111 protein-coding genes, 1 tRNA gene and 1 pseudogene (2 of these 113 cut by a window edge) are annotated in these 111,808 nt (G+C 71.6%); 48 read left to right on the top strand and 65 right to left on the bottom strand.

Annotated features, from left to right (window positions below):
* Positions 1–390: the final stretch of a hypothetical protein gene (locus AMY39116_RS0304305; RefSeq protein WP_020416474.1), read on the top strand. 858 nt of this gene lie to the left of the window's left edge; 390 of the gene's 1,248 nt are visible here — the last part of the coding sequence; its start codon lies off the left edge, out of view; its stop codon occupies positions 388–390.
* Positions 391–647: 257 nt separating this feature from the next.
* Here the strand turns inward: AMY39116_RS0304305 and AMY39116_RS0304300 are convergent, their stop codons facing one another.
* Together AMY39116_RS0304300 and AMY39116_RS45940 are read right to left on the bottom strand one after the other, a co-directional pair.
* Positions 648–1,901: an HEXXH motif-containing putative peptide modification protein gene (locus AMY39116_RS0304300; RefSeq protein WP_235716054.1), complete on the bottom strand. Its 1,254-nt coding sequence runs from the start codon at positions 1,899–1,901 to the stop codon at positions 648–650.
* Positions 1,902–2,030: 129 nt separating this feature from the next.
* Positions 2,031–2,291, bottom strand: a complete 261-nt coding sequence (locus tag AMY39116_RS45940) for a hypothetical protein (protein ID WP_157358395.1) — start codon at positions 2,289–2,291, stop codon at positions 2,031–2,033.
* Positions 2,292–2,385: 94 nt separating this feature from the next.
* Between AMY39116_RS45940 and AMY39116_RS0304290 the strand changes: the two genes are divergently transcribed.
* The 3 genes from AMY39116_RS0304290 to AMY39116_RS0304280 all read left to right on the top strand — a co-directional run bounded on the left by AMY39116_RS0304290 (position 2,386) and on the right by AMY39116_RS0304280 (position 4,853).
* On the top strand, positions 2,386–3,159 hold the full coding sequence (locus AMY39116_RS0304290) for a FadR/GntR family transcriptional regulator (protein ID WP_017986219.1): 774 nt from the start codon (positions 2,386–2,388) through the stop codon (positions 3,157–3,159).
* 76 nt (positions 3,160–3,235) lie between these two features.
* Positions 3,236–4,411 carry a hypothetical protein gene (locus AMY39116_RS0304285; RefSeq protein ID WP_235716053.1) on the top strand — a complete coding sequence of 392 codons (1,176 nt, stop codon included), beginning with the start codon at positions 3,236–3,238 and terminating at the stop codon, positions 4,409–4,411.
* Between the two features lie 10 nt (positions 4,412–4,421).
* The gene (locus AMY39116_RS0304280; RefSeq protein WP_020416470.1) at positions 4,422–4,853 is read left to right on the top strand and encodes a pyridoxamine 5'-phosphate oxidase family protein; all 432 of its coding nucleotides are present in this window, start codon (positions 4,422–4,424) and stop codon (positions 4,851–4,853) included.
* A gap of 59 nt (positions 4,854–4,912) precedes the next feature.
* On the opposite strand, the gene AMY39116_RS0304275 is transcribed toward AMY39116_RS0304280, so the two are convergent.
* Positions 4,913–4,997 (bottom strand) — tRNA-Ser (locus AMY39116_RS0304275).
* 20 nt (positions 4,998–5,017) lie between these two features.
* Positions 5,018–5,482, bottom strand: coding sequence for a MarR family winged helix-turn-helix transcriptional regulator (locus AMY39116_RS0304270; RefSeq protein ID WP_020416469.1), 465 nt, complete (start codon positions 5,480–5,482; stop codon positions 5,018–5,020).
* Between the two features lie 476 nt (positions 5,483–5,958).
* Between AMY39116_RS0304270 and AMY39116_RS0304260 the strand changes: the two genes are divergently transcribed.
* Positions 5,959–6,870, top strand: coding sequence for a neutral zinc metallopeptidase (locus AMY39116_RS0304260; protein ID WP_020416467.1), 912 nt, complete (start codon positions 5,959–5,961; stop codon positions 6,868–6,870).
* 46 nt (positions 6,871–6,916) lie between these two features.
* Here the strand turns inward: AMY39116_RS0304260 and AMY39116_RS0304255 are convergent, their stop codons facing one another.
* Entirely contained in the window at positions 6,917–8,398 is a 1,482-nt protein-coding gene (locus AMY39116_RS0304255) for a M28 family metallopeptidase (RefSeq protein ID WP_020416466.1), read from the bottom strand.
* Between the two features lie 75 nt (positions 8,399–8,473).
* On the opposite strand from AMY39116_RS0304255, the gene AMY39116_RS0304250 reads away from it, so the two are divergent.
* A complete protein-coding gene (locus tag AMY39116_RS0304250) occupies positions 8,474–9,451 on the top strand; it encodes an NAD(P)H-quinone oxidoreductase (protein ID WP_020416465.1) in 978 nt (325 codons plus the stop codon).
* On the opposite strand, the gene AMY39116_RS0304245 is transcribed toward AMY39116_RS0304250, so the two are convergent.
* Positions 9,448–10,647 carry a cysteine desulfurase-like protein gene (locus AMY39116_RS0304245; RefSeq protein ID WP_027935623.1) on the bottom strand — a complete coding sequence of 400 codons (1,200 nt, stop codon included), beginning with the start codon at positions 10,645–10,647 and terminating at the stop codon, positions 9,448–9,450. The genes AMY39116_RS0304250 and AMY39116_RS0304245 overlap by 4 nt on opposite strands.
* 122 nt (positions 10,648–10,769) lie before the next feature.
* Between AMY39116_RS0304245 and AMY39116_RS0304240 the strand changes: the two genes are divergently transcribed.
* On the top strand, positions 10,770–11,324 hold the full coding sequence (locus AMY39116_RS0304240) for a bacterial proteasome activator family protein (RefSeq protein ID WP_020416463.1): 555 nt from the start codon (positions 10,770–10,772) through the stop codon (positions 11,322–11,324).
* 19 nt (positions 11,325–11,343) lie between these two features.
* Here the strand turns inward: AMY39116_RS0304240 and AMY39116_RS0304235 are convergent, their stop codons facing one another.
* Positions 11,344–12,948 (bottom strand): hypothetical protein, encoded by a 1,605-nt coding sequence (locus AMY39116_RS0304235; RefSeq protein ID WP_027935622.1) that lies wholly within the window; start codon positions 12,946–12,948, stop codon positions 11,344–11,346.
* A gap of 180 nt (positions 12,949–13,128) precedes the next feature.
* Here AMY39116_RS0304235 and AMY39116_RS0304230 point away from each other — a divergent pair, with 180 nt between their 5' ends.
* From AMY39116_RS0304230 to AMY39116_RS0304215, 4 genes are read left to right on the top strand one after another with little or no spacing between them, the layout of a single operon-like run.
* Positions 13,129–14,085, top strand: coding sequence for an ABC transporter permease (locus AMY39116_RS0304230; protein ID WP_020416462.1), 957 nt, complete (start codon positions 13,129–13,131; stop codon positions 14,083–14,085).
* A gap of 9 nt (positions 14,086–14,094) precedes the next feature.
* A complete protein-coding gene (locus AMY39116_RS0304225) occupies positions 14,095–14,904 on the top strand; it encodes an ABC transporter ATP-binding protein (protein WP_017986208.1) in 810 nt (269 codons plus the stop codon).
* A 25-nt stretch (positions 14,905–14,929) separates the two neighbouring features.
* Entirely contained in the window at positions 14,930–15,817 is an 888-nt protein-coding gene (locus AMY39116_RS0304220; RefSeq protein ID WP_162146024.1) for a glycosyltransferase, read from the top strand.
* Between the two features lie 47 nt (positions 15,818–15,864).
* Entirely contained in the window at positions 15,865–16,311 is a 447-nt protein-coding gene (locus AMY39116_RS0304215; protein ID WP_084506013.1) for a nitroreductase family deazaflavin-dependent oxidoreductase, read from the top strand.
* A gap of 66 nt (positions 16,312–16,377) precedes the next feature.
* On the opposite strand, the gene AMY39116_RS0304210 is transcribed toward AMY39116_RS0304215, so the two are convergent.
* Together AMY39116_RS0304210 and AMY39116_RS0304205 are read right to left on the bottom strand one after the other, a co-directional pair.
* A complete protein-coding gene (locus tag AMY39116_RS0304210; protein WP_020416458.1) occupies positions 16,378–17,136 on the bottom strand; it encodes a decaprenylphospho-beta-D-erythro-pentofuranosid-2-ulose 2-reductase in 759 nt (252 codons plus the stop codon).
* On the bottom strand, positions 17,133–18,524 hold the full coding sequence (locus AMY39116_RS0304205; protein ID WP_051123476.1) for an FAD-binding oxidoreductase: 1,392 nt from the start codon (positions 18,522–18,524) through the stop codon (positions 17,133–17,135). Before AMY39116_RS0304205 ends, AMY39116_RS0304210 begins: the two co-directional genes overlap by 4 nt.
* Before the next feature lie 76 nt (positions 18,525–18,600).
* On the opposite strand from AMY39116_RS0304205, the gene AMY39116_RS0304200 reads away from it, so the two are divergent.
* Positions 18,601–19,083: a GtrA family protein gene (locus AMY39116_RS0304200; protein ID WP_027935619.1), complete on the top strand. Its 483-nt coding sequence runs from the start codon at positions 18,601–18,603 to the stop codon at positions 19,081–19,083.
* A gap of 67 nt (positions 19,084–19,150) precedes the next feature.
* Positions 19,151–21,091: a glycosyltransferase gene (locus AMY39116_RS0304195; protein ID WP_027935618.1), complete on the top strand. Its 1,941-nt coding sequence runs from the start codon at positions 19,151–19,153 to the stop codon at positions 21,089–21,091.
* A 723-nt stretch (positions 21,092–21,814) separates the two neighbouring features.
* Here the strand turns inward: AMY39116_RS0304195 and AMY39116_RS0304190 are convergent.
* From AMY39116_RS0304190 to AMY39116_RS0304155, 8 genes are all read right to left on the bottom strand, one after another.
* Positions 21,815–22,057 carry a hypothetical protein gene (locus AMY39116_RS0304190; RefSeq protein WP_020416454.1) on the bottom strand — a complete coding sequence of 81 codons (243 nt, stop codon included), beginning with the start codon at positions 22,055–22,057 and terminating at the stop codon, positions 21,815–21,817.
* 71 nt (positions 22,058–22,128) lie between these two features.
* The gene (locus AMY39116_RS0304185) at positions 22,129–24,252 is read right to left on the bottom strand and encodes a hypothetical protein (protein WP_020416453.1); all 2,124 of its coding nucleotides are present in this window, start codon (positions 24,250–24,252) and stop codon (positions 22,129–22,131) included.
* A gap of 36 nt (positions 24,253–24,288) precedes the next feature.
* Entirely contained in the window at positions 24,289–25,068 is a 780-nt protein-coding gene (locus AMY39116_RS0304180; protein WP_020416452.1) for a hypothetical protein, read from the bottom strand.
* 67 nt (positions 25,069–25,135) lie between these two features.
* Positions 25,136–27,094 carry an arabinofuranosyltransferase gene (locus tag AMY39116_RS0304175; RefSeq protein WP_020416451.1) on the bottom strand — a complete coding sequence of 653 codons (1,959 nt, stop codon included), beginning with the start codon at positions 27,092–27,094 and terminating at the stop codon, positions 25,136–25,138.
* A complete protein-coding gene (locus tag AMY39116_RS0304170; RefSeq protein WP_369794294.1) occupies positions 27,091–28,080 on the bottom strand; it encodes a decaprenyl-phosphate phosphoribosyltransferase in 990 nt (329 codons plus the stop codon). The genes AMY39116_RS0304175 and AMY39116_RS0304170 overlap by 4 nt, the downstream gene beginning before the upstream one ends.
* A gap of 46 nt (positions 28,081–28,126) precedes the next feature.
* Entirely contained in the window at positions 28,127–28,648 is a 522-nt protein-coding gene (locus AMY39116_RS0304165) for a phosphatase PAP2 family protein (RefSeq protein WP_017986196.1), read from the bottom strand.
* Positions 28,641–29,909 (bottom strand): UDP-galactopyranose mutase, encoded by a 1,269-nt coding sequence (glf, locus tag AMY39116_RS0304160; RefSeq protein WP_051123475.1) that lies wholly within the window; start codon positions 29,907–29,909, stop codon positions 28,641–28,643. The genes AMY39116_RS0304165 and glf overlap by 8 nt, the downstream gene beginning before the upstream one ends.
* A gap of 3 nt (positions 29,910–29,912) precedes the next feature.
* Complete coding sequence (locus tag AMY39116_RS0304155; RefSeq protein ID WP_020416448.1) at positions 29,913–30,797, bottom strand: LLM class flavin-dependent oxidoreductase; 885 nt, start codon at positions 30,795–30,797, stop codon at positions 29,913–29,915.
* 63 nt (positions 30,798–30,860) lie between these two features.
* On the opposite strand from AMY39116_RS0304155, the gene AMY39116_RS0304150 reads away from it, so the two are divergent.
* Entirely contained in the window at positions 30,861–31,676 is an 816-nt protein-coding gene (locus AMY39116_RS0304150; RefSeq protein ID WP_020416447.1) for an HAD family hydrolase, read from the top strand.
* Here AMY39116_RS0304150 and AMY39116_RS0304145 read toward each other — a convergent pair.
* Both AMY39116_RS0304145 and AMY39116_RS0304140 read right to left on the bottom strand, forming a co-directional pair.
* Positions 31,673–33,010, bottom strand: a complete 1,338-nt coding sequence (locus AMY39116_RS0304145) for a glycosyltransferase family 39 protein (RefSeq protein ID WP_020416446.1) — start codon at positions 33,008–33,010, stop codon at positions 31,673–31,675. The two genes, AMY39116_RS0304150 and AMY39116_RS0304145, sit on opposite strands and share 4 nt — an antisense overlap.
* Positions 33,011–33,456: 446 nt before the next feature.
* Positions 33,457–34,854, bottom strand: a complete 1,398-nt coding sequence (locus tag AMY39116_RS0304140) for an AMP-binding protein (RefSeq protein ID WP_020416445.1) — start codon at positions 34,852–34,854, stop codon at positions 33,457–33,459.
* Positions 34,855–34,978: 124 nt separating this feature from the next.
* Between AMY39116_RS0304140 and AMY39116_RS0304135 the strand changes: the two genes are divergently transcribed.
* Positions 34,979–36,040, top strand: a complete 1,062-nt coding sequence (locus tag AMY39116_RS0304135; RefSeq protein ID WP_020416444.1) for a DegT/DnrJ/EryC1/StrS aminotransferase family protein — start codon at positions 34,979–34,981, stop codon at positions 36,038–36,040.
* Between the two features lie 190 nt (positions 36,041–36,230).
* Here the strand turns inward: AMY39116_RS0304135 and AMY39116_RS0304130 are convergent, their stop codons facing one another.
* Both AMY39116_RS0304130 and AMY39116_RS0304125 read right to left on the bottom strand, forming a co-directional pair.
* Positions 36,231–37,007 carry a hypothetical protein gene (locus AMY39116_RS0304130; protein ID WP_020416443.1) on the bottom strand — a complete coding sequence of 259 codons (777 nt, stop codon included), beginning with the start codon at positions 37,005–37,007 and terminating at the stop codon, positions 36,231–36,233.
* Positions 37,004–37,432 carry an MmpS family transport accessory protein gene (locus AMY39116_RS0304125; protein ID WP_020416442.1) on the bottom strand — a complete coding sequence of 143 codons (429 nt, stop codon included), beginning with the start codon at positions 37,430–37,432 and terminating at the stop codon, positions 37,004–37,006. Before AMY39116_RS0304125 ends, AMY39116_RS0304130 begins: the two co-directional genes overlap by 4 nt.
* Positions 37,433–37,945: 513 nt before the next feature.
* On the opposite strand from AMY39116_RS0304125, the gene AMY39116_RS0304120 reads away from it, so the two are divergent.
* Positions 37,946–38,776, top strand: coding sequence for a helix-turn-helix domain-containing protein (locus AMY39116_RS0304120; RefSeq protein ID WP_027935617.1), 831 nt, complete (start codon positions 37,946–37,948; stop codon positions 38,774–38,776).
* On the opposite strand, the gene AMY39116_RS0304115 is transcribed toward AMY39116_RS0304120, so the two are convergent.
* Complete coding sequence (locus AMY39116_RS0304115; protein ID WP_020416440.1) at positions 38,766–39,884, bottom strand: MFS transporter; 1,119 nt, start codon at positions 39,882–39,884, stop codon at positions 38,766–38,768. The two genes, AMY39116_RS0304120 and AMY39116_RS0304115, sit on opposite strands and share 11 nt — an antisense overlap.
* A gap of 54 nt (positions 39,885–39,938) precedes the next feature.
* Between AMY39116_RS0304115 and AMY39116_RS0304110 the strand changes: the two genes are divergently transcribed.
* The gene (locus tag AMY39116_RS0304110; RefSeq protein ID WP_027935616.1) at positions 39,939–40,685 is read left to right on the top strand and encodes a helix-turn-helix transcriptional regulator; all 747 of its coding nucleotides are present in this window, start codon (positions 39,939–39,941) and stop codon (positions 40,683–40,685) included.
* Here AMY39116_RS0304110 and AMY39116_RS0304105 read toward each other — a convergent pair.
* The 9 genes from AMY39116_RS0304105 to AMY39116_RS0304065 all read right to left on the bottom strand — a co-directional run bounded on the left by AMY39116_RS0304105 (position 40,682) and on the right by AMY39116_RS0304065 (position 51,445).
* A complete protein-coding gene (locus tag AMY39116_RS0304105) occupies positions 40,682–41,116 on the bottom strand; it encodes a VOC family protein (RefSeq protein ID WP_020416438.1) in 435 nt (144 codons plus the stop codon). The two genes, AMY39116_RS0304110 and AMY39116_RS0304105, sit on opposite strands and share 4 nt — an antisense overlap.
* A 20-nt stretch (positions 41,117–41,136) precedes the next feature.
* Positions 41,137–42,513 carry a PepSY domain-containing protein gene (locus AMY39116_RS0304100; protein ID WP_020416437.1) on the bottom strand — a complete coding sequence of 459 codons (1,377 nt, stop codon included), beginning with the start codon at positions 42,511–42,513 and terminating at the stop codon, positions 41,137–41,139.
* Positions 42,510–44,048, bottom strand: a complete 1,539-nt coding sequence (locus tag AMY39116_RS0304095; protein ID WP_027935615.1) for a copper resistance protein CopC — start codon at positions 44,046–44,048, stop codon at positions 42,510–42,512. The genes AMY39116_RS0304100 and AMY39116_RS0304095 overlap by 4 nt, the downstream gene beginning before the upstream one ends.
* Positions 44,045–44,806, bottom strand: a complete 762-nt coding sequence (locus AMY39116_RS0304090; RefSeq protein ID WP_020416436.1) for a DUF1775 domain-containing protein — start codon at positions 44,804–44,806, stop codon at positions 44,045–44,047. The genes AMY39116_RS0304095 and AMY39116_RS0304090 overlap by 4 nt, the downstream gene beginning before the upstream one ends.
* 106 nt (positions 44,807–44,912) lie before the next feature.
* Positions 44,913–47,210 (bottom strand): multicopper oxidase, encoded by a 2,298-nt coding sequence (locus AMY39116_RS0304085; RefSeq protein ID WP_020416435.1) that lies wholly within the window; start codon positions 47,208–47,210, stop codon positions 44,913–44,915.
* Positions 47,211–47,330: 120 nt separating this feature from the next.
* On the bottom strand, positions 47,331–48,161 hold the full coding sequence (locus AMY39116_RS0304080) for a hypothetical protein (RefSeq protein WP_235716052.1): 831 nt from the start codon (positions 48,159–48,161) through the stop codon (positions 47,331–47,333).
* Between the two features lie 204 nt (positions 48,162–48,365).
* The gene (locus AMY39116_RS0304075) at positions 48,366–49,046 is read right to left on the bottom strand and encodes a helix-turn-helix domain-containing protein (protein WP_020416433.1); all 681 of its coding nucleotides are present in this window, start codon (positions 49,044–49,046) and stop codon (positions 48,366–48,368) included.
* Complete coding sequence (locus AMY39116_RS0304070) at positions 49,046–50,818, bottom strand: copper resistance CopC/CopD family protein (protein ID WP_027935614.1); 1,773 nt, start codon at positions 50,816–50,818, stop codon at positions 49,046–49,048. The genes AMY39116_RS0304075 and AMY39116_RS0304070 overlap by 1 nt, the downstream gene beginning before the upstream one ends.
* Before the next feature lie 9 nt (positions 50,819–50,827).
* Complete coding sequence (locus tag AMY39116_RS0304065) at positions 50,828–51,445, bottom strand: YcnI family protein (protein WP_020416431.1); 618 nt, start codon at positions 51,443–51,445, stop codon at positions 50,828–50,830.
* Between the two features lie 455 nt (positions 51,446–51,900).
* On the opposite strand from AMY39116_RS0304065, the gene AMY39116_RS0304060 reads away from it, so the two are divergent.
* From AMY39116_RS0304060 to AMY39116_RS0304045, 4 genes and pseudogenes are all read left to right on the top strand, one after another.
* A complete protein-coding gene (locus AMY39116_RS0304060) occupies positions 51,901–52,221 on the top strand; it encodes a 2Fe-2S iron-sulfur cluster-binding protein (RefSeq protein WP_020416430.1) in 321 nt (106 codons plus the stop codon).
* Positions 52,218–53,435: an NAD(P)/FAD-dependent oxidoreductase gene (locus AMY39116_RS0304055; protein ID WP_020416429.1), complete on the top strand. Its 1,218-nt coding sequence runs from the start codon at positions 52,218–52,220 to the stop codon at positions 53,433–53,435. The genes AMY39116_RS0304060 and AMY39116_RS0304055 overlap by 4 nt, the downstream gene beginning before the upstream one ends.
* A 57-nt stretch (positions 53,436–53,492) precedes the next feature.
* Positions 53,493–54,673 (top strand): annotated as a pseudogene (lhgO, locus tag AMY39116_RS42170) (L-2-hydroxyglutarate oxidase).
* Positions 54,674–54,696: 23 nt separating this feature from the next.
* Complete coding sequence (locus tag AMY39116_RS0304045; RefSeq protein WP_020416428.1) at positions 54,697–55,179, top strand: permease-like cell division protein FtsX; 483 nt, start codon at positions 54,697–54,699, stop codon at positions 55,177–55,179.
* Here AMY39116_RS0304045 and AMY39116_RS0304040 read toward each other — a convergent pair.
* Positions 55,176–55,700 carry a DUF3558 family protein gene (locus AMY39116_RS0304040; RefSeq protein ID WP_020416427.1) on the bottom strand — a complete coding sequence of 175 codons (525 nt, stop codon included), beginning with the start codon at positions 55,698–55,700 and terminating at the stop codon, positions 55,176–55,178. The genes AMY39116_RS0304045 and AMY39116_RS0304040 overlap by 4 nt on opposite strands.
* A 108-nt stretch (positions 55,701–55,808) precedes the next feature.
* Between AMY39116_RS0304040 and AMY39116_RS0304035 the strand changes: the two genes are divergently transcribed.
* Together AMY39116_RS0304035 and serS are read left to right on the top strand one after the other, a co-directional pair.
* The gene (locus AMY39116_RS0304035; protein ID WP_020416426.1) at positions 55,809–56,564 is read left to right on the top strand and encodes an Asp/Glu/hydantoin racemase; all 756 of its coding nucleotides are present in this window, start codon (positions 55,809–55,811) and stop codon (positions 56,562–56,564) included.
* Between the two features lie 67 nt (positions 56,565–56,631).
* On the top strand, positions 56,632–57,921 hold the full coding sequence (serS, locus tag AMY39116_RS0304030; protein ID WP_020416425.1) for a serine--tRNA ligase: 1,290 nt from the start codon (positions 56,632–56,634) through the stop codon (positions 57,919–57,921).
* On the opposite strand, the gene AMY39116_RS42165 is transcribed toward serS, so the two are convergent.
* Positions 57,918–58,433 carry a hypothetical protein gene (locus AMY39116_RS42165; protein WP_020416424.1) on the bottom strand — a complete coding sequence of 172 codons (516 nt, stop codon included), beginning with the start codon at positions 58,431–58,433 and terminating at the stop codon, positions 57,918–57,920. The two genes, serS and AMY39116_RS42165, sit on opposite strands and share 4 nt — an antisense overlap.
* A 401-nt stretch (positions 58,434–58,834) precedes the next feature.
* Here AMY39116_RS42165 and AMY39116_RS0304020 point away from each other — a divergent pair, with 401 nt between their 5' ends.
* Positions 58,835–59,584: a DUF2382 domain-containing protein gene (locus AMY39116_RS0304020; protein WP_020416423.1), complete on the top strand. Its 750-nt coding sequence runs from the start codon at positions 58,835–58,837 to the stop codon at positions 59,582–59,584.
* A 45-nt stretch (positions 59,585–59,629) separates the two neighbouring features.
* Here the strand turns inward: AMY39116_RS0304020 and AMY39116_RS0304015 are convergent, their stop codons facing one another.
* From AMY39116_RS0304015 to AMY39116_RS0304000, 4 genes are read right to left on the bottom strand one after another with little or no spacing between them, the layout of a single operon-like run.
* Entirely contained in the window at positions 59,630–60,535 is a 906-nt protein-coding gene (locus AMY39116_RS0304015) for a haloalkane dehalogenase (protein WP_020416422.1), read from the bottom strand.
* 23 nt (positions 60,536–60,558) lie between these two features.
* Positions 60,559–61,011 (bottom strand): DUF350 domain-containing protein, encoded by a 453-nt coding sequence (locus tag AMY39116_RS0304010; protein WP_020416421.1) that lies wholly within the window; start codon positions 61,009–61,011, stop codon positions 60,559–60,561.
* A 43-nt stretch (positions 61,012–61,054) separates the two neighbouring features.
* Positions 61,055–62,221 (bottom strand): glutathionylspermidine synthase family protein, encoded by a 1,167-nt coding sequence (locus AMY39116_RS0304005; RefSeq protein ID WP_020416420.1) that lies wholly within the window; start codon positions 62,219–62,221, stop codon positions 61,055–61,057.
* A 1-nt stretch (position 62,222) separates the two neighbouring features.
* The gene (locus tag AMY39116_RS0304000) at positions 62,223–62,777 is read right to left on the bottom strand and encodes a hypothetical protein (RefSeq protein WP_020416419.1); all 555 of its coding nucleotides are present in this window, start codon (positions 62,775–62,777) and stop codon (positions 62,223–62,225) included.
* A 125-nt stretch (positions 62,778–62,902) separates the two neighbouring features.
* Here AMY39116_RS0304000 and AMY39116_RS0303995 point away from each other — a divergent pair, with 125 nt between their 5' ends.
* The 3 genes from AMY39116_RS0303995 (at position 62,903) to AMY39116_RS0303985 (ending at position 65,811) form a co-directional block, all read left to right on the top strand.
* Complete coding sequence (locus tag AMY39116_RS0303995; RefSeq protein ID WP_235716051.1) at positions 62,903–63,835, top strand: septum formation family protein; 933 nt, start codon at positions 62,903–62,905, stop codon at positions 63,833–63,835.
* A 6-nt stretch (positions 63,836–63,841) separates the two neighbouring features.
* Entirely contained in the window at positions 63,842–64,192 is a 351-nt protein-coding gene (locus AMY39116_RS0303990) for a metallopeptidase family protein (RefSeq protein WP_020416417.1), read from the top strand.
* Positions 64,193–64,599: 407 nt separating this feature from the next.
* The gene (locus tag AMY39116_RS0303985) at positions 64,600–65,811 is read left to right on the top strand and encodes an MFS transporter (RefSeq protein WP_020416416.1); all 1,212 of its coding nucleotides are present in this window, start codon (positions 64,600–64,602) and stop codon (positions 65,809–65,811) included.
* Here the strand turns inward: AMY39116_RS0303985 and AMY39116_RS0303980 are convergent.
* Entirely contained in the window at positions 65,798–67,360 is a 1,563-nt protein-coding gene (locus AMY39116_RS0303980; RefSeq protein ID WP_020416415.1) for an AMP-binding protein, read from the bottom strand. The genes AMY39116_RS0303985 and AMY39116_RS0303980 overlap by 14 nt on opposite strands.
* A gap of 96 nt (positions 67,361–67,456) precedes the next feature.
* Here AMY39116_RS0303980 and AMY39116_RS0303975 point away from each other — a divergent pair, with 96 nt between their 5' ends.
* Positions 67,457–67,861: a hypothetical protein gene (locus tag AMY39116_RS0303975; protein ID WP_020416414.1), complete on the top strand. Its 405-nt coding sequence runs from the start codon at positions 67,457–67,459 to the stop codon at positions 67,859–67,861.
* Here AMY39116_RS0303975 and AMY39116_RS0303970 read toward each other — a convergent pair whose 3' ends face one another.
* The 3 genes from AMY39116_RS0303970 to pheA all read right to left on the bottom strand — a co-directional run bounded on the left by AMY39116_RS0303970 (position 67,862) and on the right by pheA (position 70,182).
* Positions 67,862–68,500 carry a DUF4232 domain-containing protein gene (locus tag AMY39116_RS0303970; RefSeq protein WP_039791165.1) on the bottom strand — a complete coding sequence of 213 codons (639 nt, stop codon included), beginning with the start codon at positions 68,498–68,500 and terminating at the stop codon, positions 67,862–67,864.
* 153 nt (positions 68,501–68,653) lie between these two features.
* Entirely contained in the window at positions 68,654–69,271 is a 618-nt protein-coding gene (locus AMY39116_RS0303965; RefSeq protein WP_020416412.1) for a histidine phosphatase family protein, read from the bottom strand.
* Positions 69,268–70,182, bottom strand: a complete 915-nt coding sequence (gene pheA, locus AMY39116_RS0303960; protein WP_020416411.1) for a prephenate dehydratase — start codon at positions 70,180–70,182, stop codon at positions 69,268–69,270. Before pheA ends, AMY39116_RS0303965 begins: the two co-directional genes overlap by 4 nt.
* A 97-nt stretch (positions 70,183–70,279) precedes the next feature.
* On the opposite strand from pheA, the gene AMY39116_RS0303955 reads away from it, so the two are divergent.
* From AMY39116_RS0303955 to AMY39116_RS46765, 4 genes are all read left to right on the top strand, one after another.
* The gene (locus tag AMY39116_RS0303955; protein WP_027935612.1) at positions 70,280–70,894 is read left to right on the top strand and encodes a macro domain-containing protein; all 615 of its coding nucleotides are present in this window, start codon (positions 70,280–70,282) and stop codon (positions 70,892–70,894) included.
* Between the two features lie 444 nt (positions 70,895–71,338).
* Positions 71,339–72,325, top strand: coding sequence for an IS481 family transposase (locus AMY39116_RS0303950; RefSeq protein WP_039791196.1), 987 nt, complete (start codon positions 71,339–71,341; stop codon positions 72,323–72,325).
* A 143-nt stretch (positions 72,326–72,468) separates the two neighbouring features.
* Positions 72,469–73,401, top strand: coding sequence for a type I pantothenate kinase (coaA, locus tag AMY39116_RS0303945; protein ID WP_017986156.1), 933 nt, complete (start codon positions 72,469–72,471; stop codon positions 73,399–73,401).
* Between the two features lie 127 nt (positions 73,402–73,528).
* A complete protein-coding gene (locus AMY39116_RS46765) occupies positions 73,529–73,699 on the top strand; it encodes a hypothetical protein (RefSeq protein WP_020416408.1) in 171 nt (56 codons plus the stop codon).
* Here the strand turns inward: AMY39116_RS46765 and AMY39116_RS0303935 are convergent.
* The 6 genes from AMY39116_RS0303935 to AMY39116_RS0303910 all read right to left on the bottom strand — a co-directional run bounded on the left by AMY39116_RS0303935 (position 73,696) and on the right by AMY39116_RS0303910 (position 79,635).
* A complete protein-coding gene (locus AMY39116_RS0303935; RefSeq protein ID WP_020416407.1) occupies positions 73,696–74,532 on the bottom strand; it encodes an SDR family NAD(P)-dependent oxidoreductase in 837 nt (278 codons plus the stop codon). The two genes, AMY39116_RS46765 and AMY39116_RS0303935, sit on opposite strands and share 4 nt — an antisense overlap.
* Positions 74,533–74,542: 10 nt before the next feature.
* Positions 74,543–76,015 (bottom strand): hypothetical protein, encoded by a 1,473-nt coding sequence (locus tag AMY39116_RS0303930; protein WP_020416406.1) that lies wholly within the window; start codon positions 76,013–76,015, stop codon positions 74,543–74,545.
* A gap of 51 nt (positions 76,016–76,066) precedes the next feature.
* The gene (locus tag AMY39116_RS0303925) at positions 76,067–77,092 is read right to left on the bottom strand and encodes a hypothetical protein (RefSeq protein WP_039791163.1); all 1,026 of its coding nucleotides are present in this window, start codon (positions 77,090–77,092) and stop codon (positions 76,067–76,069) included.
* Between the two features lie 6 nt (positions 77,093–77,098).
* Positions 77,099–78,262, bottom strand: coding sequence for a hypothetical protein (locus tag AMY39116_RS0303920; RefSeq protein ID WP_020416404.1), 1,164 nt, complete (start codon positions 78,260–78,262; stop codon positions 77,099–77,101).
* Complete coding sequence (locus AMY39116_RS0303915) at positions 78,259–79,302, bottom strand: hypothetical protein (RefSeq protein ID WP_020416403.1); 1,044 nt, start codon at positions 79,300–79,302, stop codon at positions 78,259–78,261. The genes AMY39116_RS0303920 and AMY39116_RS0303915 overlap by 4 nt, the downstream gene beginning before the upstream one ends.
* A 75-nt stretch (positions 79,303–79,377) precedes the next feature.
* On the bottom strand, positions 79,378–79,635 hold the full coding sequence (locus tag AMY39116_RS0303910) for a hypothetical protein (protein ID WP_235716050.1): 258 nt from the start codon (positions 79,633–79,635) through the stop codon (positions 79,378–79,380).
* Positions 79,636–79,780: 145 nt separating this feature from the next.
* On the opposite strand from AMY39116_RS0303910, the gene AMY39116_RS0303905 reads away from it, so the two are divergent.
* Together AMY39116_RS0303905 and AMY39116_RS0303900 are read left to right on the top strand one after the other, a co-directional pair.
* Complete coding sequence (locus AMY39116_RS0303905) at positions 79,781–80,104, top strand: nucleotide pyrophosphohydrolase (protein ID WP_020416401.1); 324 nt, start codon at positions 79,781–79,783, stop codon at positions 80,102–80,104.
* 144 nt (positions 80,105–80,248) lie between these two features.
* Positions 80,249–82,069 (top strand): DNA/RNA helicase domain-containing protein, encoded by a 1,821-nt coding sequence (locus AMY39116_RS0303900; protein ID WP_020416400.1) that lies wholly within the window; start codon positions 80,249–80,251, stop codon positions 82,067–82,069.
* Here AMY39116_RS0303900 and AMY39116_RS42160 read toward each other — a convergent pair.
* Positions 82,039–83,568, bottom strand: coding sequence for a 3'-5' exonuclease (locus AMY39116_RS42160; protein ID WP_051123474.1), 1,530 nt, complete (start codon positions 83,566–83,568; stop codon positions 82,039–82,041). The genes AMY39116_RS0303900 and AMY39116_RS42160 overlap by 31 nt on opposite strands.
* 191 nt (positions 83,569–83,759) lie before the next feature.
* Between AMY39116_RS42160 and AMY39116_RS0303890 the strand changes: the two genes are divergently transcribed.
* The 4 genes from AMY39116_RS0303890 to AMY39116_RS0303875 are packed head-to-tail and all read left to right on the top strand — an operon-like array spanning position 83,760 to position 86,999.
* Complete coding sequence (locus AMY39116_RS0303890; RefSeq protein WP_235716049.1) at positions 83,760–84,494, top strand: thermonuclease family protein; 735 nt, start codon at positions 83,760–83,762, stop codon at positions 84,492–84,494.
* 32 nt (positions 84,495–84,526) lie between these two features.
* Positions 84,527–85,927: a carboxylesterase/lipase family protein gene (locus AMY39116_RS0303885; protein ID WP_027935609.1), complete on the top strand. Its 1,401-nt coding sequence runs from the start codon at positions 84,527–84,529 to the stop codon at positions 85,925–85,927.
* Positions 85,924–86,358: a YdeI/OmpD-associated family protein gene (locus AMY39116_RS0303880; protein WP_020416397.1), complete on the top strand. Its 435-nt coding sequence runs from the start codon at positions 85,924–85,926 to the stop codon at positions 86,356–86,358. The genes AMY39116_RS0303885 and AMY39116_RS0303880 overlap by 4 nt, the downstream gene beginning before the upstream one ends.
* A gap of 14 nt (positions 86,359–86,372) precedes the next feature.
* Positions 86,373–86,999: a response regulator transcription factor gene (locus tag AMY39116_RS0303875; RefSeq protein WP_017986145.1), complete on the top strand. Its 627-nt coding sequence runs from the start codon at positions 86,373–86,375 to the stop codon at positions 86,997–86,999.
* 1 nt (position 87,000) lies between these two features.
* On the opposite strand, the gene AMY39116_RS0303870 is transcribed toward AMY39116_RS0303875, so the two are convergent.
* Complete coding sequence (locus tag AMY39116_RS0303870; RefSeq protein WP_020416396.1) at positions 87,001–88,056, bottom strand: FUSC family protein; 1,056 nt, start codon at positions 88,054–88,056, stop codon at positions 87,001–87,003.
* A gap of 44 nt (positions 88,057–88,100) precedes the next feature.
* Between AMY39116_RS0303870 and AMY39116_RS0303865 the strand changes: the two genes are divergently transcribed.
* Positions 88,101–88,586, top strand: a complete 486-nt coding sequence (locus AMY39116_RS0303865) for a MarR family winged helix-turn-helix transcriptional regulator (RefSeq protein WP_027935608.1) — start codon at positions 88,101–88,103, stop codon at positions 88,584–88,586.
* A 42-nt stretch (positions 88,587–88,628) separates the two neighbouring features.
* On the opposite strand, the gene AMY39116_RS0303860 is transcribed toward AMY39116_RS0303865, so the two are convergent.
* A complete protein-coding gene (locus AMY39116_RS0303860) occupies positions 88,629–89,273 on the bottom strand; it encodes a GntR family transcriptional regulator (protein WP_020416394.1) in 645 nt (214 codons plus the stop codon).
* An 84-nt stretch (positions 89,274–89,357) separates the two neighbouring features.
* Here AMY39116_RS0303860 and AMY39116_RS0303855 point away from each other — a divergent pair, with 84 nt between their 5' ends.
* A complete protein-coding gene (locus AMY39116_RS0303855; protein ID WP_020416393.1) occupies positions 89,358–90,158 on the top strand; it encodes an NAD(P)-dependent oxidoreductase in 801 nt (266 codons plus the stop codon).
* On the opposite strand, the gene AMY39116_RS0303850 is transcribed toward AMY39116_RS0303855, so the two are convergent.
* From AMY39116_RS0303850 to AMY39116_RS0303835, 4 genes are read right to left on the bottom strand one after another with little or no spacing between them, the layout of a single operon-like run.
* The gene (locus tag AMY39116_RS0303850; protein ID WP_020416392.1) at positions 90,086–91,237 is read right to left on the bottom strand and encodes a GAF domain-containing sensor histidine kinase; all 1,152 of its coding nucleotides are present in this window, start codon (positions 91,235–91,237) and stop codon (positions 90,086–90,088) included. The genes AMY39116_RS0303855 and AMY39116_RS0303850 overlap by 73 nt on opposite strands.
* An 8-nt stretch (positions 91,238–91,245) precedes the next feature.
* Positions 91,246–94,494 carry a thiol reductant ABC exporter subunit CydD gene (cydD, locus tag AMY39116_RS0303845; protein ID WP_027935607.1) on the bottom strand — a complete coding sequence of 1,083 codons (3,249 nt, stop codon included), beginning with the start codon at positions 94,492–94,494 and terminating at the stop codon, positions 91,246–91,248.
* The gene (cydB, locus tag AMY39116_RS0303840) at positions 94,491–95,498 is read right to left on the bottom strand and encodes a cytochrome d ubiquinol oxidase subunit II (protein ID WP_020416390.1); all 1,008 of its coding nucleotides are present in this window, start codon (positions 95,496–95,498) and stop codon (positions 94,491–94,493) included. The genes cydD and cydB overlap by 4 nt, the downstream gene beginning before the upstream one ends.
* 9 nt (positions 95,499–95,507) lie before the next feature.
* On the bottom strand, positions 95,508–96,989 hold the full coding sequence (locus AMY39116_RS0303835) for a cytochrome ubiquinol oxidase subunit I (RefSeq protein WP_020416389.1): 1,482 nt from the start codon (positions 96,987–96,989) through the stop codon (positions 95,508–95,510).
* Positions 96,990–97,199: 210 nt separating this feature from the next.
* On the opposite strand from AMY39116_RS0303835, the gene AMY39116_RS0303830 reads away from it, so the two are divergent.
* Positions 97,200–97,400, top strand: coding sequence for a hypothetical protein (locus AMY39116_RS0303830; protein ID WP_020416388.1), 201 nt, complete (start codon positions 97,200–97,202; stop codon positions 97,398–97,400).
* Positions 97,401–97,510: 110 nt separating this feature from the next.
* Positions 97,511–98,098, top strand: coding sequence for a TMEM165/GDT1 family protein (locus tag AMY39116_RS0303825; RefSeq protein WP_027935606.1), 588 nt, complete (start codon positions 97,511–97,513; stop codon positions 98,096–98,098).
* Here AMY39116_RS0303825 and AMY39116_RS0303820 read toward each other — a convergent pair.
* Positions 98,095–98,661: a TetR/AcrR family transcriptional regulator gene (locus tag AMY39116_RS0303820; RefSeq protein ID WP_020416386.1), complete on the bottom strand. Its 567-nt coding sequence runs from the start codon at positions 98,659–98,661 to the stop codon at positions 98,095–98,097. The two genes, AMY39116_RS0303825 and AMY39116_RS0303820, sit on opposite strands and share 4 nt — an antisense overlap.
* Before the next feature lie 86 nt (positions 98,662–98,747).
* On the opposite strand from AMY39116_RS0303820, the gene AMY39116_RS0303815 reads away from it, so the two are divergent.
* Positions 98,748–99,899 carry an NAD(P)/FAD-dependent oxidoreductase gene (locus AMY39116_RS0303815; protein ID WP_020416385.1) on the top strand — a complete coding sequence of 384 codons (1,152 nt, stop codon included), beginning with the start codon at positions 98,748–98,750 and terminating at the stop codon, positions 99,897–99,899.
* On the opposite strand, the gene AMY39116_RS0303810 is transcribed toward AMY39116_RS0303815, so the two are convergent.
* The 4 genes from AMY39116_RS0303810 to AMY39116_RS0303795 all read right to left on the bottom strand — a co-directional run bounded on the left by AMY39116_RS0303810 (position 99,896) and on the right by AMY39116_RS0303795 (position 103,558).
* Entirely contained in the window at positions 99,896–100,531 is a 636-nt protein-coding gene (locus tag AMY39116_RS0303810) for a helix-turn-helix domain-containing protein (RefSeq protein WP_020416384.1), read from the bottom strand. The two genes, AMY39116_RS0303815 and AMY39116_RS0303810, sit on opposite strands and share 4 nt — an antisense overlap.
* Positions 100,531–101,385, bottom strand: a complete 855-nt coding sequence (locus AMY39116_RS0303805) for a hypothetical protein (protein WP_269462683.1) — start codon at positions 101,383–101,385, stop codon at positions 100,531–100,533. The genes AMY39116_RS0303810 and AMY39116_RS0303805 overlap by 1 nt, the downstream gene beginning before the upstream one ends.
* Positions 101,386–101,454: 69 nt before the next feature.
* Positions 101,455–102,495 (bottom strand): hypothetical protein, encoded by a 1,041-nt coding sequence (locus tag AMY39116_RS0303800; protein ID WP_020416382.1) that lies wholly within the window; start codon positions 102,493–102,495, stop codon positions 101,455–101,457.
* Between the two features lie 37 nt (positions 102,496–102,532).
* A complete protein-coding gene (locus AMY39116_RS0303795) occupies positions 102,533–103,558 on the bottom strand; it encodes a hypothetical protein (protein WP_020416381.1) in 1,026 nt (341 codons plus the stop codon).
* 96 nt (positions 103,559–103,654) lie between these two features.
* Between AMY39116_RS0303795 and AMY39116_RS0303790 the strand changes: the two genes are divergently transcribed.
* Positions 103,655–104,446 (top strand): DUF2470 domain-containing protein, encoded by a 792-nt coding sequence (locus AMY39116_RS0303790; protein WP_020416380.1) that lies wholly within the window; start codon positions 103,655–103,657, stop codon positions 104,444–104,446.
* Here AMY39116_RS0303790 and AMY39116_RS0303785 read toward each other — a convergent pair.
* Positions 104,443–104,901 (bottom strand): PPOX class F420-dependent oxidoreductase, encoded by a 459-nt coding sequence (locus tag AMY39116_RS0303785; protein ID WP_020416379.1) that lies wholly within the window; start codon positions 104,899–104,901, stop codon positions 104,443–104,445. The two genes, AMY39116_RS0303790 and AMY39116_RS0303785, sit on opposite strands and share 4 nt — an antisense overlap.
* A 60-nt stretch (positions 104,902–104,961) precedes the next feature.
* On the opposite strand from AMY39116_RS0303785, the gene AMY39116_RS0303780 reads away from it, so the two are divergent.
* The 3 genes from AMY39116_RS0303780 to AMY39116_RS0303770 all read left to right on the top strand — a co-directional run bounded on the left by AMY39116_RS0303780 (position 104,962) and on the right by AMY39116_RS0303770 (position 107,643).
* Positions 104,962–105,726: a CPBP family intramembrane glutamic endopeptidase gene (locus AMY39116_RS0303780; protein WP_020416378.1), complete on the top strand. Its 765-nt coding sequence runs from the start codon at positions 104,962–104,964 to the stop codon at positions 105,724–105,726.
* 50 nt (positions 105,727–105,776) lie between these two features.
* Positions 105,777–106,964 (top strand): arginine deiminase, encoded by a 1,188-nt coding sequence (locus tag AMY39116_RS0303775; RefSeq protein WP_027935604.1) that lies wholly within the window; start codon positions 105,777–105,779, stop codon positions 106,962–106,964.
* A gap of 130 nt (positions 106,965–107,094) precedes the next feature.
* Positions 107,095–107,643 carry a ferritin gene (locus tag AMY39116_RS0303770; RefSeq protein ID WP_020416376.1) on the top strand — a complete coding sequence of 183 codons (549 nt, stop codon included), beginning with the start codon at positions 107,095–107,097 and terminating at the stop codon, positions 107,641–107,643.
* 56 nt (positions 107,644–107,699) lie between these two features.
* Here the strand turns inward: AMY39116_RS0303770 and AMY39116_RS0303765 are convergent, their stop codons facing one another.
* The 4 genes from AMY39116_RS0303765 to AMY39116_RS0303750 all read right to left on the bottom strand — a co-directional run bounded on the left by AMY39116_RS0303765 (position 107,700) and on the right by AMY39116_RS0303750 (position 110,395).
* Positions 107,700–108,512 carry a hypothetical protein gene (locus AMY39116_RS0303765; RefSeq protein WP_020416375.1) on the bottom strand — a complete coding sequence of 271 codons (813 nt, stop codon included), beginning with the start codon at positions 108,510–108,512 and terminating at the stop codon, positions 107,700–107,702.
* A complete protein-coding gene (locus tag AMY39116_RS0303760) occupies positions 108,509–109,012 on the bottom strand; it encodes a SigE family RNA polymerase sigma factor (protein ID WP_020416374.1) in 504 nt (167 codons plus the stop codon). The genes AMY39116_RS0303765 and AMY39116_RS0303760 overlap by 4 nt, the downstream gene beginning before the upstream one ends.
* Before the next feature lie 157 nt (positions 109,013–109,169).
* Entirely contained in the window at positions 109,170–109,520 is a 351-nt protein-coding gene (locus AMY39116_RS0303755; RefSeq protein WP_020416373.1) for a DUF952 domain-containing protein, read from the bottom strand.
* Positions 109,520–110,395 carry a DUF5926 family protein gene (locus AMY39116_RS0303750; protein ID WP_020416372.1) on the bottom strand — a complete coding sequence of 292 codons (876 nt, stop codon included), beginning with the start codon at positions 110,393–110,395 and terminating at the stop codon, positions 109,520–109,522. Before AMY39116_RS0303750 ends, AMY39116_RS0303755 begins: the two co-directional genes overlap by 1 nt.
* 78 nt (positions 110,396–110,473) lie before the next feature.
* On the opposite strand from AMY39116_RS0303750, the gene AMY39116_RS0303745 reads away from it, so the two are divergent.
* Positions 110,474–111,628 carry a cytochrome P450 gene (locus AMY39116_RS0303745; protein ID WP_020416371.1) on the top strand — a complete coding sequence of 385 codons (1,155 nt, stop codon included), beginning with the start codon at positions 110,474–110,476 and terminating at the stop codon, positions 111,626–111,628.
* A gap of 74 nt (positions 111,629–111,702) precedes the next feature.
* Here AMY39116_RS0303745 and AMY39116_RS0303740 read toward each other — a convergent pair whose 3' ends face one another.
* Positions 111,703–111,808, bottom strand: partial view of a DUF4328 domain-containing protein gene (locus AMY39116_RS0303740; protein ID WP_020416370.1) — the 3' portion only. Its footprint extends 767 nt past the window's final position; only the last 106 of its 873 coding nucleotides appear in the window; its start codon lies beyond the right edge, outside the window; its stop codon occupies positions 111,703–111,705.

Genomic DNA, 111,808 nt, shown 5'->3' with positions numbered 1-111,808 from the left:
TTCGTGGCGCGGCGGGACGTGCTCAAGGCGCGGTCTGCGTTGATCGGGCTGGAAGTGGTGCTGCGCATGGAACCGCGCCCCGCCGCGGCCGGGCTGGCCGCCGAACTGGAGCGGTTGCTGGCGGGCGCCCACGATTTCCGGGAGCTGCGGCTGGTGGCCGCGCTGCAAACCGGACGGACGTCTTTTTCGGCGGAGCTGAAAGCGGAAGCCCTGAGATTGCTCGGCGCCGGCGGAACTTCCCGAGCCGCGCGGCTCGGGCCGGATCAGGTGTTGCCCGCGGTGCGCCGGTGGCGGGACCAGGCGGAGAACCCGGAGCTGAGCGCCGGGGAGCGTCGCGCCGCGGCAGTCGTGTTGCGCAGCTGCGAAGCGATGGCGAACGGGACGATCTGAGGCCGTTCGTCACGAGGCTGTGGGCTCGCCTGGTTGACGAGCCCGGCCGGTTCAGTCGTCGTTGGAGTCGGCGGGCTTGAGGTAGGCGGTGCCGCCGGTGGGCATGCGGCGGAAGAAATCCACTCGCGTGATCGGCTGACCGTAAGGCTGACGGCCGAGGCCCGGATTCGGGGAAACAACCCCGTTTTCCGGCCGGGGAGCCATCGTTTCGCCGGGCCGGTTTTCGTGTCTCCGGCGAGGGTCCCACTGGACTGACATCAGTTTCCTTCCGACGCAAATGTTCCGTCCGAAGAGGACAGTACTCCTCCGCGCGGGGTGGCACGAACCAAGGTCGCTTCCACCAGCGCGCCGAGGACTGTCGCACGTTCGGCACCGATTTCCGACAGGGACTTCCCCGCCGGGGCCTGACTAAGCTCGACGACCAGATCAGCCGCTCCCCCGTCGAGCCAGTGCAATTCCGGTGGGTCGCCGGGACGGCCGGCGAGCACCCGGCCGGTGGCCTCCATCCGGGCGAGCCGCAGCAGCGGGTCCAGCGCGTAGTGGCCGGGCGGCACCGGACGGGTGACCGGAGACAGTTGTTCGGGTCCAGTCTCATCACACATCAAGGTGTGCAGGAGCCACCTGGCGTCGAATTCCAGCGCGTCCTCTTCACCGAGCAGCCAGCGGCCGATTTCGGTCGCGCGCTCACGAGCGCGGGGCAGCAGGGAATCCGGGCCGAGCCGCGACGTTTCCCCGTGCCGCTCCACGTCCTGGGCGAACTGGGCGAGGCAGGTGTAGGCGTGGAACGCGGCGATGACCTGCTCCACCGGCCACGCGGCCGACGACCAGGACGGCCGGAAGACCCGGCCCTGCGCGGGATCGGCGCCGAGGAAGCTCCGCGTGATGGCGAAGTCGAACAGCTTGACGTGCGCGCCTTCGTGGATGATCGCCTCGGCGACCTCGTAGGGCGACGACGGCCGGTCGATCAGGACCAGTCCGGGGAAGAGCCGCGACGACGCGGAGATCAGGCCGCCGGAGGTCGCCGGGTCGAGGACCACCAGCAGGCCGACGTGCGCGAGCAGGTCGTCGGCCAGCGCCGGGCTGATCTCGCGGACCTTGCGCAGACCGGCGGCCACGGTGGCCAGCGCTTCGTCGTCGCCGGTCAGCAGCCGCGGCGGGCGGCGACCGGGCAGGCTCTGCGTCTGGATCACCCGCATCGCCTCGGCGAGGTGGTCATTGGCCTCGGCGGCGGTGGCCACCCGGATCGAGACCGGGCCGGCCGGCAGTTCGGTCGTGATCGGACCGAGTTCGTCGTCGGCGTCCACGTAGGGCAGACGGCCGGCGAGTGCCTCCCCGATCCGGAAGCGGAACAGGGGGTTGTCGAGCTGCGCGACCGGAACCGAGTCGTGGCCGGGAGCCAGGAGATCGAGCCCCAGCCGGTACAGCGCGCGACGCTCCTCGATCACCGCGTGGGCGGGCGCCAGCGCCGCGTGCACGGTGGTGGCATCCGGCCAGGCAGGTCTGGAGTACATCCGAGCGCCGGCTTCTTCCGCTAGGAGGGGAACAGCCAAGGACCGCGCGAGAGTACAACCAGGCGGTCTGGCCCCCACACCGGGGGCGGCTGTCAGACAACAGACGGAGCCGCCCCCTGTCGTCCGCGCTTACGCGCCCGTTCCGAGGAACGAGACGAGCTGCGCGAACCCCAGCACCGCCAGAACGAAACCCGCCGTCAGGGTCATCACGATGACCGTTCGCCACCCGATGATGGTCACCCCGAGAGCTACCAAGAAAATCACAGCGAACAGAGATTCCGAGTTCACAGCGAACACCTCCTCACTGGCCAGGTGGCGGCCCGGCTGGTGGCCCGCCCGCTCACCTTCGATGGCAGTTGTATGATCGCGGCGCTGTCGGTTGTCTGTCAAGTGACTACACCTGACAGACAACTTGCGTCTGGCATCAGCTTGGCGTTATGGTCTTCGGAAGCTCGGGGACCCAAGAGCTCGCGAGAGGTTGACGATGGATGACGAGAGCTGGGCTCTCTCACCGAACACGCGCAAGCCGCTGCCCGAACTGATCGAGGACAAGATCAGGTCGCTGATCCGCAGCGGCAAGTTCAAGGCGGGCGACCGGCTGCCGACGGAACCGGAACTGGCTCAGCGGATGGCGGTGGCCCGCAGTTCGCTGCGCACCGCGCTGCAGCGGCTCCAGCTCCAGGGCGTGGTCGAGGTGATGCGGGGCCGCGGCTGGTACGTCCGGTCGACCGACGTGTCCGAGCACGACGAGCCGCTGGTGTTCGACCGTCGGGTGAGCGACGCGGACCTGATGGAGGTCCGGATCGCGCTGGAGGCGACCGCGGCGAGCCTGGCCGCGACCCGCGCGACCCAGGGCGAGCTGGACGACATCGCGAAGCTGGCGAAGCTGCACCAGTCCGCGTCCATCGACGACAAGGACGAACTGCTGCAGACCGACGAGGACTTCCACTCGGCGGTGGTGCGGGCCAGCCACAACGAACTGCTGGACCAGCTGTACCGGTCGCTGGTGCCCCAGCTGCGCGGTTACCGCCGCAACAGCTACGGCAGCTCCGAGGTGCACGTCCGCTCCGCGAACGACCACAACCAGGTCACGTGGTTCCTCAAGCGCCGCGACGAGGGCGGCGCCCGCGCGGCGATGGCCACGCACCTGCTCGGCCTGTACAGCGACCTGGTGGCGCAGACCGGCACCCCGCCCGGCGAGCGGGCCACGCTCACGACGTACGCGCTGGAGGACGAGCCACGCTGGCACCGGGAGTGAATTAAGCCTATCGGCCGCTTTCGCCGTCGCGGCCTCTCCGCCGATCATGGGTTCTCTCGGACCGGGCGGAGAGGCTGTGACAGCTGGGGAGAAACAGCGGCCTGGTGTCGATACGCGCCCGAAACCACGCCCGGCGGTCCTTCGTCTCGCGTTCGTCCTGGTCCTCGCCGGTGTCGCCGCGCTGCTCACGGTCGTGTCCTGGCGGGCTGCGCCCGGGTGGCCGACCGCCCTGCACGACGTCCTGGAAGCGGTGTTCCCGCTGGTCGTCGTGGCGGGCGCGGCGATCGGCGGGTACGAGCTGTTCGTGCACCCCTGGCTGGTGACCGAGATGGCGCGGATCTCCGGCCCGCGGATCGTCGAGGCGCTGCTCCCCCAGCAGGTCATGGAGACCTTCCTGCACTCGATCTACGGCGACAACGAAGCCAACCGGGACGTGGTCACGGGCGTGCTGGGCGGCGAGGGGCTGCGCCCGCTCGGCGGGGACCTGACGATCAGCACCCACACCGGCGTGACGTTCGAGCTGAGCGCGGTGGACCACGAGATCTACCACCTGACGACCGCGGTGACCTACAGCTTCAAGAAAAACGTGCACGTCGACCGGTTCATCATCTTCGCGACGTGCAACGCGCTGCTGCGCGACTCCATCAGCGCCGGATGCCAGCTGCCGCTGTTCGAGCTGTGGTTCGTGCCGGACAGCTCGCTGTTCGAGAGTTCGGTGGACGACATGCTGCCGTCCGTGCGGCTGCGGATCGAGTACCTCGACGGCGAGGGCAGGCACCACGTGGCGTCGTCGAGCAAGCTGGAACTGCGCGAGGTGAAGTACCAGCAGTGGGCCGACTACCTGACGTTCTTCCGCACCAACATGGGCCCGCTCCCCCGCCAGAACACCCTCGACCACCTCGCCGACCTGCGCATCTTCGAGTGCGACCTGTCCGACATCGCCGGCGACGACCACACGGTGGCCGCGATCGAGCGCCTGTCGATGCGGGCGACCGCGCTGCAACGCATCGACGACGGCTACTGCTACTGGCAGGCGCCGTACCCGTGCTACGTCGAACGGATCTCCATGTCCGCCAAGGAGCTGGACATCGAGGGCGGGGACGCGTTCGAATTCCGGGTGGTGCCGTTCACGTTCCGGTCCAACACGGCGTCGGCGCGGTGGCTGACGCCGGAGGAGCTGAGCGATCTGGACGTGCGGTCCTGGCTGCTGCCCGGGCACGGAGTGGCGCTGCTCTGGCGACCGGCGAAGTGAGGACGCGCGGATGACCGAGCCCGACTTCGACATCGACGCCTTTCTCGCGCGGCCGCTCACCGCTCACGTCGCCACCAGCGGGCCGACGGTGCGACCTACCTGGTACCTCTGGGAAGACGAAGCGCTGTGGATCCTGACCGGCCCGTGGACGAAACTGCTCGGCCGCGTCAAAGCCGATCCCGCTGTCGCTGTCGCCATCGGTGTGTGCGACATCGGGACCGGCGAGGTCCGGCAAGTGATCGCGCGCGGGAAGGCCGAAGTGCTGCCGTTCGACGTCCCGAGGGGGCGTCGCAAGCTCAGCCGCTACCTGGGAGCCGACGAAACCCGCTGGGACGAGCGGTTCCGGCGGTACCTCCACGACGACCCGGCCGAGCGGGGAACGGTCTGGCTCCGACTGCGCCCCAGCTCCCTCACCGCGACGGACCTCAGCTACCAGGTGTGAAGGCGCGCGCAGGCCTACGCCGGGGCGGCGTCACCCGGCATAGTGCCTGTCGACAGAAGCGGAAGCGGAGGGATTTGAACCCCCGGTGGGTTGCCCCACGCTCGCTTTCAAGGCGAGTGCATTCGGCCGCTCTGCCACGCTTCCCTGAGGCTCAGGGTAGCGGCTCAGCCGCCCAGGCCTTCGAGGTGTTCGTCGACCCGGGAGAAGACCCTCGCGAGCACCGACTGCTCCTCCGGGGTCATCAAATCGATCAGGTGGGCCCGCACGCCCTCCACGTGCGTGGGCGCCGCCTCCTTCAGCAGTGCCTCGCCGCCGGGGGTCAGTTCCGCCACCACTCCCCGCTTGTCGTCCGGGTCCGGGGCGCGGCGGGCCAGCCCCGCGGCCTCCATGCGCGCTATCTGGTGCGACAGCCGGCTCTTCGTGGACCCCATCGTGGTCGCCAGCTCGGACATCCGCATCCGCCGCTCCGGCGCCATCTCCAGGCACACCAGCACCTCGTAGTCCGTCAGGGACACGTCGTGCGCGGCGGCCAGCTCCCGGTGCAGCCGCTGGCGGAGCCGCAGCGTGGCGACGATGTACGCGCGCCACGCCGACATCTCCGGCTCGCTCAGCCACCGGACTTCACCCATGTCCGGAACAGTAGCGCCGAACTGCGATTACCAACCAACGAGGGACGGCGCACCGGTTGAGGATTCGCGCCCACAGGCGCATGCTTGGAGACAACGGTGGATCGGTCACCGGACCGGGGACGCACTACCCGGGTGTGGCCCGTCGGGCCGTCCGCCGGGAGAGGGTCAGGTGGTTCAATGACGAGAAGTTCCTCGCGGTTGACTACCGGATGCAGCTGTGGACCCACAGCCGGGATGCGGTGAACCCAGTCCGGCTGTGACTGTGAGCAGCAACGGGTTTCCATCTCGATGCGCCTCGACCATCGCTTGCGCACAACGGCGAACTCGAACCTGCTTCAGTGCGGTCTCCGTGTCCGCACAGCAGAGTTCCTCGCCGGCCCGCGACGTGGTCAGCCGCTGATTACAATTGACAACCTCGGTAATCCTGGGTGCGGACTCGCGGAGTCCGCACCCAGGCTTTTGTGAGGGAGTACGCGGTGAGGTTTGACGAAGGCGCCGGGCTGGACACGTCCGAGGTCGACGACCTCCGCGGCGGCGGTGGCGGCATCGGGAGCCGGGTGGCGCTCGGCGGCGGCGGGCTCGGCATCGTCGGCGTGATCATCTACTTCGTGCTCTCCCAGATCGGCGGGGTCAGCCCGAGCGGCGCGGGCAGCCTCGGCGAACTCGGCGCCGGTCAGCAGGTCAGCAACGGGTCGCTGGCGCAGGAGTGCCGCACCGGCGCGGACGCCAACTCCAACCACGACTGCGCGATCGTCGCCATCGTCAACTCCATCCAGGACTACTGGAGCGACCAGTTCGCCCGCTCCGGCCGCACCTACCGCACCGCGCAGACGAACTTCTTCAGCGGCGGCGTGCGCACCGGCTGCGGCAGCGCCACCTCCGACGTCGGCCCGTTCTACTGCCCCGCCGACTCCGAGGTCTACATCGACCTGTCCTTCTACCAGGAGCTGCAGACCCGCTTCGGCGCGCAGGGCGGCACGTTCGCCGAGGCCTACGTGCTCGCCCACGAGTACGGCCACCACGTGCAGAACCTGCTCGGCACGTCCCGGCGCGTCGGCAACGAGACCGGGCCGACCTCCGGTTCCGTGCGGCTCGAACTGCAGGCCGACTGCTACGCCGGCGTGTGGGCCAACCACGCGACGACCACGCCGTCGTCGACCGGGCGGCCGCTGATCACCGAGGTCACCCAGGACGACATCGACCGCGCCCTGGACACCGCGTCCCGCATCGGGGACGACTACATCCAGTCCAACCTCGGCGGCGGCCAGGTGGACGAGTCCCAGTTCTCGCACGGCACGTCCGCCCAGCGGGAACGGTGGTTCACCACCGGCTTCCAGACCGGCGACCCCGCCCGGTGCGACACCTTCGGGACCAACAACCTGGGCTGACGCGCCACGGGCTCCGCCCGGCGCACGGCCGGGCGGAGCGCACGCGTCACGCCGCGGCCAGCGCCCTCGCCTCGCCGGCGGGAGCGCGGTGCGGCTTCACCGCCGCCTTGCCGGGCGCGACCCCGTTGACCGACTCCGTGCTCAGCGCGAACGTGCCCAGCGTCCAGGCGATCGCGTCCGCGTTGCGGTCCAGCGCCACCCGGTCGACGTTGCCGAGGTTGTCGCACGCCTGGTGGTAGCACGGGTCGTACGCCACGCCCGCCTGGCCGCCCCACTTCGCCGCCTGCTCGGGGGTTTTCACGTCCTCCGCGCCCGTGAACAGGCCGCCCGCCGGAATCCCCACCGCGATGAACTCGCCGTAGTCCGAGCGGCCGTCGAAGTCCGTGCCCTCCGTCGGCACGCCGCGCGCGTTCAGGTACCCGGTCAGCTCGGCCTCGATCTGCGCCGAGCCGTACGGGCCGGGGCCGGCGCCGACACCGTCGGAATCGTCGCCGTCGTAAGCGAAGTACGCCGCGTTCGGCGAGCCGATCATGTCGAAGTTCAGGTACAGCGCGATGTCCAGCTGCTGCTCGAAGCTCAGCGAATCGACGTAGTGCGTGGAGCCGACCAGGCCGAACTCCTCGGCGCTCCACCACGCGAACCGCACCGCGTTCTCGACCTTCGGCTTTCCGCCGAGCTGCAACGCGATCTCCAGCAGCGCCGCCGAACCGGTGCCGTTGTCGTTGATGCCGGGGCCCTCCGGAACGCTGTCCAGGTGCGCGCCGGCCATCACGACGTTGTCCTTGCGGCCGGTCTTCGTTTCGGCGATGACGTTGTAGGACGTGCGCGGCTCCTGGAACTCCCGCAGGTCCAGCGTCACCGTCGCGCCGTTCTGCCCGGACAGCGCCTGCCCGTCGGCCTGCGAGATGCCACCGGTCGGGATCCGCGCCGCCGCCGGGTCGCCCAGAGTTCCGTTCAGCGGGCCGGCCTCGTTGTTGTAGATGATCGCCGCGATCGCGCCCGCGTCCGCGGCGGCTGCCTGCTTCTGCGCGAACGGGCACGCGCCGCGCGACACCAGCACGATCCGGCCGGCCACGCCGGTGTAGTCGGTGACCTCGCAACCGGGCGTGGCGTCGACCGGCACCACGGCCAGCGGGGCGGTGATCCCGCCCTCCGGCGTGGACACCGTGTACGTCATGACGGTGATCGGCACGTCGGCGCCGTTGACCGTCAGCTTCTCCTCGATCGTCTCGGTGAAGATGAACGGGAACTCCTGCCGCGTCACCGAATAACCGGCGGCTTCGAGCTTGCCCGCGATGTACTCGGCGGAGGCGGCGTGCCCGTCGGTGCCTGCGGCGCGGTTGCCGTCGTTGCGGTCGGCGATGCGCTGCAACGCGATCAGGTGCCGGTTGATGGCACCCACGTCGGTCTTCTTGACGAGCTGGTCGGGTAACGGGGACGGGGCTGCGATCGCGGCCGGGGTGGCGGCCGTCGCCAATGCGGCGGTCAGCACCAGGGCGGCGAAGGATCTCTTCGGCCGAAGTGACATGAGGAGTCACTTTTGTCCCGATCCGCGTGGAGGTCAATCGTGCATTCGGTGTACCCCGGCAATAGGGTCGGGCACATGCATGCGATCAAGCTCCGTGAACCCGGCGGCCCGGACAACCTGGAGTGGGTCGAGGTTCCCGATCCGCGGCCGGGCCCCGGCGAGGTCCTGCTCGACGTCGCGGCGAGCGCGGTGAACCGGGCCGATCTGCTGCAGCGCCAAGGCAACTACCCGCCGCCGCCCGGGGCGAGCGACATCCTCGGGCTCGAGTGCTCGGGCACGGTCGCCGAGCTCGGCGAGGGCGTCGAGGGCTGGCAGGTCGGCGACGAGGTGTGCGCGCTGCTCGCCGGTGGCGGTTACGCCGAACGCGTCGTCGTGCCGGCCGGTCAACTGCTGCCGGTGCCCGGCGAGGTCGACCTCATCACCAGCGCCGGCCTGCCCGAGGTCGCCTGCACCGTGTGGTCGAACGTGGTGATGCACGCGAACCTGGCCGAGGGCGAGGTGCTGCTCGTGCACGGCGGCGCAGGCGGCATCGGCACGCACGCGATCCAGGTGGGCAAGGCACTCGGCGCGACGGTCGCGGTCACCGCCGGCTCGGCCGACCGGCTGGACCGCTGCCGCCAGCTCGGCGCCGACATCGCGATCAACTACAAGGAGCAGGACTTCGTCGAGGTCCTCCGCGACGAGACCGGCGGCGCCGACGTCATCCTCGACAACATGGGCGCGAAGTACCTGGACCGCAACGTCAGCGCGCTGAAGACGAACGGCCGCCTGGTGATCATCGGGATGCAGGGCGGCGTGAAGGGCGAGCTGAACATCGGCAAGCTGATGGCGAAGCGCGCCAGCGTCGCCGGGACCACGCTGCGCGCGCGGCCGGTGGACGACAAGAGCCGCATCGTCGCGGACGTGCGGGAACGGCTGTGGCCGCTGGTCGCCGAGGGCGCGGTCCGTCCGGTGATCGGTCAGGTCGTGCCGATGTCGGAGGCGGGCAAGGCGCACCAGGCCCTCGAGGAGGGCGGCGTGTTCGGCAAGGTGCTGCTCTCGGTCCGCGGCTAACGCAGTTCTTCCAGCACCCGCACCAGCTGGTTGACCTCGAAGACGTTGGAGTAGTGGGCGAGCGCTATCCGCACCGCGCCGCCCACCTCTCCGACGCCGAGCGCGGCGAACACGCCGCTGGTGCCGAGGTCGGCGAACGCGCACAGGCCCTGCGAGGCCAGGTACTCCGCGACCTCCGGCGCCTTCTTGCCCATGACGGTGAACGCCAGCGCGGGGATGCGGCGCATCGCGTCGCCGATGACCATGACGTGCCGCAGCGCGCGCAGTTCGGTGCTGAGCTGGGCGAGCAGCCCGGCGTGGTACGACTTCGCCGAGCCGAGCGAGGTCACCAGCCGCTCCCGGCGGGAGCCGGTGGCCGCGTCGTCCAGGCCGGCGAGGTAGTCGATCGACGCGACGAGCCCGGCGAGCAACGGGTACGCGTGCGGGCCCAGCTCCAGCCGGGCGGGGCCGCGTGCGCCGGGGTCGAGCGAGGCGGACGGGAGCCGCTCCAGCAGGTCGGGGTCGCGGAAGACGAGGGCGCCGACGGCCGGGCCGCCCCAGGCCTGCGCGGACACCACGAGCACGTCCGCGCCGAGCGCGTTCATGTCCAGCGGCAGGAACGGCGCCGCGGCGGTCGCGTCGACGACCACCAGCGCGCCGACGCGCTTGGCGAACTCGGCGATCGTGGGCACGTCGGGCCGGGTGCCGACCGCGCCCGACGCGGCGGTGACGGCGACCGCCTTCGTGCGGGCGTTGACCAGGTTCTCGTACTGCCAGGCCGGCAGCTCGCAGTTCTCGATGTCGATCTCGGCCCAGCGCACGACCGCGCCGACGCGTTTCGCGCCGTGCGTCCACGGCGCGATGTTGGTCTGCTCGTCGAGGCGCGAGACCACCACCTCGTCGCCCAAGGTCCAGCGCTCGGACAGGGCGTCGACGAGCCGGCGCAACAGCACAGCCGCGCTCGAACCGAGCACGACACCGGCCGGATCGGCACCGACGAGATCGGCCACCGCCCGCCTGGCCGCGGTCACGATGCTCTCCGCGCGCTGGGACGCCGGGAACGCGCCGCCAGGACCGGAGACCGGGGCACGCATCGCCGTCGACACGGCCGAGGCCACCTGTTCGGGTACCAGCATTCCGGCAGGGCCGTCGAAGTGGATCCAGCCGTCACCCAGCGCGGGGAACAACCCACGAATTCGAGCGACGTCGAACGCCATGGACAACACCGTACGGACGAGTAGTTTCGCAGTGCGTCCGGGGTTGGGCTGTCGCCGACCGCGGGCCGGCGCGACCGCTAGGCTCGAACACAGCGCGTCGACGAACCAGCCAGGATGGAGCAATGACGGAGCCGAAGTTTTCCGAGTCGCCCTCGCCCGACGAGCAGCCCCACCGCGTGGTCGTGGTGGGCCCGGACGGTTCGCCGGTGGGCACGGCCCGGATCCCGCGGGAGGACGACGAGCACCAGGAGTCGGTCGGTGACCTCGTCGAAGAGCCGGCGAAGGTCATGCGGATCGGCACCATGATCAAGCAGCTGCTGGAGGAGGTGCGGGCCGCGCCGCTGGACGACGCGAGCCGCGACCGGCTGCGTGAGATCCACCAGACCTCGATCAAGGAGCTGGAGCAGGCGCTCGCGCCGGAGCTGCAGAGCGAACTGGAGCGGCTGGTGAAGCCGTTCACCGACGGCACCACGCCGTCCGACGCCGAGCTGCGGATCGCGCAGGCCCAGCTGGTCGGCTGGCTGGAGGGCCTGTTCCACGGCATCCAGACGGCGCTGTTCGCGCAGCAGATGGCGGCGCGGGTGCAGCTGGAGCAGATGCGCCGCGGGCTGCCTGCCGGGCGCGGCGGCCAGGAGGGCCAGGCGCCGGGGATCAGCGGGACCGGTCAGTACCTGTAGCGGAGCGCCCGCGCGCGGATCACCGGTCGGCGCGCGGGCAGACCACGACGTCGTCGTTCCTGATCGCCCGTGAGCAGTCGAACCGCCCCTCGACCAGGCCGGCGGCGTCGATCCAGAGCGGCTGGACGACGACGTACCGGACGGACGGGTCGGACAGGCAGGCGAGGTTCTCCGCGTAGCTCGCCGTGTCCCGCACCGACGGCAGGTCCATGCCCCGCCGCAGGTAGGCCGGCGACGGGTAGCGGCACGGCGTCGGGTTGCCCATGAAGTAGGCGATGTCGCCGAACGCCAGGTAGGCCACCGGGGTGTCCGCCCCGATCCGGTCGCGGACGGCCAGCATCTCCTCGGTGAACTTGTGCTCGATCTCGACGCGGCCGGCGTTGGTGTAGTCGGCGTGGACGCCGTCGAACGAGTACGGCGTCGTCGGCAGGATGGGCACCGTCAACGCGAGCACCCCGACCAGCACCGGCACCGACAGCACCTGCCGTCCGCCGCGGCCGGGTTCGAACGCGCAGGCCAACGCGGCCACGACGGCCAGGCCGGCGAGCAGGCCGTAGGCGAGCGCGCCGTGGCCGGAGCGCCACGCGTAGGACGCGCCCAGGCACACCCGCGCGGCGAACAGCACCACGACCGTCGCCCCGACCAGCGCCCACGGCGGGCGCCCGTGCACGAGCGTCCAGCGCGCGACGGCGAGCGCCCACAGCCCCGCGGCCAGCGGGACCCAGGCGGCCAGGTGGTACTGGTACCACTGCCCCCGCACCACCGCGGCGGCCAGCACGAGCGCCAGCGCGAGCACCGTCAGCACCGGCCAGGCCCAGCGCCGCCGGGACACGCGCACCAGCACCACCAGGGCCGCCGGCAGCACCGCGACCAGCGGCACGAGCATGGCCTCGTTGGCCGCGAACCGCACGATCGAGCCGAAGTCCCGGGCGGCGCCGTCGTTGAGCAGCCACGCCTCCCGCAGCCACCGCCACTCCCGCGGCGCGAGCAGGCTCAGCCCGAACAGCGCGAGCCCGGACACCGCGGCGGTGATCCCGGCGAGCGTCGCGCGCCGCCGGTCCAGCACGGCGATCACGCCGAGCGCGACCAACGCGATCGGCAGGGTGGCGTACCCGACCAGCGCCGCCAGTCCCAGCAACAGCCCGGCGAGCAGGCTCGACGTCCGCAGCGCGGCCCCGATCGCGGCGGTCCCCAGCACGGCCGCCACCCACTCGGGCTGCAGGAAGTCCCAGTTCGGGGCCAGCGCCAGGGCCAGGCCGACGGCCGCGGCCACCGCCGACGCCTCCCCGGACGGCAGCCGCTCACGCAGCCCCGCGCGCAACCACCACGCCGCGCCCGCCGTGAGAGCCAGGGCGACCAGGCGGACCAGCCCCTCGCCCACCCCGACCGAGCCCACGTCGAAGACGCTCAGCCCCTCGGCCAGCCAGCGGTAGGCCAGCGGACGGTGCACGAACGTGCCGGTCGCGCCGAACGGGCTCACGTCCAGGCCGCCCAGCACGTACCGGACGTCGTGGCCGAGCCCGATCCACGCGGCCGTCAACGCGACCGGCAAGGCGGCCACGGCGGTCCACACCCAGCCGCGGATGGGAGCGCGGCGCTGGGGTTCCTCGGTGGTGGTGGTCATTCAGCCGGCCTTTCGCCAGGTTGCCCGTTTTCGGGTGCGCACCCCGGGCGAGAGTACGCGCCGGACGCACACGCTGCCGTCACGGACGGTGGCACAGCGTGATTTCGCCCGATGATCAGCCAAATCGGGCGTCTCCGCCCTGCCCGGAGTGCGCGTGTCCCGCTCGCTACGCTAGGTCCCGTGCAAGCCACCAGCACGGTCGACCAGACCAGCGAAGATCTCGCCCGCGCGGCTGAGCTTCCGCCCTTGTCGGACAGCCGCACCTTCGGGCGCGCGTTCGGCGACATCAAGGAAGGCCTCCGCCAGCGCGAACTGTGGAGCCACCTCGGCTGGCAGGACATCAAGCAGCGGTACCGCCGGTCGGTGATCGGCCCGTTCTGGATCACCATCAGCCAGGGCGTGATCGCGCTCGGTCTGGGGCTGCTGTACTCGCAGCTGTTCAACATGCACATCCAGACGTTCCTGCCCTACATCAGCGCGGGGTTCATCGTCTGGGCCTTCATCAGCGGCTGCCTGACCGAGGGCATGGAGACGTTCATCGCGAACGAGGGTCTGATCAAGCAGATCCGCGCGCCGTTGACGGTCTATGCGCTGCGCACGGTGTGGCGGCAGACGCTGATGTTCGCGCACAACCTGATCGTCATCGTGGTCGTGGTCGGCATCTTCTTCGGCAGCCTGAACCACGACTACGCGCTGTCGCAGAGCGGCATGTGCATGCCGGACAACATCTGCCACCCCGGCATCGGCTGGTACACGCTCACCGCGATCCCGGCGTTCTTCCTGCTGGCGTTCAACGGGGTCTGGGTGACGCTGCTGCTTGGCATCATCTCCACGCGCTACCGGGACATCCCGCAGGTGATCAACTCGCTGATCCAGCTGCTGTTCTACCTGACGCCGATCGTCTGGCCGATCGACCAGCTCAAGTCGGGCCAGCGCGGTGGCAGCGTCAGCTGGGCGGAGCCGATCATCCACCTGAACCCCATCTACCACTTCGTCCAGATCCTGCGCGCGCCGCTGATCGGGCAGGCCGTCAGCCCGTGGAGCTGGGTCGCCGTGGGTGGCATCACGGTCGTGGGCTGGCTGCTCGCGCTCGTCGCCATGCGCAACTACCGGTCCCGCGTCTCCTACTGGGTGTGAGAACGACCAATGGTCAGCATTGATGTGCAGAACGCGTACGTCGACTTCCCGATCTTCGACGCCAAGACGCGGTCGCTGAAGAAGAAGGTCCTCGGCAAGGTCGGCGGCAAGATCGGCACCGAGTCGAAGGTGCCGATCATCGAGGCGCTGCAGGACATCACCCTGTCGCTGCGCGAGGGTGACCGGGTCGGGCTGGTCGGCCACAACGGGGCGGGCAAGTCGACCCTGCTGCGGCTGCTGTCCGGCATCTACGAGCCCACCCGCGGCCTGGCCCGCGTGCAGGGCAAGGTCGCGCCGGTGTTCGACCTCGGCGTCGGCATGGACCCGGAGATCTCCGGTTACGAGAACATCATGATCCGCGGCCTGTTCCTCGGCATGACGCGCAAGCAGATGGAGAAGCGGGTCGACGACATCGCGGAGTTCACCGAGCTCGGCGACTACCTGCAGATGCCGCTGCGCACCTACTCGACCGGTATGCGGGTGCGGCTCGCGCTGGGCGTGGTCACCACCATCGACCCGGAGATCCTGATCCTGGACGAGGGCATCGGCGCGGTCGACGCGGCGTTCCTCAACAAGGCGCGGGACCGACTCGTGGATCTGGTGAACCGCTCCGGCATGTTGGTCTTCGCCTCGCACGCCGACGACCTACTCTTGGAGCTGTGCACGACGGCCATCTGGATGGACGAGGGCCGGATGAAGATGCGGGGCGGCCTGCGCGAGGTGCTCACCGCGTACAAGGGCCGGGACCCGTTCGAGAACATCAGCGCGGAAGCCGCGCAGCGGATCGACGCCGCGCCGGCGGTACAGGGCGGGGAGTGACATGAGCGGTCCGGAGCAGGCTCCGATGCGACCGGGCGGTGTGGCGGCGGTGGTCGTCACGCGGCACCGCCGTGAGCTGCTCGCGGACTCGCTGAAGATCATCGCCGCGCAGATCCGGCCGGTGGACCACCTGGTGGTCGTGGACAACGGTCCGGACCAGCCGGCGCGGGACGTCGTGGAGTCGTTCCCCGGGCAGTACACGTACCTGCCGTCGCACCACAACCTGGGCGGCGCCGGCGGGTTCGCGCTCGGGATCCTGCACGCGCTCGCGCTGGGCGCGGACTGGGTGTGGCTGGCCGATGACGACGGCCGCCCCGCCGACGAGACGGTGCTGGCGGTGCTGCTGGAGGAGGCCGAGAAGCGCGGCCTGGCCGAGATCTCGCCGATGGTCACCAACATCAACGCGCCGGAGAAGCTGGCGTTCCCGCTGCGCCGGGGCCTGACGTGGAAGCGGTCCTCGGCGGAGCTGGGCACCGACTTCCTGCCCGGCATCGCGTCGCTGTTCAACGGCGCGTTGTTCCGGTCGTCCACCCTGGACGTGGTCGGGGTGCCGGACCTGCGGCTGTTCGTGCGCGGCGACGAGGTCGAGGTGCACCGGCGGCTGGTCCGTTCCGGACTGCCGTTCGGCACGTCGCTGCGCGTGTCCTACCTGCACCCGGACGGCTCGGACGAGTTCAAGCCGATGCTCGGCGGGCGGTTCCACGCGCAGGACCCGGAGAACGAGGTCAAGCGCTACTACACCTACCGCAACCGCGGCTACCTGCTGTCCCAGCCGGGGATGCGCAAGATCGGCGCGCTGGAGATCCTGCGGTTCGGCCTGTACTTCGTGGGCGTGAAGCGCGACCCGGGCGCGTTCGTGCAGTGGCTCAAGCTGGTGCGCCAGGGGCAGCGGGAGCGCTTCTTCCGCTATTGAGCGTCGGTGGCAGGAATAGCACGGCCGCCGACCGCCTTGTGCTGGACATGAGTGATCCCTCCGGGGGAGAGTACGCACCGAGCCCCACTGACTGGGTCCGCGAAGCCGTGGAGAGGTTCGAGGCGTCCAACGGCGAAGCCAACCTGAACGAGCCCGGCGGCGGCGCGATCATCGTGATCACGACCGTCGGCGCCAAGACCGGCAAGATCCGCAAGTCGCCGATCATGCGGATCGAGAAGGACGGGAAGTACCTCGCGGTGGCGTCCAACGGCGGCGGCCGCGCGAATCCGGGCTGGTTCAGCAACATCCGTGCGCATCCGGTGGTGGAGTTGCAGGACGGCCCGGTCAAGAAGACCTACGTCGCCCGCGAGCTCGACGGCGAGGAGCGGCGCGAGTGGTGGGAGTACGGCGTCGCGGTCTGGCCGACGTACCTCGAGTGGGAGCGGAAGACCGACCGCCGGATCCCGCTCGTGTTGCTGGAGCCGCCGGACTGAGCGGCTTCCGACCTGCTGAACGTGAGAGGCCCCGGACAGCGCCCGGGGCCTTTCGCGTGGAACCGATCAGATCGGCAGCTTGCGGAAGATCGGTCGCGGCACGTGGCGCAGCACCGACATCACCGCGCGGAACGCGCCGGGCGCCCACACCAGGTCCTTGCCCTTGCGCGCCGCGTCGACGGCGATTTCGGCGACCTGCTCGGCGGTCTGCTCCAGCGGCGCCTTGCCAAGGCCCTCGGTCATCTTCGTCTTGACCTGGCCCGGCCGCACGACCGTCACCTTGACGCCGGACGGCGCCAGCGCCTCGCCCAGGCCCAGGTAGAACCCGTCGAAGCCGGCCTTGGTCGAGCCGTACACGAAGTTCGACCGCCGCACGCGCTCACCGGCCACAGAGGACAGCGCGATCACCGAGCCGTGGCCCTGCTTCTTGAGCTTGTCCGCCAGCGCCACGCCGACCGACACCGCCGCGGTGTAGTTCACCGTGGCCAGCTCGACCGCGGTGGCGTGGTTCTGCCACGCCTCCTCGTTGTCGCCGAGCAGGCCGAACGCCACCACGGCCACGTCGATGTCACCCTGCGCGAACGCCTGGTCCAGCACCGCGGGGTGGGACGCCGTGTCCTTCGCGTCGAAGTCCACTTCGGACACCGAGGCGCCTGCCGCGCGCAGCTTCTCCGCGGCCAGCTTGCGGCGCTCGGACGCCCGCGCCGCCAGCACGACGCGCAGTTCGGGCGCGTCCGCGAGGTACTTCTGCGCGATGGCCAGCGCGATGTCCGACGTGCCGCCGAGCAGCAGCAGGGACTGGGGGTTGCCAACAGCGTCGATCACAGTTCAAGCCTCCGGCTCATGTCGGACGCGAACACGCCCTCGGGGTCGACCGACTGGCGGATCTTGCGCCACTCCTCCAGCCGGGGGTACATCTTCGCGAAGGTCTCCGGCGTGGTGCGCGAGTCCTTCGCGGTGTACAGCCGCCCACCGGCCGCCAGGACGTCTTCGTCGAGTTCGGTGCAGAAGCGGCCGAGGCCGTCCTTGATCGGGAAGTCCACGGACAGCATCCAGCCCGGCGACGGCCAGGACAGCGGCGCGCGGTTGCCCTCGCCCATCCGCTTGAACACGTTCAGGAACGAGTAGTGGCCCGACGTCGCGATCTTGCGGCACAGGTCCTTCAGCGCGTCCTCCCGGCCGAACGGCACGGAGAACTGGTACTGCAGGAAACCCTTGGAACCGTAGGCGCGGTTCCACTCGCTGAGCATGTCCAGCGGGTGGTAGAACTGCGTCAGGTTCTGGATCTTGCCGCGCGCGCCCTTCTTCGGCACCGTGCGCTGCCAGATGTTGTTCAGCATCCCGAACGTCAGCTTGTTGCCGAGGCCGTTGGGGAACACGTCGGGCAGCGTCATCAGCTGCGGCGCGTCGAACTTCAGCGGATCGGCCTGCAGCTTCGGCGGCAACTGGTCCAGCTTGGCCAGCGAGCCGCGGGAGAACGTGGCCCGGCCGAGGCGGCTGTCGGAGTTGATGAGGTCCGGCACCGACATCGAGTAGTCGTAGTTCAGGTCGGACCCGTTGCTGAACAGCTCCAGGGTCTCGTCCAGGCTCGACGTGCGGTCCGCGTCCACGATGAAGTAGGCGCTCTCGGTCTTCTTCATGCGGATCTTCGCGCGCACGATGATGCCGGTGAGGCCGATGCCCGCGACCGTCGCCCAGAACAGCTCCGACTCGGGGCCCTCCGGGGTCAGCGTGCGGATCTGGCCGTCCGCGGTCACCAGGTCCATCGACAGCACGTGGTTGCCGAAGCTGCCCGCGCTGTGGTGGTTCTTGCCGTGGATGTCGTTGGCGATCGCGCCACCGATGGTCACCTGGCGCGTTCCGGGCAGCACCGGGACCCACAGACCGTACGGCAGCGCGGTCTTCATCAGCTGGTCGAGGCTCACCCCGGCGTCCAAGTCGACCTCTCCGGTGTCCGGGTTGATCGAGTGGATCGTGTTCAGGGCGGTCATGTCGATGACGAGACCACCGGCGTTCTGCGCCGGGTCCCCGTAGGAGCGGCCGAGCCCGCGGGCGATGACGCCGCGCTCGCCGGCCTGCGCCACCGCGCGGGCGATCGTCTCCACGTCCGGCGTGGTCAGCACGTCTGCGACGGTCGGGGCGGTGCGACCCCACCCGGTGAGTGTCCGCCGCTCGGTATGCGGTGTCGTGTTCACCCGGACCAGGGTAACCATCCCCGGGGGGCGGCTTTGACCGAGGCGCTTCTACACTTTTCCGGTCCTGGAAATCGCACGCTGGCGAGGTAGTGCAGTGGTGTCTACGGAACCGCAGGAGCAGGCAGTGACGGCGAAGGCGAGCCCGGGCCTGCTCGGCCAGTTGGTGCGATTCGCGCTGATCGGCGGATTTTGCGCGTTGCTCGATCTCGGTACCTACACGGTGTTACGAGCGATCGGACTTGATTACGCTCCGTGGGACACGGTGGCGCGCGCGATCAGTTTCATCGTCGGCACCACGACCGCCTTTTTCCTTAACCGGAAGTTCACGTTCTCCGGCGGCCGCAAAGACGGCAAGGGTCAGATCGGCGGCTTCGTCCTGCTGTACGGCGTCACTTTCTTCGTGGCCGTCGGCATGAACGCGCTGATGTTGCACGTGCTCGGCGAGTTCGCGTTCAAGCCGACCGTCGCGTGGGTGATCTCGCAGGGCACCGCGACCGCCATCAACTTCGTGATGCTCAAGTGGGTTGTCTTCCGCGAACAAGATGTGACCGATGTTTCGCCGGAGTCCGGCTCGTGATTCCTTCACAGGTGACCCGTGTAACTTGGCTGGCGCTAGTCGGATTCCCCTGGAGGACTGAGAACTGATGGCCGGCAAGACTGCCGCGGGACAGCCTGCCCCCGCGAAGGCGAAGACCAACGGAGCCCAGGCGATGCAGGACCAGACCACGTTCGCCGAACACGTTCCGCAGGGCCGCCTGACCGCGCAGCGCGGGCTGTACGCCGGGCCGTCGCCCATCGTTTCCAAGGACCTCTACTCCGAGGTGCTCGAGGGTGTCGTGAACCGCGGCCGCGACGGCGTGACGCTGGAGCCGTCGGCGCGCGTGTCCGGCAACACCTACTTCGGCCGGTTCCCGGCCAGCTACTGGCAGCGCTGGACGAAGGTGCGCCAGGTCCGGGTCGAGGCGGTCGTGAGCGGGGCGGGCCAGCTCGCGGTGCGCGCGTCCGACGTCGAGGGCGAGCCGCGCACGATCGAGGCGCGCGAGGTCGAGGGCGCCGACGGGGCGGTCGTGGCGTTCGACGTCAAGATCGACAAGTTCTACGACGGCGGCGCGCTGTGGCTGGACCTGGAGACCCAGGCCGGGCAGCGACTGACCGTGGAGCGGGTGCGGTGGACCGTCGAGCCGCCGGAGAAGATCCGGCCGACCGCGGTGACCATCTGCACGATGAACCGCGCCGACGACTGCCTGAAGAACCTGCAGGCGCTGGCCGGTGACCTCCAGTCGCTGGACACCCTGGACGCCATCTACGTCGCCGACCAGGGCACCGACCGCGTCGACTCGCGCGACGGGTTCGCGCAGGTGGCGGCCGACCTCGGCGACAAGCTGAAGTACATCACCCAGCCGAACCTCGGTGGCGCCGGCGGTTTCACCCGCGGCCTGTACGAGGTGGCCGGGCACACCGAGACCGAGCACGCGAACGTGCTGTTCATGGACGACGACGTGCTGCTCGAGCCGGACCTGGTCGTGCGGATGACGGCGTTTTCGAACATGGCCGCGAACCCGGTCATCGTCGGCGGGCAGATGCTGAACCTGCTGCACCCGCACCAGCTGCACGTGGGTGCCGAGTACGCGCGGCTGGAGAAGCTGGAGCCGGGGGTGCCGGTCGAGCACAGCTTGCACACGGCCGACCTGCTGGGCGTGGACGAGGAGACCGGCGAGCCGAACCGCCAGGAGAAGCGGCTCGACGCCGGCTACAACGGCTGGTGGTCGTGCCTGATCCCCTACGAGGTGGTCAAGGCCATCGGGTACCCGATGCCGTTCTTCTTCCAGTGGGACGACGCCGAGTACAGCTACCGGGCGCGGGCGCACGGCTTCCCGACGGTCACCCTGCCCGGCGCGGGTGTCTGGCACGCGGACTTCCACTGGAAGGACTGGGACGAGTGGCACCGGTACTTCAACCTGCGCAACTCGATCATCACCGCGGCGCTGCACAGTGACTTCAACCTGAACGTGGTGTGCCGGACGCTGATGGCCCAGGTCGTGCGGTACCTGCTCGGGATGCAGTACGGGTTGACCCACACGCTGATCAAGGCGGTCGAGGACTTCCTGGAGGGCCCGTCGATCCTGGAGGACGGCGGTGTCGCCGCGATGCAGGAAATTCGAGCCATCCGGGCCCAGTACCCGGAGACGAAGCGTCACGACGCCACCGAGGTGCCCGGCATCGCGTCCAACGACATCGGGATCATCAACGCCGCGCCGCGTCCCGCGCTGCAGCGGCTGATCCTGGTGAAGCGGGTCTTCGACCGGCTGCGCGGCCGGTCCCGGTTCGCGCTGGGCGCCGTGCCCAATGATGAGGCCCACTGGTGGCACGTGGCGCTCTTCGACACGGCCGTGGTGACCGATGCGTCCCAGGAGGGCGTGCGGGTGCGCAAGTACGACCGGGAACGCATGTTCGAACTGGGCAAGCGCGCGATGAAGACCCTGAATCGGCTGCGCAAGGAGGGGCACGCGGTGCAGGCGCAGTACAAGCGCGCCCTGCCACAGCTCACGAGCCGCGAGAACTGGAAGCGGTTGTACCGGCTCTGAGGTTTTTCGGCTTTTGGGCCGGCCCTGCTGCTTCTGCGGCAGGGCCGGTTTTGTTTTTGGGGTGTTTGTGAGGTGGGGGGTGGTGGCGGGGCGGGGTTGGCTGGTGGGGCGTGGCTGGGCTTGTCGTGGGCGCGCGGTTGGGCTTGTCGCGAGCGCGCGGTTGGGCTTGTCGCGAGCGCGCGGCTGGACCTCTCGCGACGCGTGCCTGGGCTTTTCATGAGCGCGCGGTTGAGCTCCTCGCGGGGGACGCGAGGCTGGCCCTTTCGTCACGCCTTCGCTGGGCCGCTCGTGGGTGCCCGGCCGGCCCCCTCGTAGACGACGGCTGGGCCACTCATGCGAGCGCGAGTGGCCTCCTGGGGCGCCGCCAATGGGCCACTCGTGTGACCGGGACGGGCTCCCACGTGCCATCGCCGCTGGGCCACTCGTGCCGCCACCACTGGGCCGCTCGCGCGGGCACGAACCGTTCTCACGTGGCATGGCCGCTGAGCCGCCCGGGTCGCCACCGCTGGGCCACTCATGCGGGCGCGACCGGTCTCCACGTGCCATCGCCCCTGGGCCACCCGTGCCGCCACCACTGGGCCACTCGTGCCGCCACCACTGGGCCAACCGTGCAGCCACCACTGGGCCGCTCGCGCCCGCATGACCGGCACCCACGTGGTGACGCCGTTGGGCGGCTCGCGCGGCCGTGGCGGACTCCCCTGCCGCACCGGGCCGGCGGGCGGGTCAGCGCAGGCCGAAGACCTTGTTCTTCCGCTGCAGGTCGTCGATGTACGCGACGGCCACTTGGCTGAAGTTCACGCTCACCTTTGCCCCCTCCTTGGTCTTCACCGTCTGCACCGAGCCGTGCTCGAGCAGCAGGTGCAGCTCCTTTTCCAGCTCTTCGACGTCCTCCGGCGGCAGCGCGAACAGCAGCGGCTCACCGCCGGTGGCCAGGTGCAGGACCAGTGCGGGCTTCTCGTCACTCATGCGTCCAGCACACCAGCCGCCGATCTTGTTCGGCAACAAAGTTCGCGCACAGCAGAGGCGCGAACCCCGGTCTACTGGCTCAGCCAGTAGCCGTACGAGGTGTAGTCCGGGTAGGGGTTCAGCAGCGGGCGCGGCTGCTGGATCTCGACCTCCACCGATGGCCCCGTCACGAGCTCGGCCGGCACCGTGAAGCTGTACGTCGACCACGTGCCCTGCTGGGAATCACGCGTCCAGACGCCCGCCTCCACGCCGTTGACCAGCACCCGCATGTCGAAGACCGTGCCGTGCATCGCCGTGCGGGACGTCAGCGTCAGGGGGCGGCCGGGCACCAGGTTGTGCGCCGTGAACCTCTCCCCGCCGACGATCGGCCTCGCGCTGTCGATCACGTCGCCCACCCGGCCCAGCGACGTCCACGGCTGCGTGCCCACCTGGGCCAGCACCGGCTCGTACCCGTGCTCCCCCTCGCTGCGCAGGTCACCCACGTTCACGTAGTCCCGCAGCTCACCGGGCACCGCCTGCGAGTCGCCGCTGCCCGCCAGCGACCAATCCGCCTCGTACACGTTCAGCCACCGGAACGGGACGATCAACCGCCCACCCAGATCCGGCTGGGCCTGCACCTCGAAGCTCATCTCCGACGGCGTCCGCAACACCCCGACGTCCTTCAACGGCTCCATCGACGGCCCCGGCCACGGGTCGTACACCGCGAAGTACTCCGGCCGCTCCGCCGCGGGCAGGTGCTTCAACGCCTCGTACAACGAACCCGTGCCGTTGTTCGCCGGCGCCGCGAAACCGTTCGTGCCCAGGCCGATCAGGTCCAGCACCCGGTGCCCGCCGAAGTACGCGACCGCGCCGACGTCCTTCACCGCCACCACCGAACCCGGCGGCAGGTTCCCCCGCACCCACTGCGCCACCGACACGTCCGTGTCGCGAATGGCCGCCGTCGCCCGGCCGAACCGCACCGACCAGCTCGGCAGCGTCGCCAGCGACAACACCAGCACCACCACCAGCGCGCCGTGCAGCGAGATCCGCCGCGCCCGCTCCCGCGCCGCGATCCGGCTCAGCCCGTACACGCCGATCACCACGAACAGCACGAACACCGGCATGAACGGCTGCACGTACCGCAGCTCGTGCACCAGCGCGGTGTTCAAAGTGGACACCGACACCAGGATCAGCAGCAACCCGGCCGCCAGCGCGTACAGCATCGGCCGCCACGTCGGCCGCGTCAGGAACACGTAGACCATCCCCGCCGCGAACACCAGCAACGCGCCCGGGAACGCGTAGTCCTGCCCATCGAAACCCAGGAAGATGCTCACGAACGCCCGCGCGTTCGCCATCGTGCGGTCCGCGAACTCGCTCAGCCAGAACACCGGCCGGTCGTGCAGGAACGACTTCGACTGGATGCCGTTCGCCGACGCCGTCCCCGTCGCGATCTTGTAGAACAGCAGTTGCGCCACGCCGACCGCGATCGGCAGCAGTGTCCACAGTGCCCGCAGCACCGTCCGCCGTGGACGCGTCATGTGCCGGTGCGCCCACACCGTCCACAACGCCGCGAACGCGAGCGTCACCGCCAGGATCAGGCCCTCGGTCCGCACGAGCGCCAGCAGGCCGCCCAGGATCGGCGTCCACCGGAACCGCGCCCACGGCTGCTCGGTCACGAACGCCAGCAGCGTCGCGACCACCAGCAGCATGACCAGGCCGACCTCCATGCCACTGGCCGAACCCCACGCCAGCGGCCCGCTCAACCCGACCAGGACACCCGACCACACGCCGACCGAACGCGACACCAGCTTCGTGCCCAGCACCGTGACCAGCCCGGTCGCCAGCGCGAAGCACAGGATGCCGAACCCCATCGCGAAGGCCAGGAAGAACGTGCCGTGGAACCCCACCAGGTACGCCGCACCCAGCACCAGCGCGTACAACAGGCTGCTCGCCCCGGCGCTGATGTCGTCGCCCGTGTTGAACTGGAAGAAGTGCCCCAGTCCCAGCTGCCGCCCGTACTGCAGGTGGATGTAGACGTCGTCGAGCGGCGCGATCAGCTTCCCCTGGTTCCACGCCATGCCACTGGCCACGAACACCACGCCGACCAGCGCGGCCAGCGCCCCGGTGAGCCAGAACTCCGGATTCCCGGGCAGCGACCGGCGCGGCCGGCGAGCGGTGCGGTCGACCTCGTCTGAAACGTCCAGAACCTGTGTCACTTCACGCACACGCCCGGGCCTGGTTCCGTGGTTGCCTCATCGGGCCAGGCTATCCCTCGACTCACGCCACTGGTCGAACAGCAGGTCCCGGTGGACCTCGTGGTAGCGCGCCAGGTCGAAGATGTGCACCGTCTTGGACCAGCGGCCGTCCGGACCAGGGCGGAACCCGTCCGCCTCGGCGCGCTCGAAATCGCTGCCCAGGTAGTGCACTCCGACCGAACCGTCCAAAGTGATCCCCGCTACCTCGCACGACGAACCGAGGTACTCCGCGCGCGTGCTCACCTCGGCGACCCGGCCGCCTTCGGTCTCCAGCACACCGGACCGCGGGCGGCCGCTGACGACCGCGGCCTGGCCGTTGGGCCAGCCGCCGTGTGGCGTGATGCCCTCGACCGGCCGCGCGAACCGCGCCGCCCGCCACCGCGTGAACAACAAGTCGTTCTGCCGTTCCGCGTAGTCACGCAGATCCCGCATGTCGACGGTCTTGTAGTACTCGTAGGAGTTCTCCTGGACGAAACCGTTGATGGTGGCCCACTCGTGGTCCCATTCGGCATCCAGAACGCGTGCGGTGCCGTTCTCGTACGCCGCGTCGACCATCACGCGGTGGTCCCGGTAGGTGGCGTAGACCTGCACCGAGAAAACGCGTTCACACATCTCCACCGGAACCGGGCCGGCGAGTTCCTGGCGCGGGAACGGCGCCGGTCTCGCGTCCCGCACCTGCGGGAAGTGCACGTAGTTGTCGCCCGCCGCATACGAAACCGGGTGCGCGACGCCGTCCACGACGGCGATCGTGCCGGTGCGGTACAGGGGGTAGGTCACGCCGGAGCCCCCTCTGCGTTTCCGATCAACGGGTGTGTGCGGAGCAGTTTACGAGAAACTCACACATTCAGCTAATCGGTGGTGCCGAAGAGTCCACGATCACCGTGAACGGCCCGACGTCGCGCCGCTCGAACTCGGGCGCCGAGAACAGTTCCGGCGCGAATTCGACCTCGTCGACGCGGATCGGCACGGCACGCGGGAACGTGTCGGACACGACCGGCGCCAGCAGTTTCCCGTCGTCGCCGCGGCGCAGCACGAAGACGTTGGGCGCCTCGTGCGGGTTCGTCCGCAACCGCGCGAGCAGGTCGGCCGAGTCCCGGGCGGTCGCCCAGGACCGGATCTCGTCATTGCGTTGCGTGTACCCGGCCAGCGGGTTCGCGTAGTGCGGCGTGGTCTGCTGGAAACCCCAGTACGGCTCGAACGACAGCAGCCGGTCGTGCGCCGAGAACACGATGTTGCCGGTCGGCGGCCGACCGGTCAGCTCGGCGATCGTGCTGATCAGCTGCGGCGTCCAGTACCCGTCCTGCTCGGGGTCGTGCCCGAAGCTCGCCGTCCAGCCGTCCGGGTAGTAGTCGGACTCGGCGGTGTCCACCGAGTCCTTCATGGTCGTGCCCACGATCGTCTGGGACACCGACACCGCGCCGAGCACGGCCAGCGCGAACGCGACCGTCCGCACCGGGCGGACCCGGCCGATCAGCCGCGGCAGCACCCGCACCAGCTCGACGAGCGCGAACACGCCGGCCACCGCGAGCACCACGTCGACGGTCACGATGAACCGGAACGACAGCAGCGTGGTGCGGACCAGCAGCGCGAGGTTCGACACCGCGAACCAGGCGTAGACCAGCGCGGTCAGCACCAGCATCACCAGCGCGACCGGGTCGCGGCGGGCACGCAGCACCAGCCACACCAGACCGGCCAGGCACAGCACGCCGAACGCGCTCGCCGAGGTGAACGGCATCGGGAAGTAGGCGCTGATCTCGGGCAGGAAGTGCGCGGCGACGTTCGGCTTGCCCAGCCCGCCCGCCAGGATGAACGGGCCCCACGTGATCAGGGCCAGCACCGCCGTGACCACGCCGATGACCACCAGGCGCAGCAGCAACCGCCGCACCACGGGCCACGGCTGCTGCCCCGCGCGGACGTCCAGCGCGAGCACGACCAGCGCCAGCACCACCACGGCCGCCACGCCGTACGCGACGTGCAGCGTGTAGGTGACCGCGGAGAAGCCCAGGTAGACGCCGATCAGCAGCAGCGTCCAGGCCGGCACCCGCTCACGCGAGCGCAGCGCGTGCCAGGCCAGCAGCATGACCGGCGGCAGCCACGCGGTGGTCGGCCAGGCGTACGGCTCCTCCGGCCCGAGGGCGACGAACCCGGCCAGGATCGTGGCGACCGAGGCCAGCAGCGCCATCCGGCGCCGCACGACCAGGCTCCACAGCACGAACGCGACCACCCCGGACACCGCGGCCCACGTGATCGAGTACGGCTTGTAGGCGGCCCAGCCCTCCAGCCCGAGCAGGTTCGCGAACCGGCCGCCCAGCCAGAACCAGCCGCCCGGGTAGTAGGCGGCCAGCCCGTGGTAGTTCACATCCGCCAGCCCGGCCGTGGCGGTCAGGCGCTCCAGGTACTGCAGGCGGAACGTGTTGTCCACGCTGGAGCCGCCGAGGAAGAACCGGGTGCCCTGCAGCGGGATCGCCAGCAGCAGGGTGGACAGCGCGGTCAGCGCAGCCCAGCTGCCGCCGAGGCGCACCCACAGCGGCCAGCGGGCCGCGCCGCTGTAGACCAGCGACCCGAACAACACGACGACGATCACCGCGACGGCCAGGTTGACCAGCGCGTCCGGCACGTACGTGCCCGGGTCGACGCCCAGCTTGTTCGAGCCGAACTGCAGGACCAGGCTGAACACGACCGCCGCGACCGTGCCCAGCACGAGCTCGGCCAGCGTGCGGCCGGGTCCGAGGCGGGTCAGCGCGGGGCGCGGCGCGGGTTCGGTCGACGTGCCGCCGCCGGGCCGGGCCAAGGTGGTCGTCACAGGTAGAAGGTGATCCCGAGGGTGGCGACCCACAGCACGCCGAGGACCTGCAGGATCCGGTCCTTGAGCACGATCTCGTCGGGCGCGCCCGCGGTGCCGCCGTCCACGTCGACCGCGTAGCGCAGCACGGCGATCACGAACGGCACCATCGAGATGACCGGCCACACGGACTGGTCGGCGCCCTCACGCAGCTCGAACGCCCACAGCGAGTACGACATGATCAGGATCGCCGCCGCGGTCGCCCACACGAAGCGCAGGTAGCTGGCCGAGTACTTCTTCAGCGACGAGCGGATCTTCGCCCCGGTGCGCTCGAAGAGCATGATCTCGGCGTAGCGCTTGCCCGCCACCATGAACAGCGAACCGAACGCCGTGACCAGCAGGAACCACTGCGACAGCGCGATGCCGGCGGCGACACCACCCGCGATCGAGCGCATCAGGAAGCCGGACCCGACGATCGCCAGGTCGATCACCGGCTGGTGCTTGAGGCCGAAGCAGTAGCCCAGCTGGACCGCCTCGTAGACCCCCAGCACGATGGCCAGTTCCGGGCTCGCGAGGAACGACAGCCCCAGGCCGACGCCGAAGAACAGCACCGCGGCCGCGTACGCGACCGGCACCGGCACGATCCCGGCCGCGATCGGCCGGTTCCGCTTGGTCGGGTGCGCCTTGTCGGCCTCCACGTCGACCGCGTCGTTGATCAGGTACACCGACGACGCGACCAGGCTGAACGCCACGAACGCGATGACCGCGTCGAGCAGCACCGAACCGTTGGTGATCTGGGCCGCGGTGAACGGCGCGACGAAGACCAGGACGTTCTTCGCCCACTGCTTCGGCCGCGCGGTCTTGGCGACGCCGAGGACCATGCCCACCGGGCCGCGCTTGGCCGCCGGAGCCGGTTCGGTCGTCGTCTCGGCCGGCTCGGCCGGCTCGGCCGTCTCCGCCGACTGCGCGGTCTTCGCCTCGGCCGTTTCGCTGGTTTCGTCCACGATCTCGGCTTCCGCGGCGTTGTTCACTGATTTGGTCACGGGTGGTTCCCTACCCCTTTTTGCGGATTTTCCTGCGCAGCAGACCTCCGACCACACCGCCGAGCGCGGCGCCGGCGAGCACATCGGTCGGGTAGTGCACCCCCAACACGAGCCGGGACGCCAACATCGGCGGGACGAGCGCGGGAACCAGGTTACGCCCGGTCAATCCCGAGTAGAGCACCGCCGCCGCCGTAGTGGACGTGGCGTGCGAGGACGGGAAGCTCAACCGGCTCGGTGTGCCCACCAGGACCTCGACGCTCGGGTCCTGCGGGCGGGGCCGCCGGACCACGCGCTTCACGGCGATCGACGCGCCGTGCGCGCCGACCACGCCAGCGGCCGCGACCAGCCAGTCCTTGCGGCGCTTGCGGTCCACCGCGGCGCCGACGAGACCGGCGGCGAACCACCCGATCGCGTGCTCACCGAAGTGGGACAGGCCGCGGGCGGCCTTCACGGTGGCCGGGCGCTTCAGGGCGCCCTGGACCTTGGAGAGCACCTCGATCTCAGCGGCGCGCTCCGGCTTCTTCTCAAGCATCGATGCTCCCGTCCAGGGGGGCGCCCTCGGTCAGGTGCGGGGCGATCTTGTTGTCGAAGACCGACAGCGCCGAACCGATGGCCATGTGCATGTCCAGGTACTTGTAGGTGCCCAGGCGGCCGCCGAAGAGCACGTTGCGCTCGCGCGCCTCGGCCTTCGCCAGCTCCCGGTACCGCTCCAGCTTCGCCCGGTCGTCCGGGGTGTTGATCGGGTAGTACGGCTCGTCGTCGTCGTTCGCGAAGCGCGAGTACTCGCGGACGATGACCGTCTTGTCCTTCGGGTAGTCGCGCTCCGGGTGGAAGTGGCGGAACTCGTGGATCCGCGTGAAGGGGACGTCCTCGTCGTTGTAGTTCATGACGGACGTGCCCTGGTAATCACCCGTGGGGACGACCTCCTGCTCGAAGTCGAGCGTGCGCCAGCCGAGGCGGCCCTCGGAGTAGCCGAAGTAGAGGTCCAGCGGGCCGGTGTAGACGGTCGGCGTGCCTGCCGGGATGCGGTCGCGGACGTCGAAGTAGTCGGTGTTCAGGCGGACCTCGATGAGCTCGTGGTCGGCCATCCGCTCCAGCCAGGCGGTGTAGCCGTCGACCGGCAGGCCCTCGTAGGTGTCGTTGAAGTACCGGTTGTCGAAGGTGTAGCGCACCGGCAGGCGGGTGATGTTGCCCGCGGGCAGCTCCTTCGGGTCGGTCTGCCACTGCTTGGCGGTGTAGCCGCGGAAGAACGCCTCGTACAGCGGGCGGCCGATGAGCGAGATGGCCTTCTCTTCGAAGTTCTGCGCGTCCGCCGTGTTGATCTCGCTGGCCTGCTCGGCGATCAGCGCGCGGGCCTCGTCCGGCGTGTGCGACTTGCCGAAGAACTGGTTGATCAGCGCCAGGTTCATCGGCAGCGGGTAGACCTGCCCCTTGTACTTGCCGAACACGCGGTGCTGGTAGTTCGTGAACTCGGTGAACTGGTTGACGTAGTCCCAGACCCGCTTGTTCGACGTGTGGAACAGGTGCGCGCCGTAGCGGTGCACCTCGATGCCGGTCTCCGGCTCGGCCTCGGAGTAGGCGTTGCCCCCCAGGTGGGAACGCCGTTCCAGCACGAGCACGCGCTTGCCGAGCTGGCTGGCCGCGCGCTCGGCGACCGTCAGCCCGAAGAAGCCGGAGCCGACGACGACCAGGTCGTACCCGGCGAATTCGGCGTCGGTGACGTCAGTGTTGCTCGTGTGCTCGCTCACGGGAAGCGAGGGTACCGACGCTACTGAGGGCAATCGCACCCACATTCACTATTGCGCTTCGCGCAGGCCCGGGAGCACGTCGGCCACCACTTCTTCGAGCACGGCCTCGCGACCGGCGTACGGGCCGGACGAACGTGGCCAGTGCACGACCACGTCGGTGAAGCCGAGCTCGGCGGCGCGACCGGCCGCGTCGGTGAACGCCTGAGCGCTGACCAGGGAAAACACCGGGGACGAGTCGAGGCTGAGGTACCGGTGGACGTCTTCGCCCGCCCGGTCGTTCTCGGCCAGCACCTGGTCGAAGCGCCGGGACAGCTCGGCGACGCCCTGCCACCACTCGTCGAGCGTTTCCACCCGGGGACCGGTGGTCACCCAGCCGCCACCATAAGTTGCGGCAACTTTCATCGCGCGCGGCCCGTTGGCGGCGATCAGGAACGGAATTCGCGGCCGCTGCACGCAACCGGGCAGATTGCGGGCGCCGCGGGCCGTGTAATAGGTGCCCTCGTAGTCGAACCCGTCGGTGATGAGCAGGCCGTCCAGCGCCTCGACGAACTCGGCGAACCGGTCCGACCGCTGGCGCGGGGTGAGCTCCTCGCCGCCCAGCACGCCCGCGTCGTAGCCCAGGCCGCCCGCGCCGATGCCCAGGATGAGACGACCGTCGGCCACGTCGTCGAGGGTGATCAGCTCGCGGGTGAACGGCACCGGGTGGCGGAAGTTGGGCGAGGCGACGAACGTGCCGAGCCGGATCGTGGAGGTCACCATGGCCGCGGCGGTCAGGGTGGGGACCGCGGCGAACCACGGGCCGTCGACCAGCGTTCTCCAGCCGAGGTGGTCGTAGGTCCAGGCGTGGTCGAAGCCGTACTCCTCGGCGGCCCGCCACTTCGGCTCGGCCGCCCACCACCGGTCCTCGGGAAGAATCACGATGCCAACGCGCACCGGCCCACGCTATCGGTCAGCACCGACAATCCGTCGGCCCGGACCCCAGGGGACAATGGGGGTGTGGAGAAACCCCTGCTGATCGCGTCGGATGTGGACGGCACCCTGCTCGACCCGATGGAACGGATGTCCCCCCGCACCGCCGCCGTGCTGCGCCGCGCCACGGAAGCGGGGATCCCGATCGTGCTCGCCACCGGCCGCCCGCCGCGCTGGATCCCGTCGGTGGCGCAGGCCGGCGGCCTGACCGGTTACGCAGTGTGCGCGAACGGCGCCGTGCTGTACGACATCGGCAAGGACGAGGTGGTCGGGGTGCACGGCGCGCTGGAGCCGATGATGCTCAACGACGCCGTGCACGAGCTGACGAAGGCGCTGCCGGGCGCCGGGTTCGCCGCCGAACGGGTCGGCCGCCGCGCGCTCGACCCCGACGTCGAGCACCTGGTGGTCGAGCACGGCTACCACAACCCGTGGGGCGACGGCGAGGGCGTGCCGGTGTCCCGGGCCGAGATCGTCGGGCGGCCTGCGGTGAAACTGCTGGTCAGCCACCCGGACATGACGTCGGACGAGATGGCGCGGGCGGCGCGCGCGGTGCTCGACGAGTCGGTGGACATCACGTTCTCCGCCAGCGGCGGGCTGATCGAGATCGCGGCGCACGGCATCACGAAGGCGACTGGGCTGGCCGAGGTTGCCGAGCGATTCGGCGTGCCGGTCGAGCGGATCATCGCGTTCGGCGACATGCCCAACGACCTGGAGATGCTCAAGTGGGCCGGGCACGGCGTGGCGATGGCCAACGCGCACCCCGAGGTGCTGGCGATCGCGGACGAGGTGACGAGCCCGAACAGCGAGGACGGCGTCGCGCAGGTGCTCGAGCGCTGGTTCTAGGGGCAGGGCACGTACGTCAGCCGCTCATCGCCGGAGAGCTGGGACAGCAGGCGGGACTCGCTGTCCGCGCGCAGGTACAGCGTCAGCCAGCCCAGCCCGGCGCGCTGGAAGGTGGCGACCTCGTAGCGCTGCGCGTACTTCTCCGCGATCCCGCAGTCCTGCGCCGGTGAGTACCAGGCCAGCGGCGCGGCGAGCACCGGTAGGCCGAACAGCGCGACCGGCGCGTACTCGTCGTCGCGGGCGGAGCCGGTGACGCCGGTGATCATCATGCGGGAGCCGGCGCGGTAGGCCAGCGCGGCGTTGCCGAACGTGTCGATGTTCGACCCGGACGGCAGGCGGTCGCGCAGCCAGTGACCGATCTCGGTGGTCTGCGCCATCCGCTGGCGGTCGACGTGCACGACCTGCTGGGCGGCGAACGCGGCCGGCACGCTGACCGCGCACAGCACGAGCGCGACCGCCGGCACGACACGCCGCTCGGCCAGCCGCCGCCGGGGCCGCGGCGACGGGCGGTTGCTCGTTCTGCCGGACGCCGCGGCCGCGCCCACCGCGACCAGTGCGCACAGCAGGAAGCCGTACGGCAGGTGGGACGACGCGGGCCAGCCGCTCCGGGCGTGCCCGTAGTAGGTCGCCTCCCAGGCCCACCACGGCACGAGGAACACCAGCGCGCCCAGCAGGTAGCCGGCGGGGCCCCACCAGCTCGACCGGCGCCGCACCGCGGCCGTCAGCAGCCAGACCTCGCCGAGCAGCGCGAACACGACGCCGTCGGAGCGGGTCATCACGGCCAGCGCGGCGAGCACTCCGGCGACCAGCGGGTGGCCGGTGACCAGGGCCAGGCACCCGGCCAGCACGAGCAGCACGAACAGCGGCGTCTCGGTGCCGGCCAGCCCGTGCGAGGCGAACAGGCTCGCCCCCGCGGTGAGCAGCGCGGCGAGGACCCCGGCGGTGGTCGTGAAGCGCTTCGCCAGCAGGTACGCCACGACAACGCAGCCGAGCGCGCACGCGATGCCCAGCACGACCGCGCCGGTGACGACGTCCGCGCCGAACAACGCCCCGGGCAGCGTGACCAGCACCAGCCACAGGAAGTTCGGCAGGCCCTGGGTGCGCTCGCCGATCGTGTAGACGGCGCCGTAGCCCTCGGCCATGTTGCGGGCGTAGCGGAACGTGACGAACGCGTCGTCCGGCACCGTGGCCACGACGAGCTGCAGGACCAGGGCGAACACGAGCGCGAGGACCAGGATCCAGCCCCGGCTCGCGCGCAGCGTCGCGACGCGCGGCCACGCCGCGGTCACCACCCCCGCCAGCGCCAGCCACGCGGCGACCAGGGCACCAGGCACCTCTCACCCTCCGTGACGCCGCTCCACCCTTGCCGTAGGTATCGCTCCCGCGCCCGGATTGTTTCGTCGCCGAGACATTTCGGGGTGGGGGTGGGTGGGGGTGGGGGCCGCGGTGGCGGGAGTGATTCGCTGCGGTGGCGGGAGTGGGTGGCCGCGGTGGCGGGGATGGCTGGCCGCCGCGGTGGCGGTGGTGGGTCGCCGCGGTGGGTGGCCGCGGTGGCGGGGGTGGGTGGCCGCGGTGGCGGGGGTGGGCGGCCCGCTCGCGAGGCGAGCGCCTACTCGGCCGATGCCGCGCCGGCAGGGAACCCGAGGCGGGCGAGCCGCCGCAGGGGCCGGGCGCCGGGTGGCAGGGCCCGAGGTGGCAAGCCGCCGTAGCGGCGGGGGCCGATCATCGGGGCTCGCTACACCGCACCGGTGCACGGGCGGCCGGCTGCCCGCCCCGCGGGTCAGATCTGCTCCTCCAGCGCCTGGTAGTCGATCTTGCCGCTGGCCAGCAGCGGGATCGTGTCGATCGGGCGGACGTCGAAGCCCGAGGCGTGCAGGTGCAGCCGGTCGGAGAGCGCGTGTGACGCCGCCTTGCAGGTGTCGGCCGCGGCGCCCTCCGCGAACAGCACCACCTTGTCATCCGCCGGGACGGCGGCCACGATGTCGATCCCCAGGCCCGTCGCGCGCGTCGCGGCCTCCAGGTCGTCCAGGCTGATCCGGTTGCCGAAGACCTTGCCGATCCGCTTGAGCCGCCCCGTGACGAACAGGAAACCCTCCTCGTCGAGGTACCCGAGGTCGCCGGTCGGGAGCACGCCGCCGCACTCGTCGCCCAGCGCGAGCTCCTCCGCGGTCGACGCGTAGCCCATCATCACGTTCGGCCCGCGGTAGACGATCTCGCCGGTGATCTTGGGGTGCGTGGTGTCGCCGCCGTCCGGGCGGCGGATCGCGAACTGCCCGCCGGGCAGCGCGGGCCCCACCGAGCCGATCTTCTCCGCCAGCCGCTCCGACGGCATGATCGCCATGCGCGGCGCCGCCTCGGTCTGGCCGTACATCACGAACAACCGCCCGCCCGCCGACCGCATCAACGTGTCGAACTCGGCGATCAGCTCCGGCCGCATCCGGCCGCCGGCCTGGGTGAGCGTGTGCACACCCGGGTTCGCGGCCGGGTCGAACCGCAACCGCCGCAACATCTCGTAGTGGTAGGGCACCCCGGCGACCGACGTGCACTCGTGCGCCGCGACCGTGTCCCAGAACCCGCGGCCCAGGATGCCCTCCCGCTCGACCACCACCGTCGCGCCGCTGACCAGGTGCGAGTTGAGCACGGACAGGCCGTACGCGTAGTGCAGCGGCAGCGTGGTGGGCGCCACCTCGCGCTCGTCGATGCCCAGCACGTCGGCGATCGCGTGCGCGTTGGTCAGGATCGCCTTGCGGGACAACCGCACCAGCTTCGGGTTGCCGGTCGAACCGCTGGTCGGCAGCAACACCGCGAGATCACCGTGCGGGCGGATCCCCTCCAGGTCGAGGCGCAGCCACTTCCCCTCGGCGGCCCGATACCCGGCTGGCGGCTCGGCGGCGGGCGCGTCCAGCACGGCCGCCGGGCGGAACCGCTCGATCAGGCCGGCCAGCACCGGGACGTCGAGCGCCGGGTCGACCAGCGCCACCGCGCGCCCGGCCTGCACCGCCGCGACGTAGGTGAGCACCCCGCTCAGATCGACGCCGGTGCGGGCGAACAACACGCCGTCCGGCAGGGCCGCGAGCTCGTCGGCCCGCCGTTCGACCTCGGTGATCAGCGCCGGACCGTCCAGGACGGCGCCGGTTTCGGCGTCGACGATCCGGGCGCCGGGAGCCAGCAGGGTCACCGGAGCGCGCCTTCCGGCCGGCCCGGACCTGCACCAGTCGGGTGGATGCGGTTTACCACGCGGGTTCCATTCGTACAGTCTTACGGACGCCTGAGCCGAACACAGTAAAGGAAACGCCGAGCCGATGATCCCCGTCACCGCGGTCGACGCCCGCGATGCCGAATCCCTCGTGGTGGAGGTGCTGCGGTCGGGAACGCTCACGCGGGGCCCGGTGGTCGCCCGCTTCGAGGACGCCTTCGCCCGCGCCGCGGGCACCGCGCACGCGGTCGCCGTGAGCAGCGGCACCGCCGCGCTCCGCACCGCGCTGGAGGCGCTCGGGCTCGGCCCCGGCGGCGAGGTGATCACGTCGCCGCTCACCGCCGCCGCGACGCTTCGCGCGATCCTGGCGACCGGCGCGACCGTCCGCTTCGCCGACATCACCCGCGACGACTTCGCGGTCGACCCGGACGCGGTCGCGGCCGAGATCACGCCGGAGACCCGCGTGATCCTCCCGGTCCACCTCTACGGCCAGACCGCGGACATGGGCAAGCTCGCCCCGCTGGCGGAGGAACACGGGCTGCACCTGGTCGAGGACGCGGCCCAGGCGGTCGGCGCGACCTTCGCCGGGCGGGCGGCCGGGTCGTTCGGCGTCGGCTGCTTTTCGTTGTCCGCCAACAAGATCGTGACCACCGGCGAGGGCGGCGTGGTCACCACCGACGACGCCGGGCTGGCCGATCGCCTGCGCCTGCTGCGCGACCACCGCATGTCCGAACTGCACGCCGCCGTCGGCATCCCGCAGCTGGACCGGCTGGACGAGCTGCTCGCGGCGCGGCGGCGCAACGCGCGGCAGCTGTCCGTCGGCCTGGCCGGCACGCCCGGGCTCACGGTGCCCGCCGAGCTGCCCGGCCGCGAGCACGCGTGGCACCGGTACAGCGTGCTGATCGGCCCGCACGCGATGCTCGCCCGCGACGAGCTGGCCGCCGAACTGGCCCAGCGCGGCGTCGAAACCGAGGTGCACCACCCGAAGCTGGTGTTCGACCACGACCGCTTCCGTGAGCACCCGCAGATCCCGGCCGTGTCCCGGCAGGACTTCCCGGTCGCGTTGAAGGTCACCGAGGAGGTCCTGTCGCTGCCGGTGCACCCCGCGCTGTCCGAGGCCGACGTGGACACCGTCGTGCGTGAGGTGCGCGAAGCGCTCGGCGCGTGACCTGCGCTGTCCGATGTGGACGGGCACCGGACGGCGCGGCGCTTTCTCGGGCAGCGGGGTTTTCTCAGGCAATTCTTGGGTACCACGGATTAGCATGGAGGTCGCCCTGTAATGCGGACAGGGCCCCTGGGATCCAGCGGGCGGGCGGAACGCCCGCTGGATCCCCTTCGCCTCCCGCACCGGGAGGAGTCTATTCGTCCGTTCGGCGCAAAATCCAGGTCCGGCCGAGCTGGATTCCGACGAGTGCGATGAGCAGCGCGGCGAGGATCGCCGGGCTTTCCCACGGCCGTGGGTCGTCCGCGGGCAGCGCCTCGGCGGTCGCCGCCACGCGGGATCGTCCCAGTGCCACCGAGTCGAACTGCGCCTGCGGGACGGTGCTCTGCACCTCGTAGTGCGATCCGGGCGCGGGGAGCGCGCCGGCCGGGCCGTCGCCCTGGTACGGCGGCGGCTCGGACGGCGCCCCTCCCCCAGCCGGGCCGCCCGCGGGCAGCGAGGGCTCCGGCGGGGCGAGCGTGGGCGGCGGTGGTGGCGGCGCGGTCACCGGGTCCGCGGGCGGCGCCTCGGCCCGGACAACGGTGATGCGGCAGGTGCCGGCCAGCAGACCGTGCACCGGGCCGACGAGCACGTCGAGCACCGGGCCGACCACCGAGATGCCGGTGAGCCGCGCGAGCACGGCGTCCGCGATGACGTCCCCGGCGATCCCGGCCGGGCCTGCCGTGGGCAGCTCGATCGGCGGGGTGGCGCGCCACGCGGTCTCGAACGCGGGCACCAGGACGTTCAGCGGGTCCAGCGGCGCCAGCACGGACACCACCGGGTCGAGCACGGCGAGCGGGCTCAGCGCGAGCTCGTCGCCTTCGGTGACGGTGGCGACGCAGCTGTCCAGCACCCGCGTCTCGGCCCGCGCGGCGGGTGCGGCCAGCAGGCCGAACGCCAACGCAGCGGCCACGATCGCGGCGCGGGCCCTCATGGCCGGATCACCGAGGAGCAGGAGACGGAGGTCCAGTCGTCCAGGGCGTTCGCGCTGTGCACGACCACGCCGTCCACGGAGACGGCGCAGCCACCCGGACTGGCCGCCATCACCTGGACCACGCCGAGCGCGGGACCGACTTCGAGGTCGAGCTCCAGACGCCACGGCAGGGGCACGTCGCGCAGCGTCTCGGTGCGGTTGACGCCGTCGATGACGTACCGGATCTCCGGCGCGAAACCGGAACCGGTGACCTCGTAGACGACCCGGTGCGCGCTGCGCGGCAGCTCGAAGGACGTGCGGCTGAGCGGCTGGCCGGTGCTCAGCGCCTGCAGCGCGGTGGCCGCGCCGACGGGCACGACGGCGGCGCCGATCAGCCACGGCAGCCACCACGTCCGCCGGGCGATCCGCGTGGCCGTGTCGCTCATCGTGCTCGCTTTCTTGGACGCTTCTCAGGTTCCGTGCGGGCGGATGTGGAAACCTGGGGAGAGCGTCATCCTGGCACGCGGATCGGCGGCCTGACCAGCCTCGCCGATCGGACCGGGAAGCATTTCCGGAAATACGCGTTCACGTCCGGGAAACATTTCCGGGAAGCGCATTTCCGCAGGCCGCGGCCACGCGCCCGGCGCCGGGGACCGGCCGGACGAGGCGACCCGAACCCCGCCCGGCGACAGCGACTCCGGCCGACGTGAGGCAAATATGTGCCAGGCCCGGCGCGCCGGCGGCGGGCCTCCCCGGGGCGGGCGTGACACATTTATGCCTCACCCGCCGGACGCGATCACTTTCCCGGAAAAATCTCCGGCAGCTCTTGTGATCGGCACTTAACAATGCGGGCACGAGGCGGATACATGAGGGGTCGTAATGTCCGTTGTGCCCGCCAATCGCCGAAAGGAAGACGATGCGCGCACCGCATTTGCCGCGCAGCTCGCCGGGGCCGGATCATGACGACACGTGACGCCCGCAGCCTGTCCCCCGATGCACTGGAAGCCCTCCGCCGACGGGCGGTCGCCGCTGTCGAAGCGGGTGTGTCCCGGTCGGAGGTGGCGCGCCTGTTCGGCGTGTCCCGCAAGACCGTCGGCGCCTGGGTGCTCGCCTACCGGCGCCAGGGCGAGGACGCGTTCCGCCCCAAGACCCGCGGCCGCCGCCCCGGGGAGCAGCTCGCGCTCTCGCCGGCGCAGCAGGCGTGGACCATCAAGACGATCATCAGCGGGACGCCCGACCAGTACGGTCTGCGGCACCGGCTGTGGAGCCGCCCGGCCGTGGTGGAGCTGGTCAACCGCGAGTTCCGGATCCTGCTGAGCCCGGCGACCGTCGGGCACTACCTGGTGCGGTGGAGCCTGATCGACGAGCCGTACCTGCAGGAGATGATGCGCAGCCGCGTGACCGCGACGGTGCCGAGGCCGCGCGGCGTCCCGGCGGCCGCCGAGGAGTGGATCCCGGAGGCGGAGGTGCTGTGGGTGGCGTGGACGCGGCCGCACGCGCCCGCCGACCGCCGCGCCGCATCGCGGCAGAACCTGATGTCCGGGTTCCGCGACTACTTCGGCGACGTGAACGTGCTGATCGCGATGTCCAACCGGGGCGTGGTGCACTTCCGGGCCGGGCTGGGCCCGTTCGACACCCCGCACGCGGAGGACTTCCTGCACCGGCTGATGCACCAGCTGGGGCGCCCGCTGAACGTCGTGGTGTGCCGGTGGCCGCTGCAGCACTACGAAATGCTGCAGGCTTGGCCGCGGCGGCACTCCGGCCGCATCTCGGTGCGCTTCAGCCTCTGACCGGCTCGTCCACAGTGGACAGCAGGAGCAGGCCGAGCGCGGGCAGCGCGATCAGCGGCGCGAGCGCGGTCCGCAGCGAGGTGGCGTCCGCCAGTGCGCCGAGGACCGGGCTCGCGAGCCCGCCGATGCTCACCGTCAAGCCGAGCGTGATGCCGCTCGCGGTGCCCACCCGGCTCGGCAGGTAGTCCTGGCCGAGCGTGACGTGCAGCGAGAACGGCACGTACAGGCCGGCGGACGTGCCCGCGACGAACAGGTAGAGGAGCGGGCCGGGCACGAACACCACCCCGGCCACGGACAGCGTGGTGAGCGCGTAGGACCACCGCACGACGGGGATCCGGCCGAACCGGGCGGCCAGCTGCCCGCCCGCCACCGTGCCGACCGCGCCGCCGACGTAGAGCACGAACAACGCGGCGGTGCCCGCGAGGCTCCCGCCGCCGGTGCGTTGTTGCGCGTAGAGCGAGACGAACGTGCTCAGTCCGATGAAGACGATGGAGCGGCACACGATCGCGCCGGACAGCTTCGCGAAGGAGGCCCAGTCGTTCCGGCCTGCGCCCTCGCGCGTGGGCGCCGCGGTGCCGGAGATCCGGCGGAGCGCCATCGCGCACAGCACCGCGCCGACGGCGGCGGGCAGGGCCAAGAGCGGCGAGAACGCGAGCCCGCCGGTCGCGACGACGGCCGCGACGAGCAGGGGCGCGGTGGCGAAGCCGACGTTGCCGCCGAGCGAGAACCAGCCCATCGCGGTGTGGCTGCCGCGGCTCGCGAGCCGGGCCACGCGGGCGGCTTCGGGGTGGTAAGCGGCGACGCCGATGCCGGAGACCGCGACGGCCGCCACGGTCAGCGCGTACGAGCCGACGCCGGCGAACGCGACGCCGAGTCCGCTGGTGAGCGCGCTGACCGGGAGCAGCCACGGCATGGACCACCGGTCGGCGAGCGCGCCGAACAGCGGTTGCACCACCGAGGACAGCAAGGACGCGGCCAGCACGACGCCGGAGACGGCGGCGTAGGTGTAGGCCCGCTCGGCGACGAAGAACGGCACGAGCGCGGCCACCGCGCCCTGGTAGACGTCGACGCACGCGTGCCCGACCGCGAGCAGGGGGATGGTTCGCACCGGCCCATCGTCGCCGTGGCGGGAGCTGGCGCGCTTCCGTTAATCTGCCAGATGATGTCGGAAACCCGCCACCTGCCGCACGCGCCGACCCGGACCCAGGTCCTGGCGCCGGGCGAACGCATCGACGCGCACCGCCACGACGAGCACCAGGTGGTCTACGCCGGGTCCGGTGTCCTCGCCGTCACCACGGACGCGGGCACCTGGTTCGCGCCCGGCACGAGGGCGATCTGGGTGCCCGCCGGCTGCGTGCACGCCCACGTGGCCCACGGCCGGACCGACCTGCACCTGCTCGGGCTGCCCGCGGCCCCGAACCCGCTCGGCCTCGACGAGCCGGCCGTCCTCGCGGTGAGCCCGCTGCTGCGTGAGCTGATCCTGGCCGCGACCGCTGACGGTCGGAGTTCGCCGGAGCAGCGCCGGTTACGCGCGGTGCTGGTGGACCAGCTGCGGGCCGCGCCGCGGGAGCCGGTGCAGCTGCCGACGCCGTCGGACCCGCGGCTGGTGGCGGTGTGCGAACTGCTGCACGCCGACTGCGCCGACCCGCGCACGCTGGCGCAGCTGGGCGCCGCGACCGGGGCGAGCGAACGCACCCTCAGCCGCCTGTTCGCCGCCGAGCTGGGCATGTCCTTCACGGCGTGGCGGACGCAGTTGCGGCTCTACCACGCGCTACGGCTGCTGGCCGAGGACGTCCCGGTGACGACGGTGGCGCACCGCTGCGGCTGGTCCTCGGCGAGCGCGTTCATCGACGTGTTCCGCCGCGCGTACGGCCACACGCCCGGGACGCACCACCGCCGCGGCGGCTAGTCCAGGCAGAACTCGTTGCCCTCGATATCCAGCATGGGGATGCAGGACTCGTTGAACCCGTCGGCCTCCAGGACCTGCACGCAGGTCGCCCCGAGCTTTTCCAGTCGTTCGCGCTCGGCCTGGAGCGCGGCGAGCCGCTCGGCGCCGACGAGTCCGGTGCCGACCCGGACGTCGAGGTGCACCCGGTTCTTGACGACCTTGCCTTCCGGCACCCGCTGGAAGAACAGTCGCGGCCCGGCGCCCGTCGGGTCGACGCAGGCGAACGCCGCTCCGCGCCGCTCCGGCGGCAGCGAGCTGTCGTAGTCCGCCCACGAGTCGAACCCCGGCGGCGGCGGTGGCACGACGTACCCGAGCACCTCGCACCAGAACCGGGCGACGCGCTCGGGATCGGCGCAGTCGAACGTGATCTGAACCTGCCTGACCGAACCCATCCGACCACCATAGCCAGCCGCTACCTGGCCCGCGGCACCGGCTTCTTCCGGCGCTGCAGCGTGGAAATCGCGGCGTCCACCGCCAGGAACACCAGCAGGCTCGCCCCGAACACCGGGAGCACCCACGTGATCGCGACGATCCCGAGGAACCCGGCCGCCGTCATCGGCAGCGACAGCTGCTTCCAGGCCGCCGTCGGCAGCGCCTTCCACTTGCCCTTGTACGGGCTGCGCACCCACCACATCCGGTAGCCGAGTCCGATGAGGACCAGCAGGCCGGTCACCAGCACTGCCAGCACGATCTGGTTGGCCAGCCCGAACAGCGTCCCGGTGTGGAACTCCGCCGCGACCGACGTCAGCTTCGCCAGGAACGAGTAGTCGTCCCAGCCGATGTGCTCGGTCACCTCGCCGGTGAACGGGTCGACGCTGATGTTGTCGCGCTGCAGGGGGATCCCGGCCGCGCGCTCCATCACCGTGTACACCGCGCCCGCCCGCGCCGGGGCCGTCACCAGCAGCTCCCCGTGCAGACCCTGGGCCTGCGCGATCTCCAGCACCCGGTCGACGCCGATCGGTTCGACACCGTCCGGGACGGCCACCGGCGCGGCTACCAGCGTGGGCGCGCGCAGGCGCATCGGGTCGTGGTCCTGACTGCCGCGACCGCCGGTGAACTGCGAGATGAGCAGTCCGCTGACCGCGATCACCACCAGGCCCGCCGACAGCCACAACCCGAGCGGACCGTGCAGCCCGCGCAACCGCAGCCATCCGCCCTTCGTCTTGCGGGGCGGGACGAACAGGTCGCGGGTGCGCGTGCGCCGCCGCGACTGGGCGAGCCACAGCACCAGTCCACCGAGGACGATCACCGGCAGCCAGCTCGCGCACAGTTCCGCGTACCACCGCCCCGGCTCGCCGAGGTGCAGGTTGCTGTGCAGGTCCCGCAACCACGTGTTGGCGGGCATCCGGTTGCCTGCCGTGGTCAGCTCCCCGTTGATGTAGCCGGTGTACGGGTCGACGAACACGGTGCGCGCCTGCCCGTCCTCGCCGCCGGCCAGACCGGGCACCGACAGCACCACGCGGGTGGTGCGATCCGGCTCCGGCGACGTGATCACCTGCCGCAGAGCGGCTTCCGGGTGCGCGGTCATCGCCGCGCGAACCTGTTCCGACACCGGTTTCGGCGTCGCGCCGACCTCGTTGACGTACAGCTGCGAGTGGTACAGGTTGTCGTGGATCTGCGGGCTGAACACGTACACCAGCCCGGTCAGGCTCAGCACCACGAGGAACGGCGAGACGACGATGCCCGCCATGAAGTGGACCCGGCGGGCGATCACCCGCAGGCCGTTCATCCCGCGTGCCGGCTGCTTCTTCCGCTTTCCCGGTGTGCGGGTCTCGGTCGTCGTGCTCATCGCACCTCGATGACGCCGTAGATGACTTCCTGCTGCCCGTCCGGCGCCCGCGCGGTCAGGGCCAGCTCCCACGGCCCGGCGGACGGCACGGTCACCGAACCGGCCAGGTGACCCGCCTCGGCGGGCGCGAAGGACACCGGGACCGGCGCGCCGGACGGCGGGGCCAGCTCGGCCGTGATCGTCGTGCCCGGTTTCGCGTCGAGGACCGTGACGTGCACCTGGTTGTCCCCCACCCGCGCCGGGACGACCGCGAGGTCGAGCGCGCCGGTGGACAACGCGAGCCGCACCAGCGGGGCCTGCGGAGCGGGCGCGGGACCGGCGGGCACCACGGACAACGCCGTGCTGACCCCGACGAGCGCAACCGCGAGCCCGGTCTGCACCAGCGACAGCCGTCCGGCCAGTGCGAGCAGGCCCAGCGCCAGCACGAGCACCGCGAACCCGGCCCACAGCCAGCCGGCGAGGCTTCCGAGGTGCTGCCACACCTCCGCGCCCGCCGTCACCGCGAGCAGCCCGGCGCACACCACGACCAGCGCCTTCGGCCGGTCGGCGACCTCACGGAACCGGCGCAGCACCACCAGAATCCCGGCGAGCACGGCCAGCGCGGTGAGGTGCACGACGCCCGCCACGACCGAACCGGGCCCGGTGAAGCTCCACGTCGCCACGACCGCGGCGGTGCAGGCGAGCACGGTGCCGCCGCGCAGCCGCCGCTCCCGCGCCGACTCCGCCGGGGCCATGGTCAGGAACTGCGCGATCCCGATTCCGGCCACCGCGACGACGAGCAGCCGCGCGAGGTACACGTGACCGGTCGCGGACTCCAGCACCCCGGACACGAGGCCGCCGTCGAGGATGTCGGTCAGCGGCAGTTTCGCGGCGTACGGGCCGAAGGTCAGCAGCGACAGCACGGTCCCGCCGAGCAGCCCGCCCCACGCCCAGGCCGCCAGCCGACGGACCACAGTGGACTCCGCGCCCGCCGGCCACCCCACGGCGACGAACAACACCACCCCGGCGAGCAACGCGAGCGCGGCGAACGCGAGGAACTGTGCGACCGCGTGCGCGACCGTCACCACCACCCCGGGCCGGGCGTCCAGCGCGGGCGGGGCCTGCACCGGGCTGCGTGAGGCGAGGTCGAAGGTGAACGTCCCGGTCGCCGCGTCCGTCCCCTTCACCGGCACGCTCCAGGCGATCGTGTAGGTGCCCGCGTACTTCTGCTTCGGCACCGGCACGGAGAGCGTGTTGTCCCGGCCGTCGGCGTGCACCGGGCGGCCGGGGTCGACGGGGCGCTTGTACGGGTCGGTCATCCGGATCGTCGACAGCCCGGCGGGCACCGGCCGGTCGAAGGTCAGGACGATGTCGTCGGGCCGGGTGACCTGGCCGTTGCCGGGCGCCGACGACACCAGCACGGGCGCCTCCGGCGACACCGGCGAGGCCAGCGTCAGCAGCGAGGTCCAGCAGGCCGCGACGAGCAGCAGGAACGGGAGCAGCCGTGCCGCGCGGCGGTTCCGCGGGACGGCGGGCGGTCTGGCCAGCGTCGTCATCCGTTGCTCACCTTCTCCGGCTCGGGCTTCGGCTCGGGTTCCGGCGCGCGGCGGTGCAGCAGGTGGGTGCGGAGCCCGACCAGCGCCACCACCAGGAACGCGAGCCCGAGCACGCCCCACAGGAAGGCGAACGGGGTGATGCCGCCGCTGTTCGCCTGCTCTTCGGCCTGCTGCTCGGCAGCCGCGGCCACCTGATCGGCCCGGTTCGCTTCGATCACCGCGGGCGGCGGCGCGCCCTGTGCGGCGTTGGGACTGACGACGATCACCGGTGCATTGCCGGCCGCGGCGGAGAACCGGTCGGTGGCGCCGCTGGTGTAGCCCTGAACGGTTTCGAGCACCAGGTCGCCCCGCTCGGGCAGCGGGCCGAGGGTGACGAGGAACTGTTCGAACTGGCCGGGGCCGACCGCGCCGCCCTCCAGCACGATCGAGCCGACGACCTGGCTGATCGGGCGGTCACCGGACTGCTGCGGCGGGTCGAGCGGGCGCGGGTTGATCCTGGCGGTCCAGCCGCGGGCCGGCTTGACCTCGGCGAAGGCGATCGGGGGACTCTGCGGGAACACGATTTCGAGCCGGTTGCTCTGGGTGTCGGTGCGCTGGTTGGCGAGGCGGAAGGCGAAGGTCTCGGTGCTGCCGCCCTTGACGGAACCGGGCACGATCGACACCTGCGCGGCGGCCGGGGCGGCCAGGCCGAGCAGCGCGCACGAGGCGAGGAACAGCGCGGACAGGGCACGCGCGAAGGACCTGGGGGATGCGGGCATGGCGGTCTCCTGAACGGCCGTGGTCCGGAGCGGGCTGGCCGCTCCGGACCACGGTTTCCCTCACGGGGTGGATGGGTCGATCAGGTTGAGCTGCTGCGGAACCAGCTCAGCCGATCGGGTTCAGCTGCTCGGGGGTCAGCTTCTCCCGCCAGCCGGCGGGCACCTGCTGCGACCAGCCGTTGTAGACCAGCGGGATGGGCAGCACGCCCTGACCACCCATGCCGGGCTGTCCGGTCAGCGTGCCGTCCGACTTGGTGTCCGCGGTCGGCGCCAGCACCAGCTGACCGACGATCGCGGCGTCGGTGATGTTCCCGTCCATGTTCGGGTCGATGTCGATGACCTGAGCGGCGTTCGAGAACTTGTTCGACACGTAGGCGTAGTACCCGCCACCCTTCTTGGCACCGAAGTTGATGCCGTGGCAGCCCGCGTTGCAGGGCAGCTCCTTGACCACCTTGTCGGTCTTCGGATCGACGACCGAGACGGTGGCGCTGAAGGTGTTCGCGGCCAGCAGGGCCTTGTCATCCGGGCTCACTGGGAGCTGGATGGTCAGACCACCCCACGGCTTGGTGCCGTTCCGGCCGGTGACCGGGTTGTAGTTGTCCCACAGGTCGATGCTCGCGTTGTGGACCTTCTTGCCTTCCTTGACGCAGGCGTCCTCCGCGAGCGAGACGCACGAGATGCTCCCGCCGAGGAAGTCGGCCATGTAGAACTTCGACTGGTCGGACATCATGCTGGAGGCGATCGGCAGTTCGCCGGTCGGCTCCTTCCGCCAGGTGCCGGTCTCGTTGTCGATCACGGTCGCGTCGTACGGGTTCACGTTCGGCGTGATCGTGGTCTTACCGTCCGAGCTGAGCCAGAAGGCGTGCGGGTGCTGCGGGAAGTCACCCGGCGGACCCACCGGGATGCGGCGGTCGATCTTCTCCGCGCCCGGGGACAGCTCGACGACGTCCGTGCCGCCGTTGATGGCGACCTGAACCTGGTCGGTGTCGGTGCGGGTCATGACGTGGGACGGGTCCGGTCCGACTTCGATCGTGCGCACGTGCTCACCGGTCGCCCGGTCGAACACCGACAGCTCGTCGTCGAACCACTCGGTCTGGTACAGGTACTTGTAGTTCTTGTCCGTCCACATGTTGTGCGGGTTGTTCATGTTGATGCTCGAACCGGAGATCTTGCGGTCGACCGTCCAGTTCTCCACGTTGACCTTCGTGGCGGCACCGACGTAGTCCTTGCCCGCGTACTCCTCCATCTGGGTGTCGATCCAGACCTCACCCACGCCAGGGGTCTGCGGCGGGGTCAGTTTGTCCAGGGTCTTGGGGTACCCGAACTTCTGGTCGTAGTAGGCGTCCAGGATCGGCACCAGCACCGGGTTGCCCTGGGCGTCGTACTGCAGGATCGGCGCCGGCGGGAAGACCGGGTTCCACTGCGACGACTCGGTGGTGCTGAACGTCTGCCAGTTGTCCGGCACCGTCGCGGTGAAGAAGATGCGCACCAGCTGCTGGATGACGTCCGCGTTGGACGGAACCGTCAGGTCACGCGAGTTGACCTTCAGCTTCTTGCCGAAGTCCAGGCCGATGGTGAGCGGGTCGTCGACCACGGTCGCACCCAGCATGTACGGGTGGATCGTGCAGGTCCACGCGTACAGACCGGGCTCGGTCAGCTGGGTGGAGTCCGAACCGGCGAACGCGCCCATCTGCTCGAAGAACGGGGCGCCCTCGGGCCAGATGAGCGACGTGATGTCGTGCAGGGACTGGTTCTTCGGGCTGCCGATGGTGAAGTTGGCCGTGATGGCCGGGCCCTTCACCGCGAACGTCGCCAGGTCGTCCAGCGCCTTCTGCAGGTCCAGTCCGACCGGGAGGCTGTCCAGGCTGATGGGCTGGTCGGCAGGCAGGCTCGCGACCTCGGCCTGGAACTGGCTGAGCAGGCCTTCGGCCTTCGCCGCCGACGTCGCCGCCCGCGGTTCGGTGGCCGCGATGTTCCGCACCGCCGACAGCGTGCTGTCCAGGTTCAGCAGGTCGGTCAGGCCGCCGAGCTGCCCGAGGGACGGCATCGCCTTGGCCGGGTCACCGGAGGCCAGGCCGGTCAGCGAGTCGACCAGGTCCAGGTTCAGCAGCCCACTGGACTGGGCCGTGTCGAGCTGGCCAAGCGGCAGGTTCGGCAGGCCGAGCGCGCCTTCCGGCAGGCTCGGGATGATGCTGCCGTCCAGCGCGGACGTGCCGAGGCGCGGCAGCTCCGCCACGGCCAGCGACTTGCCGCCGAACAGCTGCAGGCCCGAGTCGAACCAGTTGCCGTTGCTGTCGTTCAACGTGAAGGTGATCGGCACGGGACCGACACCCACTGGCAGCGCGGCGGCCGGCACGGCGGCCACCGTCGTCGCGCCCAGCGCGACTGCTGCCAACGGGATCACCGTTTTGAGACGGCGGGACCGCCTCTTCCCGGCTCCCGGGGGAGCGTTTTCGGGCATGTGCTTCCTTTCTCTCCACAACCGTCCGAACCCGTTCGGACGGAAAACCGGAATGCGCGGCGTTCAGGTGTTCAGCGGGCCGGTGCGCGCACTGAATACTTCCCCGCGCATTCGCCGCACCCAGGTGCGCACCAATTGCGCGCTCACCAGGGTGAGGGCGAGAGTCGCGAGCAGAACCGGCTGAGACAATTCGTCCCGGGTCACCGGCAATGCTTCCGCGGTGCCCGTCGGCCGCTGTGTGCTCACCACGTCGGCTTTTCCGGCGGCCACGGCCTGCGGTGGCGTGCCGGGAGCGCCGAAGTTGAGCGCGGGACCGAACGGCAGGGGGTCGGCGAACCCGAAGCGCGCGGTGGCGACGGCACCGCTGCTCTCCTGGGCGGCCAGGCGACCACCGGACGGCGTCGCGGCGCTGTTCCCGCTCGGCGCGGAGGACGGCGTCGTGGTGGGCGCCGCCGCGGGTGGCTGCTGCTCGCCCGAGCCCGGCGCTTCCGGCTGGGCAGGCGGCACGAGGATTTCGCAGGTCGAGCCGACCACTGAGCCCACCGTGTCGGTGAGCGGCTGCAGGATCGGCCCGAGGAGCGGGAGCTCGTCGGCGATGTCCACGCCGGGGAGCAGGAGGTCGCCGTCCGGCGCCGGCGCCGTGCAGTCGGCGGCCGCGACCGGTTCCTCGGCACCCGCTTCGGCGGCGCCGACGGTCATGCCGCCGAGGCAGCCCACCGTCAGCACACCGGCCGCGAGATGACGTCGGAATCGCATTCTTGGCCTTCTCTCAGGAATTTCGCCGTCCGTTGTGGAAACCTTGATTCCGGGATCATCGTGGCATGCCCGGCCGATCCTGACCAGAAGCCCGAAAACGCCCGCGAGCGACCTTTTCGCGAATGTTTCCGGATCCACGACGCGGCGCTGAACAGCCGCTTTCCCACGCCGCGCGGAACACTTTTGCCCTGGCCGTCACCCGGTCGAGCGGCCGAATCCGCGGAAATCACCTCGGAGATTTTTCGCGCACCGGACATGTTCACCGTTCCGAAACAAGCGATCGCGGGCATGCCGGAGCCCCCGCGGCGCGAAGTGCACCACGGGGGCTCGGGTTCGAGTGGTTCAGCCGATGGTCAGCCCGGCGATCACGTTCCGGTCCGCCGAGCACCACCCTTCCAGCAGTTCCCCTTGTGCCGCAGGCCATTCCCTGACGACCGCGGTGACTTCACGTGCGAGCTGCATGCGCAGCCGGTTGCGGAAGTCGACGAGCTGCGTCACGTCGAACGGCAGCCGCCCGGCGCGGAAGAACACCAGCCCGCGGTTCGTCACCGCCACCAGCGCGTGCAGCCCGCGCGGCGCGGTCCAGCGCACCGCCAGGCCGTCGCCCACGTGCTCCCGCGGCCCGGTCAGGCCCCAGCGGGTCAGGTAGCGGTCCGCCGTCGCCGGGCTGATCCGGATGCCGAACTCGCGCTCGACCAGCTCGGTCACCGCCCGGCGCGTCCACAGCAGGTGCGGCAGGCCGGCCGCGTCGGGCAGGCCGGCGGCGACCACCGCGACGATCCGGTCCTGCTGCTCGCCGGACAGGGCAAGGCACTCACCCACCCGGCGGCCCCGGCGCTGCGGCGGGAACGCCTGCTCGCCGGAGGCCTGGTAGGCCCGGACCCAGACGCCCACGGTCTTGCGGCTGACCCCGAGCATCGTCGCGACCCGGCCCTGCGACAGGCCCGCCGTCACGGCCGCCACCGCGCGGCGGCGCAGCCGTTCCAGTTCCGGTGCGGACAACCTCCGCGCGTCCGTGGTCATCAGCGCGCTCCCAGCGGGATCCGCACGACCGCCTGGTCCACTTCGGACGTTCGCACGGTGACCGCCAGCTCCCACATTCCGGGCATGCTGACCGGCACGTTCACCGCGATGGCGTGGTCGCCGCCGATGAACTGCAGCGCGACCGGCAGCGGGCCGACCGATTTCGACGGCAGGCTCAGCGACGCGGTCAGCTCGGCCACCTGCTTCGGCCGCCGCTGCGCGTCCAGCACCGCGAGGTGGACTTCGTTGCGCCCCACCGCTCCCGGGGTCACCAGCGCCGCCAGCTGCCCGGCCCCGGCCGGTCCGCCGCCCGCGTCGAACGGCAGGACGACGTTCACCGGGCCGGTCCGCGCCGGAACCTCCGCCTCCGCCCGCTCCCTGGCCAGCTCGGCGGTGGCCGGCTCGGCGCTCACCAGGAACGCCGTCACCCCGAGCACCACGGCGGCCAGCACGGCCTCGGTCGCGACCATCCGCCGGAACCGGCTGACCTCGCGCTCCGCCGGGCCGCGGTAGGCCTTGCGCTTCTTGGACACCACCGGCGCGTGGGTGTAGTGCCTGCGGACCCACTGCCGGGCCAGCGCGCCCAGCAGCACGAGCACCACCACGAGCCCGAGCTTCGCCAGCAGCACCGCGCCGTAGCTGGTGGCGAACAGCGCCGCCAGGCTGCCGACCTCGCGCCACGCCTGGTAGGTGCCGGTCACCACCAGCACGGCCACGCAGACCAGCGCGGTGCGGGAGAACCGCGGGATGGCGATCCGCATGCCGAACACGTCGCCCGAGCGCAGCAGCACACCGAGCAGGACGGGCAGGCCGCCGAGCCACACCGCCATCGCCACCAGGTGGATCGCGTCGACCGGCAGCGACAACGCGACCTGCGAGCCGGTGACGCTGTGGTTGGTCAGGCTCCAGGTGATCGCGAGGGCGGCCCCGGCCGTCAGCACCAGCGCGGCCCGCCGCCGGTGGTCGCGGGCCTGGTACTCGGCGAACGACGTCCGCCGGAACACGTGGACGAGCACGGCGGCGATCAGTCCCAGCAACGCGACGCGCACGACCAGCAGCAGCCCCATCCGGCTGCCCACTGTCGCGCCGAGAACCTTCGGATCGAGCAGATCGGCGGCCGTCCCGGCGGCCGAGTACGGCCCGTAGGACACGAAGGCCAGCACCGTCGCGCCCAGCAGCGTGCCCCACCCGGTCCACAACATCCGCCGCACCGCGGGCATCGCCTCGCCGCCCGGCCAGCACGCGGCGACGAAGAACGCGGTGCCCAGCAGCAGGGCCACCCCCGCGTAGCCGAGCCACCGCGCCACCGCGTACAGCGCCGACACCACGCCGTCCGCGGTCTGCTCGCCCGCGTTCGCCGCCACGCCGCCGGTGACCGAGCCGACGCTGAACGCGAAAGCGCCCGGCACCGGGTGGGCGTCGGCGGACACCACGCGGTAGCTGACCGTGTAGGTGCCCTCGGTGAGACCGGCCGGCAGTGTCACGGCGACGACGTCCGGTTGCCCGGGCGGGTGCGCCGGGGCGGACACCCCCGCGACGGCGGCGCCACCCGGCCCGAGCACCGTCACCTCGGCCAGCTCGACCGGCTCGTTGAACCGCAGCGTGACCTCCCGCGGCGCGGTCTCCAGCACCTCGAAACCGCCCGGGGTCGTGCCGATCAGCACCGCGTGCGCGGACGCCTGACCCGCTCCGCCGAGCGCGGCGGCCACGAGTGCGCCGAGTACGACGACCAGGCGCGCCGCCCACCTTGGCGTGCTCCCGTCCCTGCTCATGGCGCGGCCCTACACCCGGATCGTTTCGCGCTCGTCGGCGGCGGGGGCCGGCATCTTGCGGCGGATGGCGGCCCAGCCGAGCGCGACCAGTCCGACGGCCAGGCCCGCCCCGCCGAGCACGCGCGCGGTGGTGTCCGAAGTGGACGCCGGCGCGGACGGTGGCGCGACGGACAGCGTCGGTGCCGGGTGCTCCGGCTCCGCCTGCCCCGCCTGCGGCACGTCGATCCACCGCACGACCTGCCCGTCGGAGTAGGTCTGCAGGGTCTTCAGGATCAGCGTTCCCGCGGGCGGCGAGGCGATGCTGACCGGGAAGTCCTGGTAGGTGCCGACGGGGATCCGCCCGCCCTCCCAGACGATCGCGGTGACCGCTTCGCTGATGGTGCCGTGCTCGGTGGCGACCGGTTGCGGGAGTTCCGTCGTGGTGACGGACACGCTCCAGCCCGGCACGGTCTGCGGGGTGACCGAGGCCAGCGGCTTGTCCTCGGGGAAGCGGACCTCGAGGCGGACGGTGGTGGCGTCGTCGCGTTCGTTGGGCACGCGGAAGGAGACGGTGGCGCGCTCGCCGGGTTCGGCGGTGTCCGGCGAAACCGAGACGTGCGCCCACGCGGCCGGTGGCAGCAACAACATCGCCGCGATTCCGGCAAGGGTGGCCATGACAGTGCGACGCAAATGCGGTGCGCGCAATGCGGATCCTTTCGGTTGTCACCGCGACGGCGGAAGTCGCGGCGTTGCCCAATACTGCCGGTGCTCGTGTCGCGGAGGTGGCACCACTGTTAACGACATGTCACAAACCGTTCCCGAGAAGCGGCCGATGCTACCGGTAAGGCAAATTCCGGCCACTTCGCTCGTCGCGTTTCCGCAGGTCAAGACCAGTGCTGCCCGGAACCTCTTTTTCCGCGCACGATTGCCGCGAGTCGGCTGAGGCAATATCATCCCAACTCGCCGGCCACTCCTCCCTCGACGAAATCTTCCGCACAGCAGGCCCCGCGCGAACCGGGGTCGGAACTAACATTTCCGAAATACCCGGCTGTTAGCGTTCTGCGGGCAACACGCCGCCGGCGAGGAGAGGTGGGAGCAGCGTCATGCCCAAGATCACTTATGTTCAGCAGGACGGCTCGGCCGAGTCGTTCGACGTGCCGGCAGGCATGTCCGTCATGGAGGCCGCGATCGAAGCCGGGGTCGGCGGGATCGTCGCCGAGTGCGGCGGGAACGCGATCTGCGCGACCTGCCACGTCTACGTCGACCCCGGCCAGGTCGAGAAACTGCCGCTGCCGCAGGCGGACGAGGACGCGATGCTGGACAACACCGCGTGCCCGCGCGCCGAGAACAGTAGGCTGTCCTGCCAGATCGAGATCACCGAGGAACTCGACAGCCTGACCGTGACCGTGCCGGAGGAACAGTGACCGACGTCGTGATCGTGGGCGCGGGGCAGGCGGGTTTCCAGGTCGCCGCCTCGCTCCGCGAGCAGGGGCACCCGGGCCGGGTGGTGCTCGTCGGGGACGAGCCGGGCGTGCCGTACCAGCGGCCGCCGTTGTCCAAGGCCTACCTCTCGGGTGCCCTGCCCGGCGAGCGGCTCGCGCTGCGGCCGCAGGCGTTCTACGACAAGCACGACATCGAGCTGGTGTGCGGTCGCGCGGTCGGGATCGACCGGGACCGCCGCCGCGTCGCGCTCGCCGACGTGCGCGAACTGGAGTACGGGCACCTCGTGCTCGCCACCGGGACCCGAAACCGGGAACTGCCGGTGCCGGGCGCGAAACTCGACGGCGTGCTGGGCCTGCGCACCCGCGAGGACGCCGACGCGCTGCGCGAGCGGATCGGCGGGGCGCGGAACGTGGTGGTGATCGGGGGCGGGTTCATCGGTCTGGAGTTCGCCGCGGCGGCGGCCAAGCTCGGGTTGTCCGTCACCGTGCTGGAGGCGTCGGACCGGCTGATGCGCCGGGCCGTGTCGCCCGCGGTGTCGGCGCACTACCGGGAGCTGCACGAGCGGCAGGGCACGCGGGTGCTGTCGGGCGCGTCGGTGGTCGCCCTGCACGGCGGCCACGAGGTGACCGGGGTCGAGCTGGCGGACGGCTCGGTGCTGCCCGCCGACCTGGTGGTGGTGGGCATCGGCGTGGTGCCCAACGCGGAGCTGGCGGCCGACGCCGGACTGACCGTGGACAACGGCATCGTGGTCGACGAGCACCTGTCCACATCGGACCCACGCATCTCCGCGGTCGGCGACTGCGCGGTCTACCCGAGCCGGCACGCCGGCGCCCCGCTGCGGCTGGAGTCGGTGCAGAACGCCGTGGACCACGCCCGCTGCCTGGCGGCGCGGCTGACCGGCGCCGCGGAGCCGTACGCGTCGGTGCCGTGGTTCTGGAGCAACCAGTTCGACGCGCGGCTGCAGATAGCGGGGATCAGCGCGGGCCACGACGAGGCGGTCGTGCACGGCGACCCGTCCGCGGGTTCGTTCTCGGTGTTCTGCTTCCGCGCGGGGCAGCTCGTGTGCGTCGAGTCGGTGAACCGGACACCCGACCACATGGCGGCGCGCAAACTGTTCACCGCGGGCGGTTCACTGGACCGCGAACTGCTGACGCCGGGCTTCGACTTCCGGCAGCACGTGGCCGCCCTGACCTGAGGCCCGTCACCCGAACGGCCCAGCGCCCCGGTCGTCGGCGTATACGCTGTCGGCGTGGTGAACCGGGTTGTCGTCATCGGTGGCGGAATCATCGGGCTCGCGACCGCGTGGGAGCTGACCCGGCGCGGGTCGGCGGTGACCGTGCTCGAGAAGGAAGACCGGTGGGCCGCGCACCAGACCGGCCACAACTCCAACGTCGTGCACGCCGGGCTGTACTACAAGCCGGGATCGGCGAAGGCGCGGATGTCCGTCGCGGGCAACCGGTCCATTGTGGACTTCGCCAGGGAGCACGGGGTGCCCGTCGAGGTGTGCGGCAAGCTCGTCGTCGCGACCAGCGAGGCCGAACTGCCCGCGCTGGGCGTGCTCGCGCAGCGGGCCGAGGCGAACGGCGTCCCGGCGAAGCTGATCAGCGCCGCGGAGGCCCGCGAGTACGAGCCCGAGGTGTCGTGCGTGCGGGCGCTGCGGGTCGAGTCCACGGGCATCATCGACTTCCCCCGCGTCTGCACCGCGCTGGTCCGGCTGCTCACCGACCACGGCGCCGACCTGCGGCTGAGCACCGCGGCGCGCGGCATCCGGCCCGGCCGGGCCGGCGGCGTGGAGATCGCCACCGGCGACGAGGTGCTGCGCGCCGACGCGCTGGTCAACTGCGCCGGCCTGCAGTCCGACCGGATCGCCGAGCTCGCCGGGCTGCGGCCGAGCGCGCGGATCGTCCCGTTCCGCGGCGAGTACTACGAACTCCGGCCGGAGCGGCGGCACCTGGTGCGCGGCCTCATCTACCCGGTGCCCGACCCGGCGCTGCCGTTCCTCGGCGTGCACCTGACCCGCATGCTCGACGGCAGCGTCCACGCCGGGCCGAACGCGGTGCTGGCGCTGCGGCGGGAAGGCTACCGCTGGCGGGACGTGTCGCCCGCGGACCTCGCGGACGTCGCCCGCTTCCCCGGCTCGTGGCGGCTCGCGCGGAAGTGGGCCTACCCGACCGGGCTGGAGGAGGTGCGGCGGTCGCTGTCGAAGCGCCGGTTCGCGGCCAGCCTGGCGCGGCTGGTGCCCGCGGTCGGCCCGCACGACATCGTGCGCCACGGCTCCGGCGTGCGGGCGCAGGCGCTGCGCCCGGACGGTTCGCTGGTGGACGACTTCCTCATCGAGACCGCGCCGCACCAGGTGCACGTGCTGAACGCCCCCTCCCCGCGGCGACGAGCGCGCTGGAGATCGCCAAGCACGTGGCCGACCAGGTCGGCTGACGCCGGCCTGCCAGGATGATCAGGTGACCGACAGACCCGTCGCCGCGGCCGTGCCGCGGCGGACCAGGAGCATCCCGGTGTGGGTGTTCGTCCTCTCGCTCGTGCTCGCCGTCGGCGCCGGCCTCGGGGGCGGCGCGCTCCTGTGGGCGGGCGAATCGCCCGCGGACCGGCAGGCCGCGGAGGCGCGGGACCAGTGCGAACACCAGATCACCGTCTACTTCAACGGCACCGACCCGGACCCGGTGATGTCCGCCGCCGCGGACCGGCTGCGCGGCGACGCCCGGTTCGCGAGCGTCCGCACCCAGACCCGGTTGGAGGCCTGGGCGGAGTTCAAGCGGATCTTCGCCGACGACCCGGACCTGCTGAGCAAGTCCCGGCCGGAGGCACTGCCCGCGGCCGTGGTCCTGATGACCCGGCCGGACACCACGCCCGAGCAGGTGGCCCCGGACCTGGAGCAGCTGTTCCCCGGCGCGGAGGTCCGGACGCTGGGCCCCTGCTCGCCCTAGCGCTGCGGCAAGTGCGCGGCCACGATCGGCGCCGCGCGTTCGGCCACCACGCACGACTTGCTCGGGTCCAGCAGGTTCTGCCCGCTGAGCACCACGAACTCCATCTCGCCGAGTTTGACGGCCAGGTTGCACAGCCAGTCGCCCATGATGGAGCTGTAGTGCTGCCACGTGATGCCGCCGATCTGCTTCTCCCCGAGCGGCTGCGCGGCGAAGTACTCCTCCATCGTCTGGTCGGTGCCGTAGTAGGCCTGCAGCGAGTCGTCGAGGCTGGCGTCCGGGTCGAGTGAACGCCACTCGCAGCCCGGCGGCACCCGGTAGGAGGGCTGGGCCGCCTTCGGCGTGCCAGGGCCGAGCCCCAGCTCGGCGGCCTCGTCGGTGGTGAGCAGCGTGCACGGGTCGGTCGAGCCGGCCGGCGCGACCGTGATCCGCCCGGGCGCCGGCTGCGGTGTCCCGCTGACCGTGGTCGTGCACGCGCTGACCAGGCCGGCCGCTGCCACCACCGCGGCGATCCGCCACCTCACTGAATGCCTCCCCGGACCAGGTTTAACCGCTCGGTAACTCGCGGCGTGATCGGTTGTCCCACGCCGAACCTAGCCTGGCGGGCGCTGCCGGGAGAGGGAGACGCCGCGATGACAGCTGATCCGTTCGAGATCACCCTGCCGGTCCAGACCGGGATCGGTGTGGTCGCGCCGTTCGACTTCGCCCTCGACCGGGAGCTGTGGCGCTGGGTGCCCGACCACGCGTGCCTGCACACCACGCGCCTGCCCTACCTGCCCGAGCCGGTCACCGTGCAGCTCGCCGAGGCGCTGGCCGACCCGCACGGCGTCCGCCGCGCCACCCGCGACCTGCTCGTCCCCGAACCCGAGGTGGTCGCCTACTCGTGCACGTCCGGCAGCTTCATCGGCGGCGCCGCGGGGGAGGCCGCGCTGGTCGCGGCGATGCTCGACGCCGGGGCGCCACGCGCGGTCACCACCTCCGGGGCGATGGTCAGCGCGCTGGAGTCGCTGGGCGTGCGCCGGGTGGCGGTAGTGACGCCGTACGTGGACGCGGTCACCGACCGGCTGGTGTCGTTCCTCGCCGAGTACGGCATCACCACGACCGCGAGCGTCGGGCTCGGCATGCTCGGCGAAATCTGGAAGATGACCTACGCGCACGTGCTGGCCGCGGTCGCCGAGCTGGACACCACCGGCGCCGACGCGTTGTTCGTGAGCTGCACGAACGTCCCCACCTACGACGTGATCGAGCCCCTGCGGCGGCGGCTGGGCATCCCGGTGCTCACGGCCAACCAGGTGACCATGTGGTCGGCCCTGCGCGCCGCCGGCGTGCCACTCGACTGGGACCTGGGCGCGCCGTCGCGGCGGGAGATCGGGCTGCCGACCGGGTAGCGCGAAACCCGCTGGTCGGGCTCGTTACGCTGGAGCGCATCCGTACCGGCTCGCACCAGGAGTACTGATGCACGACCCCCGCCAGCTGCTCGACCCCGAGGTGGACGCGGCCGCCAAGCTGCGCCGTCGCGGGTACGTGCTCGACACCGACCACCTGAGCAAGCTGGTGAGCAGGCGGTCCTCCGTCATCAGCGAGGGCGACCAGGCGCGGGCCGAGTCGAAGAAGGCCGCGGCCGAGGTCGGCGCCGCCGCCAAGCGCGGTGAGGACGTCACCGAGCTGCGCGAGCGGGCCCGCGAGCTGAAGAACCGGATCACCCGGCTCGAGGAGGAGCAGCGGGAGGTCGAGGCGGAGCTGCACGAGTTCCTGCTCGGCATCCCGAACATCCCGCTCGACGAGATCCCGGACGGCGCCACCGAGGAGTTCGCCGAGGAGGTGCGCCGCGTCGGCACGCCGCCGGAGTTCGACTTCGAGCCGCTCGACCACGTCGACCTGGGCGAGCGCGCCGGGATCCTCGACCTCAGCCGCGCGACGAAGCTGTCCGGCCCGCGGTTCGCGGTGTTCAAGGGCGCCGGGTCGCGCCTGCAGCGCGCGCTGGCCCAGTTCTTCCTCGACGTGCACACCGGCGAGCACGGCTACACCGAGTTCAGCCTGCCCGCGCTGGTCACCAGGCAGACCATGACCGGCACCGGCCAGCTGCCGAAGTTCGAGGAGGACCTGTTCCGCACCGGGGTGGCGGACCGGGAGCTGTTCCTCATCCCGACCGCCGAGGTGCCGCTGGTCAACCTGCACGCGGGCGAGATCCTGCAGCTGGAGGACCTGCCGCTGCGCTACACCGCGCACACGCCCTGCTTCCGCTCGGAGGCCGGCTCGTACGGCAAGGACACCCGCGGCCTGATCCGGCAGCACGAGTTCTCCAAGGTCGAGCTGGTGCAGTTCGTCGAGGAGGAGCGTTCGCGCGAGGCGCTGGACGAGATCCTGTCGCACGCCGAGGCGCCGCTGCGCAAGCTCGGGCTGCCGTACCGGGTCATCAAGCTCGCGGCCGGGGACACCGGGTTCTCCGCGCAGATCACCTTCGACGTCGAAGTGTGGCTGCCCAGCCAGGGCACCTACCGGGAGATCTCGAGCGCGTCGGACACCGGCACGTTCCAGGCGCGCCGGGCGAACATCCGCGGCAAGGGCAAGGACGGCAAGCGGGCGCAGATCGCCACGCTGAACGCGTCCGGCCTGCCGATCGGGCGGACGCTGGTGGCGGTGCTGGAGAACAACCAGCAGGCCGACGGCTCGATCCGGATCCCCGAGGCGCTGGTGCCCTACACCGGTTTCGCGGTGATCAACCCCGACGGCAGCACGGCCTAGAGCAGCCTCGCCGTCTCGTCCAAGAGGCGGCGCTGGATCTCCGCGCCGCGGCCCGATTTGGGGCAATCGAGCGGCTGGGCGTCCCGGACGGAGTAGTAGCCGCCGGAGGCGAGGGTGTCGTCGGTCGCGAGCCGGGTGATGATCCCGGCTGCGCGACGCGGACCGCCGATCCGCAAGCCGCGCAGGGTCTTTTCGAGCAGCCCGGCGAACGGCAGTTCCCGGCCGAGGCCGGTGGTGTCGAAGCCGGGGTCGCAGCACACGGCGGAGCCGCCGGTGCCCGCGAGGCGGCGGGCCAGTTCCTGGCTGAACACGATCGCCATAAGCTTCGTCCGGCCGTAGTGGACGGACGACTCGCGGCGGGTGTATTCGCCGGTGAACGCGAGGTCGCGCGCCGGGTCGACGCTGGGCGCGTGCCGGGCCGCCTCGGAGGCGACCGTGACGACCCGCCCGGTGATCCGTTCCCGCAGGAGGTTCGTCAGCGGCCACGGTGCGAGGTAGTTGACGGCGGTCATCTCGGCGAAGCCGTCCGGCCAGGAACGCGTCGACCGGCTGCCCGGCCACGCGGCGGAGCTCGTCCACCTTCGCGCTGAGGTACCTCACTACTTTCCGAGAGGTGCAAATGCCGGAAGCCGGGAAGATCGGGCTGCGCTACCTGACCGTCTCCAACCAGGTGCGGCGGGCGGTGGACGAGCGCCTGGCGCGGGGCGGGCCGTCACTGAAATCCTGTCCCGCGTCTTCGGCCGGCTCGAACCGCGTCAGCTGTCCACCCTGGACGCTTTGCTCGACGCGATCGAAGCAGCGGCAACCGATGCGCGGGTGACGCCCACGTGAGTGATCCCTGATGGTGTCAGTTTCGCACCCCCACCGATCCGTCTACACCCATGGCGGAACGGAAACGGGGAAGGAGTGAGCAATGACTGGCACCATGCGTCCCGAGGAGCTCATGGAGAACGCGGTGGTGGACACCCACGGCCGCAAGATCGGGAAGGTCGGCACGGTCTACGTCGCCGACGACACGCAGCAGCCGGAGTGGGTCACGGTCCGCACCGGGATGTTCGGGCACAAGGAAAGCTTCGTGCCGCTCAAGGGCGCCACGATGGACCGCGATGGCCTGCACGTGCAGGTGACCAAGGAGAAGGTGTCCGAGGCGCCGCAGACCGACGGCGACCGGCACCTGTCCGAACAGGAATCCGCCGAGCTGTACCGGTTCTACGACATGCCGGCGCCGCGGGCCAGCCAGGAGAACCGGGGCGGCGGCCGCACCACGCCGCAGCCCAGCAAGCGGGGCGCCGCGGGCGAGTCGATGACCCGCTCGGAGGAACGGCTGAACGTCGGCACCGAGCGCGTCGAGACCGGCCGGGTGAAGCTGCGCAAGTACACCGTCACCGAGGAGCAGCAGGTCAAGGTGCCGGTGACGCACGAGGAGGTGCGGCTGGAGCGCGAGCCGATCACCGACGGCGACCGCACCGGCGCCCGGATCTCCGACGAGGAGCAGGAAATCACCCTGCACGAGGAGCGCCCGAAGGTCGAGAAGGAGACCGTGCCGGTCGAAAAGGTGCGGCTGGCCAAGGAAACCGTGCGCGACGAGCAGACCGTGTCCGGCCAGGTGCGCAAGGAGCGCGTCGAGATGGAGGACGACACCAAGCAGCGCCGCAACCGCTGACGCGGGGACGCCACGGTGGTGCCGCCACCGTGGCGTCCGCGGCTGTCAGCCGGTGACGAACCGGGCGATGATCCGGCCCAGCTCCTCGCCCTGGTCCTCCTGCAGGAAGTGGCCCGCGTTCGCCAGCGTCCGGTGGTCCTGGCCTGCCGCGCCCTTCATGGCGCGCTGCAGGACGGGGGCCGCCGGGCCGGTGATCGGGTCGCTGTCGCCGAAGGCGCAGAGGAACGGGGTGTCCAGTTCGGACAGCACCGACCAGGCGCGGCGGTTCGCCTCGCTCGCCGGGTCGTCCGGAGTGGTCGGCACCAGCCCGGGCATGGCGCGTGGACCGGCCTTGTACATCTCGTTGGGGAACGGCGCGTCGTAGGCGGCGCGCTCTTCGTCGGTGAGCTTGGTGCGGCAGCCGGACTGCACGAACCGTCCGATGTCGAGCACTGGCGCCTTCTGCACGGCGTTGCGGAAGGCGAGCCACTCGGGCGGCATGGGCTGGTCGCCGGTCGGCAGGACGGTGTTGGCCGCCACCACGCGGGCGAACCGGTCCGGGTTCTCGGCGACGACGCGCAGCCCGATCAGGCCGCCCCAGTCCTGCCCGACCAGCGTGACGTCACGCAGGTCGAGCGCGTCGAACGCGAACGAGCGGATCCACTCGACGTGCCGCGCGTAGGTGTGGTCGGCGACGTCGACGGGCTTGTCGGAGCGGCCGAAGCCGATCAGGTCGGGCGCGATCGCTCTGATCCCGGCGTCGGCCAGCACCGGCAGCACCTTGCGGTAGAGGAAGGACCAACTGGGCTCGCCGTGCAGGAGCAGCACGACGGGACCGTCGAACGGGCCTGCCTCCACGTAGGAGATCCGGACGATGCCGTCGTGCTCGCTCTCCAGGTCGCAGTAGAGCGGCGGGTAGTCGAAGTCGGGGAGGTCGGTGAACCGGTCTTCGGGAGTCCTCAGCAGGCGCACACACCCACCCTAGGGGCTACCGGTCAGCTGATCGAGACCGCGACGACCAGACCCAGAGCCAGGTGCGCGGCCGCGACCACGATGCTGGCCGGCGCGAACACCTCGCTCTGCATGGTCCCCTTGACGTCGATCCGGGTCGACCACTCCAGCAGCCGCACCGCCAGGACCTGCACGATGATCCCGAGCAGGCCGTAGACCAGCGAGGTGATCAGGCCTTCGGTGAGGTCGCTGGCCGAGTTGAAGATCGCGACGACCACGATGAACGCCATCGACAGCATCCCGGACGCCGTGACGATCACCGCGTTCGGCAGGCCGCGGCGCACCAGGTCGGACAGCTTGCCGGGGGTGGTCCAGTCGATCGCGTAGAACCCGACCAGCATCAGCAGCAGCCCGATGACGCCGTACAGCAGGATCGCACCGATCCCGCGCACGAGGTCGGAACCGAACGTCTCGGCCAGCGCGAGGGTGTGGGTCACGGATTCTCCCAGTTTGGTGGTGTGAGTGATCGCGGGTGGTTTATCACGATTGCGGGATCCGGTGTGGGACGAACGCGGCGCCGTCGTCGGTGACCAGGCCCGCGGTCTCCCGGATGCCGAGGCCCGCGGACGTGTCGCCGACGATCCACGCGCCCAGCGCCGGGCGGAACCCGTCGAACTCGGGCAGCGGGTCGAACGCCTGGTAGACGTACCCCTCGGCGCCGTAGACGCCGCCGGTCTCGGTCTCGTAGCCGGGCGCCACGATCTGCACGTTCGCGCCCTCGCGGCCCAGTTTCGGCTTGCGCACGTACTCGGTGAGGATGCCCGGCTGGTCGACGAACGCGGGCAGCAGGTTCGGGTGGCCCGGGTAGTTCTCCCACAGGATCGCCAGCAGCGTCTTGTTGGAGAGCAGCATCTTCCACAGCGGCTCGATCCACAGGGTGCGCGGCAGTGATTCGGCGGCGAAGCGGCCGAACTCCTCCTCGACCACCCACTCCCACGGGTACAGCTTGACCACGGTGTTCATCGGCGCCTCTTCGAGGTCGACGAACCGCTTCAGCACCGGGTCCCAGCCAATCTCCTCGATCGCCAGGCCCACGGTGTCCAGGCCGGCCTCGGCCGCGGTCTCCTGCAGGTAGGAGGTGGTGATGTGGTCCTCGCCCGTCGGGTCGGCGCTGGACCAGGTGAAGTACAGCTCGTTGGTGGGCAGCTGGCCGCGGATCTCCTGCCAGCGCTCGACGAGCCGCTCGTGCACCGAGTTCCACTGGTCGTCGTCCGGGAAGACGTCGGTCTTCCAGTGCCACTGCAGCACCGACGCCTCCAGCAGCGACGTCGGCGTGTCGGCGTTGTACTCCAGCAGCTTCGCCGGGCCGTTGCCGTCGTAGCGCAGGTCGAAGCGGCCGTAGACGTGCGGGTCGCGGCGCTTCCACGACTCCGCGATGTGCGGCCACACCCACTCCGGGATGCCGAACTCGCGGTAGCGCTCGGTCAGCACGACGTTGTCGACGGCCTCCAGGCACATCGAATGCAGCAGCTCGACGTCGGCTTCGAGGCTGAGCACCTCGTCCATCTCCAGGACGTAGTGCACCGACTCGTCCCAGTACGGCCGCTCCTGGCCGGAGCCGTAGCGGGCGGGCGTGCCGAACACGAGGCCCTGCTCTTCGACGATGCGCTGCCAGTCCCGCCGCGGCTGGGCGGTCCCCCTCCGCACCCTAGGATCCCCCGCTCTTCCCGTCGCCGCCGCTGGACTTGCCGCTGATGCCGAAGCCGCCGCGCTGCACCGTCTTGCCGGACTGGGTCTTGACCGTGGTGTTGCCGGACGGCGCGGTGTAGGTGCCGCCGCGCACCGGCTGACCGACCGTGCCGGTGCCGCCGTAGTTGTAGCGGTACTGCTCGTAGCGGCCGCCGCCGATCGGGATGAACCAGAAGCCGGTGGCCGAGTTGTAGTACCCGCCGTGGCTGGTGGCGTAGTTGTCGTCGCAGAACTCGTCGGGCCGCACCGTGCCGGTGCTGTCCGTGCAGACCGCGCTGACCTCGTCACCGGTGGCCGCGATGTACCAGCTCGCCACGACGGCGACCAGGCCGACGGTCACGCCGCTGCCGATCAGCACCTTCCGCCGGGTGGCGGCCTTCTGCTCCGCCTGGGCGCGTGCTTGCTCCTCGGCGGCCTCCTGGCGGGCCTGGTCCTCCAGCGCCTGCCGCCGAGCGCGCTGCTCGGCCAGCGTGGGCTCCCGTCGTTTGGCCGTCGATGGGTCCTGGAACCGCATCGAGCCACGCGGGGGCTGTTCTTCCGGGGGCTGCTGGCCGCCCGGCGCACCGTCGTCTGTCATCGCGCTCACCCTAACCACCCGAGGGGTGTCCCGTCCCGCTGACGCAGGCATTATGGGACGCGATGCTCGGAGATGGAGTGGAGAAGACCACGCTGCGTACCCGCCTGGTGATGGCGGGTGTGTTTTTGGGCGCCATCCTGGCGTTGTCGCTGAGCGTCGCGTTCTCGTGGGGAGGCGCCGTCAGCGGCGGCGGCGAGGTCGAGGAGTCCCCCGAGGCGAAGGCCGCGTTCACCGCGCCGCCCGGCAGTTGCGTCACGTGGACCATGCCGGACGTGTCGGACATCCACATCGTGCCGTGCGCCCAGCCGCACCTGTACGAGGTCACCGGCGTGGTCAACATCGGCGACAAGTACCCGCCGAACGCGCCCGCGCCGACGGTCGACCAGTGGCGGGACATCGCGCTGGAACGCTGCACGGCCGGTGTGGAGACGTACCTGAACGAGCAGCTCGACCCGTTCGGCCGGTTCACGGTGAGCGCGCTGCGCCCCGGAAACGACGAGTGGGCCGACGGCGACCGCGAGATGCGGTGCGTGCTGCAGTGGGCCGCGCCCGGCGGCAAGCTGGAGCCGATCATCGGCAACGCGGCGGGCCAGTCGCAGTCGGCGGTGTGGGAGCCGGGCACGTGCCTGGCGCTGGTCGACAAGACGGTCGGCAACCCGATCGACTGCGCGCAGCCGCACTCCTACGAGATCGTCGCCACGCTGGACCTGAAGACGAAGTTCCCGGACGGCTACCCGTCGCAGAACGACCAGAAGATCTGGCTGGACACCGAGTGCAACCGGGCGGTCCAGGACTACGCGGGCGAGGTCGACCTGGCGGCGCAGAAGCTGATCCTGACGTGGGACATCCGGGAGCAGGAGAGCTGGGACGCCGGTTCAACGCTGGTGAACTGCAAGGTCGGCGCGAAGCTGGCGGACAACAGCGGCCTCGCGCCTGTGACGGGCAGCATCCGCAAGGCCGGGACGCCGGCTCCGCCCACGAGCCCGGGCAGGTAGTGGCCCGTGCCCGTGGAGATGTCGAAGGCCCGGTTCGAAGAACTGGTGGCCGACGCGCTGGACGAGGTGCCGGAGGAACTGGCCGGCGCGATGGACAACGTGGTCGTGCTGGTGGAGGACCACAACGACGAGGCGCCGGACATCCTCGGCCTCTACCACGGCGTCGCGCTGACCGAACGAACGAGCGACTACGGCGGCGTGCTGCCCGACCGGATCTCGATCTACCGCACCCCGATCCTCGCCATGTGCGATTCGGAGGAGCAGGTGGTGGAAGAGGTGCTGATCACGGTGGTGCACGAAATCGCACACCACTTCGGCATCGACGACAGCCGCCTGCACGAACTCGGCTGGGGCTAGCAGCCACTCGGTAGAGGCAACCACCAAGGGTGGGCCCCGCTCGCGTTCTCCCCGTCGCCTGGCTGCCACCCGAGCGCCGAAAACAGGCCCTGTCCAGGGCGCGCAGCGTTCACTTCACCCTGGACAGGGCCTGTTTTCGGTGCTTCCGTGCGGCCCGGTGTCGGGGAGAACGCGAGCCCGGGCCCACCCGAACCCAACGCAACGGGCAGCCACCAACCCAACCACCCCGGCGACCCGGCCCCTTCCTCCCCAGAGCTTGCCCGCCGGCGAGGCACTTCTTTTTTCTTTGGACCCACACCCAGAACACCCCGATTCGGGTTCATCAACTCGCCTTTCCGACGCTCGTCATGGCAGCATCGGAAGCACTGGGGAATCGGGACGCCACCGAGGGTGATCATGAAGGACGTATGCCGGACCGGCGGCTGAGCTGGCTGCTGGCGGCCAATGCGGTGGGCAACCTCGCCGACGGGATCGGCAAGGTCGCCTTTCCGCTGCTGGCCGCGACCCTGACGCGTGACCCGGTGCAGATCGGCGCGCTGTCCGCCACCCAGTTCCTGCCGTGGCTGCTGCTCGGCGTGTTCGCGGGGACCCTGGCGGACCGGGTGGACCGCAAGCGGGCCGTCCTGCTGGCGAACGCGACGCGGGCGGTGGTCGTCGGGCTGACCGCTCTGCTCGTGTACACCGGCACGTTGTCGATCTGGCTCGTCTACGTCGCCGCGCTGCTGCTGGGTGCGGCCGAGACGGTGGCGGAGAGCGCGGGCAACGCGATGATCCCGGCGCTGGCCAGGCCGGATCAGCTGGAGAGCGCGAACAGCAAGTTCCAGGGCGCCGAGATCCTCGGCCAGACCTTCCTCGGCGGGCCGATCGGCAGTCTCACGTTCGCGGTGTTCGCCGCGTTCCCGTTCCTGCTGAACTCGGCCGGGTTCGCGATCGCGGCCGCGTTGCTCGTCGGGCTGGCGGGCAGTTTCCGGCCGAAGACCCGGGCCGAGCCGACCCGGTTGCGCACCGACCTGGTCGACGGGCTGAAGTGGCTGGTCCACCACCCGCTGCTGTGCCGTCTGGTGGTCATCGCCGGGCTGATCAGCTTCGCCAGCGAGATGGCCCAGGCCCAGCTGGTGCTGTACGCGCTGGAGGACCTCGGGCTGAGCGAGGCCGCGTTCGGGCTGTTCACGTTCGTCGGCGGCATCGGCGGGCTGGCCGGCGCCGCGGTCGCGCCGCGGCTGGTGCGGCGCGCGGGGCGGCGGCCGGTGCTGGTGGCCGGGATCTTCGCCGGTGGCGTCGGGTTCGGCGCGATGGGCCTGGTGCACCAGCCGATCGCGTCCGCCGCCCTGTTCGGGCTGTTCGCGGCGGCCGTCGTGGCGGTGAACGTGGTGCTGGCGACCGCCCGCCACACCCTGGTGCCGAGCGAGCTTCTCGGCCGCGTGCTCGGGGTGTGGCGGACGGTCGTGTGGGGCGCGATCCCGCTCGGCGCGCTGGCCGGCGGCGCGCTGACGCAGGTGCTCGGCAGCGCGAGCGCCACCTTCGCGGTGTCCGGGGGCGCCCAGATCGCGCTGGCCGCGCTCGCCGTGCTGCTGCTGTGGCGGTTCTCGATGGATCGCGAGCCGGTCAGCTCTTCCTGAGCAGGAACCGCTGCAGCTTGCCGCTCGGGGTCTTCGGCAGCTCGGGCACGAAGTGCACCTGGCGCGGGTAGGCGTGCGCCGCGTACTTCGTCTTCACCAGCTGCTGCAGCTCCGCCACCAGCTCCTCACCCGGTTCGGCGCCCTGGCGGAGCACGACGAACGCGGCCACCACCTCGCCGCGCAGCTCGTCCGGCAGGCCGACCACGGCCGCCTCCGCGACGGCGTCGTGCTGCAGCAGCACGCTTTCCACCTCGAACGGCCCGATGCGGTACCCGGCCATCAAGATGACGTCGTCGTCCCGCGAGGCGAAGGTGAAGTAGCCGTCCGCGGACTTAGTGGCCACATCCCCGGTCAGGTACCAGCGGCCGTCGGCGGAGAACCGCTCCGCGGTGCGATCCGGCGCGTCGCGGTACCCGGTGAACCACATCAGCGGGCTGTGCTCCAGGTCGACGGCCACCCGGCCCTGCTCGCCCGGCGGCGCGACCTCGTCGGCGTCGGGGCGCAGCACCTCGGCCCGCCATCCGGGCAGCGCGCGTCCCATCGAGCCCGGCCGCAGCTCGCCGCGGATGTCCGGGTGCCAGCCGTTCGCGATCACCATGCCCAGCTCGGTCTGGCCGTAGTGGTCCAGGATCGGCACGCCGAACGCCTTCTCCGCCCACTCGATGACGTCCGGGTTCAGCGGCTCGCCCGCCGACGAGCAGTGCCGCAGCCGCAACCCGTCCGGCACCGGGACGTCGGCGTTGCGCAGCGCGCGGTAGACCGTCGGGCCCGCGGTGAAGTTGGTGACGCCGAACCGCTCCAGCACCGAGTAGGTCAGCTCCCGGGAGAACCCGGCGTGCAGCAGCAGGCTGCGCTGCCCGAGCGCGAGCGGGCCGATCACGGCGTAGTACAGGCCGTAGGCCCAGCCCGGGTCGGCGGCGTTCCAGAACACGTCGTCCGGCCGGTGGTCCAGGCCGAACTCCTGGTACATCCGGAACGCGGCGATCGCCCGCGCCGGGATCGGCACGCCCTTCGGCGCACCGGTCGTACCGGACGTGAACAGCTCCACGATCGTCCCGTCGCCGCCGACGGCGACCGGCTCCGGCTGCGGTTCCGCGCGCAGCAGGTCGGCGAACGCGAGGTCGTCCCCGCTCGCCTCGCCGGTGACGATCACCCGCCGCTCGCCGGGGACCTCGTCGAGCTTGGCGCGCTGCGACGCGTCGGCGATGACCACCTGGACGCCGCCGACCCGGGTCTCGATCGCGGGCGGCGCGAAGGCGGTGAACAGCGGCACCTGCACCGCGCCGAGCCGCCAGATCCCCAGCACGGCGACGACGAACTCGGCCGACTTGGCCATCAGCGTCGCGACCCGGTCACCGCGCCCGACCCCCAGTTCCGCCAGCGCGGTGGCGAAGCGCGCGGAGGCGTCCCGCAGCTCGCCGAAGGTGAGGTCGCGGCTGGTCAGGTCCGGTTCGATGACGGTGAAGGCCACGTCGCCGTCCGGGTGGTCGTCGCACAGCAGCCGGGCGACGCAGGCGTCCGGCCGGTCGTAGGGGGACGTCGATGTCATGGAGCCGATGGTCGTCGCCGGGGCCCGCGCGTGCCACCCCCGGATGGGGGCCGATCAGCGTCTGGTGCGGGCGTCCGGTCGGTGCTGGAATGTCCTATGCGGATCAGCGACTCCGATGAGCCGGTCGCGGCGCGGCGCCGGCTGGTGCTGGCGGGTGTCGCCGGGTTCGCGGTCGGCGCCGGGATGATCGGCGTGCTGTGGGCGTCGACCACCGCGGTGAGCGGTCCGACCGCGGACGCGAAGGCCGCGTGCGCCGCGCTGGCCAGGGCCGAGCCGCTGCCGGAGGGCCGCGTCGGCCGGGGCACGCTCGAACCGGGCGTGCTGCAGCACATCATGGCGGCGGACGCGCTGGCCTCGGCGGCCGCCGAGGTCAGCTCGACCTACGACGACCTCGCCGACCACATCGACGGCGTGCGGCGGATGGCGCTGAGCCTCAACTTCGCCGACCCCAACGGCCGGCGGCACCTCGCCCAGGCCCGTGAGATCTGCGGCACCGTCTAGCTACTCGCCGCTGCCCTTCTGGATCGTCCGGACGGTGAGCTGGTCACCGGGGATCTTTTCGCTCGCGCAGCCCGTGGTGGGCAGCTCGACGAACATCGACGCCGTCTCCTGCGGCGGGTAGACCCGCAGGCCGCGCACCGGCTGCGGCTGGCACGTCACGGTGTCGTAGTTCTGCACGTTGACGAACCCGATCTCGGCGTAGGCGGTGTCGCCGTTGTTCAGCGTGAACGCGCCGCCCTTCTCGCCCTGACGGACCGCCGCGGGGCCCACCTGGTGGCCGTCCTCCCCGGCGACGTACGAAACGCCCGGGAAGCCCTGGATCACACAGGGACGGTCACTCACGTTGGTGAAGATCAGCGGCCGGTAGACCGTGCCGGCGCCGGCGTCACCGTGACCGAGGGTCAGCTTGAGGTCGCTGGACTTGCACAGCGTCTCGCCGGCCTTCGTGCTGGTCGCCGCGTCCGGTTCGGGTGACGACTCGGACGTGGACGGGCTGCTCGAGGTGGAGCCTGGCGTCGTCGGCGCCCCCGACTGCGGCTGGGCGTTCTCGGTGCCCGCGGTGCCGCAGCCGGCCAGGACGGCCGCCAGTGCCGCCGTCGCCACACCGAGCCCGATGCGCGGGAAATGTCCTCGAACCACGATCTTTCCCCTCCCTGTGCCGATCGGAGCACTACCCGGGAGACGTGCGGTCCACACGCCGGGTTGCGTGGTGTCACGCGATTTTCCGACGACCCATCGCGACATGCGGTGAAACTACAACAAACCACCCTGCGTCACCGCCCGGGAAGTCGCCTACATGGGCAAACCGACCCAGTTCAGGCACTGCCAGCCACCGTCCGCGGCGATCTCCAGCTCGACGATGCCGGTGTTCGGGATCAGGCCCTGATCGGCCAGCTCGGGCCGCACATTCGGGGCCAGCCACTCCGCGCCGACGCGGATCAGCCCGCCGTGCGAGACCAGCACCACGACACCGTCCGATCGGGTGAGGTCGTGACGCTCGGCGAGACCGGCGATCGCGCCGGTGAACCGCGCCCTGGCCTGCTCGCCGGTCTCCCCGCCGGGCATCGAGACGTGCAGCTCGCCGCGGGTCCAGTGGCTGACCACGGTCAGGTAGTGCTCGATCGCCTCCCGGTCGTGGCGGCCCTCCAGGTCGCCGACGACGATCTCGTGCACGCCCTCGACCCGCTCCACCGTCATGCCCAGTGCCTCGGCCAGCGGGGCCGCCGTCTGCTGCGCGCGGATCGCGTGCGAGGCGTAGACCGCCTCCACCGGCTCGGTCGAGAGCTTCTCGGCAAGCTGCCGCGCCTGCTCGTGGCCCAGCTCGGTGAGCGGCGGCCCGGGCAGCGCGGTGTCCAGCTTCTTCGCGACGTTGGCCGGGGTCTGCCCGTGCCGGACCAGGTACAGCTTCACGCCTGCTCCCCTCTCTGCACCGCGGCGACCCAGTCCGCGGCGTCGGTGAAGTCTTCGTTGCGGGCGGCCGGTTCGATGGTCGCCGTCACCCCGTCGGCCCGGGCGAACGAGCCGAGGAACCGGACATCCCGGCAGCGGCGGCGCAGCGCGGCGAGCGCGTCGGCGATGCGCGGCTCGGCGACGTGTCCCTCGAAGTCGATGAAGAACCGGTACTCGCCGAAGTTCTGCTTGTTCGGGCGGGCGTCCAGGCGGGTCAGGTTGATGCCGCGGGTCGCGAGCTCGGTGAGCAGTTCGGCGAGCGCGCCGGTGCGGTTGGCGGCCGCGGCGACGATCGAGGTGCGGTCGGCGCCGGTCGGCTCCGGCAACGTCACCGGGGGCCGCCGCATCAGCAGGAACCGGGTGCGGGCGTCCCGGACGTCGGCGACCTCCGTCGCCAGCACCTTCAGCGGGTAGTGCTCGACGGCGACCGGCGCGGTCACGGCGGCGTCGAACTCCCCTGCCTGCACGGCGACCGCGGCCGCCGCGGTCGAGCCGGCCGCCACCGCGCGGGCGCCGGGCAGGTTGTCCTCCAGCCACTTCCGGACCTGCGCGAGCGCGTGCGGATGGCTCGCCACAGTACGGATTTCGCCGACGTCGTCCCGCGTGAGGACGCTGAAGTGCACTGGCAGCAAGGCTTCCGCAACACCGATCAACGGCTCGCCGACGGCGAGGCTGTCCAGCGTCGCGGGAACCGCGCCCTCGACGGAGTTTTCGACCGGCACGCACGCCGCATCCGCTTCACCGCGCCGAACGGCGTCCAGCGCCTTCGGAATCGTCTCGGCGGCGACGAGTTCGTCCCCCGCCGTCGTGAAAGTGCGCGCCGCCTGCTCGGTGAACGTCCCGACCGGCCCGAAATATGCGATCCGTGACACGCGGACAGGCTACGCACCGCGCCGGGTCTTGGTCTGTTCAGGCATTCGAGTGCGTCTCGTGGTTACGCGGGGTCGCGTTTTTTGGCATGGTGTAGAGGTGACTGCCGAATCGGGCACCCAACCCACCGGCAACCGAACGGAGGACCAGGTCGCTCCCTCGACTCCCGCCCTGGTGCTGTGTGCCGTCGACGAACCACTCGCCAGCGCGTGGCGCTCCGTTGTGGACACCATGACCGGATCGGTGCGCGTGCACCAGGGTTCGGTGCTGGACGTCGTCGCCGACGCCGTGGTGAGCCCGGCGAACTCGTTCGGCTGGATGCGCGGCGGGATCGACGCCGTCTACGCGCGCGCCTTCCCGAACGTCGAGCAGAACGTCCGCAGCACGATCCTCGCCTACCACGGCGGCGAACTGCCGGTGGGCAGCGCGGTCGTGGTCCCGACCGGCGAGCCCGCGCCCGCGTGGCTGATCAGCGCGCCGACGATGCGTGAACCCGGCGAGCGGCTGCCCGCCGACACGGTCCACCCGTACCTGGCGGCGCGGGCGGTGTTCCTGCAGTGGCGCGACGGCGTGCTGGAGCAGGGCGTGGCGGTGCGCGCGGTGGTGGGGACCATCGCGATGCCCGGTCTCGGCACCGGCGTCGGCGGCGTCAGCCCGGAGACCTGCGCGCGCCAGGTGGCGGCGGCCTGGGACGAGGTCTTCCGGCGCAACTAGGTTCTGTTTCACAAGCGGCACCGCCGCGGGTTTGAACGGGCAGAGCAGCGCGAGCGCGTCCGTTGAGGGCGGTGGCGGGCTCGCGGGTGGGCGGATCCTGGCGAGGACAGCGCCGGCGTGGTGATCGGCGCGGCCGCGCGGAGGGCGTCCACCAGGGGTGGTGCTCGGGCAGGCGGGCGGGAATTCATGAGGAGGCGATCCCACAGCCAGGGGCCGCCTTGACCGAGACCGCCACGCGAAGCGTGTCCGTTGCGGGCGGTGGCGGGCTGGCGGGAGGGGCCGCTACCGGCACCGCCACGCAAGCCACCCCGGAACACGCTCTAGCTGTACTGCTCGGGGAGGTTGTGAACGCGGGGACACGTAGTTGGATGATCTTGAAGTGAGGGAGGACCTCCGGGTTCGGTGTGGATCACCACAATCTGCACCGCACCGCAGGAGGTCCTCGTGTCTCACCGTAACGCGCCGTTGACCCCGACCGGCAGACTGCGTCTGGCCCGGTGTGTCGTGGAGGAGGGGTGGCCGCTGCGGCGGGCGGCGGAGCGGTTCCAGGTGTCGGTGGCCACCGCGAAACGGTGGACCGACCGTTACCGTGACGAGGGTGAGGCCGGCATGGTCGACCGCTCCTCACGTCCGCATCGCAGCCCGCATCGCACCCCGACCCGGACCGAGCGGCGGATCATCAAGGTCCGGGTGGCGCGCCGGTGGGGGCCGGCCCGCATCGCTGCCCTGCTGGGGTTGGCTGCTTCCACGGTGCATCGCGTGCTGACCCGCTATGGCCTGGCCCGTCTGCGGCACCTGGACCGGGCCACCGGGCGGGTGGTGCGCCGCTACGAACGCGCCACACCGGGTGAGCTGGTGCACGTCGACATCAAGAAGCTGGGCAACATCCCCGACGGCGGTGGCCACAAGATCTGCGACCGCGCCACCGGCAACCAGCACCGCAAGGCCACCACCACCGCCCGCTACCCCCACGGCAAACCCCAGATCGGCTACAGCTACCTGCACAACGCCGTGGACGATCACTCCCGCCTGGCTTACGCCGAGATCCTGCCCGACGAGACCCAGACCAGTGCGGTCGCGTTCTGGACCCGGGCCCAGGCGTTCTTCGCCTCCCACGGCATCACCGTGCAGCGAGTGCTGACCGACAACGGCTCCTGCTACCGCTCACGCAACTGGCGCAACACCCTCACCGCCGCCGGCATCCAACACAAACGCACCCGCCCCTACCGCCCCCAAACCAACGGCAAAGTCGAGCGGTTCAACCGCACCCTGCTCGACGAATGGGCCTACGCCCAGCCCTACCACTCCGAAACCGCACGGCGCGCCGCCTTGCCCGGCTTCCTCCACTACTACAACCATCACCGACACCACACCAGCATCGGCGGCCCACCCGCCACCCGCATACCCAACCTCACGGGACAGAACATCTAGCACTCCCGCGCTGGTCAGCGGCGCTTTCCGGGGTGCGTGTAGAAGGTCACAGCGCATTTACGCGCCGTAAGACCTACCGTTGAACCTGCGTTACCGGAGATGTCGACGCCAGCCCAGCCCACCGACGGGCAAGGAGTGTGGGAATGCCACGGGTACGTGAGCTCAGCCCGTACGTCGAGCTCCACCGGGAGCAGTGGCGGGAGCTGCGTCGCAGCACCCCGTTGCCACTGACTGCCGAGGAGCTGCGCGGTCTGCGGGGGCTCGGGGAGCAGATCGATCTGACCGAGGTCGCCGAGGTCTACCTGCCGCTGTCGCGGATGATCAACCTGCAGGTCGCGGCGCGTCAACGTCTCTACGAAGCCACCACGACCTTCCTCGGCGAGGACTGCCGCGGCACCAAGGTGCCGTTCGTGATCGGCATCGCCGGCAGCGTCGCGGTCGGCAAGTCGACCACCGCGCGCATCCTGCGCACCCTGCTCGCCCGCTGGCCCGACCACCCGCGCGTCGACCTGGTCACCACCGACGGGTTCCTCTACCCGAAGGCCGAGCTGGTCCGCCGCGGCATCATGCACCGCAAGGGCTTCCCGGAGAGCTACGACCGCCGCGCGCTGCTGCGCTTCGTCTCCGACGTCAAGTCCGGCGCCGAGTCGGTCAGCGCGCCGGTGTACTCGCACCTCGCCTACGACATCCTGCCCGGCGAGGAGCAGGTCGTGAACCGGCCGGACATCCTCATCATCGAGGGCCTGAACGTGCTGCAGCCCGGCCCGAGCCTGACGGTGTCGGACCTGTTCGACTTCTCCATCTACGTGGACGCGCACATCGAGGACATCGAGCGCTGGTACGTGGAGCGGTTCCTGAAGCTGCGCAGCACGGCGTTCGCCGACCCGGCCTCGCACTTCCACCACTTCGCCACGCTGGACGACGTCGAGGCCCGCGCCGAGGCGCGGCACCTGTGGCGCACGATCAACGAGCCGAACCTGGTCGAGAACATCCTGCCGACGCGCCCCCGCGCGACGCTGGTGCTCCGGAAGGACCCGGACCACAGCATCAACCGGGTGCGCCTGCGCAAACTGTAGGCGCGGCCTCGGCCGAACGGCTGACCCCGGTGACCGAGCGGTAACCGGTTGGCCGATACCGCCGGCACCTCGCAAAGCTCACCCTGGAGTGCAGGAAATGCGCCCTGACCAGGGAGGAGGCACGCCGATGTTCGCGATCATCTTCACGTGGATCGGCGCCGTGCTCGGTATCACGGTGCTGCTGGTGATGGCCTTCGGTGCGTTCGTCCTCGATTTCGAAGACGCTCTCGCCGACCGCCGCCGCAAGCGCCCGCTCGACCCCGTGGCCGTGGACAGCCCGACGACCGCCGTTCCCTAGCCGGTGAGGTGCGCGCCCGCGAGAGCGAGGCTGCGGGCGCGCAGCGTCGCCCTCGCCGCTTCGTCGTAGGCCTGTTCGTTCGCCCGGGCCGGCCGGTCCCGGTCGAAGAACTGGCCAGTCACGCCCTCGACCTCCGGATCGACCGCCAGCCTGCGGGTGGCCGCCACCCCGGTGTCCAGGGTGTCGGAGCTGAAGCCGATCTCGGACAGGACGATCTTGGTCGGCATGTAGGTGCCCGGGTGCAGGCTGGTCGCGGTCAGCTCGGCGGGCGCGAACCGCCCGGCGAGGTCGAGGCAGTGCATGATCTGCGCGAGCTTGCTCTGCCCGTACGCACGCGTACCCGAGTAGTCCCGCTCGATCATGAGGTCGTCGAAGTCGAGCGGGTGCTGGCCCAGTGACGCGACGTGCACGACGCGGGCGGCGTGGTCCGCGGTCGCCGAGGCCCGCAGCAGCGGGATCAGGTTCTCGGTGAGCACGAAGGTCGCCAGGTAGTTCACCGCGAAGCGCAGCTCGTGGCCGTCCCGGCTGGTGCGGCGCTCGCGGCCGTCCGGCTCGCCGGACCCGATGCCGGCGTTGTTGACGAGCACGTCGAGCCGGCCGGCTTCGTCCGCGATCGTGCCTGCCAGCCGGGCAACCTGGGCGAGTTCGGACAGGTCGGCGGTCACTGTGACCGGCGCGGGGGCCCCGGCGGCGCGCACCTCCGCGGCGATCCGGTCGAGTTTGCCGGGATCACGACCGTGCAGGACGAGACGGACGTCTTCGGCGGCGAGACCCACCGCGAGGGCCCGGCCGAGGCCGTCGGTGGCGCCGGTGATCGCGACGGTCCGGGTCACTACCGCTGCCTCACTCGTCCGCCGAGCCCGGGTCCAGCTCGTCGAGGGCGGCGACGTAGTCGTCGAGGTCGAACTCCAGCTCGCCGTCCTCGTCCTGGGTGAGGTGCTCCTCCAGGACCGCCGTCAGCTCGGCCAGCACCTCGTCGCGCTCCAGGCCCGACTCGGTCAGGCGCTGGGCGGCGATCCAGGTCTCGGCGGGCTCGCCGTCCCACAGCTGGTCGACCACCGTCGTCAGCGCCACCGCCCGCAGCTCGGACTCGTCGTCGTCCTCGAACTCGGCCGCGAACTCGCTCAGCACCAGCATCCGGCGCTGCTCGGGGTCGGACGGGTCGAGCTCGACCTCGTCGTCCTCGGTCTCGACCGTCAGCGACGGCAGCGCGAACTGGCGGCGTTCCAGCAGGTCCTGCACGTCCTCCGGGGTCAGGTCCTCCGAGCCGGCCAGGTAGGCGTCCAATGCGGACTCCTCCTCGGGCTCGCGGTCGTCCAGCCGGTCCTCGACCGCCTCGACCAGCGCGGTCAGCGCGTCCTCGGGCAGGCCCTGGCGCTCGCCGAACACGCGCGCCCACACCGGCAGCAGCGCGGCCATCGCCGCGTCCTGCTCCTCGGTCAGCTCGATCTGCCCGTCGTCCACGAAGTCCACAAAGGACTCCAGCTTGGCCGGGCCGACCCGCAGCGGGCGCCGCGCGTCGTGCTCCAGGCCGAACTCGATCAGCCGCAGCGCGACCACGCGGGCGTCCTCGGTGTCGCCGACCTCGTTCCCGGCCGCGGCGAAGAACGAGTCGATGACCTCGGCCTGCTCCTCGACCGACAGCGGCTCCGGCTCCGCGACCTCCGCCGGCTCCGGCAACACGCGCAGCCGGGCCAGCGCGAGCGCGCGGAACCTGACGAAGTCCTCGCCCACCTCGGGCTCGGCCTGCCACTCGGTGCCCGCGAAGGCGTCCGCGATCACCTCGTGGGCCTGCTCGGGGCTGATCTCCGCGGACTCGCCGACCGCCCGCAGCTCGGCCAGCACGTCCTGCGGCGACTCGACGATCGCGGCGTCGGTGACCCAGCCGCCGAAGCTGCCGTAGTTGATCGACACGACCAGCCCGTGGTCGCCGAACGACACCAGCACCGAGCTCTCGTCGCCGTAGACGTCGGTGGCGCGCCAGCAGGCGCCGGGCGTGACCTGGTTCAGCTTCGCCGCCCAGGCCGGCTCGGGCAGCCCGAACTTCTCCAGCGCCAGGCCCGCGGCCTCGCGCTGGTCCTCGTCCGCGGCCAGGACCCGCAGCGCGGCGAGCGGCGCCACCAGGCGCTCCGGCTCGGCGGTGCTCGCGGCGAGGTCGATCAGGCCGGCCGCCAGGTCGTCGTCGGCCTCCCACCACTCGCCGAGGATCTCCGAGGTGACCAGCTCGACGCGGGTCGGATCGGCGTCGTTCCCCAGTTCGGCGAAGGCGTTCAGAACCTCGTCGAAAGCGGTCTCCGGCTGCGGCACCTCGGTCATGCGCTCATGTTCGCACCAGCCGCGGCCGGGCCGACGCGCGGGATCGGCGTTTCACTCCTTGGGCAGCGCGATCCGGGCGTTCCGGATTTCGGTGATCAACCGGACCTTCCGCTTGTGCCTGCCGATCAGTTCGGCCAGGTAGGGCGCGAAGTCCGCCCCGCGGCCGACCGTCCGGTACAGCTTGCGCAGCCGGCGCAGGGCGCGCGCCGCCTCGCGGTAGTGCTCGACGGTCCGGCCGCCGATCAGCTCCTCCACGTGGGCCCGGTGGACCCCCAGCAGCTCCGCGGCCTCGTCCTCGCGGCCTGCCACGACCAGTGCCTCGATCAGCGCGTCGGCGTTCGCGACGGTCGGCTCGCGGTCGAACTCCGCGCGCCGCAGGCCCAGCACGTCGTCGGCGAGCTCGGTGGCCGCCGGGTCCTGCTTCAGCGCCCGCGCCGCGTAGGTGATCGCCTCGCTCGTGCGGCCCGCGGCCCGCAGCACGCGCACGATCCGCAGGCTCGCCTCCATGCTCGGCAGCTGCTTGGACAGGATCGCGACCAGGCCGTCGACGTCGCCGGAGATCTCCACCAGCTGCTCGTGCAGCCGCTCGGCGACCGGCCGCTTCACCCGGTCGCGGCCGGCCCGGTCGACGTGGGACCGCAGCTGGGCCAGCCCGGTCTCGCCGAGCGGGACGGCGAACTGCGCCAGGTCGATCTCGGTGCGCCCGTCGAACGCGATGCCGGCGAGCCAGTCGGCCAGCTCGACGGGGTCCGGCGGCCGGGCCGCGCACGCCCGCGCGTAGAGGCCGAGGGCGCGCCGCAGCTCGGCGCCGTCGCCCTCGTCGCGGCAGATGCGCTCGACGGTGCGGCGGGCCAGCGGGGCGACGTCGGCGCGGGTGCCGGAGTCGAGCAGCCGCTGCACGGTGTCCAGCACCGGGCCGATCTTCGCGACCTCGGCCTGCGGCTCCGGCGCCGCGGCCCGCAGTTCGAGCGACCGCCGCAGTTCCGGATCGCGTTCGGCCTGTTCGTGGAGCAGTCCGGCCAGCGTCTCGGAGTCGAGGGAGGACAGGTAGGCGCGGAGATCCGTCACCCCGCACATCCTGGCCTACTCGCGTCGCAGCGCGATCGGCACGGCACCGCCTGTTTCATGATCGAAATCCGCGTCTTCCTCGGCGAGCAGGTCGCGGAACTCCTCGGTGATCTCGTCCAGCTCCTCCAGCAGCCGCTCGATCGCGGCGGGCCGCAGCCCGGAGCGCTCGCCGGCCCAGCGGCCCCACGGCGGCAGGACCTCCGGCAGGGTCGCCAGGAACTCCTCGGGGAAGCCCTCGGTGTTGAGGACGTCCTCCAGGAGGAGGTCGAACTTGCCGGGGCCCACCCGCAGCGGGCGGCCGAAGTCGTCGTCGCAGCCGTAGTCCACGACGAACCGGACGCAGTCGGTGAACCAGCGGTCGTCGCGGACGCCGTCGGCCTCGGCGAGGAAGGCGCGCACCAGCTCGTCCCGCTCCTCCTCGGTGAACGTCGGCGGTTCCACGGGCGGCTCGGCCGGCGGCATGGCGCGCAGCCGGGCGGCGACCAGCGCGCGCAGCGGGGTGAGCGGGTCCTCGGCGATCACGTCCGGCAGCAGGGCCGCGGCGCTGTCGTTGACCGCGACCGCGTCTTCCAGGATCCGGCGTGCCTTCGGCAGCGGGATCCGCTCGGTCACGAAGACCTCGCTGGCCTCCTCGCCCGCGCGCATGCTGTCCACCAGGTCGCCCACGTGGTCGGTGAGGTAGACGTCGCCCAGGCCGCCGCCGCTCAGCTCGACCTCGGCGACGAGCCCGTGCGCGTGACCGGCCCGGGCCGCACACAGCAGCAGGGTGGCCCCGTCGCCGTACACGTCGGCCTGCTGCCAGCACTCGGTGACGGTGAGGTCGCCCAGGTCCCAGGGCGGTTCGGGCATGGCGGAGAACGCGTCGGCCGCCTCCGCGGCCCGGTCGCGCTGCTCCTCGGTGAGGGCCAGGTGCTGCAGCATCCGCAGCAGCGCGCGGGCGGCCGGGCTCGGGCGGCGGGCGGCGTCGTCGATCAGCGGCAGCACGACGTCGCGGCCTTCGTCGGACGGGTGCCAGAGGTCCCCGAGGATCGTCGAGGCCATCAGCTCGACCTCGACCGGGTCGCGCTCGGCCAACGCGTCCTCCGCGTCGGCGAGCACGGTCTTGAGCAGCTGCCGCCGCTCGTCGGAGACGGCGGACTTCTTTTTGGCGGGCTTTCGCTTCCGGCTGACCGGGCTCATGCGCCCATGGTGGCAGCTCCGCGGCCGGAGACCACCCTGGGCAGCGCGATGCGGGCGTTGCGGACCTCGACGAGGAGGCGGGTCTTGCGCTTGTGCGTCTCGACCAGGCCGGCCAGGTACTCGCCGAACTCCGGCACCCGGTCCGCGCGTTTGTGCAGGGCCCGCAGCTCACGCAGTCGCTGAGCCGCCTCGCGGTAGCCGCCCGGGTCCTTGAGCTGGATCAGCTCGTCGACGTGCAGGCGGTAGACCGGGATCGCCTCGGCCGGGTCGTGTTCGGCGAGGCGGGACAACGCCTGCTCGCGCTCCTCGGGCCAGCGGCCGAGCTCCTCGGCGGCGGCCCGCAGCGCGCGGTAGGTGTCCGGCGACGGGTGGCGGCGGAACTCGGCGCGGCGCAGGGCGAGCACTCCCTCGCGCGGGTGCACGACGGTGCGGGCGGCGTGGGCGATGGCCTCGCCGTGGCGGCCCGCGGAGCGCAGCAGGCGGACGATGCGCAGCGTGGTGGCCGGGGTGGGCGGCTGGGCGGACAGGATCGCGAGGAGGGTGTCGACGTCGCCGGTGACCTCGGCGAACTGCTCGGTCAGGCGGCGGGTGACGTCGTTCTCCGGGGCCTCGCCGAGCGCGGCCTTGAGGTGCGTGAAGCCCTCGTCACCGAGCGCGGCGGCGAAGTCGGCGAGGTTGATCTCGGGCCAGCCGGGCCGGTCGAGTTGCGTCTCCAGGATCCAGTCGGCCAGCTCGCGCGGGTCGGGTGGGTGGACGGCACAGGCGCGGGCGTACAGGCCGATCGCGCGGCGCAGCTCGGCGCCGGTGGCTTCGGTGTCGGCCATGCGGCGGGCCAGCGGGGTCAGATCGGCCTGGGTGCCGGCGTCGAGGAGTCGTTGCAGAGTGTCGAGAACCGGACCGACGGTGCCGTGCGCGACGGCGCGCAACTCCAGCTCGTGTCGTAACCGCGGGTCACGGTCCGCCTGTTCGAGGAGGAGTTCGGCCAGCGTCTCCGCGTCGAGAGTGCGCAGGTAGGCACGCAGATCCGGGGCCGAGGTCATGCGGACAATCCTGCCGCACCCGATGGAAGGAGACCGTCACCCAACAGCGTCGTCTTCTCTGACGCTGCGTGAGCATCAGCAGGGGCTGAGCCACTGGAAGAAGTAACCGGTCTCCGCGCCACGATCGAGGTCGTCCAGGAGGGGGACGGGCGAGATCTCCGGGACGCTGCGCGGGTACGGGCGCCAGCGTCCCGCGTCGGCGAGGTAGTAGAGCGACCACATCTCGTCGAGGCCGTAGCGGAGCTGCGCGAACGGCCGTTCGGCCGCACCGCCGCTGGCCCATTCGGCGCGCCGCTCGACGAGGGTCACGATGCGCCCGCGCCAGCGGGACATCACGCTGTACTCACCGCGCTGACCAGCCGGAACCCGCCGCTCACACCAGCGATCGATCTGGCGTTGCTGGAGCTCGGGGATCGGCGACATACCCACAGTGATACCGCAACCCGATCGGGTCGTGCGGCACCGGATACTGCGCCCTGTGACGCTCGACGATCTGCAACGGCGGCTGGCCGAGTTCGCCGCCGCCCGGGACTGGGAACGGTTCCACACGCCGAAGAACCTGGTGATGGCGCTGTCCGGGGAGGTGGGCGAGTTGACGGCGCTGTTCCAGTGGCTGACGCCCGCGGAGTCCGCCTCGGTGCTCGACGACCCGGCCACCCGCGCCGCGGTGCTCGACGAACTGGCCGACGTGACCATCTACCTCGCCCGGCTGGCCGACGTGCTCGGCGTGGACCTCCTGGAAGCCGCCGAAGCAAAGGTGAACCGCAACGAGTCGCGGTTCCCGGTTGATCACTTCGACTAACCTGGCACCCGCGGCCCGACGGGCACCGAAGTAGCCACTTCGTCGCTGCCCCCACCCGCACGTGGATGACGCGTGCCCAGTGGGGGAAACGAAGTGGCTCTTGTCCGGCACAGTGCCGAGCACCTTCTCGCGGAGGCCGGTCAGTTGGCCACGACGTTGACGGAGCAGGCCAGGCACCAGTGGGGCCACCGCCCCGGCCAGAGCGAGATCGACTCCTGGGAGCGCAGCCTGCGACCGTTCCTGGCCGACCTCGTCGACGCCGGGCTCGGTGAGGTCGAGGTGCTGCTGGAGCACAAGCTGCCGCACAGCCCGAAGCGCGTCGACGCGGTGCTCTGCGGCCTGCACCCGCGCACCGGCGAGGCCAGCTACGTCCTGGTCGAGCTGAAGCAGTGGTCGAAAGCCGAACTGCTGGCGGCGGACCTCGTGCGGATCGCCTCCCGCCGCGATCCGGTGCTGCACCCGGTCGAGCAGGTCCGGCGGTACTGCGAGTACCTGGTCGACTCGACCCCGGCGCTGGCCGAGCGGCCGAACGCGGTGCACGGGGTCGCGTATCTGCACAACGCGGACTCCGCCGGCATTTCGTCGTTGCGGCAGTACCAGCCCAGCGAGTTCGGCACGCTGTTCACCAAGGACGACAAGGCGAAGCTCGCCGACCGCCTGCGGTCGCTGCTCGACCCCGCCACCGGCCGGGACGCGGCCCGGCGCTCGGCCGACGAGTTCCTCGGCTTCGAGCACGCGCCGACCAAGCCGCTGCTGGACCTCGCCGCGCGGGAGATCCAGGAGCGGGAGCAGTTCGTGCTCCTGGACGAGCAGCAGGTCGCGGTCGAGGTGGTGATGCAGGCGGTCGAGCGGGCCAGGGCGGCGGCGACGCGGACGGTCGTGGTCGTGCTGGGCGGTCCCGGCTCGGGCAAGAGCGTGATCGCGCTGAGCCTGCTCGGTGAACTCGCCCGCCGCGGACGGCGGGTGCACCACGCGACCGGGTCCAGCGCGTTCACCAACACGATGCGCAAGGTGGCGGGGGCGCGGAACCGGCGCGTGCAGACCCTGTTCAAGTACTTCAACAACTACATCGACTCGCCGCCCCGCGAGCTGGACGTGCTGATCTGCGACGAGGCGCACCGCATCCGCGAGACCAGCGTCAACCGCTACACGAAGCGCGACCAGCGCGCGAAGGCCGGGCGGCAGGTCGACGAGCTGATCGAAGTGGCGTCGGTGCCGGTGTTCCTGCTCGACGAGAACCAGACCGTGCGGCCCGGCGAAATGGGTTCCCTCGCGGAGATCTCCGCGGCGGCCGAGTCGCTGGGCTGCCGCCTGGAGGTCGTGCGCCTGTCCGGGCAGTTCCGGTGCGGCGGGTCGGACGCGTTCGACAGCTGGGTGGCCCGCCTGCTCGGTCTCGACCGGCTGCCGCCCGTGCCGTGGAGCAAGCTGAGCGACGACTTCGTGGTGGCCAGCGCCGCGACGCCGGACGCGCTGGACGCCTGGCTGCGGCAGCGGATGGAGACCCACGGCGGCACCGGCCGGCTGTCGGCGGGCTACTGCTGGCGGTGGAGCGACCCCGCGTCCACCCCCGACGGCAAGCGGCTCGTGGACGACGTCGTCATCGGGGATTGGCGCCGTCCGTGGAACGCCAAGCCGAAACAGCGGGTGCCGGACGTGCCCGAGTCGTACTACTGGGCCTCCGACGAGCGCGGCTTCGGGCAGGTCGGCTGCATCTACACGGCGCAGGGCTTCGAGTACGACTGGTCCGGCGTGATCTTCGGCCCGGACCTCGTCCGCCGCGATGGACGCTGGGTCGCCCGCCGCGAGCACTCCCACGACCCGGACGCCAAGAAGGCCGACGACCTGGAGTTCGGCCGGCTCGTCCGGAACACGTACAAGGTGCTGCTGACCCGCGGGATGCGGGGGACCTGCGTGTACTCGACGGACCCGGAGACTCAGGCCTTCCTCGAGGAGATGGCCGGGTAGCGGCTCTTGGGGTCGCCCACGGTCCAGCCGCCGAGCAGGAGACCGACGCCGATCGCGCCGAGCGGGATGCCCGCGGCCAGGCCGGCGCCGCCGAACAGGGCGATCACCGTCAGGAACATCAGGACGAGGCCAGTGCCCATCGTGATCCACGCGATCCACTGGCGGTCCCGCGGAACCGGCGGGAGTGTGGCGGCCGGTCGTGGCCGGGCGGGCATGGGCGCCGGAGGCAGCACCGCAGTCGGCTGCGGCGGGACGGCGACCGGCGGTGGGGGCGCGACGGCGACCTGCGGTGCGGGCGCCGTCCGCGGCTGCACCGGGACCAGGCCCAGCGACTGCCACGCGGCAGGCAGGTCGAGCACGGCGGCACCGAGTTCCCGCGCCCGCGCCAGCCGCGGTTCGGCGGCGGGCACGTCCTCCGCGACCGCGAGGTGCGTCACCGATGCGGTGAGGTTCTTGGCGAGCGGGATCCGAGCCGCGAGCACCGCGGCGCGCAGCGCGTCGGCGGCAGCGGTGCGTCCGAGGACGAGCACCCGCGTCCGGTCCGCGGACGGCGCCCGGCGGAGGTCCCGCAGCGCCTCGGGCACGCCCAGCGCCTCGGCCACGTGCCGCAGCTCGCGTTCCTCGTCGTCGGTGACGATGCCGTCGGACTCGGCCACCGCCCGCATCGCGGCGACGAAGTTCAGGTGCGCCCGGTGCACGTCCGACGAGGACATGCCGGCCGCCGTGGCCAGCGCGGCCAGGTCGGCGGCTTCGGCGTCGGACAGGTGGTGGTCGGCGAGCGCGTCGGCGAGCAGGTCCGCGTACGGCGTGTCCGCCGACTCGATCCGGTCGACCAGGCCGGAGAGCCACGTCCCGGCGGTCGCGCGGGCGGGCTCGGGACGGCTCACCACGCGACCGGTGACCGCCAGGCGCGGCAACCGCGGCAGGTCGAACCGGCGCTCGAAGGCCAGGCCGTGCGTGCTCACCAGTGTCGCGAGGACCTGCGCGCAGGCCCGCGCGTCGGGAGCCGCCTGGTGCGCGGGGAACCCGCCGAGGCCGAGCGCTTCCGCGACGGTGGCCAGCCGGTAGTTCGGCAACCGGAGGGCGGCGCGCGCGGCGGCCAGCGTGCACACGCCCGGCAATGTGGGGAGCCGCAGACCGATCCGCTCCAGCTCCGCGGCCAGGAAACCCTGCTCGAACGCCAGGTTGTGGCCGACCAGGACGCTGCCCTGGCACAGGTCGAGCAGGTGCCCCGCGATCTGGCCGAGCGCGGGCGCGGAGTCCAGCTGCGCCCGCGTGATGCCGTGGACCCGCGCGGGCCCCGAGTCGACTCCCGGCCCGGGATCGACCAGGGTCGAGAACTCGCCCAGCACTGTGCCGTCGGCGCGCACGCGCACGGCCGCGACCTCGATGATCCGGCCGGGCTGCAGGCCGGTCGTCTCGAAGTCGATCGCGGTGAACTCGGTGCCGACGGCCGGAAATCGGCCGGAACCGGACATGGGGATGATGTCGATGAGCATTCCGGCTTCCCTGGTCGAGGATTGACGCGTAGTCCATCGCGGCGGACGCGAAAACGTTCCTGGTGAAACACAATCGTGATCATCGGCGGTTCTGTAACGCATTCGGGACGCGCAGCGAGAAAAGAGCCGTGCCCGATGTTCCCGCCACGCCGAAACGGCGAGTGCCCACCTGGATCAAGATCGTTCTAGCCGTGTTCGCGGTGCTCTTCGTGCTCGGCGCGGTGTTCGGAAAGCCCACGGAGAAACCGGTCGCGCAGCCCGCGCCGACCACCACCACCGTGGCCACCACCAGCAGCAGTCCGCCCGCGGAGCCCGTTCTCCGGGTCACGCGGGTGACCGGATCTAGCATCGTGGTAAGCGATACCGCGGGAATCTCGAAAACCGTTTACGTCCCCGGAATCCAGCCGGCCGCGGATTGTTACGGAACGGAGACCGCGAGCTGGGCCACCGCATTTCTGGTCGGCAAGGAAGTGAGCTTGCAGTCGGTCACCGAGGAGGCCGGGCGGACGCTGGCGCACGTCCTGCTCGCCGATGGAACGGACTACGCGATCGCCGCCCTGCAGGGTGGTTACGCGCGTTTCGTCGCGGATGCGGTCACCGACTCCTACGCGAACGTCCTGCGGTCCGCGGAAAGCGCGGCCAGCACGGCGAAGGCAGGATTGTGGGGACCGCCTTGCAACGGCAGCCCCACCACACCGCCGGTCGCGCCGCCGCCGGTCACCGTTCCACCCGCTCCCGCCAGCACCCCCAAACCCGCGGCGCCGAAGCCCAGCACGCAGAAGCCAACCGAGGAACCGGACGTCTCCAGCGCCTACTACGCCAACTGCTCGGAAGCGCGGGCCGCGGGCGCGGCTCCCCTTCACCGCGGCGACCCCGGCTACCGCTCGGGGCTGGACCGCGACGGCGACGGAATCGCTTGCGAGTGACTTCGTCGCAGAACGTGTGATATCCACGACCGGTGGATCCCATCGTGCAGACGCGTTCCGGTGCCGTTCGTGGCGTGGCTGACGGGGTGGTCAGCTCCTTCAAGGGCATTCCGTTCGCCGGGCCGTTGACCGGTCCCGCGAGGTTCCAGGCGCCCGCCGAGCCGGAGCCGTGGGACGGGACGCGTGATGCGGTCCGCTTTTCGGCCTCGCCGCCGCAGGGGTCGCTCTTTCCCGGCATGCCCTCGGCTTGGCGGCCGGACGAAGGGGACGACTCCCTGAGCGTCAACGTGTGGACTCCGGACGCCGGCGGCAGCGGCCTGCCCGTCATGGTCTGGATCTACGGCGGCGCCTACCTGATCGGGACCGCGCGGCAGCCCGAGTACGACGGCGCCAACCTGGCCCGTGCCGGGGTCGTCGTCGTGACCTTCAACTACCGCGTCGGGCTGGAGGGGTTCGGCTGGCTGCCCGGGGCGCCCGCCAACCGGGCCTTCCTGGACCAGCTCGCGGCCCTGCGCTGGGTCCAGGAGAACATCGCCAACTTCGGTGGCGACCCGGACAACGTGACGATCTTCGGCGAGTCCGCCGGTGGCACGTCGGTCGCGGCGCTGACCGCCTCGGACGCCGGGCGCGGCCTGTTCCGCCGCGCCATCGGGCAGAGCGTCGCGCACGGGTTCCTCTCCGAGAACCGCGTCCGGCGCACCACCGAGCGCATCGCGGGGGCCCTTGGCGTCCCCGCCACGCTCGAGGGCTTCGCGCAGGTGCCGTCCGAGGCCATCCACGCCGTGCAGATGGCGCCCGGCGAGATCACGCCGTTCGGGCCGGTCGTCGACGGTGACCTGCTCACCGGCCTGCCCTGGCACAACCTGCGCGCCGAGGTCGACCTGATCGCCGGCTTCAACCACGACGAGTTCACCCTCTTCGTCGCGGGCCAGGACCTCTCCGGCGTGGACCCGGCCGCGACCGCCGACGCCGTCGGCCTGCCCGCCGGCGCCGTCGCCGAGTACCGGGCCGCCCACCCCGGCATCACCGACGCCGACCTGCACGTCCTCATCCTGTCCGACCGCACCTTCCGCCTGCCGTCGCTGTGGTCCGCGCAGAACCACCCCGGCCGCAGCTGGTGCTACGAGCTGACCTGGCGCTCGCCCGCGTTCGGCGGGCTCCTGCGGTCCTGCCATGCACTCGACGTGCCGCTCACCTTCGGCAACTACACCGGCCCGCTCGCGGAGATGCTGCTGGGCAACCCGGCCCCGCCCGAGGCCGACACGCTGTCCCAGGAGATCCGCAAGGCGTGGGTCTCGTTCGCGACGACCGGTGACCCGGGCTGGCCGGAGTACGACAAGGACAACCGGATCACCCGGATCTGGGACGTCCCGATCTCGGTGACCAGCGACCCGGTAGCCGCGTCCCGGCGGATCTGGGAGGCGGCGGCATGAAGTTCCGGGCGACGCTCGAGCAGAGCAAGAAGACCGCGACGGGGATCGAGGTCCCGTCCGACGTGCTGGACGGCCTGAACGCGGGCAGACGGCCGAAGGTCCGGGCCCGGCTCAACGGCTACGAGTACCGGACCAGCGTCGGCAGCATGGACGGCAGGGCGATGCTGCCGGTCAGCGCCGAGGTCCGGGCGGCCGCGGGACTGACCGCGGGCGACGAGGTCGAGGTCGAGCTCGTCGTGGACACCGAACCCCGCGTCGTGGAGGTGCCCGCGGACCTCGCCGAGGCGCTCGAAGCCGCCGGGGCGCGGGCGGCCTTCGACAAGCTCTCCTACAGCCAGCAGCGCCGGTACACGCTCTCGATCGCGGACGCCAAGACCGACGCCACCCGGCAGCGCCGCATCGCGAAGGCGGTCGAAGAACTCTCCGGCTGACTAGGCTCGGTGGTATGGCCATCGAGGTGCTGCTCGTCGACGATCACGAGGTCGTGCGGCGCGGCCTGCGGGAAATGCTGAGCGACGAACCGGACATCGAGGTGGTCGCCGAGGCGGGGAGCGCCGACGAGGCCCTCGCCGTCGCGATGCACGTCGAGCCGGACGTCGCCGTCGTCGACGTGCGGCTCGGGGACGGCGACGGCGTCGCCCTGTGCCGGGAGCTGCGGGCGCGGCCGAACCCGCCGTACTGCCTGGTCCTCACCGCGTTCGACGACGAGGAAGCCATGGTCGGCGCGATCATGGCCGGCGCCTCCGGCTACCTGCTGAAACAGGTCCGCGGGCAGGACGTCGTCAACGCCGTCCGCGAGGTCGCCGCGGGCCGGTCGCTGCTCGACCCGGTCACCACCGCCCGCGTGCTGGACAAGCTGCGCCACCCCGCCGAGGACGAGCTGGCGAGCCTCACCGACCGGGAGCGCACGGTGCTGGAGCTGATCGGCGAGGGCCTGTCCAACCGGGAGATCGCCGAGCGCCTGTTCCTCGCCGAGAAGACCGTGAAGAACCACGTCACGTCGGTGCTGTCGAAGCTGGGCATGCAGCGCCGCACACAGGCGGTGGCGTGGGTGGCGCGGCGCGCCAAGTAGTTCAGGCCAGCTGGTAGCCGCGACCGGGCCGGACCAGTGCGGCGGCCAGTCCGATCGCCGCGCCGAGCACCGTGTCCACCAGCCGGTCCGCGGTGACGGCGACCGTGTCGACCGGCGCCGACATCGAGCCGAGCAGCAGCACCAGCGGCGTCACGAACACCATCGCGAGCGCGTAGTTGCGGATGACGGTCAGCTCCGCGCCGAGCAGCGCGACGACGATCACCGCGAGCTTCACCGGCTGCGGCAGGTCCAGCGTCAGCAGCAGCGCGGCCACCAGGACGCCGGCGACCGTGCCCGTGACGCGCTGCACGAACCGGTGCATCGTGTGCTGCAGGTGGGTGGCCTGCAGCACCGCGGCCGCCGCAACTGTCGCCCAGTACGGGTGCCCGAGCCCGAGCGCGTGTGCGAGCAGCCCGGCCGCCAGGACCGCGGCGAACACCTTCACCGCGCGCGGCCATCCGTGCGACGAGCGGTCCACCGCGGCCCGCAAGCCCGCGCGCCACGACGTCGTCCGGTCGCCGTCGTGGTCGAAGAACAGCCACCCGGACAGCGCGACGACCCACGCGACGAGCGCCCCCGCGGCCGCGGCGCCGACCTGCGCGGCGACGCCCGGCCAGTTGACCGGGAACGCCGACGTGGTGCCCGCGGCGAAGACGAACATGAGCCCGCCGGGCGGGCCCGACCGGATACCGTCCGTGACCAGTTTCGCCACCGCGGCGACCGCCGCGACCAGGATCGCGATCGGCAGCGGACCCCACCCGGCGGCCGACGCCGCCCCGCCGAGGCCGACCGCGAGCGTCAGACCTGCGCCGATCACGGCGAGCAGCCGGGCCCTCACCGGGTACGGCTCGAACCGGGCGTGCACCGCGGTCATCCCGCCGAACGCCGCGGCGGGCGCCAGCTCGGTGTGCCCTGCGATCACAACCGCGACCAGGACTATGTTCGCCCCGGTCATGGCCCGTAACGCGGACACCAGCGCCCGGTCGACTGGGCGCAGGCGCCACCAGCCGCGCGGCGAGAGTGCGCGGAACAGGTCGTGGCGGCCGAAATCATTCACGAGTAAAATACTACTGAACGATTCGTGTACGAAGGAGCTCAGCGGTGAGTGATCTCGTCGACAGAGTGCGGCGCCAGTGGCTGGACGTGCACCCCGGCCTCGACACGACCGGGATGGCGGTCGTCGGCCGGGTGCTGCGGCTCGCGTCGCTGATCCGCCGTGCGACCGACGACCTCCTGCTGGCCAACGACCTGAACCGCGCCGAGTTCGACGTGCTGTGCGCGCTGCGGCGCAACGAGGTGCTCAACCCGGGCCAGATCAGTCGCGAGATGCTGTCCTCGGGCGCCGCGATCACCAAGCGGCTCGACCGCCTGGAACGGCTCGGCCTGGTGTCGCGGACGGCGAGCGAACGGGACCGGCGCGTGGTGCAGGTCCGGCTGACCGAGCGGGGCGTGGCGTTGATCGACGAGCTGCTGCCCGCTCACCTCGAAGGCGAAAAGGCCGCACTGGCCAACCTGCAGCCGGAGCAGCAGGAGGAACTGGCCCGGCTGCTCAAGGTGATGCTGGAAACCGTCGAAGGCGTCGGCTGACGCTCAGGCCTGTCCGGCTTCCCGGAGGGCCGCGATCACGCCTCAGGCCTGCTCGGCTTCCCGCAGCGCCTCGATCACGCTGCTCAGGTGCTGCCGGATCGCCGCGGCGGCCGCGGCCGCGTCGTGGGCGCAAATGGCGTCGATGATCGCCAGGTGCTCGGGCAGCGACACCGACGGTCGGCCGGGGCGCATGGCCAGCCGGAACTGGTGCCGCACGCTCTGCGCGCGCAGCCGCTCCAACACCTGGCCCGCCGTGTGCTGGCCCGAAATTTCCCGCACCCGGCGGTGCAGCTCCTGGTTCAGCCCTGAGTACCCCATGACGTCCCCGGACGCCACGGCCTTGCGCATCGCCTTGCCAAGGGCCTTCAGCTCGCCGATCTCCTCGTCGCTGATGCGCTCGGCTGCCTTCTCCGCGCACAGGCTCTCCACGACCATGCGCACCTCGGAGATCTCGATGGCCTCCTCCAGCGACACCGCCCGGACCCGCGCGCCGCGGTTCTGCACCCGCTCGACCAGGCCCTCGTTGGCGAGTTCGAGCAGCGCGATGCGGACGTTGGCGCGGCTCGCGGCGAACTGGGCGGACAGGTCGGCCTCGACCAGCCGCTGGTTCGGCACGAACTCGCCGCGGATGATCGCCTCCCGGATCGCGTCCACCACCGGCTTCTCGATCTCGGCCCGCTCTCCCACGCCCGCTCCCCACACGCTTTGTTGACAATTTTGTCGAGCACATCGTCTACTCGGATGGTAGTCGGTGTCGAGGAGGAGTCCGCAATGTCCGATGAGCCACCCGTCGTCGCCATTCTCGGCCTCGGGGAAGCGGGCAGTGAATTCGCCCGCGACCTGCGCGCGGCCGGCGCCGTCGTGCGCGGCTACGACCCGGTGGTGCCGTCCGGGTTCGACTCCGAGTCCGACGCCGCCGAGGGCGCGGACCTGGTGCTCAGCGTGAACAGCTCGGCCGCCGCCGTCGACGCGCTGCGGGCCGGTCTGCCGAAGGTCAGCGGCGTTTGGGCGGACCTGAACACCGCGTCGCCCGGCAAGAAGCGCGAGCTCGCCGCGATCGCCGCCGAAGCGGCCATCGACTTCGCCGATGTCGCGATCATGGCTCCGGTCCCCGGCCGCGGCCTGCGGGTGCCGATGCTCGCGAGCGGTCCGGCCGCCGAGGCGGTGTCGAAGCTGCTCGGCGCGCTGGGGGCGACGGTCGAGGTGCTGCCCGGCGAAGCCGGCGTGGCCGCGGAACGGAAGCTGCTGCGGAGCGTGTTCTTCAAGGGCATGTCCGCCGCCGTGGTCGAGGCGCTGGAAGCCGCCCGTGCGGCGGGGGTCCAGGACTGGCTGCGCGGGGTGATCGTCGAGGAGCTGACCCGCGCCGATGAGTCCACTGTGGAGCGGCTGGTGACCGGCAGCGTCAAGCACGCGAAGCGCCGCACCGCGGAAATGGCCGCCGCCGCGGAGATGCTGGGCGAGCTGGGCGTCGCGGCCGACGTGGCGGCGGCGTCGCGTGATCAGCTGGCGCGCTTGTCCAGCGGCAGCTCGAAGGCCACCAGCGTGCCCAGGCTGGGCGAGGAGTTGAGGTAGAACTTCCCGCCCGCGCGCTTGGCGCGTTCCTCCAGGTGCCGCAGGCCGCGGGTCTGCACGTCCTGCGGCACGCCGGCGCCGTTGTCGCGGACCCGCAGCTTCACGCCGTCGTTGTCGCGCACCAGCGTCACTCTGGTCTCGCTGGCCCCGGAGTGGCGGACCACATTGGACAGTGCCTCGCGCAGCGCAGCGCGGATGTGGTCGGCCCGCTCGGCCGGGATGTCGGCCAGCTCGCCGGACAGCTCCAGCGTGGGCGGGAACCCGAGCAGCTCCCCCGCGATCCGCACCTCCGCGCGCGCCGACTCGGCCAGGTCGGTGGCCGCGGGTTTCTCGGCCGTCTCCGGTTCCGGCGACCGCAGCTCGCGCACGGTGTGCCGGATCTCCTCGATGGTCTGGTCGAGCTGGTCGATCGCCTCGCCGAGCCGGGTCGCGTCGGTCGAGGCGAACCGCTTGCGCATGCGGCGGCGCACCCGGTCCAGCTGCATGCCCGCCGCGTACAACCGCTGCACGATCACGTCATGCAGCTCGCGGGCGATGCGCTCGCGCTCCTGGTAGAGCGTGATCCGGTGCCGGTCGTTGGCGGCCTCCGCCAGCGCCAGCACGACGCCGACCTGCGCGGCGAACGCGGTCAGCACCTCGACCGTCGCCTCGTCGAACGGCCGCCCGGACCGCTCCCGGTACACCGCCAGCGCGCCGAGCACCCGGCCGCCGGAGCCGAACGGCGCGGCCGCGAACGGGCCGAAGCGGCGCAGCTCGGACGGCACGTACGGCGCCGTGCGCGGGTCGGTGGTCATGTCGTCGGCCACCACCGTGACACCGCCGCGGGCGACCTGCCCGGCCGCGGATTCGGCGGGCAGCACGACGCCGCGCGGGTCCTCGTGGTGGCTGCCGTGGGCGGCCTCGACGGACACCTTGCCGTCGTCCGCGCGGACCATCACCAGGCACAGGTCGGCCCCGGCGAGCTCGGCGGCCTTGTGCACCACCGAATCGAGGACCGCGTCGGGGTCGCCGCCGGACAGGGCGGCGGTGGTGATCTCCGTGGCCGCGGACAACGCGCGGGCGGCGAGGGTGGGTTCCATGAGCAGGGTCAAGCGTAGCCGCCTTCCAGGGCGGGCTCCCGCACGCTGACGCGCCCGTCACCCACCTCGACGACCAGGTCGGCCTCGGCCGCCTCCTCGGGGTGGTGCGTCACGTGCACGACCGTGCGGCCGGCCAGCGCCGCGCGCAGGTTGGCCCGCAGCCGCCGGGCGGTCGGCTCGTCGAGGTGCGCCGTCGGCTCGTCGAGCAGGACAAGGTCCGCGTGCGACGCCGCGACCAGCGCCCGCGCCACCGCGAGGCGCTGCGCCTGCCCGCCGGACAGGCCGCTGCCCGCGCCGCCGAGCACGGTGTCCAGCGGCAGGTCCAGGCAGGCCAGGCGCAGGGCTTCGCGCAACCGGTCGTCGTCGGCGTGCGGATCGGCCAGCCGCAGGTTCTCCGCGACGGTCGTGGACACCAGCTGCGGTTCCTGCGGCGCCCAGGCGACCTCGGCGGCGGTGGTGAGACTTCCGCGCTGGGCGGGCAGGAACCCGAGCAGCGCGGCGAGCAGCGTCGACTTGCCCGCGCCCGACGGGCCGACGACGGCGACGTGCGCGCCCGCCGGGATGCGCAGGTCTACGTCCCGCAGCACCGGTGCGGTCCAGCCGATGTCGGCGTGCTCGAACGCGATCGGCCCGGTCGGCACCGGCGGCTGCGGCCGCGCGCGTTCGACGTCGGCGATCCGGGCCATCGAGGTGCGCAGCGGGTCCCAGTACTGGGCCACCGGCGGCAGCGTCGCGAGGACCTCTGCCAGTGCCAGCGGCACCAGGGCCAGGACGGGCGCGAGCACCGGGTCGATGCCGGAGCCCGCGGCCAGACCGACCCCGGCGACCGCGGCCGCGCCGGTGACCAGCGTGATCAACGCGTCGGCCGCGCCCGCTCCGAAGGCCTGGCGCCGCGCCTGGTGCACCAGCCGCTCGTCGGCCTCAGCCAGCTCGGCGCGGCGCCTGCGGTGCGCGCCGGTCGCGATCAGCTCGGCCGCCGACTCGAACAAGCCCAGCACCCGGGCGCTCACCCTCCGGCGCCCCTCGGCGAGCACGGTGGTCGCCCGGCGCTCCAGCCGCAACGCGAGCGCGGGCGCGGCGAGGGCCCCGACCAGCACGGCGACGGCGAGCACGAGCCCGGCGGCCGGCAGCAGGACCGTCTGCACGGCGAGCGCCCCGGCCAGCACGAGCACCGCGACCAGCGGCGGCGTGACCACGCGCGGCAGCAGGTCGCGGACCGTGTCGACGTCGGCGACCAGCCGACGCTGCCCCTCGCCGAACCGCAGGCCGAGCGCACGGGCGGGCCCGAGCCGGACCAGCCCGCGCCACAGCCGGACCCGCAGCTGCCCGGCGATGCGGAACGCGGCGTCGTGCGTGATCAGCCGTTCCAGGTACCGCAGTGCCGCGCGGCCGAGCCCGAAGGCACGCACCCCGACGACGGCGACGGTCAGCGTCAGGATCGGCGGCTGGAACGAGGCCTTGGCGATGAGCCAGCCCGAGGTCGCGGTCAGCGCCACGCCGGCCAGCAACGCGAGCGCGCCGACCGCGGCGCCGCCGAGGAACCGCCGGCTCACCACGCCGCGCAACGTCTGTGTCTGCGCCTCCGCGGTGGTCGTGCTGTGCGGCGCGGGTGCCACCGCGTGGGTGACCGCGACGTGGTTGTCCCGGTGGTGCGCGGCGAGGAGGACCGCGGTGCCCAGCGGCAGTGTCGACGCGATGGCGGCGTCGACCAGTGCGGCGTTGGCGGCGTCCTGGTGCGCGGTGGGCTCGTCGAGCAGCAGCAGCCAGGCGCCGTGCCGGACCCGCAGCAGCGCCCGCGCGACCGCGACCCGTTGCCGCTGGCCAGTGGACAGCTCGTGCACCGGCGCGTCGGCCAGGCCGGCGAGGTTGAGTTCGATGAGCAGCGCGTCGACCTCGACCGGGTCCGGCGGCTCCTCGACCGCCAGGTCCAGCTCGGCCCGCACGGTGCCCCCGGTGAACGCCGGGTTCTGCGGCACCCACGCGATGTCCCGGCGGAAGGCCGACATGTCGACCTCGCTCAGCGGTAGACCGTCGACCAGCACCGTCCCCGCGGACGGCCGCACGAAGCCCAGCAGGACGGCGAGCGTCGTCGACTTGCCGGCGCCGCTCGGCGAATCGAGCCGGGTCAGCGTGCCCGGCCGCAGCGTGAACGTCTCGCCGTCCGGCGCGAACCCGCCGCGGCGCGCCACCCGCAGCCCCTCGACCCGCACCTCGCCGCGGCCGGGGATCGCGGTGCCCTCCGGCGCGACCGGTTCGGCGAGCACGTCGGTGACGCGGCGGACCGCCTCGACCCCGTCCTCGCTGGCGTGGAAGGCCGCGCCCACCGCGCGCAGCGGCTGGTAGCACTCCGGCGCGAGGATCAGCACGCCGAGTCCGATCGCGAGCGACAGGTCGCCGCCCACCAGCCGCACGCCGATGACCACAGCGACCAGCGCGACCGACAGCGTCGCCGCCAGCTCCAGCACGAACGCCGAGGAGAACGCGACCTTCAACGTCTTCAGGGTCGCCTGCCGGTGCTTGTCGGACACCCGCCGCACCGCCTCGGCCTGCGCCTCCGCGCGGCGGAACGCGGCCAGCACCGGCAACGCGCGCACGAGTTCCAGCAGGTGGCCGGACATCCGCTGCAGCGCATCGCTCGCGGCGGCCGAGCGGTCGGCGGTGTACTTGCCGACGAGGATCGCGAACATCGGCAGCAACGGCACGGTCAGCGCGATGATCACCGCGGACGGCCAGTCGGCGAACAACACCGCCGCGCCCGCGCCGAGGGGCACCACCGCGGCGGTGACCAGCGCGGGCAGGTAGTCGGTGAAGTAGGCGTCGAGCGCGTCCAGGCCCTTGGTGGTGAGCGTCGTCAGCTCGCCCGGCCCGCGCCGCGCGATCCACTCCGGACCGAGCCGCAGCGCGTGGTCGACGACCTTCGCCCGCAGTTCTTCCTTGGCCCCGGCCGCGGCGCGCGCGGCGACCACCCGCAGCGCCCACGCGATCAGCGCACGGGCGACGACGGCACCGGCGAGGGCGACCAGTTGACCGGCGCCGACGCCGTGCCCGGCGACCACCGCCGCGCAGACCGACGCCAGCAGGAAGGCCTGCGCGACCAGCGCCGCGGCGTTGCCGAGCGCGAGCAGACCGGAGAGGGCGAGCGCCCGGCGCGCGGCCGCGGACAACAGGGGCAGCGCGCCGAGCGGACCCTTTCCCGGACGCGTGGTGTCCGTTGTGGACACCGGTGCGGGAAGGACGGAGCGTCCGGGAAAGCTCATGGGGTGTGCACCGGCGGGATGTGGGCGGCGCTGATCCGCTTGCGGAACACCCAGTACGTCCAGCCCTGGTAGACCAGCACGGCCGGGGCGCCGAACGCACCGACCCAGGTGATCACCTCGAGCGTGTACGGGCTGGACGCGGTGTCCGCGACGGTCAGCGAGTTCGCCGGGTCGAGCGTCGAGGGCAGCACGTCCGGGTAGAGCGCGCCGAACAGGGTGACCACGGCCGCGGCGATCGTGACGCCGAGCGCGGCGAAGGCCTGCCCGTCCCGGTCCGCCACCAGCTTGCGCCAGGCCACCACCGCGGCCACCGCCGCGACGGCGAGCGCCACGAGTGTCCACAGTGCACCCTCGCGCCACTGGACGACCGCCAGCAGGGCGAACAGCGGCACCAACGCGACCGGCAGCGCGCGGATGGCGAACAGCCGCGCCCGTTCCCTCAGGTCGCCCGCGGTCTTCAGGGCCAGGAACGCCGCGCCGTGCACCAGGGCGAACCCGACGACGGCGAGCCCGCCGAGCAGCGTGTCCCAGCGGACCGACTCGAACGCGCCGCCGATCCGGTTGCCGTGCTCGTCGAGCGGCAGCCCGAGGATCGTGGTCGTCAGGATCAGCCCGACGCCCAGCGGCGGAACCCACGAGCCGATCATGATGACTCGGTCCCAGTTGCGCCGCCAGCGCTCCGAGTCGACCTTGCCGCGGTACTCGAACGCGACGCCGCGGCCGATGAGCGCCAGCAGCACCAGCAGCAACGGCAGGTAGGTGGCCGAGAACAACGACGCGTACCAGCCCGGGAAGGCGGCGAACATCGCGCCCGCCGCGACGATCAGCCAGACCTCGTTGCCGTCCCACACCGGGCCGATCGTGTTGATCATGACCCGCCGCTCGGTGTTGTCGCGGCCGAGGATCGGCAGCAGCATGCCGACGCCGAAGTCGAAGCCCTCCAGGAACAGGTACCCCAGCCAGAAGAGCACGATGATGCAGAACCAGATGGTTTCCAGGGTCATGGCCGTTCCCTAGTAGGCGAAGGCAAGCTCATCCTTGCCCTCCTGGTCGTGATCGGTCTTGGGCGGGATGACGCCCTCGATGCCGCCGCGCACGTACTTGCGGATGAGGAACACCTCGACCACGCCGAGCACGGCGTACAGGGTGGTCAGCGCGATCAGCGAGGTCCACACCTCACCGGTGGAGATCCGCGACACGGCCTGCGCGGTGAACATCCAGACACCGTCCACACCGGACGGGTTGGGCACCACGACGAACGGCTGCCTGCCCATCTCGGTGAAGATCCAGCCCGCGCTGTTCGCGATGAACGGCGTCGCGATGCTCAGCAGCGCCAGTCGCGGGAACCACTTGGTGTCCGGAATCTTGTTCTTGCGCGTCAGCCAGAGCGCCAGCAGTCCGGTGCCCGCCGAGATCGCGCCGAAGCCGATCATGATCCGGAAGCCCCAGTAGGTCACCGGGAGGTTCGGCACGTAGTCGATCGGCTTGCCCGCCAGCTCGCCGAGCGCCGGGTCGTCCGGGTAGTTCGTGCCGTAGCGCGCCTGGTACTCGGTCACCAGGTCCTGGACGCCCTTGACCTCGGTGGTGAAGTCGCTGTGCGCCAGGAAGGACAGCAGCGCGGGCACGTTGAACGTCTTGACGTCCTCGCAGTTCTCCGACCGGACGTCGCCGATCGCGATGATCGAGAAGCTGGCCGGCTGCTCGGTGTGGCAGAGCGCCTCGGCCGAGGCCATCTTCATCGGCTGCTGCTCGAACATCAGCTTGCCCTGGACGTCGCCGGTGATGGCGAGCACGGCGAACGCGACGATCCCGGTCCAGCCGCCGAGGCGGATCGACGACCGCCACACCGCGCGGTGCTCGTCGTCGGTCTTGCGCTTGCGCCACAGGTGCCAGGCGGCGATGCCGACGAGGAACGCCGCGGCGACCGAGAACGCGCCGGCGATGGTGTGCGGGATCGCGGCGAGCGCGGTGTTGTTGGTGAGCACCGCCCAGATCGAGTTGAGCGTCGGCTTGCCGTCGACGATCTCGGCGCCGACCGGGTGCTGCATCCACGAGTTCGCGGCGAGGATGAAGTACGCGGAGGCGATCGTGGCCAGCGAGAACGCCCAGGCGCAGGCCAGGTGCACCTTCTTCGGCAGCCGGTCCCAGCCGAAGATCCACAGGCCGAGGAACGTCGACTCGACGAAGAAGGCGACCAGGCCCTCCATCGCCAGTGGCGCCCCGAACACGTCACCGACGAAGCGGGAGTAGGCGTTCCAGTTCATCCCGAACTGGAACTCCTGGACGATGCCGGTCACCACGCCCATGGCGAAGTTGACCAGCAGGAGCTTCCCCCAGAACTTGGTCATCTTGTAGTAGCGCTGCTCACCGGTGCGGACCCAGGCGGTCTGCATCCCCGCGACGAGGACCGACAGTCCGATGGTGAGCGGGACCATGAGGAAGTGGTAGACGGTGGTGATCCCGAACTGCCACCGCGCCAGCTGGAGCACGTCCACGTCATTCAGACTGCTCTGTTCCCCCGCCGGGCATCAGGTCCCGGGGTCCTGATCTTGCCGGGACCTAGGTCCCGGTCACCGACACGGCCTTGACAAGCGGGGCGCTGGTTCCGCCTCTTTGGATAACGGGGCGCGCGCCCCACTTTTGGGAGAGGCGTTGGTCGCGGCGACCCTCGTCACAGCGCCCAAGAGCAGCCCGCCATCGCGGATTTGCGCAAACTCAATCCGCGCTTCGCGCAGGGTTACGAACACCTCGACAACAACCCCGAGCCGCCCGTCGACATCGCCGCACTGCGGGCCATCCGACCAGGGCTGACGACCTTCGCCCAGCGACTGGAACGGACCGGTTCTGCCCAGCTCAAGGCAGGTTTCGGCGCGGCGAAGAAAAATCTGCGCCCGAGCCAGAAATAATTCTGGCGAACCGAAAACCGGCAATTCGCGAAACCGATCTGCTGGTAATTGCCGAAGCTCCCCTTTATCGTTGCAGTGAAAGGGGAGTGGAAATCACCGTGAGTACCGCACTGCTGGCACTGCTCAGCGCGTACGTCCTTGTCCTGGCCGTGGAGCTGCCGGACAAGACGATGATCGCCACCCTCGTGCTGACCACCCGCTTCCGCGCGTGGCCGGTCCTGGTCGGGGTTTCCCTGGCGTTCGCCGTGCAATCCACGATCGCGGTGCTCTTCGGCCGCGCGCTGACGCTGCTGCCGGAGAGCCTGGTCGCGGCGGTCGTCGCCGCGTTGTTCGGGCTCGGGGCCTTCCTGCTGCTGCGCGAGGGCTTCTCGACGGCCGACGAGAGCGGCGAGGACGCGGCCCGGCAGGGCGTGAAGCCGGTGACCTTCCTGCGCTCGGCCGCCACCTCGTTCGGCGTGCTGTTCGCCGCCGAATGGGGCGACGCGTCCCAGCTGGCGACCGCCGGGCTGAGCGCCCGGTACGGCCATCCGCTGATGGTGGGCGCCGGCTCGCTGCTCGCGCTGATCACGGTGGCCGCGGTCGCGGTGTTCATCGGGCACAAGGTACGCGGCCGGCTCAAGCCGAAGCTGCTGCAGCGCATCGCCGGGTTCGCGTTCGCGGTGTTCGCGCTGCTGGCGGTCGTGCAGGCGTTCGTCTAGGCGGTCAACGCGATCGTGGCCCGGCGGGCCGCGGCCAGCACGTCCTCGCGGCTCGCGTCCGTCCGCTGAGCGGACAGCAGCGCGGCACCCACGGTGTCGAACGCCATCCACACCAGCAGCCGGTCGGCCGGGGTCGCGTCGCCGGGCACGAGCAGGTCGACGACCTGCTCGAACTCCGATCGCACGTCGGTGCCGTCGTCGAGCAGGTTCCGCAGCACGGGACCGTTGGCGTGCATCAGCCGCATGCCGTCGAGCCGCTCGGGCGTCGTGCCGTCGATCCAGCGCAGGGCGGCGCGACGCACCAGATCGGGTGACGCCGGCTGCGCGCGGATCCACTCGACCAGCTCGGCCAGCTCCTTCCGGCGTTCGGTCAGGAGGCTCGTGACGATCGCCTCCTTGCTCGGGAAGTGGTAGTAGAGCGCCGACTTCGTGATGCCGAGCGCGGTGCTGATGTCCCTGGTCGAGGTGCCCTCGTACCCCTTCTCGATGAACAACCGCAGCGCGACGCGCAGGATCTCGGCTCGCGTCTCGGCGCCGCTGCGCCGGTCCTCCCTCGTGGCCATGCGCCCAGTCTAGTTGCTGACCGACCGCCCGTTCAGCTAGCCTATTCACTGACCGACCGCCCGTTCAGTAGATAGGAGAAGTAACCATGACTGCACGAATCGCGATCATCGGAGCCGGCCCCGGCGGCCTCCTCTGCGCCCGCGTCCTCCAGCGCCACGGCATCGAGGTCACCGTGTACGACGCCGACGCCGCCGTGGACGCCCGGGACGCGGGCGGCAGCCTCGACCTGCACGCCGACACCGGGCAGATCGCCATGTCCGACGCCGGGCTGCTGGACGAGTTCCTGGCGCTGTCCCGCCCCGAGTCACAGGCCGGGAGCCGGCTCGACCACCACGGCACGGTCATCAAGGCCTTCGTGCCCGCCGACGACGACCTCGCCGCCCCGGAGATCGACCGCGGCCAGTTGCGCGCGCTGCTGGCGGCGCACGTCGAACCCGGCACCGTCCACTGGGGACACAAGCTGGCGCGCGCGGAACCGCTCGGCGGGGGCAGGCACCGGCTGGAGTTCGCCGACGGCTCGGCCACCGAGACCGACCTGGTGATCGGCGCCGACGGCGCCTGGTCCCGGGTCCGGCCGCTGGTCACCGACGCCACCGCGCAGTACACCGGCGTCAGCTTCCTCGACGTCCGCTTCGACGACGTCGACACCCGCCACCCCGGCGTCGCCGCGCTGACCGGCCCCGGGCAGATGTTCGCCAACGACGGCGACGGGCACGGCATCATCCTGCAGCGCAACAGCAACGGCCACATCCGCGGCTACCTGGTCGTGCGCGGCGACCGCATCGCGCTGCACGACCCCGAGGCGCTGAAGCGCTTCCTGCTCGGCGAGTTCGCCCACTGGGCCGGCGTCTTCCGGCCTGCGCTGACCGACTGGGACGCCGTCGTCGAGCGGCCGATCCACGTCCTGCCCGCGCCGATGACCTGGCCGCACACCCCGGGCGTGACCCTGCTCGGCGACGCGGCGCACGTGATGGCCCCGTTCGGCGGGTTCGGCGCGAACCTCGCCCTGCTCGACGGCGCGGAACTGGCGCACGCGATCGCGGCGGAGCCCACCCTGGACGCCGCGATCACCCGCTACGAGAAGGGCATGCTCGCGCGGGCCGGTGAACTCGCGGTGGGCGCCAACCAGGCGCTTCAGGAGTTCGTCACCTCGGCCGACCCGGACGACGCGCCGGACCACGAGGCCGAGCACCGGCAGTACGAGGCAGCGGCCGCCGAGTACCGCCGCACCCGTTAGTCCCCGCGCAGGACCTCGGCGACCGCGGCGGCGGCCGCCACCACCTGGGGGCCCACCGCGTCCGCGTTGAGCGGCCCCAGCGCGATCACCCCGACCGCCGCGCGCAGGCCTGGCACGCCCCGCACCGGCGCGGCGACACCCGAGGTTCCGCGCTGTGGTTCGCCGGTGACCGCCGCCCAGCCGCGACTGCCGCGACGCAGGGTCAGCGCTTTCCCGGCCGCGCCGACACCGATCGGGTGGCGCGCGCCGACCCGGTAGGACACGTGGAAATCGGTCCACGACGGCTCCACCGTGACGACCGGCTCGACCAGATCACCCTCGGCGATCGACAGGTAGGCGGTCGCGCCGGCCTTCTCCGCCAGCTCGCGCAGAGCCGGTCGGGCCGCCTCGCGCAGCTGCGGGACGACCTGACCGGCCAGCCGCAGCACGCCGATGCCCAGCCGGACCTTGCTGCCGTCGCGCCACACCAGGCCGCGCGCGGACAGCGGCACCAGCAGCCGGTAGACCGCCGCGCGGCTGGCGCCGATCGCGGTCGCCAGCTCCGAGATCGTCGCCGCGTCACCGTCGGCGTCGGCCACGGCCTGCAGCAATGCGAGGCCGCGGTCGAGGGTCAGCGAGCCTTCGGCGCTCACTACAGCAGGCCGAGCGCCTCGAGGTCGGCGACCGGAGCCTCGAAGCTGTCGCAGGCGTAGGACGCGAAGAGCGCGCGCACCGCCTTCGCGGCGGGCTCGGACAGCGACTTCGCCTCCGCGGCGAGTGCCTCGCCGTCGGTGGAGGCGAGCGCTTCGCGGACGTCCCCGCCGGACAGGCTGCGCGCCACCGCGACGAGCAGGTTCAGGAAGCCGTGGTGGGCGATGCCGTTGTCCGGGTCGTCGTGCCGGACCGCGCGGTGCAGGCTGTTGGTGGCCTTGAAGGAGGCGCCGGGCGAGCCGGACAGGACGGCGAGGAAGTCGGCGACCTCGTCGACGCTGGGGAAGTTCTCGCTGGACTGGCCGCCGCAGCGGATCTTGGGCCAGCTGCCGTGCTCGATCACCCGCCGCACGCCGTCCAGCCAGCCGACCCCGCGCCGCGGCTCGACCACGCGGATCACGTCCTCCGGCACGAACTCCGAGACGCGCTCCAGCCACACCTCGTCGACGTCCGAGGGCGCCGGCATCTCGACCATGCGCAGCGACAGCAGCTCACTGCGGGACTCGACGATCGAGATCGCCTTCGGCACGCCGCCGAGACCGGTGTCGATGATCAGCGACAGCGGCAGCGGCTGCTTCGGCTTGATCTTGATCAGCTCGGTGATCAGCTCCGGCAGGCGGGAGGCCTGGCACAGGAACACACCGAGCAGGCCCGCGTGGTCGCCCTCGCGGCCGGCCAGGTAGTTCCGCAGCGCGTCCGGCATGGTGGCCGTTCCGGGCGGGAAGAGCGCCGAGTCGTCTACGAGCCGCGCGAAGAGGGGCGGAATTCCGCGGGGGCCGGGGGGCGTGAGTTCCACAGCGCTTGACACATGGGACACGCTAGTAGCGTACGGGAACCGGACAAACGCGTACGCCCCCCGGACAGTTCACCGGAGGTTCACCACCGCGAGAACGGGATACCCGGGCAGCCCGGCCACCACCCGGCGGCCCCGCTCCGGCACGCCGAGCACCCACAGGCGCTGCGTGTCGCGCACGTTGACCAGCAGGTCGAGCGGCACCCGCGGGAACCGGACCACCGCTTCGCCGTCGGGGAGCATCACGCGGCCGGTGGCTTTGCCGACCGCGCCCGAGGTGCCCGGCGTGATCGCGGTGTCGAGCGTGGCGTGCAGTTCCTGCCAGGGCTGCTCGCGCACGGCCGAGGACAGGGTGGCGACGCGGACCGGCATCAGCAGCCCGGTCACGGCGTAGACGACCGCGAGGATCATCGTGAACGTGCGGGTGCCGGGCAGGTCGGAGGCGAGGTTGCCCAGCGCCCAGATCCCGGCGGCCAGCAGCACGAAAGACCCCGCCATCCCCCACGACCGCTGCCGGACCTCGCGCAGGAACGTGGTCACCACCGGGTCCCGCAGGGCCGCCACCATCGGCCGCGGCTGCTCGGCCGATTCCACCGAGCCCGGCTCGGGTGCCGTCCGGATGCGGCCGAACCGGCCGTTGATCCCGCCCGGCAACCCGACGAGCACGCGGCCGCGCGGGTCGGGGCCGATGAAGTAGAGGCGCCGCAACCCGGCCAGCAGGACCCGCTTCGACGCAGGCAGCCGCACGACCAGCCACCGCGGCTCGGGACCGGGCAGCGCGACGCTGACCTTCGACCCGGCCACCAGCAACTGCCCGGGGCCGGGGGTGAGCAGGACCACCGGGTGCGCGAGCAGCCTCCGGCAGGGCAGCACCCGGAAGAACAGCAGCCACAGCTGCGCGACGGTGACCGCGGCGAGGATCGTCGCCAAGCCGGCCGAGAGCGGGCCGGGGTCCAGCGCCACCACCGCAGCGCCCGCCACCACGTAGACGACCATCGAGTTGATCAGGCGGTTGCGCTGCTTGGTCACGATCTCGACGTCGAGCGAGTCCGCCGCGGCCGGTTCGCCGTGGCGCGGCTCGTGGACGAGGACGCGCTCCTGGGTGGGTTCCACACCTCCGAGTCGATCAAGCGGCCACCGGCGTTACCCGTCAGTCCAACCGGACCTGGCCGAGCACCGGGTGACCGGGCACCCCGGCCGCGAGCTTGCGGCCCCGCTCCGGTGCGCCGAGCACCCACAGCCGCTGCGTCTCGCGCACGTTGACCAGGAGGTCGAGCGGCTGGCGGCCGAACCGGACCCGCGCGACCCGCCCGTCCGGCAGGGTCACCCGCCCCATCGTGTTCCCGGTGCCCGTGGCTTGTGGTTCGACCGGCGTGTCCAGGGTGACGCCGAGTTCGGTCCACGGCTGGGTGCGCACCGCCCGCGCGATGCTCCGCACCTGCAGCGGCCGGGCGACCCCGAGCAACGCGTAGGCCACGCAGAACACGGCCGTCACGCCGTTCGGGCGCGGGAAGCCGAACGCCTCCGCACCCGCTTCGGTGAGCACCCACACGAACGCGCCGGCGACCAGAAAGGCCGTGGACACGAGCGCCGCCCGGAGCCGGAGTTCACGGACGAACGCGATCACCACCGCGTCCGGTGCGACCTCGTCGGGCGCCCGGGAGCCGGGCGCGGGTGCGGTCCGCACGCGGCCGAACTGCCCGATGATGCTGCCCGGGACCCGCAACACGAGCCGGCCGCGCGCGTCCGGCCCGAGCATGAACACGCGGCGCTCGCGCGCCAGCAGGAGCCGCTTCGAGCGGGGCATCCGCGCGACGACCCAGCGCGGCTGCGGCCCGGGCAACGCGATGCTCACCGTCCGGCCCGACACCAGCAGGTGCCCCGGCCCCGGCGTCAGGACGACGGCGGGCATCCGGAGCAGCCGGCCCAGCGGCCGGGTCCGGCAGGCCAGCGTCCACACCGACAACGCCGCCAGCACGGTGAACACCGCGGTCACCGTCCAGACCGCGGGACCGGTGAGCCGGAACAGGACCGCCAGTGCGACCGGGAAGGCGTAGAACACGCTCGACGTGATCAGACGACCACGGGTCTTCTCGACGATCTCGACCTCGAGTGGATCGGTCGCCGCCGGTTCGCCGAGGTGCGGCTCGTAGACACGCTGCCGGGTGAATTCCACGGTCCGCCAGTCGGAGTGGCAACGGGGAACGTTACTGATCCACTTCCCTTCCTCCGTCACTCAGGTTAGGCTCACCTAAGTAGGAGGTGGTGGCCAGTGACCGAGATCCGACGTCCGCCCGCACCCAGCCCCGCCGAGCGTGCGAAGACCATCGCCGTGCGGAACGGCCCCGGCGCGCTGCTGCCGACCGCGGGCGATCCGACCGGCAGCGACCGCGTGGTGCCCGAACTGCACCACGTCCACCCGAGCGGCAGCGTCAGCGTCCTGCTGCCGGACGACCACCCGCTGCTGACCCGCACCCGCGAGGCGGACCGCGGCGAGCTGGCCGTCGTGTTCGAACTCGCCGACCACGCGCCCGTCGACCTGCGGGAACCCATCCGCGGGCTGCTCTGGATCACCGGCTGGCTGCGGCACCTCAGCCCGGAGTCGGCCCGCGCCAGGGCACTGTCCATCGCCGAGACGCGGCCCGATCCGCGCCTGCTGGACCTCGGCCACGGCCTGAGCCTGCTGCGGCTCACGCCGGCCTCGCTCGTCCTCGCCGACGCCGAGGGCACCCACTCGCTGCGGCCGCACTTGTTCTCCGCCGCCGCGCCGGACCCGTTCGCCGGCTACGAGTCCGGCTGGCTGCGGCACCTGGAGACCGACCACGCCGACGTCGTCGGCCAGCTCGCCCGGCACATCCCCGAGGAGCTGCGCGGCGGCCGGATCCGCCCGCTCGGCCTGGACCAGTTCGGGCTGCGGCTGCGGGTCGAGTCCGGCGACGGCGACCACGACGTGCGCCTGGCCTTCGCCAAGCCGGTGCACAGCCCCGCCCAGCTCAGCACCGAGCTGCGGCGCCTGGTGGGCTGCCCGTTCCTGGCGCGGAACCAGGTGCGCGTGCAGCCCTAGCCGAGCTCCGGCGGGAAACCGCCGGTGGCGATCGGTCCCCACCGCTCGATCGTCACGCGGATCAGGCTCTTGTTCTGCTTGACCATCGCCTCGCGGTACTCGTCCCAGTCCGGGTGCTCGCCCGAGATCGACCGGAAGTACTCCACCAGCGGCTCGACCGCCTCGGGCACGTCCAGCACCTCGGCCGTGCCGTCGAACTGCACCCACGGCCCGTTCCAGTCGTCGGAGATCACGCACGCCGAAACGGCCGGGTCGCGGCGGGCGTTGCGGGTCTTGGCGCGCTGCGGGTAGGTCGCCACGACGAACCGGCCCTCGGGGTCGATCCCGGCGGTGACGGGCGACAGCTGCGGCGTGCCGTCGGCGCGGGTGGTCATCAGGATCGCGCGGTGCCGGGGGCGGAGGAACTCCAGCAGTTCGGCGCGGTCGACGCGGTCAGCGGTCGCAATCTTGGCCATGTCTCCAGACGGTAGCGTGCGGACGTGCTCAGCTCCTGGCTCCGCCCCGAACGTCCCGCGATGCCCGAACCCGTGGACGCCGGGACCGCGCGGCGGCTGAAGATCGAGCTGGTGGTCGTCTTCTCGATCACGCTCGGCCTGTCCGGCGCGCGCAGCCTGCTGTCGCTGATCGACTCGCTCCTGCAGCCCGAGCCGCTGTCCGACCAGCAGGTCGCGCTGAACGTCCCGCAGCGCGCCGCCGACCTGCTGGACCTGCTCGCCCAGCTGCTGTCCGCGGTGCAGCTCGTCGGGTGGGGCGCGCTCGGCGCGTACCTGCTGTGGCGCGGCGGGATGAAGCTGGCCGAGGTGGGCCTGGACCGCACCCGCCCCGGCCGGGACGTGCTCTGGGGCGCGGGGCTGGCGGCGTTGATCGGCATCCCCGGGCTGGTGCTGTACTTCGTCGGCTGGCAGCTCGGCTTCAACCTCGCCGTCGTCCCGTCCCGGCTGGACGACACGTGGTGGCGCCCGATCGCGCTGACGCTGTCCGCGTTCGGCAACGCCTTCGCCGAGGAAGTCCTGGTGGTCGGGTACCTGCTGACCCGGCTGCGGCAGCTGGCCTGGCGCGAGAACACCGCGTTGTTCGCCGCCGCCGTGCTGCGCGGGTCCTACCACCTCTACCAGGGCTTCGGCGGGTTCGTCGGCAACCTGGTGATGGGACTGGTGTTCGGCCGCGTGTGGCAGCGGACCAACCGGCTGGTGCCGCTGATCGTCGCGCACACCCTGCTCGACGTGGTCTCGTTCGTCGGGTACTCGCTGCTCCGCGGACACGTCAGCTGGCTGCCCTGAACAGACACTCAGCGCACTACGCTCAGCGCGTGACCACCAAAACCCCCAGGGTGGACAGCGAGGTCGGGCCGCTGCGCGCCGTCCTGCTCCACCGGCCGGGCAACGAGCTCACGAGGCTCACCCCGCGCAACAACGACAAGCTGCTGTTCGACTCGATCCCGTGGGTCGGCCGCGCCCAGGAGGAGCACGACGCGTTCGCCGAGGTGCTCCGCGGCCGCGGCGTCGAGGTGCTCCTGCTGGCCGAGGTGCTGCGCGAGGCGCTCACCGATCCGCGCGCGCACGCCGCCGGGGTGCACGCCGCGGTCGACGACCGGCGCCTCGGCGAGGACCTGGGGGACGCGCTGCGCTCGCACCTGTCCGGTGTGGACGCCGCCACCCTGGCCGAGGTCCTGATGGCCGGGCTGACGTTCGAGGAGCTGCCCGCCGCCGATGGCGCGTCGCTGGTGCGCAAGATCCACCACCCGCACGACTTCGCGGTCGACCCGCTGCCGAACCTGCTGTTCACCCGCGATTCGTCGGTGTGGATCGGCGACCGGGTGGCGATCTCGTCGCTGGCCATGCCCGCCCGCCGCCGCGAGACCGCGCTGCTCGACCTCGTCTACGCCTACCACCCGCGGTTCTCCCACGCCTCGCGCGCGTACGGCGCCCACTCGGCGCCGGTCGAGGGTGGCGACGTGCTGCTGCTCGCGCCGGGCGTGCTGGCCGTCGGCATCGGCGAGCGCACCACGGCCGCAGGCGCGGAGTCGCTGGCGCGCTCGCTGTTCGCCGACGACATCGCCCACACCGTGCTCGCGGTCCCGATCGCACAGGCCCGAGCCACGATGCACCTGGACACCGTCTGCACGATGGTCGCGCCGGACGCCGTGGTGATGTACCCGCTGGCCCGCGACGAGCTGGTGGCCTTCACGCTGCGCCCGGACGGCGACGGCTCGCTGCGCGTGGACGGCCCGGAGCCGTTCCTGCACGCGGCGGCCGAGGCGATGGGCATCGAGAAGCTGCGGGTGATCGACACCGGGCTGGACCCGGTGACCGCGGAACGCGAGCAGTGGGACGACGGCAACAACACGCTGGCGCTCGCGCCCGGTGTGGTGGTCGGCTACGAACGCAACGTGGAGACCAACGCGCGGCTGGCGGACGCCGGCATCGAGGTGCTCGCCATCGCCGGTTCCGAGCTGGGCTCCGGCCGGGGCGGGCCGCGTTGCATGTCCTGTCCCGTTGTCCGTGACCCGATCGGGTAATTAGGAAAGGCTAAGCTGAATTAGTACGTCCTAAATAAGCACTTCCTAATCTCGGTAAGCCTACCCAAACGAAATCGGAATCACCAGGGCCAAGGGGTTAACGATCAGCAAAATGGCCTATTCTTGAGTCATGGCGATGCTGAAGAAAGAACCGCGCTCCAAGTTCTACGAGCTCCTGCAGCAGCAGGTGCAGAACGAGTTCCACGCTTCCCAGCAGTACGTGGCGCTGGCGGTCTGGTTCGACAACGCGGACCTGCCCCAGCTGGCCAAGCACTTCTACCGCCAGGCGGTGGAGGAGCGGAACCACGCGCTGGCGATCGTGCAGTACCTGATCGACACCGATCACCACGTGGACATCCCGCCCACCGGCGAGGTCCGCAACGACTTCGCGGAGCCGCTCGAACTGGTCGAGCTCGCGCTGGAGCAGGAGAAGGAGGTCACGGCCGACTTCCGCACCCTGATGAAGGCCGCCCGCGCCGAGGACGACTACCAGGGCGAGCAGTTCCTCCAGTGGTTCCTCAAGGAGCAGGTCGAGGAGGTGTCGCAGATGTCCACACTGGTCAACGTGGTCAAGCGCGCCAACGGCAACATGTTCGAGGTGGAGACCTGGCTGGCCCGCGAGTCCGTCGGCGACGACGGCGCCTCCGACATGCCGCCGGTCGCCGGTGGCGCCCTGTAGGACCGCCATACCGCGGAGCGCACGAGAGCCCGGGCCGCGGCCCGGGCTCTTTCGCGTCAGCAGCCGGGCGGGGCGACCAGTTCCCAGTGCACGACGGTTTCCGCGGAATCGACGTAAAACGTGTAGTTGGCGCCCGATCCGGCGGCGGCGCTGTAATTCCCCGCACCGGCCGTCAGATCAGGATAGGCATTCCTCAGTTCGGTCACCGTGGAACCGGTGCCCACCTTTTCCGGAGTGCGCGCGCCGGTCGCGGTGAAGACCACCACTCCCCCGGTCGGCGAAATCGTCACCGACGCGACGTTCGCCGTGCCTTCGGTGAGCCGGTAGGTGGTGCATTCGGCAGGCGCCGTACCGGCGTCGGCGAGCAGCCCGGTCGCCTTGGCCTCGTCGAAGGTCATCCCCAGCCGCAACGGTCCGTAGCCGGTGGGGCCGAGCACCACCGCCGCGGGCTCGGGGCGCACGGTCGTGCGGCTGCTGCTCGACGGCGCAGGCGTGGACGTGCCGGCCGGCGGCGGCGCGGGCAGGACCGTGGTGGTCGACGACGGCGGGGGCGGCTGGGTGGGCAGTTCGGAGAACGACGGCGGCACCACGACCGGCCCGGGCGCTTCCGAGGTCGTCGTGGGGGCGGTGGTCGTGGGCTGGGCGGCCTGGTGGACGCCGGGGTCGTGGCGCTCGGCGACGAGACCGGCGGTGACGAGCAGGGCGGCGGTGAGGACACCCCCGGAGGCGGCGACGGCGGTGCGACGGCGACGGCGACGGCGGGCGCCGCGGACGATGGCGCTCTCGGCGCCCGGCGCGGGCGTGATCGCCAGCCGGTCGTCGTCGAACAACCGCCGCAGCTCGTCGCCGAGCTCGTCGTCGGGGTTCACCAGTCGTCCCTCCCTCCGGAGATCGAACCGATCTTGGTCCGCAGCGTCGCGATCGCCTTGCTGGCCTGGCTCTTGACCGTGCCCGCGCTGACGCCGAGCGACGCGGCGATCTCGGCCTCGGACAGGCCCTCGTAGTAGCGGAGCACGATCACCGCGCGCTGGCGCGGCGGCAGCTCGCGCAGGGCCTGCCACAGCGGCTCGTGCTCGAACGGGTCCACCGGTTCGGCGGTGCGCTGCTCGGGCAGGTCGGCGACCAGGCTCTCCCGCTTCAGGCGCCGCCAGCGGCTGATGTGCGCGTTCGCCATCGCACGGCGCACGTAGGCCAGCGGGTCGGCCGTCTTGCGTTGCACGTGGGTCCAGCGGGAGCCGATCTTCTCCAGCACGGTCTGCACCAGGTCGGCTGCGTCGTGCGGGTTGCCGGTGAGCGCGTGGCCGTATCGGAGCAGCCCGGGCAGGCTCGCCTGGACGAACTCTCCGAAGTCCGCCAGCTCCTCGCTCACCGCTGACCCCCTCCCCGCCGCGCGGCCGCCTCCCCAGGCGATGGCCGACGCGGCCGAGGTCACCGTATCGCCTCCCTCGACCGTGTGTCTTACCCCTTCGCCGAGTCCACGCATGACGGCCCCCTCAGGTTGTCCGGCGCGCTCTGAGGTGGACGCCTCAGCGTGGGTCTCGTTGCGCGAGGCGTGCGGGCAGCTCGAAGGCGCCGTCCGCGTTCGGCGGGAAGGGGTGCACGGCCACCACGGCTTCGGCGCGGATCGGGCCGTAGACGTGCGGGAACAGGATGCCGTCAGGGTGTGGCGGGTCGCCGGCCTCCCAGCGCAGCGGGACGTCCAGCCGCGCCGGGTCGATCTCCAGCAGCACCAGGTCCGTGCGGCCGCGGTAGAGCGCGTTCGCCGGGATCGCCACCGTGCCCGGGTCGGAGCAGTGGATGAAGCCGACCGTGTCCAGGGACGGGGCGCGGTAGTCCGCGCCCGTCCAGTCCGTGGCCGCGCAGAGGTGCAGGATCACTAGCGGAGCGTCAGCTGCCTGCCGACCAAGCCGTCGCGCGCACGGCGCTCGGCGGCGGTCAGCGGCTCGGCGTCGACCGACTTCAGGGCCTCCTCCAGGCGGGCGCCCAGCTGCTCGGCAGGCTCGGCCCACTCGCGAGCGTGCGCCTCCGGGTCCAGGTCCCACACCGGCACCAGCAGGCCGTGCGCGCGGAACGACCCCGCGTAGCGGGAGCCCTCGCCGAGTGACAGCTCACCGGCCGCGGACAGGCGCGCAAGCGCTTGCATCAGGCGGCCCTCCGGCTCCGGCCGGACCCAGCGCAGGTGCGCCTTCTCGCCGGCCAGTACCCAGTAGGAGCCGGTGCCCAGGCGCTCGGTCGGCATGATCGCCTCGTTGGCCCGCTCCAGCGAGACCTTGACCTCGCCGCTGGGGTCGGTGTCCTCGGGCAGCCACCAGTCGAAGTTCGAGTGCAGGGTGACGTCCAGCTCGGCGTCGGCCACCAGCAGGTCCTGCAGGCGCTCGCCATCGGCGGGCGGGCTCGTGGTGTCCGGCACCGGCAGCACGTCGCCCGGCTCGGCCGTCAGCGCCCAGCGGATCGCGCGGCCCAGGTCGCGGCTCACGTCGCTGGAGCGGGTCTGCACCTGGAGCCCGACGAACACCTCGCCGTCGGTGCGCACGAACGCGGCCGCGGCCATCGGCAGCACGGTCGCCAGCGTGATCTGCCGCTCGCCCGCGTCCACAAGGGACAGCGGCGCGGTGGCCGACGGCACGAACTCGCGCAGCGCGATCAGCTCCGGCTCGGCGGCCAGCCCCTCGAACGGCTGCCCCACGAACACTTCGCGGACCTTCGGTGCCTTGTCCTTCTTCGGACCCCGCTTGCGCGCGCCCTTGCCCATCTCGCCTCCTCGGACTACAGGCCGCAGACGCTACCGAACCGGGCACGGCCCGCCGGATCGGGGGATTAGGCTCGGGTCGTGTTCGATCCCCGTGACCCCGCCTTCCTCGCCGACCCGTACCCGGAGTTCGCCCGCCTGCGCGCGCAGGCGCCGGTGCACCAGCACGACGGGCTGGGCCTGGCGATCGCGGTGTCCCACGCGGCGGCGTCGGCGGTGCTGCGGCACCGCGGGCTGGGCCGGATCTGGACCGACGCGAGCCCGGCCGAGCAGTTCGTGTCGTTCAACCTGCTGCACCGCAACTCGCTGCTGGAGAACGAGCCGCCGGTGCACACACGGCTGCGCCGGTCGATCTCGTCGGCGTTCGGGCGCGGGCACGTCGAGCGGTTGCGGCCGACGGTGATGCGACTGGCGGACGAGCTGGTGGCCGGGATCGCCGAGGCCGGGTCGGCCGACCTGCTGGACGCGCTCGCGCAGCCGCTGCCGGTCGCGGTGATCTCCGAGCTGCTGGACGTGCCGGAGGCCGACCGGCCGCGGCTGGTGCCGTGGTCGAACGCGATCGTGAAGATGTACGAGTACGGGCTGCCCGAGGAGGGCCGGGTGGCGGCCGAGCGGGCGGCGACCGAGTTCGTCGAGTTCCTGCGCGAGCTGGCCGAGCGGCGCCGCCGGGAGCCGGGCGAGGACCTGATCACGGACCTGTTGCGGGCCGAGCTCACCGAGGACGAGGTGGTGGCCACCGCGGTGCTGCTGCTGATGGCCGGACACGAGGCGACGGTCAACGTGATCGGCAACGGGGTCTGGGCCCTGCTGCGGCACCCGGACCAGTGGCAGCGTCTCGTGGACGACCCGGGCCTGATGCCGGCCGCGGTGGAGGAGCTGATCCGCTTCGACTCGCCGCTGCAGCTGTTCGAGCGCACGGCGACCGAGGACGTGGAGATCGCGGGCTTCCGGGTGGCGAAGGGCGAGAAGATCGCCGCGCTGCTCGGCGCGGCCGCGCGGGACCCGGAGGTGTTCGCCGAGCCGGACACGCTGGACGTCGCCCGCAGCGACGGCACGCACCTGGGCTTCGGCGCGGGGATCCACTACTGCATCGGCGCGCCGCTCGCCCGGATCGAAATCGCGGCGGCGCTGGTCGCGCTGACCAAGCGGTTGCCGGGCCTGCGCCTGGCGGGTGAGCCGGAGCGCCGACCGGAGTTCGTGATCCGGGGGCTGAAGAACCTGCCGGTGACGGTCTAGCGAGCCGCGCTTTCGCGGCCGGTCCCGGGATCCGCGCGAGGGGCGGCGCACGTCCGGCGGAGCGGCAGCCCAGATCAGCGCGCCGCGCCGGTGGGGCGTGCCGTGCGCAGCTCCGGGGCCGGGGCGCCCTTCACGGATCGCACCTGCAGTGGGCGCAGCCGGTCGGTGCGGACCGGCGCC

This window comes from Amycolatopsis sp. ATCC 39116 (genome assembly GCF_000231075.2).
Classification (GTDB): domain Bacteria; phylum Actinomycetota; class Actinomycetes; order Mycobacteriales; family Pseudonocardiaceae; genus Amycolatopsis_E; species Amycolatopsis_E tucumanensis.
Note: the sequence above shows the minus strand (reverse complement) of the source record. Positions and strands in the feature narration are given on the sequence as shown.

Bases quoted from the DNA above. Each gene is read 5' to 3' on its own strand.
- AMY39116_RS0304270 (WP_020416469.1), bottom strand. From the start codon at position 5,482: ATGGGTGAAGTCCGGTGGCTGAGCGAGCCGGAGATGTCGGCGTGGCGC.
- AMY39116_RS0304060 (WP_020416430.1), top strand. From the start codon at position 51,901: ATGCCCAAGATCACTTATGTTCAGCAGGACGGCTCGGCCGAGTCGTTC.
- AMY39116_RS0304220 (WP_162146024.1), top strand. From the start codon at position 14,930: ATGCGACCGGGCGGTGTGGCGGCGGTGGTCGTCACGCGGCACCGCCGT.
- AMY39116_RS0304095 (WP_027935615.1), bottom strand. From the start codon at position 44,048: ATGACGACGCTGGCCAGACCGCCCGCCGTCCCGCGGAACCGCCGCGCG.
- AMY39116_RS0304205 (WP_051123476.1), bottom strand. From the start codon at position 18,524: ATGGTTACCCTGGTCCGGGTGAACACGACACCGCATACCGAGCGGCGG.
- AMY39116_RS0304130 (WP_020416443.1), bottom strand. From the start codon at position 37,007: ATGAGGGCCCGCGCCGCGATCGTGGCCGCTGCGTTGGCGTTCGGCCTG.
- AMY39116_RS0303980 (WP_020416415.1), bottom strand. From the start codon at position 67,360: ATGACATCGACGTCCCCCTACGACCGGCCGGACGCCTGCGTCGCCCGG.
- AMY39116_RS42165 (WP_020416424.1), bottom strand. From the start codon at position 58,433: ATGACCGCCGTCAACTACCTCGCACCGTGGCCGCTGACGAACCTCCTG.
- AMY39116_RS0304280 (WP_020416470.1), top strand. From the start codon at position 4,422: ATGACCGAGCCCGACTTCGACATCGACGCCTTTCTCGCGCGGCCGCTC.
- AMY39116_RS0304125 (WP_020416442.1), bottom strand. From the start codon at position 37,432: ATGAGCGACACGGCCACGCGGATCGCCCGGCGGACGTGGTGGCTGCCG.
- AMY39116_RS0303915 (WP_020416403.1), bottom strand. From the start codon at position 79,302: ATGACCTCGGCCCCGGATCTGCGTGCCTACCTGCGCACTCTCGACGCG.
- coaA (WP_017986156.1), top strand. From the start codon at position 72,469: ATGCCACGGGTACGTGAGCTCAGCCCGTACGTCGAGCTCCACCGGGAG.
- AMY39116_RS0304165 (WP_017986196.1), bottom strand. From the start codon at position 28,648: ATGCTTGAGAAGAAGCCGGAGCGCGCCGCTGAGATCGAGGTGCTCTCC.
- AMY39116_RS0303850 (WP_020416392.1), bottom strand. From the start codon at position 91,237: ATGGAACCCACCCTCGCCGCCCGCGCGTTGTCCGCGGCCACGGAGATC.
- AMY39116_RS0303815 (WP_020416385.1), top strand. From the start codon at position 98,748: ATGACTGCACGAATCGCGATCATCGGAGCCGGCCCCGGCGGCCTCCTC.
- AMY39116_RS0303820 (WP_020416386.1), bottom strand. From the start codon at position 98,661: ATGGCCACGAGGGAGGACCGGCGCAGCGGCGCCGAGACGCGAGCCGAG.
- AMY39116_RS0304235 (WP_027935622.1), bottom strand. From the start codon at position 12,948: ATGACCACCACCACCGAGGAACCCCAGCGCCGCGCTCCCATCCGCGGC.
- AMY39116_RS0304110 (WP_027935616.1), top strand. From the start codon at position 39,939: ATGTCGGAAACCCGCCACCTGCCGCACGCGCCGACCCGGACCCAGGTC.
- AMY39116_RS0304090 (WP_020416436.1), bottom strand. From the start codon at position 44,806: ATGCCCGCATCCCCCAGGTCCTTCGCGCGTGCCCTGTCCGCGCTGTTC.
- AMY39116_RS42160 (WP_051123474.1), bottom strand. From the start codon at position 83,568: ATGCTCATCGACATCATCCCCATGTCCGGTTCCGGCCGATTTCCGGCC.
- AMY39116_RS0304100 (WP_020416437.1), bottom strand. From the start codon at position 42,513: ATGAGCACGACGACCGAGACCCGCACACCGGGAAAGCGGAAGAAGCAG.
- AMY39116_RS0304105 (WP_020416438.1), bottom strand. From the start codon at position 41,116: ATGGGTTCGGTCAGGCAGGTTCAGATCACGTTCGACTGCGCCGATCCC.
- AMY39116_RS0304075 (WP_020416433.1), bottom strand. From the start codon at position 49,046: ATGACCACGGACGCGCGGAGGTTGTCCGCACCGGAACTGGAACGGCTG.
- AMY39116_RS0303985 (WP_020416416.1), top strand. From the start codon at position 64,600: ATGCCGGACCGGCGGCTGAGCTGGCTGCTGGCGGCCAATGCGGTGGGC.
- AMY39116_RS0303975 (WP_020416414.1), top strand. From the start codon at position 67,457: ATGCGGATCAGCGACTCCGATGAGCCGGTCGCGGCGCGGCGCCGGCTG.
- AMY39116_RS0303880 (WP_020416397.1), top strand. From the start codon at position 85,924: ATGAAGTTCCGGGCGACGCTCGAGCAGAGCAAGAAGACCGCGACGGGG.
- AMY39116_RS0304250 (WP_020416465.1), top strand. From the start codon at position 8,474: ATGCATGCGATCAAGCTCCGTGAACCCGGCGGCCCGGACAACCTGGAG.
- AMY39116_RS0304225 (WP_017986208.1), top strand. From the start codon at position 14,095: ATGGTCAGCATTGATGTGCAGAACGCGTACGTCGACTTCCCGATCTTC.
- AMY39116_RS0303995 (WP_235716051.1), top strand. From the start codon at position 62,903: ATGCTCGGAGATGGAGTGGAGAAGACCACGCTGCGTACCCGCCTGGTG.
- AMY39116_RS0304120 (WP_027935617.1), top strand. From the start codon at position 37,946: ATGACGACACGTGACGCCCGCAGCCTGTCCCCCGATGCACTGGAAGCC.
- AMY39116_RS0303780 (WP_020416378.1), top strand. From the start codon at position 104,962: ATGCCCGAACCCGTGGACGCCGGGACCGCGCGGCGGCTGAAGATCGAG.
- AMY39116_RS0304070 (WP_027935614.1), bottom strand. From the start codon at position 50,818: ATGAGCAGGGACGGGAGCACGCCAAGGTGGGCGGCGCGCCTGGTCGTC.
- AMY39116_RS0304245 (WP_027935623.1), bottom strand. From the start codon at position 10,647: ATGGCGTTCGACGTCGCTCGAATTCGTGGGTTGTTCCCCGCGCTGGGT.
- AMY39116_RS0304195 (WP_027935618.1), top strand. From the start codon at position 19,151: ATGGCCGGCAAGACTGCCGCGGGACAGCCTGCCCCCGCGAAGGCGAAG.
- cydB (WP_020416390.1), bottom strand. From the start codon at position 95,498: ATGACCCTGGAAACCATCTGGTTCTGCATCATCGTGCTCTTCTGGCTG.
- AMY39116_RS0304215 (WP_084506013.1), top strand. From the start codon at position 15,865: ATGAGTGATCCCTCCGGGGGAGAGTACGCACCGAGCCCCACTGACTGG.
- AMY39116_RS0303875 (WP_017986145.1), top strand. From the start codon at position 86,373: ATGGCCATCGAGGTGCTGCTCGTCGACGATCACGAGGTCGTGCGGCGC.
- AMY39116_RS0304035 (WP_020416426.1), top strand. From the start codon at position 55,809: ATGACAGCTGATCCGTTCGAGATCACCCTGCCGGTCCAGACCGGGATC.
- serS (WP_020416425.1), top strand. From the start codon at position 56,632: ATGCACGACCCCCGCCAGCTGCTCGACCCCGAGGTGGACGCGGCCGCC.
- AMY39116_RS0303920 (WP_020416404.1), bottom strand. From the start codon at position 78,262: ATGAGCCCGGTCAGCCGGAAGCGAAAGCCCGCCAAAAAGAAGTCCGCC.
- AMY39116_RS0304240 (WP_020416463.1), top strand. From the start codon at position 10,770: ATGACGGAGCCGAAGTTTTCCGAGTCGCCCTCGCCCGACGAGCAGCCC.
- AMY39116_RS0303785 (WP_020416379.1), bottom strand. From the start codon at position 104,901: ATGGCCAAGATTGCGACCGCTGACCGCGTCGACCGCGCCGAACTGCTG.
- AMY39116_RS46765 (WP_020416408.1), top strand. From the start codon at position 73,529: ATGTTCGCGATCATCTTCACGTGGATCGGCGCCGTGCTCGGTATCACG.
- AMY39116_RS0304300 (WP_235716054.1), bottom strand. From the start codon at position 1,901: ATGTACTCCAGACCTGCCTGGCCGGATGCCACCACCGTGCACGCGGCG.
- AMY39116_RS0304065 (WP_020416431.1), bottom strand. From the start codon at position 51,445: ATGTTGTTGCTGCCACCGGCCGCGTGGGCGCACGTCTCGGTTTCGCCG.
- AMY39116_RS0304255 (WP_020416466.1), bottom strand. From the start codon at position 8,398: ATGTCACTTCGGCCGAAGAGATCCTTCGCCGCCCTGGTGCTGACCGCC.
- AMY39116_RS0303910 (WP_235716050.1), bottom strand. From the start codon at position 79,635: ATGTCCCGCTGGCGCGGGCGCATCGTGACCCTCGTCGAGCGGCGCGCC.
- cydD (WP_027935607.1), bottom strand. From the start codon at position 94,494: ATGAGCTTTCCCGGACGCTCCGTCCTTCCCGCACCGGTGTCCACAACG.
- AMY39116_RS0303770 (WP_020416376.1), top strand. From the start codon at position 107,095: ATGGCGATGCTGAAGAAAGAACCGCGCTCCAAGTTCTACGAGCTCCTG.
- AMY39116_RS0304290 (WP_017986219.1), top strand. From the start codon at position 2,386: ATGGATGACGAGAGCTGGGCTCTCTCACCGAACACGCGCAAGCCGCTG.
- AMY39116_RS0304135 (WP_020416444.1), top strand. From the start codon at position 34,979: ATGATCCCCGTCACCGCGGTCGACGCCCGCGATGCCGAATCCCTCGTG.
- glf (WP_051123475.1), bottom strand. From the start codon at position 29,909: ATGTGGGTGCGATTGCCCTCAGTAGCGTCGGTACCCTCGCTTCCCGTG.
- AMY39116_RS0303855 (WP_020416393.1), top strand. From the start codon at position 89,358: ATGTCCGATGAGCCACCCGTCGTCGCCATTCTCGGCCTCGGGGAAGCG.
- AMY39116_RS0304000 (WP_020416419.1), bottom strand. From the start codon at position 62,777: ATGCGGTTCCAGGACCCATCGACGGCCAAACGACGGGAGCCCACGCTG.
- AMY39116_RS0303925 (WP_039791163.1), bottom strand. From the start codon at position 77,092: ATGTGCGGGGTGACGGATCTCCGCGCCTACCTGTCCTCCCTCGACTCC.
- AMY39116_RS0304190 (WP_020416454.1), bottom strand. From the start codon at position 22,057: ATGAGTGACGAGAAGCCCGCACTGGTCCTGCACCTGGCCACCGGCGGT.
- AMY39116_RS0303750 (WP_020416372.1), bottom strand. From the start codon at position 110,395: ATGGGCAAGGGCGCGCGCAAGCGGGGTCCGAAGAAGGACAAGGCACCG.
- AMY39116_RS0304020 (WP_020416423.1), top strand. From the start codon at position 58,835: ATGACTGGCACCATGCGTCCCGAGGAGCTCATGGAGAACGCGGTGGTG.
- AMY39116_RS0303930 (WP_020416406.1), bottom strand. From the start codon at position 76,015: ATGACCGAGGTGCCGCAGCCGGAGACCGCTTTCGACGAGGTTCTGAAC.